This window comes from Pseudocalidococcus azoricus BACA0444 (assembly GCF_031729055.1).
Classification (GTDB): Bacteria; Cyanobacteriota; Cyanobacteriia; order Thermosynechococcales; family Thermosynechococcaceae; genus Pseudocalidococcus; species Pseudocalidococcus azoricus.
The window spans coordinates 109,755-222,325 of sequence record NZ_JAVMIP010000003.1; the positions used below are offsets into that span (position 1 = coordinate 109,755).

At 49.3% G+C, this 112,571-nt stretch carries 117 protein-coding genes, 5 pseudogenes and 1 other annotated feature (2 of these 123 cut by a window edge); of the genes and pseudogenes, 52 read left to right on the forward strand and 70 right to left on the reverse strand.

Annotation, left to right across the window (positions count from 1 at the left end):
- Positions 1–9, reverse strand: the 5' portion of a protein-coding gene (locus RIF25_RS05255) for a YdeI/OmpD-associated family protein (protein WP_322877496.1). It extends 567 nt beyond the left edge of the window; the window shows 9 of its 576 coding nt (coding positions 1–9); it begins with the start codon at positions 7–9; its stop codon lies beyond the left edge, outside the window.
- Between the two features lie 215 nt (positions 10–224).
- Between RIF25_RS05255 and RIF25_RS05260 the strand changes: the two genes are divergently transcribed.
- Together RIF25_RS05260 and RIF25_RS05265 are read left to right on the forward strand one after the other, a co-directional pair.
- On the forward strand, positions 225–1,088 hold the full coding sequence (locus RIF25_RS05260) for a phosphatidate cytidylyltransferase (protein ID WP_322877497.1): 864 nt from the start codon (positions 225–227) through the stop codon (positions 1,086–1,088).
- A gap of 152 nt (positions 1,089–1,240) precedes the next feature.
- Positions 1,241–2,215 (forward strand): J domain-containing protein, encoded by a 975-nt coding sequence (locus tag RIF25_RS05265; RefSeq protein WP_322877498.1) that lies wholly within the window; start codon positions 1,241–1,243, stop codon positions 2,213–2,215.
- Positions 2,216–2,228: 13 nt separating this feature from the next.
- Here the strand turns inward: RIF25_RS05265 and ilvD are convergent, their stop codons facing one another.
- Positions 2,229–3,914: a dihydroxy-acid dehydratase gene (gene ilvD / locus RIF25_RS05270; RefSeq protein WP_322877499.1), complete on the reverse strand. Its 1,686-nt coding sequence runs from the start codon at positions 3,912–3,914 to the stop codon at positions 2,229–2,231.
- Between the two features lie 177 nt (positions 3,915–4,091).
- Between ilvD and RIF25_RS05275 the strand changes: the two genes are divergently transcribed.
- The gene (locus RIF25_RS05275) at positions 4,092–4,520 is read left to right on the forward strand and encodes a DUF29 domain-containing protein (protein WP_322877500.1); all 429 of its coding nucleotides are present in this window, start codon (positions 4,092–4,094) and stop codon (positions 4,518–4,520) included.
- 153 nt (positions 4,521–4,673) lie between these two features.
- Positions 4,674–4,919 carry a 2Fe-2S iron-sulfur cluster binding domain-containing protein gene (locus RIF25_RS05280; protein WP_322877501.1) on the forward strand — a complete coding sequence of 82 codons (246 nt, stop codon included), beginning with the start codon at positions 4,674–4,676 and terminating at the stop codon, positions 4,917–4,919.
- 4 nt (positions 4,920–4,923) lie between these two features.
- Here the strand turns inward: RIF25_RS05280 and RIF25_RS05285 are convergent, their stop codons facing one another.
- From RIF25_RS05285 to RIF25_RS05325, 9 genes are all read right to left on the reverse strand, one after another.
- Entirely contained in the window at positions 4,924–5,562 is a 639-nt protein-coding gene (locus RIF25_RS05285; protein ID WP_322877502.1) for a response regulator transcription factor, read from the reverse strand.
- 34 nt (positions 5,563–5,596) lie between these two features.
- A complete protein-coding gene (locus RIF25_RS05290; protein WP_322877503.1) occupies positions 5,597–5,947 on the reverse strand; it encodes a YbaB/EbfC family nucleoid-associated protein in 351 nt (116 codons plus the stop codon).
- Between the two features lie 70 nt (positions 5,948–6,017).
- Entirely contained in the window at positions 6,018–6,617 is a 600-nt protein-coding gene (locus RIF25_RS05295) for a D-glycero-alpha-D-manno-heptose-1,7-bisphosphate 7-phosphatase (protein ID WP_322877504.1), read from the reverse strand.
- The gene (locus RIF25_RS05300) at positions 6,610–7,587 is read right to left on the reverse strand and encodes a glycosyltransferase family 9 protein (protein ID WP_322877505.1); all 978 of its coding nucleotides are present in this window, start codon (positions 7,585–7,587) and stop codon (positions 6,610–6,612) included. Before RIF25_RS05300 ends, RIF25_RS05295 begins: the two co-directional genes overlap by 8 nt.
- A 206-nt stretch (positions 7,588–7,793) precedes the next feature.
- Positions 7,794–9,383: a cation:proton antiporter domain-containing protein gene (locus tag RIF25_RS05305; RefSeq protein WP_322877506.1), complete on the reverse strand. Its 1,590-nt coding sequence runs from the start codon at positions 9,381–9,383 to the stop codon at positions 7,794–7,796.
- Positions 9,384–9,441: 58 nt separating this feature from the next.
- The gene (locus tag RIF25_RS05310) at positions 9,442–10,581 is read right to left on the reverse strand and encodes a glycosyltransferase family 4 protein (protein ID WP_407682334.1); all 1,140 of its coding nucleotides are present in this window, start codon (positions 10,579–10,581) and stop codon (positions 9,442–9,444) included.
- An 81-nt stretch (positions 10,582–10,662) separates the two neighbouring features.
- Positions 10,663–11,352 carry a lipid-binding SYLF domain-containing protein gene (locus RIF25_RS05315; RefSeq protein ID WP_322877508.1) on the reverse strand — a complete coding sequence of 230 codons (690 nt, stop codon included), beginning with the start codon at positions 11,350–11,352 and terminating at the stop codon, positions 10,663–10,665.
- Between the two features lie 49 nt (positions 11,353–11,401).
- Positions 11,402–12,532 carry a nicotinate mononucleotide-dependent phosphoribosyltransferase CobT gene (gene cobT, locus RIF25_RS05320; protein ID WP_322877509.1) on the reverse strand — a complete coding sequence of 377 codons (1,131 nt, stop codon included), beginning with the start codon at positions 12,530–12,532 and terminating at the stop codon, positions 11,402–11,404.
- Positions 12,525–12,881 (reverse strand): phage holin family protein, encoded by a 357-nt coding sequence (locus RIF25_RS05325; protein WP_322877510.1) that lies wholly within the window; start codon positions 12,879–12,881, stop codon positions 12,525–12,527. Before RIF25_RS05325 ends, cobT begins: the two co-directional genes overlap by 8 nt.
- A 177-nt stretch (positions 12,882–13,058) precedes the next feature.
- On the opposite strand from RIF25_RS05325, the gene rpsO reads away from it, so the two are divergent.
- From rpsO to RIF25_RS05360, 7 genes are all read left to right on the forward strand, one after another.
- Positions 13,059–13,328: a 30S ribosomal protein S15 gene (gene rpsO, locus RIF25_RS05330; RefSeq protein WP_322877511.1), complete on the forward strand. Its 270-nt coding sequence runs from the start codon at positions 13,059–13,061 to the stop codon at positions 13,326–13,328.
- Positions 13,329–13,336: 8 nt separating this feature from the next.
- Positions 13,337–13,831 (forward strand): PAM68 family protein, encoded by a 495-nt coding sequence (locus tag RIF25_RS05335; RefSeq protein WP_322877512.1) that lies wholly within the window; start codon positions 13,337–13,339, stop codon positions 13,829–13,831.
- A gap of 398 nt (positions 13,832–14,229) precedes the next feature.
- Positions 14,230–14,442 (forward strand): DUF2949 domain-containing protein, encoded by a 213-nt coding sequence (locus RIF25_RS05340; RefSeq protein ID WP_015124493.1) that lies wholly within the window; start codon positions 14,230–14,232, stop codon positions 14,440–14,442.
- Positions 14,443–14,546: 104 nt separating this feature from the next.
- The gene (locus RIF25_RS05345) at positions 14,547–15,470 is read left to right on the forward strand and encodes an ABC transporter substrate-binding protein (protein ID WP_322877513.1); all 924 of its coding nucleotides are present in this window, start codon (positions 14,547–14,549) and stop codon (positions 15,468–15,470) included.
- Positions 15,471–15,488: 18 nt separating this feature from the next.
- Positions 15,489–16,160, forward strand: coding sequence for an amino acid ABC transporter permease (locus RIF25_RS05350; protein ID WP_322877514.1), 672 nt, complete (start codon positions 15,489–15,491; stop codon positions 16,158–16,160).
- A gap of 138 nt (positions 16,161–16,298) precedes the next feature.
- Positions 16,299–17,267: a hydroxymethylbilane synthase gene (gene hemC / locus RIF25_RS05355; protein WP_322877515.1), complete on the forward strand. Its 969-nt coding sequence runs from the start codon at positions 16,299–16,301 to the stop codon at positions 17,265–17,267.
- Between the two features lie 184 nt (positions 17,268–17,451).
- Entirely contained in the window at positions 17,452–19,614 is a 2,163-nt protein-coding gene (locus RIF25_RS05360; protein WP_322877516.1) for a putative bifunctional diguanylate cyclase/phosphodiesterase, read from the forward strand.
- Between the two features lie 8 nt (positions 19,615–19,622).
- Here RIF25_RS05360 and RIF25_RS05365 read toward each other — a convergent pair whose 3' ends face one another.
- The 6 genes from RIF25_RS05365 to RIF25_RS05390 all read right to left on the reverse strand — a co-directional run bounded on the left by RIF25_RS05365 (position 19,623) and on the right by RIF25_RS05390 (position 27,281).
- Positions 19,623–19,997 carry a hypothetical protein gene (locus tag RIF25_RS05365; RefSeq protein WP_322877517.1) on the reverse strand — a complete coding sequence of 125 codons (375 nt, stop codon included), beginning with the start codon at positions 19,995–19,997 and terminating at the stop codon, positions 19,623–19,625.
- 51 nt (positions 19,998–20,048) lie between these two features.
- Entirely contained in the window at positions 20,049–22,847 is a 2,799-nt protein-coding gene (locus tag RIF25_RS05370) for a cation-translocating P-type ATPase (protein ID WP_322877518.1), read from the reverse strand.
- A gap of 20 nt (positions 22,848–22,867) precedes the next feature.
- Positions 22,868–23,944, reverse strand: a complete 1,077-nt coding sequence (locus tag RIF25_RS05375) for an Mrp/NBP35 family ATP-binding protein (protein ID WP_322877519.1) — start codon at positions 23,942–23,944, stop codon at positions 22,868–22,870.
- Between the two features lie 67 nt (positions 23,945–24,011).
- Positions 24,012–25,337 (reverse strand): sensor histidine kinase, encoded by a 1,326-nt coding sequence (locus RIF25_RS05380; RefSeq protein ID WP_322877520.1) that lies wholly within the window; start codon positions 25,335–25,337, stop codon positions 24,012–24,014.
- Between the two features lie 78 nt (positions 25,338–25,415).
- Positions 25,416–25,568, reverse strand: coding sequence for a hypothetical protein (locus tag RIF25_RS05385; RefSeq protein ID WP_322877521.1), 153 nt, complete (start codon positions 25,566–25,568; stop codon positions 25,416–25,418).
- A 21-nt stretch (positions 25,569–25,589) separates the two neighbouring features.
- Positions 25,590–27,281 carry a hypothetical protein gene (locus RIF25_RS05390; protein WP_322877522.1) on the reverse strand — a complete coding sequence of 564 codons (1,692 nt, stop codon included), beginning with the start codon at positions 27,279–27,281 and terminating at the stop codon, positions 25,590–25,592.
- Positions 27,282–27,684: 403 nt separating this feature from the next.
- Here RIF25_RS05390 and RIF25_RS05395 point away from each other — a divergent pair, with 403 nt between their 5' ends.
- Complete coding sequence (locus RIF25_RS05395) at positions 27,685–29,400, forward strand: ABC transporter permease (RefSeq protein ID WP_407682335.1); 1,716 nt, start codon at positions 27,685–27,687, stop codon at positions 29,398–29,400.
- A 15-nt stretch (positions 29,401–29,415) separates the two neighbouring features.
- Entirely contained in the window at positions 29,416–30,942 is a 1,527-nt protein-coding gene (locus RIF25_RS05400; protein ID WP_322877524.1) for a peptide ligase PGM1-related protein, read from the forward strand.
- A 96-nt stretch (positions 30,943–31,038) separates the two neighbouring features.
- On the opposite strand, the gene RIF25_RS05405 is transcribed toward RIF25_RS05400, so the two are convergent.
- Together RIF25_RS05405 and RIF25_RS05410 are read right to left on the reverse strand one after the other, a co-directional pair.
- A complete protein-coding gene (locus RIF25_RS05405; RefSeq protein ID WP_322877525.1) occupies positions 31,039–31,599 on the reverse strand; it encodes a peroxiredoxin in 561 nt (186 codons plus the stop codon).
- A 169-nt stretch (positions 31,600–31,768) separates the two neighbouring features.
- Positions 31,769–32,353, reverse strand: a complete 585-nt coding sequence (locus RIF25_RS05410; protein WP_322877526.1) for a carboxymuconolactone decarboxylase family protein — start codon at positions 32,351–32,353, stop codon at positions 31,769–31,771.
- A gap of 169 nt (positions 32,354–32,522) precedes the next feature.
- Here RIF25_RS05410 and RIF25_RS05415 point away from each other — a divergent pair, with 169 nt between their 5' ends.
- The gene (locus tag RIF25_RS05415; RefSeq protein ID WP_322877648.1) at positions 32,523–32,828 is read left to right on the forward strand and encodes a winged helix-turn-helix transcriptional regulator; all 306 of its coding nucleotides are present in this window, start codon (positions 32,523–32,525) and stop codon (positions 32,826–32,828) included.
- Between the two features lie 332 nt (positions 32,829–33,160).
- Here RIF25_RS05415 and RIF25_RS05420 read toward each other — a convergent pair whose 3' ends face one another.
- Positions 33,161–34,021, reverse strand: a complete 861-nt coding sequence (locus RIF25_RS05420; RefSeq protein WP_322877527.1) for a bile acid:sodium symporter family protein — start codon at positions 34,019–34,021, stop codon at positions 33,161–33,163.
- A gap of 236 nt (positions 34,022–34,257) precedes the next feature.
- Between RIF25_RS05420 and thyX the strand changes: the two genes are divergently transcribed.
- The gene (gene thyX / locus RIF25_RS05425) at positions 34,258–34,902 is read left to right on the forward strand and encodes an FAD-dependent thymidylate synthase (protein WP_322877528.1); all 645 of its coding nucleotides are present in this window, start codon (positions 34,258–34,260) and stop codon (positions 34,900–34,902) included.
- A gap of 290 nt (positions 34,903–35,192) precedes the next feature.
- On the forward strand, positions 35,193–35,744 hold the full coding sequence (locus tag RIF25_RS05430; RefSeq protein WP_322877529.1) for a dihydrofolate reductase family protein: 552 nt from the start codon (positions 35,193–35,195) through the stop codon (positions 35,742–35,744).
- Positions 35,745–35,864: 120 nt separating this feature from the next.
- Here RIF25_RS05430 and RIF25_RS05435 read toward each other — a convergent pair whose 3' ends face one another.
- From RIF25_RS05435 to RIF25_RS05445, 3 genes are read right to left on the reverse strand one after another with little or no spacing between them, the layout of a single operon-like run.
- Entirely contained in the window at positions 35,865–36,566 is a 702-nt protein-coding gene (locus RIF25_RS05435; RefSeq protein WP_322877530.1) for a DevA family ABC transporter ATP-binding protein, read from the reverse strand.
- A 38-nt stretch (positions 36,567–36,604) separates the two neighbouring features.
- Positions 36,605–37,780, reverse strand: coding sequence for an ABC transporter permease DevC (gene devC, locus RIF25_RS05440; protein WP_322877531.1), 1,176 nt, complete (start codon positions 37,778–37,780; stop codon positions 36,605–36,607).
- Complete coding sequence (locus RIF25_RS05445; protein WP_322877532.1) at positions 37,777–38,949, reverse strand: ABC exporter membrane fusion protein; 1,173 nt, start codon at positions 38,947–38,949, stop codon at positions 37,777–37,779. The genes devC and RIF25_RS05445 overlap by 4 nt, the downstream gene beginning before the upstream one ends.
- Before the next feature lie 157 nt (positions 38,950–39,106).
- On the opposite strand from RIF25_RS05445, the gene RIF25_RS05450 reads away from it, so the two are divergent.
- A complete protein-coding gene (locus RIF25_RS05450; RefSeq protein ID WP_322877533.1) occupies positions 39,107–39,706 on the forward strand; it encodes a TetR/AcrR family transcriptional regulator in 600 nt (199 codons plus the stop codon).
- A 39-nt stretch (positions 39,707–39,745) separates the two neighbouring features.
- Here RIF25_RS05450 and RIF25_RS05455 read toward each other — a convergent pair whose 3' ends face one another.
- Together RIF25_RS05455 and malQ are read right to left on the reverse strand one after the other, a co-directional pair.
- Entirely contained in the window at positions 39,746–40,516 is a 771-nt protein-coding gene (locus RIF25_RS05455) for a DUF2459 domain-containing protein (protein ID WP_322877534.1), read from the reverse strand.
- A complete protein-coding gene (gene malQ, locus RIF25_RS05460) occupies positions 40,446–42,065 on the reverse strand; it encodes a 4-alpha-glucanotransferase (RefSeq protein WP_322877535.1) in 1,620 nt (539 codons plus the stop codon). Before malQ ends, RIF25_RS05455 begins: the two co-directional genes overlap by 71 nt.
- Positions 42,066–42,500: 435 nt before the next feature.
- On the opposite strand from malQ, the gene RIF25_RS05465 reads away from it, so the two are divergent.
- Entirely contained in the window at positions 42,501–42,815 is a 315-nt protein-coding gene (locus RIF25_RS05465; protein ID WP_322877536.1) for a cupin domain-containing protein, read from the forward strand.
- A 17-nt stretch (positions 42,816–42,832) separates the two neighbouring features.
- Here RIF25_RS05465 and RIF25_RS05470 read toward each other — a convergent pair whose 3' ends face one another.
- From RIF25_RS05470 to RIF25_RS05520, 11 genes are all read right to left on the reverse strand, one after another.
- Positions 42,833–43,198, reverse strand: coding sequence for a hypothetical protein (locus RIF25_RS05470; RefSeq protein ID WP_322877537.1), 366 nt, complete (start codon positions 43,196–43,198; stop codon positions 42,833–42,835).
- A gap of 63 nt (positions 43,199–43,261) precedes the next feature.
- Positions 43,262–43,876, reverse strand: a complete 615-nt coding sequence (locus RIF25_RS05475) for a cytochrome c oxidase subunit 3 (RefSeq protein ID WP_322877538.1) — start codon at positions 43,874–43,876, stop codon at positions 43,262–43,264.
- A 12-nt stretch (positions 43,877–43,888) separates the two neighbouring features.
- A complete protein-coding gene (gene ctaD / locus RIF25_RS05480) occupies positions 43,889–45,550 on the reverse strand; it encodes a cytochrome c oxidase subunit I (RefSeq protein WP_322877539.1) in 1,662 nt (553 codons plus the stop codon).
- A gap of 52 nt (positions 45,551–45,602) precedes the next feature.
- Positions 45,603–46,607: a cytochrome c oxidase subunit II gene (locus RIF25_RS05485; protein WP_322877540.1), complete on the reverse strand. Its 1,005-nt coding sequence runs from the start codon at positions 46,605–46,607 to the stop codon at positions 45,603–45,605.
- Between the two features lie 99 nt (positions 46,608–46,706).
- A complete protein-coding gene (locus RIF25_RS05490; RefSeq protein WP_322877541.1) occupies positions 46,707–47,375 on the reverse strand; it encodes a class I SAM-dependent methyltransferase in 669 nt (222 codons plus the stop codon).
- A 63-nt stretch (positions 47,376–47,438) separates the two neighbouring features.
- Complete coding sequence (locus RIF25_RS05495; RefSeq protein ID WP_322877542.1) at positions 47,439–47,771, reverse strand: hypothetical protein; 333 nt, start codon at positions 47,769–47,771, stop codon at positions 47,439–47,441.
- A 76-nt stretch (positions 47,772–47,847) separates the two neighbouring features.
- On the reverse strand, positions 47,848–48,660 hold the full coding sequence (locus RIF25_RS05500) for an ABC transporter permease (protein ID WP_322877543.1): 813 nt from the start codon (positions 48,658–48,660) through the stop codon (positions 47,848–47,850).
- Entirely contained in the window at positions 48,657–49,700 is a 1,044-nt protein-coding gene (locus tag RIF25_RS05505; RefSeq protein WP_407682336.1) for an ABC transporter ATP-binding protein, read from the reverse strand. Before RIF25_RS05505 ends, RIF25_RS05500 begins: the two co-directional genes overlap by 4 nt.
- Positions 49,701–49,786: 86 nt before the next feature.
- The gene (locus RIF25_RS05510; RefSeq protein WP_322877545.1) at positions 49,787–50,905 is read right to left on the reverse strand and encodes a glycosyltransferase; all 1,119 of its coding nucleotides are present in this window, start codon (positions 50,903–50,905) and stop codon (positions 49,787–49,789) included.
- A gap of 17 nt (positions 50,906–50,922) precedes the next feature.
- Positions 50,923–53,058 carry a hypothetical protein gene (locus tag RIF25_RS05515; RefSeq protein ID WP_322877546.1) on the reverse strand — a complete coding sequence of 712 codons (2,136 nt, stop codon included), beginning with the start codon at positions 53,056–53,058 and terminating at the stop codon, positions 50,923–50,925.
- A gap of 88 nt (positions 53,059–53,146) precedes the next feature.
- Positions 53,147–54,280 (reverse strand): cob(I)yrinic acid a,c-diamide adenosyltransferase, encoded by a 1,134-nt coding sequence (locus RIF25_RS05520; protein WP_322877547.1) that lies wholly within the window; start codon positions 54,278–54,280, stop codon positions 53,147–53,149.
- Positions 54,281–54,448: 168 nt separating this feature from the next.
- On the opposite strand from RIF25_RS05520, the pseudogene arsM reads away from it, so the two are divergent.
- From arsM to dnaG, 5 genes and pseudogenes are all read left to right on the forward strand, one after another.
- Positions 54,449–55,270: pseudogene (arsM, locus tag RIF25_RS05525) on the forward strand (arsenosugar biosynthesis arsenite methyltransferase ArsM); the annotation flags it as partial.
- 118 nt (positions 55,271–55,388) lie between these two features.
- A complete protein-coding gene (locus tag RIF25_RS05530) occupies positions 55,389–55,814 on the forward strand; it encodes a plastocyanin/azurin family copper-binding protein (RefSeq protein WP_322877549.1) in 426 nt (141 codons plus the stop codon).
- A 115-nt stretch (positions 55,815–55,929) separates the two neighbouring features.
- Positions 55,930–56,142: a hypothetical protein gene (locus RIF25_RS05535; RefSeq protein WP_322877550.1), complete on the forward strand. Its 213-nt coding sequence runs from the start codon at positions 55,930–55,932 to the stop codon at positions 56,140–56,142.
- Positions 56,129–56,401 (forward strand): annotated as a pseudogene (locus RIF25_RS17145) (type II toxin-antitoxin system RelE family toxin). Before RIF25_RS05535 ends, RIF25_RS17145 begins: the two are co-directional and overlap by 14 nt.
- An 84-nt stretch (positions 56,402–56,485) precedes the next feature.
- Positions 56,486–58,039 (forward strand): annotated as a pseudogene (dnaG, locus tag RIF25_RS17150) (DNA primase); the annotation flags it as partial.
- A 943-nt stretch (positions 58,040–58,982) separates the two neighbouring features.
- Here the strand turns inward: dnaG and RIF25_RS05545 are convergent.
- The 5 genes from RIF25_RS05545 to RIF25_RS05565 all read right to left on the reverse strand — a co-directional run bounded on the left by RIF25_RS05545 (position 58,983) and on the right by RIF25_RS05565 (position 63,114).
- On the reverse strand, positions 58,983–60,653 hold the full coding sequence (locus RIF25_RS05545; protein ID WP_322877552.1) for a cyclic peptide export ABC transporter: 1,671 nt from the start codon (positions 60,651–60,653) through the stop codon (positions 58,983–58,985).
- A gap of 142 nt (positions 60,654–60,795) precedes the next feature.
- Positions 60,796–61,011, reverse strand: a complete 216-nt coding sequence (locus RIF25_RS05550) for a hypothetical protein (RefSeq protein ID WP_322877553.1) — start codon at positions 61,009–61,011, stop codon at positions 60,796–60,798.
- A gap of 104 nt (positions 61,012–61,115) precedes the next feature.
- Positions 61,116–61,307, reverse strand: coding sequence for a photosystem II assembly protein Psb35 (psb35, locus tag RIF25_RS05555; protein WP_322877554.1), 192 nt, complete (start codon positions 61,305–61,307; stop codon positions 61,116–61,118).
- Positions 61,308–61,395: 88 nt separating this feature from the next.
- Positions 61,396–62,097 carry a PHP domain-containing protein gene (locus tag RIF25_RS05560; protein WP_407682329.1) on the reverse strand — a complete coding sequence of 234 codons (702 nt, stop codon included), beginning with the start codon at positions 62,095–62,097 and terminating at the stop codon, positions 61,396–61,398.
- Between the two features lie 165 nt (positions 62,098–62,262).
- Complete coding sequence (locus RIF25_RS05565; RefSeq protein WP_322877556.1) at positions 62,263–63,114, reverse strand: TPM domain-containing protein; 852 nt, start codon at positions 63,112–63,114, stop codon at positions 62,263–62,265.
- 206 nt (positions 63,115–63,320) lie between these two features.
- Between RIF25_RS05565 and RIF25_RS05570 the strand changes: the two genes are divergently transcribed.
- Both RIF25_RS05570 and RIF25_RS05575 read left to right on the forward strand, forming a co-directional pair.
- On the forward strand, positions 63,321–64,046 hold the full coding sequence (locus RIF25_RS05570; protein ID WP_322877557.1) for a DUF4079 domain-containing protein: 726 nt from the start codon (positions 63,321–63,323) through the stop codon (positions 64,044–64,046).
- A gap of 97 nt (positions 64,047–64,143) precedes the next feature.
- Positions 64,144–65,262: a hypothetical protein gene (locus RIF25_RS05575; protein WP_322877558.1), complete on the forward strand. Its 1,119-nt coding sequence runs from the start codon at positions 64,144–64,146 to the stop codon at positions 65,260–65,262.
- A gap of 15 nt (positions 65,263–65,277) precedes the next feature.
- Here RIF25_RS05575 and RIF25_RS05580 read toward each other — a convergent pair whose 3' ends face one another.
- From RIF25_RS05580 to RIF25_RS05590, 3 genes are all read right to left on the reverse strand, one after another.
- Positions 65,278–67,032, reverse strand: a complete 1,755-nt coding sequence (locus RIF25_RS05580; protein ID WP_322877559.1) for a phosphodiester glycosidase family protein — start codon at positions 67,030–67,032, stop codon at positions 65,278–65,280.
- Positions 67,033–67,168: 136 nt separating this feature from the next.
- Positions 67,169–67,519 (reverse strand): DUF5615 family PIN-like protein, encoded by a 351-nt coding sequence (locus RIF25_RS05585; protein ID WP_322877560.1) that lies wholly within the window; start codon positions 67,517–67,519, stop codon positions 67,169–67,171.
- The gene (locus RIF25_RS05590; RefSeq protein WP_322877561.1) at positions 67,516–67,839 is read right to left on the reverse strand and encodes a DUF433 domain-containing protein; all 324 of its coding nucleotides are present in this window, start codon (positions 67,837–67,839) and stop codon (positions 67,516–67,518) included. Before RIF25_RS05590 ends, RIF25_RS05585 begins: the two co-directional genes overlap by 4 nt.
- A gap of 226 nt (positions 67,840–68,065) precedes the next feature.
- Here RIF25_RS05590 and RIF25_RS05595 point away from each other — a divergent pair, with 226 nt between their 5' ends.
- From RIF25_RS05595 to RIF25_RS05605, 3 genes are all read left to right on the forward strand, one after another.
- The gene (locus tag RIF25_RS05595; RefSeq protein ID WP_322877562.1) at positions 68,066–70,078 is read left to right on the forward strand and encodes a proline--tRNA ligase; all 2,013 of its coding nucleotides are present in this window, start codon (positions 68,066–68,068) and stop codon (positions 70,076–70,078) included.
- Between the two features lie 81 nt (positions 70,079–70,159).
- Entirely contained in the window at positions 70,160–70,450 is a 291-nt protein-coding gene (locus RIF25_RS05600) for a type II toxin-antitoxin system TacA family antitoxin (protein WP_322877563.1), read from the forward strand.
- Positions 70,441–70,959, forward strand: a complete 519-nt coding sequence (locus RIF25_RS05605; protein ID WP_322877564.1) for a GNAT family N-acetyltransferase — start codon at positions 70,441–70,443, stop codon at positions 70,957–70,959. Before RIF25_RS05600 ends, RIF25_RS05605 begins: the two co-directional genes overlap by 10 nt.
- Before the next feature lie 290 nt (positions 70,960–71,249).
- Here RIF25_RS05605 and RIF25_RS05610 read toward each other — a convergent pair whose 3' ends face one another.
- From RIF25_RS05610 to RIF25_RS05645, 9 genes and pseudogenes are all read right to left on the reverse strand, one after another.
- On the reverse strand, positions 71,250–72,116 hold the full coding sequence (locus RIF25_RS05610) for a hypothetical protein (RefSeq protein WP_322877565.1): 867 nt from the start codon (positions 72,114–72,116) through the stop codon (positions 71,250–71,252).
- A gap of 189 nt (positions 72,117–72,305) precedes the next feature.
- Entirely contained in the window at positions 72,306–73,772 is a 1,467-nt protein-coding gene (locus RIF25_RS05615) for a Fic family protein (RefSeq protein WP_407682337.1), read from the reverse strand.
- Between the two features lie 295 nt (positions 73,773–74,067).
- Positions 74,068–74,259: a hypothetical protein gene (locus RIF25_RS05620; RefSeq protein ID WP_322877567.1), complete on the reverse strand. Its 192-nt coding sequence runs from the start codon at positions 74,257–74,259 to the stop codon at positions 74,068–74,070.
- A 415-nt stretch (positions 74,260–74,674) separates the two neighbouring features.
- Positions 74,675–74,914, reverse strand: coding sequence for a DUF4351 domain-containing protein (locus RIF25_RS17155; protein WP_407682338.1), 240 nt, complete (start codon positions 74,912–74,914; stop codon positions 74,675–74,677).
- Positions 74,915–74,971: 57 nt separating this feature from the next.
- Positions 74,972–75,480 (reverse strand): annotated as a pseudogene (locus tag RIF25_RS17160) (DUF2887 domain-containing protein); the annotation flags it as partial.
- Between the two features lie 104 nt (positions 75,481–75,584).
- A complete protein-coding gene (locus tag RIF25_RS05630) occupies positions 75,585–76,607 on the reverse strand; it encodes a DUF389 domain-containing protein (RefSeq protein WP_322877568.1) in 1,023 nt (340 codons plus the stop codon).
- A 32-nt stretch (positions 76,608–76,639) separates the two neighbouring features.
- Positions 76,640–77,518, reverse strand: coding sequence for a lipoyl synthase (gene lipA / locus RIF25_RS05635; RefSeq protein WP_322877569.1), 879 nt, complete (start codon positions 77,516–77,518; stop codon positions 76,640–76,642).
- 137 nt (positions 77,519–77,655) lie between these two features.
- Positions 77,656–78,384, reverse strand: coding sequence for a Bax inhibitor-1/YccA family protein (locus tag RIF25_RS05640; RefSeq protein ID WP_322877570.1), 729 nt, complete (start codon positions 78,382–78,384; stop codon positions 77,656–77,658).
- Between the two features lie 171 nt (positions 78,385–78,555).
- On the reverse strand, positions 78,556–79,311 hold the full coding sequence (locus tag RIF25_RS05645; protein WP_322877571.1) for a DUF2232 domain-containing protein: 756 nt from the start codon (positions 79,309–79,311) through the stop codon (positions 78,556–78,558).
- Between the two features lie 152 nt (positions 79,312–79,463).
- Here RIF25_RS05645 and RIF25_RS05650 point away from each other — a divergent pair, with 152 nt between their 5' ends.
- The gene (locus RIF25_RS05650; protein ID WP_322877572.1) at positions 79,464–79,976 is read left to right on the forward strand and encodes a CAAD domain-containing protein; all 513 of its coding nucleotides are present in this window, start codon (positions 79,464–79,466) and stop codon (positions 79,974–79,976) included.
- Positions 79,977–80,029: 53 nt separating this feature from the next.
- On the opposite strand, the gene RIF25_RS05655 is transcribed toward RIF25_RS05650, so the two are convergent.
- Positions 80,030–80,263, reverse strand: coding sequence for a hypothetical protein (locus RIF25_RS05655; RefSeq protein WP_407682339.1), 234 nt, complete (start codon positions 80,261–80,263; stop codon positions 80,030–80,032).
- Positions 80,264–80,558: 295 nt separating this feature from the next.
- Between RIF25_RS05655 and RIF25_RS05660 the strand changes: the two genes are divergently transcribed.
- Positions 80,559–81,113 (forward strand): DUF922 domain-containing Zn-dependent protease, encoded by a 555-nt coding sequence (locus RIF25_RS05660; RefSeq protein WP_322877574.1) that lies wholly within the window; start codon positions 80,559–80,561, stop codon positions 81,111–81,113.
- A gap of 48 nt (positions 81,114–81,161) precedes the next feature.
- Here RIF25_RS05660 and RIF25_RS05665 read toward each other — a convergent pair whose 3' ends face one another.
- Both RIF25_RS05665 and RIF25_RS17165 read right to left on the reverse strand, forming a co-directional pair.
- The gene (locus RIF25_RS05665; RefSeq protein ID WP_322877575.1) at positions 81,162–81,662 is read right to left on the reverse strand and encodes a single-stranded DNA-binding protein; all 501 of its coding nucleotides are present in this window, start codon (positions 81,660–81,662) and stop codon (positions 81,162–81,164) included.
- Between the two features lie 74 nt (positions 81,663–81,736).
- Positions 81,737–82,023, reverse strand: a pseudogene (locus tag RIF25_RS17165) (hypothetical protein).
- 142 nt (positions 82,024–82,165) lie between these two features.
- On the opposite strand from RIF25_RS17165, the gene RIF25_RS05675 reads away from it, so the two are divergent.
- From RIF25_RS05675 to RIF25_RS05690, 4 genes are all read left to right on the forward strand, one after another.
- The gene (locus RIF25_RS05675) at positions 82,166–83,626 is read left to right on the forward strand and encodes a phosphoglucomutase/phosphomannomutase family protein (protein WP_322877577.1); all 1,461 of its coding nucleotides are present in this window, start codon (positions 82,166–82,168) and stop codon (positions 83,624–83,626) included.
- A gap of 143 nt (positions 83,627–83,769) precedes the next feature.
- Positions 83,770–83,979: a DUF2997 domain-containing protein gene (locus tag RIF25_RS05680; protein WP_322877578.1), complete on the forward strand. Its 210-nt coding sequence runs from the start codon at positions 83,770–83,772 to the stop codon at positions 83,977–83,979.
- A gap of 56 nt (positions 83,980–84,035) precedes the next feature.
- Positions 84,036–84,422 (forward strand): DUF1257 domain-containing protein, encoded by a 387-nt coding sequence (locus tag RIF25_RS05685; protein ID WP_322877579.1) that lies wholly within the window; start codon positions 84,036–84,038, stop codon positions 84,420–84,422.
- A gap of 5 nt (positions 84,423–84,427) precedes the next feature.
- Positions 84,428–84,769: a ferredoxin gene (locus RIF25_RS05690; protein WP_407682340.1), complete on the forward strand. Its 342-nt coding sequence runs from the start codon at positions 84,428–84,430 to the stop codon at positions 84,767–84,769.
- 12 nt (positions 84,770–84,781) lie between these two features.
- Here the strand turns inward: RIF25_RS05690 and RIF25_RS05695 are convergent, their stop codons facing one another.
- Positions 84,782–86,242, reverse strand: a complete 1,461-nt coding sequence (locus tag RIF25_RS05695; RefSeq protein ID WP_322877581.1) for a sugar transferase — start codon at positions 86,240–86,242, stop codon at positions 84,782–84,784.
- A gap of 183 nt (positions 86,243–86,425) precedes the next feature.
- Between RIF25_RS05695 and RIF25_RS05700 the strand changes: the two genes are divergently transcribed.
- The 4 genes from RIF25_RS05700 to RIF25_RS05715 all read left to right on the forward strand — a co-directional run bounded on the left by RIF25_RS05700 (position 86,426) and on the right by RIF25_RS05715 (position 90,216).
- Entirely contained in the window at positions 86,426–87,172 is a 747-nt protein-coding gene (locus RIF25_RS05700) for a creatininase family protein (protein WP_322877582.1), read from the forward strand.
- Positions 87,173–87,236: 64 nt separating this feature from the next.
- Positions 87,237–87,353 carry a photosystem II reaction center protein I gene (locus tag RIF25_RS05705; protein WP_015124558.1) on the forward strand — a complete coding sequence of 39 codons (117 nt, stop codon included), beginning with the start codon at positions 87,237–87,239 and terminating at the stop codon, positions 87,351–87,353.
- Between the two features lie 67 nt (positions 87,354–87,420).
- Positions 87,421–89,478 carry a DUF3769 domain-containing protein gene (locus RIF25_RS05710; protein WP_322877583.1) on the forward strand — a complete coding sequence of 686 codons (2,058 nt, stop codon included), beginning with the start codon at positions 87,421–87,423 and terminating at the stop codon, positions 89,476–89,478.
- Positions 89,479–89,886: 408 nt separating this feature from the next.
- Positions 89,887–90,216 carry an urease subunit beta gene (locus RIF25_RS05715; protein ID WP_407682341.1) on the forward strand — a complete coding sequence of 110 codons (330 nt, stop codon included), beginning with the start codon at positions 89,887–89,889 and terminating at the stop codon, positions 90,214–90,216.
- 19 nt (positions 90,217–90,235) lie between these two features.
- Here the strand turns inward: RIF25_RS05715 and RIF25_RS05720 are convergent, their stop codons facing one another.
- The 4 genes from RIF25_RS05720 to psbH all read right to left on the reverse strand — a co-directional run bounded on the left by RIF25_RS05720 (position 90,236) and on the right by psbH (position 92,520).
- A complete protein-coding gene (locus tag RIF25_RS05720; RefSeq protein ID WP_322877585.1) occupies positions 90,236–91,258 on the reverse strand; it encodes an ATP-grasp domain-containing protein in 1,023 nt (340 codons plus the stop codon).
- A gap of 104 nt (positions 91,259–91,362) precedes the next feature.
- Complete coding sequence (pth, locus tag RIF25_RS05725; protein ID WP_322877586.1) at positions 91,363–91,965, reverse strand: aminoacyl-tRNA hydrolase; 603 nt, start codon at positions 91,963–91,965, stop codon at positions 91,363–91,365.
- Positions 91,966–91,983: 18 nt separating this feature from the next.
- On the reverse strand, positions 91,984–92,313 hold the full coding sequence (locus RIF25_RS05730) for a TatA/E family twin arginine-targeting protein translocase (protein WP_322877587.1): 330 nt from the start codon (positions 92,311–92,313) through the stop codon (positions 91,984–91,986).
- Positions 92,314–92,325: 12 nt separating this feature from the next.
- Complete coding sequence (psbH, locus tag RIF25_RS05735; RefSeq protein WP_015124564.1) at positions 92,326–92,520, reverse strand: photosystem II reaction center phosphoprotein PsbH; 195 nt, start codon at positions 92,518–92,520, stop codon at positions 92,326–92,328.
- Between the two features lie 74 nt (positions 92,521–92,594).
- Between psbH and psbN the strand changes: the two genes are divergently transcribed.
- The 7 genes from psbN (at position 92,595) to rplL (ending at position 96,303) form a co-directional block, all read left to right on the forward strand.
- Complete coding sequence (gene psbN, locus RIF25_RS05740; protein WP_015124565.1) at positions 92,595–92,732, forward strand: photosystem II reaction center protein PsbN; 138 nt, start codon at positions 92,595–92,597, stop codon at positions 92,730–92,732.
- A gap of 155 nt (positions 92,733–92,887) precedes the next feature.
- A complete protein-coding gene (secE, locus tag RIF25_RS05745) occupies positions 92,888–93,109 on the forward strand; it encodes a preprotein translocase subunit SecE (protein ID WP_322877588.1) in 222 nt (73 codons plus the stop codon).
- A 7-nt stretch (positions 93,110–93,116) separates the two neighbouring features.
- On the forward strand, positions 93,117–93,767 hold the full coding sequence (gene nusG / locus RIF25_RS05750) for a transcription termination/antitermination protein NusG (RefSeq protein ID WP_015124567.1): 651 nt from the start codon (positions 93,117–93,119) through the stop codon (positions 93,765–93,767).
- Between the two features lie 11 nt (positions 93,768–93,778).
- Positions 93,779–94,204: a 50S ribosomal protein L11 gene (gene rplK, locus RIF25_RS05755; protein WP_322877589.1), complete on the forward strand. Its 426-nt coding sequence runs from the start codon at positions 93,779–93,781 to the stop codon at positions 94,202–94,204.
- Between the two features lie 129 nt (positions 94,205–94,333).
- Positions 94,334–95,044 carry a 50S ribosomal protein L1 gene (gene rplA / locus RIF25_RS05760; RefSeq protein ID WP_322877590.1) on the forward strand — a complete coding sequence of 237 codons (711 nt, stop codon included), beginning with the start codon at positions 94,334–94,336 and terminating at the stop codon, positions 95,042–95,044.
- A 41-nt stretch (positions 95,045–95,085) separates the two neighbouring features.
- Positions 95,086–95,238, forward strand: a sequence feature (ribosomal protein L10 leader region).
- Between the two features lie 56 nt (positions 95,239–95,294).
- Positions 95,295–95,822 carry a 50S ribosomal protein L10 gene (gene rplJ / locus RIF25_RS05765; protein WP_322877591.1) on the forward strand — a complete coding sequence of 176 codons (528 nt, stop codon included), beginning with the start codon at positions 95,295–95,297 and terminating at the stop codon, positions 95,820–95,822.
- Positions 95,823–95,907: 85 nt separating this feature from the next.
- Positions 95,908–96,303 (forward strand): 50S ribosomal protein L7/L12, encoded by a 396-nt coding sequence (gene rplL / locus RIF25_RS05770; RefSeq protein ID WP_322877592.1) that lies wholly within the window; start codon positions 95,908–95,910, stop codon positions 96,301–96,303.
- Positions 96,304–96,403: 100 nt separating this feature from the next.
- On the opposite strand, the gene RIF25_RS05775 is transcribed toward rplL, so the two are convergent.
- The gene (locus tag RIF25_RS05775; RefSeq protein WP_322877593.1) at positions 96,404–97,348 is read right to left on the reverse strand and encodes a branched-chain amino acid ABC transporter permease; all 945 of its coding nucleotides are present in this window, start codon (positions 97,346–97,348) and stop codon (positions 96,404–96,406) included.
- Positions 97,349–97,672: 324 nt separating this feature from the next.
- Between RIF25_RS05775 and RIF25_RS05780 the strand changes: the two genes are divergently transcribed.
- Both RIF25_RS05780 and RIF25_RS05785 read left to right on the forward strand, forming a co-directional pair.
- The gene (locus RIF25_RS05780) at positions 97,673–98,041 is read left to right on the forward strand and encodes a 2Fe-2S iron-sulfur cluster-binding protein (RefSeq protein ID WP_322877594.1); all 369 of its coding nucleotides are present in this window, start codon (positions 97,673–97,675) and stop codon (positions 98,039–98,041) included.
- A gap of 14 nt (positions 98,042–98,055) precedes the next feature.
- The gene (locus RIF25_RS05785) at positions 98,056–98,925 is read left to right on the forward strand and encodes an inositol monophosphatase family protein (protein WP_322877595.1); all 870 of its coding nucleotides are present in this window, start codon (positions 98,056–98,058) and stop codon (positions 98,923–98,925) included.
- A gap of 107 nt (positions 98,926–99,032) precedes the next feature.
- Here the strand turns inward: RIF25_RS05785 and petJ are convergent, their stop codons facing one another.
- From petJ to psbV, 3 genes are all read right to left on the reverse strand, one after another.
- The gene (petJ, locus tag RIF25_RS05790) at positions 99,033–99,371 is read right to left on the reverse strand and encodes a cytochrome c6 PetJ (protein ID WP_322877596.1); all 339 of its coding nucleotides are present in this window, start codon (positions 99,369–99,371) and stop codon (positions 99,033–99,035) included.
- 151 nt (positions 99,372–99,522) lie between these two features.
- Complete coding sequence (psbV2, locus tag RIF25_RS05795) at positions 99,523–100,074, reverse strand: photosystem II cytochrome PsbV2 (RefSeq protein ID WP_322877597.1); 552 nt, start codon at positions 100,072–100,074, stop codon at positions 99,523–99,525.
- Between the two features lie 15 nt (positions 100,075–100,089).
- Positions 100,090–100,581, reverse strand: a complete 492-nt coding sequence (gene psbV / locus RIF25_RS05800) for a photosystem II cytochrome c-550 (RefSeq protein WP_322877598.1) — start codon at positions 100,579–100,581, stop codon at positions 100,090–100,092.
- Positions 100,582–100,874: 293 nt separating this feature from the next.
- Between psbV and panB the strand changes: the two genes are divergently transcribed.
- Entirely contained in the window at positions 100,875–101,684 is an 810-nt protein-coding gene (gene panB, locus RIF25_RS05805) for a 3-methyl-2-oxobutanoate hydroxymethyltransferase (RefSeq protein ID WP_322877599.1), read from the forward strand.
- Here the strand turns inward: panB and RIF25_RS05810 are convergent.
- From RIF25_RS05810 to ppk2, 4 genes are all read right to left on the reverse strand, one after another.
- Positions 101,681–101,941, reverse strand: a complete 261-nt coding sequence (locus tag RIF25_RS05810; protein WP_322877600.1) for a DinB family protein — start codon at positions 101,939–101,941, stop codon at positions 101,681–101,683. The two genes, panB and RIF25_RS05810, sit on opposite strands and share 4 nt — an antisense overlap.
- A gap of 182 nt (positions 101,942–102,123) precedes the next feature.
- The gene (gene thrS, locus RIF25_RS05815; protein ID WP_322877601.1) at positions 102,124–103,965 is read right to left on the reverse strand and encodes a threonine--tRNA ligase; all 1,842 of its coding nucleotides are present in this window, start codon (positions 103,963–103,965) and stop codon (positions 102,124–102,126) included.
- A gap of 216 nt (positions 103,966–104,181) precedes the next feature.
- Positions 104,182–104,955 (reverse strand): 1-(5-phosphoribosyl)-5-[(5-phosphoribosylamino)methylideneamino]imidazole-4-carboxamide isomerase, encoded by a 774-nt coding sequence (hisA, locus tag RIF25_RS05820; RefSeq protein ID WP_322877602.1) that lies wholly within the window; start codon positions 104,953–104,955, stop codon positions 104,182–104,184.
- 74 nt (positions 104,956–105,029) lie between these two features.
- Positions 105,030–105,920 (reverse strand): polyphosphate kinase 2, encoded by an 891-nt coding sequence (gene ppk2 / locus RIF25_RS05825; RefSeq protein WP_322877603.1) that lies wholly within the window; start codon positions 105,918–105,920, stop codon positions 105,030–105,032.
- A 308-nt stretch (positions 105,921–106,228) separates the two neighbouring features.
- Here ppk2 and RIF25_RS05830 point away from each other — a divergent pair, with 308 nt between their 5' ends.
- From RIF25_RS05830 to RIF25_RS05845, 4 genes are all read left to right on the forward strand, one after another.
- Complete coding sequence (locus RIF25_RS05830) at positions 106,229–109,291, forward strand: diguanylate cyclase (protein WP_322877604.1); 3,063 nt, start codon at positions 106,229–106,231, stop codon at positions 109,289–109,291.
- Positions 109,292–109,373: 82 nt separating this feature from the next.
- Positions 109,374–109,961, forward strand: a complete 588-nt coding sequence (locus RIF25_RS05835; protein WP_322877605.1) for a PAP/fibrillin family protein — start codon at positions 109,374–109,376, stop codon at positions 109,959–109,961.
- Positions 109,962–110,051: 90 nt separating this feature from the next.
- A complete protein-coding gene (gene argF, locus RIF25_RS05840) occupies positions 110,052–110,966 on the forward strand; it encodes an ornithine carbamoyltransferase (protein ID WP_322877606.1) in 915 nt (304 codons plus the stop codon).
- A gap of 156 nt (positions 110,967–111,122) precedes the next feature.
- Entirely contained in the window at positions 111,123–112,088 is a 966-nt protein-coding gene (locus RIF25_RS05845) for a DUF1517 domain-containing protein (RefSeq protein WP_322877607.1), read from the forward strand.
- Here the strand turns inward: RIF25_RS05845 and RIF25_RS05850 are convergent.
- On the reverse strand, positions 112,085–112,571 hold the 3' portion of the coding sequence (locus tag RIF25_RS05850; protein WP_322877608.1) for a class I SAM-dependent methyltransferase. 152 nt of this gene lie beyond the right edge of the window; only the last 487 of its 639 coding nucleotides appear in the window; its start codon lies beyond the right edge, outside the window; it ends in the stop codon at positions 112,085–112,087. The genes RIF25_RS05845 and RIF25_RS05850 overlap by 4 nt on opposite strands.

Below are 112,571 nucleotides of genomic sequence, written 5' to 3' on the forward strand. Positions count from 1 at the left end.
CTTTGACATGAGCGGAACCGTATCCAGGCCTGTTGTTGAGAGGCAAAGTTGCTGATTTTAATCCTAAATGTTCAACCCTCCCTCTGGTGGCTAAAGGGGGCTTGACCGTGGATTTTAAGGAAGTCAGCAAATAAGCTATTCTAGAAAATATTACTGCGATTGGCCGACATCACGGTGCTACCCCTAGGAAATGTGGGTTCAACTGGGCCTAGGAGTGGAAGTGTATGCCTTGGGTTCGGATTACTAGTGCAGTGGTGGCCATCGTTGTGGCCTTAGGATTTACCTTGCTGGGGGGCTGGTACTTTACCCTCGGCCTGGGAGCATTAGTTTATCTGGGGCAATTAGAGTATTTCGAGCTGGCCCGCGCTAAAGGCATTGTCCCCGCCACCAAAACCACCCTTGTCGTCAGTCAATTATTTTTAATTACCGCCTATAAACTTCCTCTAGTCGCTGATGCCATTTTTCCCTTGGCCGGGACGATTATTTGCTTTTATTTGTTGTTTGAACCGAAGCTGGCCTCGATTGCTGATATTTCCACATCCATTATGGGGTTATTCTATGGCGGCTACTTACCGAGTTATCTAGTCCGGATTCGCCAACTCGGTGTGCCAGAGTCAACATTTCCCTTGGGCGGGTATTGGCCCACTTCTTGGCAGCCGACAGATTTACCCCCAGGCCTGGCCATTACCCTTTTGGCCTTTGCCTGTATTTGGGCGGCGGATATTGGAGCCTATGTGATGGGAAAGTGGATTGGGAAAACCCCCTTGTCAGCAATTAGTCCGAAAAAAACGGTCGAAGGGGCAGTGTTTGGGATTTTGGGCAGTATTGGGATGGGCTTGGGGGGAGCTTGGGTTTTAGCGTGGCCCAGTTGGATGATTGCTGGCACCGGCCTGGGGGTGATGATTGGGATTACTAGCTTGCTGGGGGACTTAACGGAATCCATGATGAAACGGGATGCGGGGGTCAAAGATTCAGGGGATTTAATTCCCGGCCACGGGGGTATTTTAGATCGGGCTGACAGTTATGTGTTCACCGCTCCCTTAGTGTATTATCTGATTACCCTCGGACTGCCCCTATTACCCCAATGATTCTCCGAGTTTGCCGCTGATGCTGCCTGAGCCGTCAATGATTCGGTTATCTGGACAACCTGAATATTCCGTCCAGTAATTGGAAAACTTATCATACATTGTAGGTAGGAGAATTCTAAAACTTAATACTCTCTGGTTAGGGCAGAATTGCGATGGCAGCAACAGATTTTAAGGACTACTATCAAATTTTGGGAGTCACTAAGACCGCATCCGATGCTGAAATTCGCCAGGCCTTTCGCCGTCTTGCCCGCCAGTATCACCCTGACTTAAATCCTGGGGATAAAGCCGCTGAAGCCAAGTTCAAAGAAATCAACGAAGCCCACGAAATTCTTTCAGATAAAGAAAAACGCCAAAAGTACGATCAATTTGGTCGCTATTGGCAGCAGCCTGGAGTTGGCGGGCCTGGACCAGGAGTCAATGTTGACTTTAATAATATGGACTTTGACTTTGGTCGCTATAACAATTTTGATGAATTTATTAATGAACTCCTCGGCCGCTTTGGCGGATATGCAGGGGCAACGGGGGGTGGAACAGGACAAACCTATACCTATGGAGAAGGCTTTCCAGGCCCTGGGGTTGGTTCTCCGGTGGGGGCGGATCGGGAAGCTGAGATTCAATTAACCTTCTCAGAAGCGCTAAAGGGCTGTGAAAAACGGCTGCAAGTGGGGGCAGAAACCATCACAGTGCGGATTCCCGCAGGCGCGAAACCAGGCAGTAAAGTCCGCGTCAAAGGGAAGGGGCAAGCTAACCCTCTCAGTCAAATCCGAGGGGATCTATACCTACGTGTGCGAGTTACCCCCCACAGCTTTTTTAAATTTGACGGGGACAATTTAACTTGTGAATTACCCATTACCCCGGATGAAGCGGTCTTGGGTACTCAAGTTAATTTGCTGACTCCGGCTGGCTCTGTTAACTTGAATATCCCGGCTGGTGTTAGGTCTGGGCAATCCTTACGCTTACAGGGAAAAGGCTGGCCTGGGGTTAAGGGGGGCATGGGGGATCTCTTGGTCAAAATTCAAGTCATTACTCCGAAAGACCTGACAGCCGCCGAGCGAGACCTGTATCAACAACTGGCCAAACTCCGCCAGAGTCATCCCCGGACTGGCCTGGAAAATCTGAGCCTTTAGGGAAAATTACGCCTCAACTCAGGTTTAAGTCTGTGACTGCACCCACGCTACTGGAGGAGACTAGCTGGGCGTATTTGGCTAAAACCCCGCGAGTATACCGGGGCTGTGGTGGTTGCCAGGCCTGGCGGCGCTGGGCCAATTCCTGATCCGAGATATTAAGTTGCAGCAGACGTTTATGGGCATCAATGGTAATCAAGTCGCCCTCTTGCACCAGGCCAATCGTGCCGCCGACCGCCGCTTCAGGAGCCACATGGCCGACCACCATGCCATAGGTTCCCCCAGAAAACCGCCCATCGGTAATTAAGCCCACGGAATCCCCCAGGCCCGCCCCAATAATCGCCGAAGTAGGTGCCAGCATTTCCCGCATCCCCGGCCCACCCTTTGGCCCCTCATAGCGAATCACAATCACATCCCCAGGATTAATCTGGTTGGCAAGGATGGCCTCTAAACAGGCTTCTTCGGAGTTAAAAACTCGAGCTGGCCCGGTAATTTCGGGATTTTTGACCCCCGTAATTTTGGCAACGGCCCCTTCTGTAGCCAGGTTTCCCTTCAAAATTGCTAAATGCCCAGTGGCATACATGGGATTATTCCAAGGGCGGATCACATCTTGATCTGGACGGGGTTGATCCGGCACATCCTGAAGAACTTCAGCCACAGTTTGCCCGGTAATGGTGAGGCAGTCGCCGTGGAGCAGCCCATGACTCAGGAGCATTTTCATCACCTGGGGAATCCCACCCGCCTTGTGTAAATCCGTAGCCACATAACGACCCGATGGCTTCATATCGCACAGAACAGGGACGCGCTCCCGAATAGTTTCAAAATCATCTAGTACTAAAGGTACACCCGCTGAATGGGCAATGGCCAGAAAGTGCAGCACCGCATTGGTAGAGCCACCCACGGCCATGATCACGGAGATCGCGTTTTCAATGGACTTGCGGGTAATAATGTTGCGGGGCCGGAGGTTATTACGGATCGCCTCGACTAAAACTTTTCCCGCCAGTTGCGTATTCTCGGCTTTTTCGGCATCTTCAGCAGCCATGGTGGAGGAATACATCAGGCTCATGCCCATGGCTTCAAAGGCGGAGGACATGGTGTTGGCCGTAAACATCCCCCCACAGGAACCTGCCCCCGGACAAGCATTCCGTTCCACGGCAAAAAGACGAGCTTCCTCAATCCGACCGGCACTAAACTGGCCCACAGCTTCAAAGGCACTGACAACGGTTAAGTCTTCCCCCTCCAGATGGCCGGGTTTAATTGTTCCGCCATAGACAAAAATTGCCGGAATATTCATCCGGGCCATGGCAATCATCGCCCCCGGCATATTCTTATCACAGCCGCCAATGGCCAAAACCCCATCCATACTCTGGGCATTACAGGCGGTTTCAATGGAGTCGGCAATTACATCCCGCGAAACTAGGGAATATTTCATCCCTTCTGTGCCCATAGAAATGCCATCGCTGACGGTAATCGTGCCAAAAATTTGCGGCATTCCTCCCCCGGTGCGAATCCCGGCCTGGGCCTGTTCAGCCAGAGTTGCAATCCCCATATTGCAGGGTGTAATCGTACTGTAGGCACTGGCCACGCCGACAATGGGTTTATTAAAGTCCACATCTTCAAAGCCCAACGCTCGGAGCATGGCCCGATTGGGAGTCCGTTGTAGGCCTTGGGTGATGATTCGACTCCGCCAGTTGTCTGCCATAGATCTCTCCCTCGGAATTGTCACTGTTCTCAATAGATTGAGTTATCCTAATTTTCTCAGACTTTTGGCGGCTGTGGGCCTCTGTTAAGCTGTGAGTAGTTAATTAAAGATTAGGATTTTCTCGGCCCAGGCCTGGAGTCTTGTCAACAACAGCCAGTGAATCCCCAATTGCGTTCTATGAATCCGTCTCCACTCCATGAACAGGATTTCTTGCAATGGACAGAGCAGCAAATTACCTGTCTTAGTCGAGGTGATTGGGCAGGACTAGATTTATCAAACCTCATTGAGGAGTTAGAAGCCTTGGGGCGGCTGGAACAACGGGAACTAGGGAGTTATCTGCAATTGCTTTTACTTCATCTCCTGAAATGTCGGTATCAACCTGAGCGCAAAACTACAAGTTGGGAGATCACAATCACGAATTGTCGAGATAAGATCCAAGATTGCCTGGAAGATACGCCAAGTCTAGGGCGATTTTTGCAAGATTCTGATTGGTTGAACAAATACTATCAGCGGGCACGACGAGATGCAGCGAAGGAAACACAAAAACCGATGCAGAGTTTTCCTAAAGATTGTCCATTTTCAATGATTGAAATTTTAGCCCCTTAGTTCTCACTTGAACTGCTCTCAACCTTATAGTCATTTTCGCCAAAACTAGGATACTCAAAACTACTGCCTTTAACAGTCTCAAGTCCTTTTGTGTTTCATTCCTAAGGGAAATGACTATAAACTTAATCCTAAATACTAAATGAGTGATGAACGATGTCCCAGGCCACGACCATTTGCTTTTTCCCTGATGAAGTGATGATTACGGCTAAGGTGGGTGATTCTTGGCTAGAGGTGGCGCGCCAGGCCGGGATTGAGATTCCGACAGGATGTTTGCAGGGGTCTTGTGGGGCCTGTACGGTCGAGATTGAGGAATTGGGTGAAGTGAGAACCTGCATTAGTGCCATTCCCCCCGGCCAGGCTCAGTACACTGTCTATTTATTTAGGGATCCCACCTGGTAGGAGATTAGACCAGGCCCGTTCGTAACGCCACCACCGCCGCCTGCACCCGATCATCCACTGAGAGTTTATTCATAATTCCCCGCACATGGGTTTTGATCGTGTTGGGACTGAGGAATAATTTATCGGCAATTTCTGGATTACTTAGCCCCTCAACCATCAACTGCAACACATCCATTTCTCGCTGGGATAGCTGCATTCCGCTGGGACTGGCCTGGGGCGGCCGGAGATGTTGAACCACTTGACGGGCAATTTGCGGGTCTAAATAGGTAGCTCCCTCTTGGGCGGCGGTAATGGCGGTGACAAGACGATCAACAGTTGCACCTTTAATACAGTAGGCATCGGCTCCACTGGCTAAGGCGGCCACCACTTCGGTTTCTGATTGATGAGAAGTCAGGATCACCACATGGATTTGGGGAAATTCGGCCTTGATTTGGTGGGTGGCGGCAATTCCATCCAGGCCGGGCAAACCAATATCCATGACCACTAAATCCGGCTGCAAATTCCGAGCCGCTTCCACCCCCGAAAACCCATCCTCGGCCTGGGCAATAATCTCAAACTGGGGATAGGCCGTCAAAGATTGCTCCAAGCCCAACTGCATCATTGGGTCATCTTCGACAATCAAAATTCGTAACGGCCCCGCCATCCTGTCCTCCCCCAGTAGATTACCTTTGGAGGCCTCAACCGCCCAGGCCAGGGATGGATAACCCGCCCGTTAATTCCTCCATTTGTTCCCGCATCGTGGTGGTGGATTTGAGGTAGGCATCCTTCATGGCCGCAGTGACTAAATCGGAGAGAACTTCTGCCCCTTCAGACAGGAGATCTTCCTTAATTTCCACTCGTAACGGTTCTTGGGTGCCACTCATAAATACCTTGACCAGGCCCCCGGCCGCTTGGCCTTCAATTTCCATTTGCTCTAAATCTTCTTGGAGTTTTTTGGCTCCTTCTTGGACTTTCTGGGCTTTTTGGATAGCATCTGCCAATTCCCGCATTTTGCCTAAGCCGAATCCAAAGCCTTGTCCCTGCGCCATAAGGTTCCTTCCCAATCAACAAACATTAGTCACGCCTGCTATCATATCCCATCCCTAGGATCAGCCAAAATTATTCTGCCGGAGTAGTAGCTACCTGTACCAAAATCCAATCCACGGCCTGGTTTAGATCGGCGGCAATAAAATCTGGCTCCGTTTGGTGTTGATACTCCCCAGCCAGGACGCTCTGCCCGAAGCCAGTTTGGACAAGAATGCCCCGACAGCCAGCATTCCGAGCTAAATCGATATCGGTGGCTTTATCCCCGACCATAAAACTGCGCGCAATATCCAAATCATGATCCCAGGCCGCGGCCACCAGCATTCCGGTATTGGGTTTTCGCCAGGTTGTCCAGGCCGTGTAGTCGGGGTTAATCCCACCTTCAGGAGGACTGAGTTCTGGGCAGAAATACAGGGCATCTAGTTTGGCTCCTGCTTCTTCGGCCAATAAGGTTTCTAAGCGGTGATGAAGGGCCAACACATGGTCATAGTTATAATAATGGCGGGCCGGGCCCGATTGATTAGAGACAAGACAGCAAAATAACCCAGCCTGGTTTAACCGCCCCACGGCCTGGGCCACACCGGACATCAACTTTAGATCCTCAACATTAAATAAATAGCCAGCCTCTTGGTTGAGCACCCCATCCCGATCTAAAAATACGGCGGCTCTAGCCATGCAACACCTCTGTAACTTGAGACAATATCATGGCCGGAGAAATATCCCCAATTTGCTCTGTCGGGGACTTCACGGGGCGGAAATGGGGTTGGGGCGGTAAGAGTTTCCGCGGGTCAGTGGGGCCAAAGAGAGCCACTAAGGGGGTATTTAAGGCAACTCCTAAATGCATCGGACCGCTGTCGGTACAAATCATCCCAGTTGCGGTTTCAATCAGCGCGGCTAATTTGCCAAAACTGGGGGGCTGGGTTCGTTTCAGTTCCGGGATGGCGGCGGTCAATTGTTCACCCCATTCCTGATCATCCGGACCCTGCACGATCAGCACTGAGATTTCGGGATACTTTGCGTTTAGGGTATGGAGAACTTCAATCCAGGCCCCGAGGGGGTAAATCTTATTAATGCCCTTCAGCCGCGCCATTTTACTAGAGCCGCCGTGAATCAGGATGTAGGGGGATTGTACCTGTAAACGAAGCCGTTCTGACTCTCCCCAGGCCTGGTCTGCGGGGTTAACCGTAGCGAACAAAGGTGGATATTCGTTTTTAATCCCCAGGCCCTGGAGGAGATCATGATACATGGCCGCCGCATATTGATTTTTATTCAAGGTGGCCGGATGGGTCAGTAAACCCCAAGTTTTTTGATTGGCATACCCGACCCGCTTGGGAACCCCAGTTAACCAGAGCAAAACCCGCACCGCACCGCTTTCGCCCAGGGAAATAATGATGTCGTACTGCCCGCGCCGGATTTGCTGAATCAGACTCCACCAATCCCGCCAAGTTTTCTTAGCCCGAAAGGGAAACGTCAAAACCTGGTTCACGACCGCATTCACCTCATAGGCTGCTTGGGAGCGAGGTTCAACCACAACATCAATTTGGGCCTGGGGATAGTGGCCCTGCAGATCCGCCAAGGTGGGAAAGACGAGGATTTGATCCCCAATTCCCCCCGGAACCAACATAATGATCCGCTGATTGGCCATATAGCGTTACTCATTTAGGGTAAGACGAGGACAGGTCAGAAAATGCCTTATGGGCGGTCTTTTTAACATTTCTACTCTCTCAGAACAGCCTCCGCAACGCTATAGATGCGATAGAACCTTCAGAATCGAACCCATTTTACAGTGGCTAGGCTGCCCTAACTCGGCTCATCCTCAAGACCACTTTGCCCAATCAGGTGATCATGGCCTCAAGCGGTTTCTGAGACAATTAAGACGGGGGTAGAACTGGATTCTAAGATGGCCTGGGATACTGACCCAATCAACTTGGATGGCCACCCGGTTTGTCCATGGCGACCGATGATAATTTCACTGGCCTGGAACTCTTGGGAAATGCGTAAAATTTCGGCCGGAACCGTACCTTCAACGGTCATGATCCGATGGCGAATGTCCGCTAACAAGGATTGACATTGGGTGTGTAAGGTTTCTAGGGGTTTGGTTTCGGGGGTCTGGATGACATGGAGCACAATTACCTCGGCATCACTGCGCCGGGCCAATTCAGCCGCTTTTTTGAGTATCGTTGGGGCCTGGGCATCCGTATCCACCGCAGCCAGAATTGTTAATTGGCGGGTCATGGCTGTTTTGGTTGGGTCAACCTCGCCGCGGCTGAGGAGTTGGGGGGCAAAGGTGGGAATGGCCCAGGCCCCAAGGGGAGCGGTTACTAAAATCGAAAGCGCGGCCACCGCCAGAATTTTGTCCCCCCCAGGAATTCCCATGGCCAGAGGTAAACCCCCAATCGCAGCTTGCACCGTAGCCTTAGCGGAATTTGCCGGCAGGAGGAAAAGCCGTTCTTTCCAGTTCCAATTACTGCCCCAAGTCGAAAGCAACCAACCGATCATCCGCCCGACTAAGGTACCAATGGCCAAAATCCCCAGGCCCAGGCCCCAGGTATCCCCCAAAACGTTAAGTTGAATACTTGCGCCTAGGAAGACAAATAAAAATAGTTCCGCCACTGTCCATAGGCTGTCAAACCCAGATCGTAATCGCCGCGCCAAGGGAGCATCCAGTTCAATTAAAAAGAACCCCGTGCCCATGACCGCTAAATAGCCTGAAAAGAGGGGTAACTGGTCAGCCAATAGGATCAAAGCGAGGGCTAATCCAGCCGTCACCAGAGTATCTTGGGTCAGGGTTTGAGTCCAACTTTGCCGCACTAAGACCCAGACTAAAACTTGCGCCAAGACCCAACCGCACAATAATCCCAAACTAATTTGCATCAGGACTTGCAGTGGGAGCCAATACCAGGCCTGGGCCGCGCCCTCCCCAACAACATTAATCAACAAACCAAACACCAACAAAATCAGGACATCCGATAAGGCACTGCCTGTTAAGACCGCATCGGGAATTCCTTTACTCACCCCCCAGCCTAAACTCTTTAAGCGCAACATCCCTGGGACAATTACAGCCGGAGATTCAGCCCCAATCACACAGCCCAAGAGCAGGCCCGTGGCCCAGTCAAACTGGAATAAAACCATCGCCGCAACAGCAATCACGAGGGCTTCACAGGCCGCTGGGAAAAATCCTAAGCGCAGAGCCACCGTCCCTTGCTGAGAGAGCTTTTCCCAATCCAGGCCCAGGCCGGCTTTCATCAAGATCACCATCACAGCGATTTTTTGAAAGTCGGCTCCCAAGGCCAAGACCGCCGGATCAATCACCTGGGTCGCTTGGGGGCCAAGGATCATCCCGACAATCACCATCCCCACCAAAGCCGGAATGTTCAGGAGGCGGGCCAGTTGTCCCCCCCCAAATCCGAGCAGTAAAATCCAGCAAATGGGTTCTAACATTGGCAACCTTTCCCGGCCCGCCCGGCAGCAATTTTATATTTATATCATGGGTATAAATCTAGGAGGCTAAGGGGACTGGAGCTGGGTAGGCCCTGAGGACGGCTTGGTAATAGCTCTGTAACTGTTGGGTCGCAGCTTGCCAACTCCAGCGTTCAGCTTCACGGCGGGCATTCTGGCGCAGGGCTTCTTTTTCACTGGGCTGCTCGAGTAATTTCTGGGTGGCGGTCATGGCCCCTGTGGCATCTGCCGGTTCAAAGAGGTAGCCGTTTACCCCATCCTGGACAATATCGGGAATGCCCCCACTTCTAGCTGCCACCACTGGACAACCGGCCGCCATTGCTTCCAATAAGACTAATCCCAGGGTTTCAGTCCGCGAGGGAAAGACAAAGGCATCGGCCACCGCAAAGGCCTGGGCCAAGGGTTCACCGGTTAAATAGCCTGCAAAAAACGTGGGGGAGTTGGCAAAATATTTCCGCAGTTCTGCTTCGTGGGGGCCACCACCGACTAATGCTAACCGGGCATTGGGAATTGCCTCTAAGACGGGCTTGATTTGCTCAATTTCTTTTTCGGCTGATAACCGCCCGACATAGAGCAACAGGGGGGAATCGGGATGTCCTTGACTCAGGTGGTGACGCATGGCTTGATCCGCTTTACTGGGGTGAAATAACTCCACATCAACCCCCCGTTGCCAGAGGGCCAAATGGTCAATGTGATGGTTATCTAGGGCGGCAATCATGGCGGTGGAGGTGCATAAATTTAACTGGGCCTGGTTATGGACTAAACGCAGGAGTTGCCATAACAACCCCTCGAGAGAACTCAGACCGTAGTACTGCAAATATTGGGGTAAATGGGTATGGTAGGAAGCCACTAGGGGTAAATTGAGAGTTTTGGCCGCCCAGACTCCTGATAGGCCCAAGACCGCTGGATTAACCACATGGACTAAATCGGGTTGAAAGGCTTCGATGGCGGTTTGGATGGAGGGCCGGGGTAAGGCCAGTTTCAGTTCTGGATAGAGTGGCAGAGGAAAGCCCGTTACCCCATGGACGCGCGCGCCACAATATTCTTTAATACCCCCTTCTGGTGAGATGACCAAAACCTGATCTCCAAGTTCTTGTAAATGCCGGACGGTTTGGCAAAGGCGGGTGACAATCCCATCCACTTTCGGTAAAAAGGTTTCCGTGACTAAGGCAACGCGCATATTACCGCCAATCCGAGACAAGCCTTTCCCATTCTGAAACTAGAGGGTGACTCAAGCAAGGGTGTAGCGGCAAAGACTGGGCTACCGGGCCGCACTAGTCAAAGCTTGATAAAGTCCAGTTAGGACTGGGGGAGAGGATAAGGGGGGATTATTATTGAAAATTTGCAGGGGAGTGAGGTTTTTTTGAGCGTAAAACGTGTTGCTGCTGGTACTGTCAAAGGAAAGGTTGGCCCCCTCTAAGGAAACCCCGGCAAACAGGCCAGAGTTGCGGGCATAGGAGAACACACTGGGACTCGGATCAGAGGGACTGACCACATCTCCGCCCACTGGCCCGGCTGCCACAGAAACATTACCCCCGAGGCGAAAGGATTGGGATAAGGCTTGGGTGACGACTAATTTGTTGTTAAACACCAGCACTAAGTCTGAGGATTGCGCGCCAATCTGTAAGCCAAAACTTCCGCCGGTGATGGTAATAAAAGCGGGACGGCTCCAACCACCCTTGTCATTACGCACTAAGAGAATCCCCGCACCACGGCGACCACCAAAAATAAACCCAGCCTGGACAATCCCAGGGATAATCGCGATGCCTTGCCCTTTGCGAATGATCGACGGGGGGATGCGTTGGCTGCTGTCGGCGGTAAATTGGCTCAGAACAAAGGTGGCGGTTTCGACCCGTTGGGTAACGGTGCTGAGGTTATCACTGGCCAGGCCAGGTGCAGTAACACCAATGACGAGGGCAGGGACGAGGCCCCACGGGATTAAGGATTTCATCAGGCTCACTCCACCAAAATTGTTACCAAGGGCAATTATAGAGCTTAGATTAGATGGGTGAGTGCAATTGGCTCTGGAGATAGGCGGCGGCAACCTGCTCAACAGCATTGGCTAAACGGGCTAATGTCCAGTTGTGGGAAAGTGCGGCCCCAATTGCGGCCCCTCCGGCCCCAACCCCCTCTTTGACAAACCCCTGCTCATAGGCCTGGAGGGCTGGAAATTGGGACTGACCGAGGTTTAATTGAGTTGCTAGGAGGGGAACACCCAGATCTGTGGATAGGCCAACCACATCGGCTCCAGCATCTTCGGTAATCCAGCGAGTCGTGCCAATGACAATATTGTCAGGTTGCCAGGCCAGATTTTCTGCTTTGGCTAGGGCTTGAGCGAGGGCATAAACGGCTAACATTTGACTCCCTCCGGCTAAGAGCACTCCGCCCCGCCGACTGGCACTCAGTAACATTCCAGCCGCAAAGATCTGCATCGCATCTCCCACCTGGGCCACTAACTCCATTGGTGTATATGGCACAGACAGATGAGCCAGGGCCTGTTGAACCAGTTGCCATTTTTGCCCATGATTGGCCTGGACATGACTACTACCAATGCGTTCACGGGCCGGGATGCCTAAGCCTTCCAAGATGGCCAAAGCAGTCGTTGTGCCGGCCACCAGGCATTCTGAGAGAATTAAGTAATCACCTGCCTGAATTAGTTTCTCGCCCCAGGCCTGGCCTTGCTGCCAAAGATGCTCGACCAAATCAATACTCATGGCTTTTCCAGTGGTTAGACATTGCGTCGGTTGACTGGATAAATCAATCATCGGCACACTGGGGGGAAATGGCAGTCCGACATTAAATAGATAGATGGGCCAATCACAGGCCTGGGTGACGGCTCGCGTAATTAAAACAGGTGATGCTCCAGCAGTTAAGGGTGGTAAGGGGTAGCGGGGGTGAGGTTGCGGGCCGTTGATCAAAAACTCAGCATCGGCAAGGGCCGTATATTGGCGAGATTCTGGTGTCGCCCCAGCCGCAGAAATTCCAGGAATCAGGGCCGTTTCTGTAAACCCCAAAACACAAGCAAAGGCCGGTTGCCGCTGTTGATAGTGGGTTAACCATTGCCAGGCCGGGCCTGGGTGGCAGTAAATCTGAATCGTTGGGGAAAAAAGTTCCAGGCCGGGTTTAGACAATCCCTAGACTTCCCAAAACAGCAAAGGTCAAGGAGTTCATAATACTTAAGGCAATTGCCCCAAATAAGGCACTCCAAAAGCCATTTTTCAAGTTAAATCCACTCACCAGTGCGGCCGCCAAGGCAAAAATCACCCCGTTTAAAATCAACGCAAACAGACCCAAGGTTAAAAAAGTAATCGGAAACGCCAAGAATTTGAGAACGGCTCCCAAGGTTGCATTCAAAATGCCAAAGACAGCTGCTGACCATAATGCGGTGGGAAAACTCTCAATTTCTACCCCGAGAATCTCAATTTTAGAGATCACGAACAAGCTCAGACTCGTGACTAACCAGGTAATGATTAAACTCATTTAGTCCTCCCGTGGGGGTGTGGGGTTCGCAACATAAGGTTTAGACGACAACGACATGGCTATCCCACCTAAACCCTCCCTTCATTTTAGGGAATGGAATCTCCAACCGATAGAGTTAGCCCTGAGGGGAATCTGGTAGAATGATGAATCCTGACCCCTACTGCACCAGATGGAATTATGGTTTTACTTCAAGAGCGAAAACAGGAAATCATCAACGACTACCAGGTTCATGGCACTGATACAGGTTCTGCCGATGTCCAAGTGGCCATCCTCACGGAACGGATTAAGCGTCTGTCAGAGCACCTCAAGAGCAACAAAAAAGATCATGCCTCCCGCCGTGGCCTGTTGAAAATGATTGGTCAGCGCAAACGTCTCCTCAGCTACATTGCCAAACATGACAGTGGCCACTATCGGGAATTGATCGCCAAGCTCGGTATCCGCGGTTAATAGACATTATGGCTCAGGAACCTTCTCCAAAGTCTGCATCTTCTGGGAACTCTCAACCCCAGGCCCCGTTACCCTTTCAACCTAAATCCAAAAAGTCTCAGAAAAAAATACCCAAGGTCTCCGTGGCTCCCCTGACTGCTTCTAAACCTGAGAGTCAACCGAGTAGCCCCAAGAAAAAAGCTGGCCTGGGCATTCCTGAGGTGGTGAGTAATCGGATGGCGACCCGGATGGCGGTTTGCTGTGGTATCCCCAGTCTTTTGGGCTTGCTGACCTTTCCCCTCTGCTATGTGATTGTCAAGCAGGAATTATTTGAACTCCCCAATGTTGCTGTGGTCTTAGTCAGCATGGGCTTCTTTGGGCTGGGGGTTGTTGGCTTAAGCTATGGGGTGATTTCCGCCTCCTGGGAAGAAGAATTATCGGGGAGTTTCCTAGGCTGGTCAGAATTTCGTCTCAACTTGGGCCGGATTATTGAGAGTTGGCAAACCCGTAAACAAAATTCCTAAACGCTCCCTACCCTTTGATGGCTAAACTTGTTCTCGCGTTAATCAACTTGACCAACTAGGACTCAGGAGTATAGCGGGGGTAAATCCGGCTTAGTAGCGAAGTAAACTTGGGTGTGGGAGACCGATTTTTGAAGAAATTTGCTAAGGTATGGGCAGCCTAAGGCAGGCAGGTCAAGCGCAACATAAATATTTACGAAAAAGTACGGTTTTGTAGCCTAGAACACTGATATACTCTCTCGGTTAGACAGTCAAATTTCAGGCTTTAGTAGAAGACTGGTTCAAATTCTATCGGAAATGAGGTTAACGGTCTGCATAAACCAGGCCTGGCCGCCTAATCCAATTCTAAGTCCTGATGATTCAACCCGATTCCTTCATCCTTTGCCTTAGTCCTCAGCCCCATGATCAAAACCATTAGTTCCCCCGCCCCGCTCCTTTTAAATTATCTGAAGCAGGATCTGTCCCTTTCTCCGGAGTCTATTGACTTGGCGATGCGACAGTGGCGACAATCCCGTGGGCCCTTGCCGATTATTCTCTGGCAATACGGACTGATTACCCTGGCCCAACTGGATCAACTCTATGATTGGCTCGATCAGCATCCCCAGGCCAGCTAGATGTATCCTTTGATACGAAAACTGTGGCAGGTTGACTTACTATAAATGGGTTGGTAGGAATATCCTATTTTTCAGGACGCATAGCTCAGTGTGGAGGATGTCGGGTGTCAACATTACAACGTCGCCAGTTTATCACTCGGGTCGGTCAAACTGCGGGGCTAGTTATTTTAGGGGCTACCTTGAAAAATGGCCTGGTGGGTTGTTCTGGAAATGTTACTGAGAGCAATGAAATCAGCAGTTCCCCGGCCCCTGTGCCCAGTTCGGGGTTAATGATTCCGGGTAACTTGCAATGGGGAGGGGAGGCCACCAGTGGCGCGCCCTATGTGTTCTATAATCCCCAAAGTCCAGCCGAGTTGATTGGTTTTGAGGTGGAAATTGCCCAGGCCCTGGCGGAACAACTCGGCGCAAAACCCACCTTTTTACAAACCTCCTATGCCCAACTGGGGGCCTCCCTCGCAGCAAATCGGTTTGACATGATTATGAATGGGTGGGAAATTGATGCCGATCGAGAAAAGACCCAGATTTTCTCTGTCCCCTACTATCGCTATGGTCAACAAATTGTTGTGCGGGCCGATGATGAGCGGTTTGCGAAATTTAACACTGACAGTGAGATGAGTTTGGCCGATTTAGCGGGCATGACTGTGGGCACCGGCCTGGGATATAAAGCCCAGGAAATTCTGGAATCCTATCCAAACCTCACTCCCCGCACCTATGATGGCAATCTGCCCTTTGATGATTTGATTCAAAAACGGATTGATGCTGTTTTTATTGATTCCCCAATCGTGGCCTACTATGTTTTAGGCAGTGGGCCGGGGGGGACTGTGGAAACTGCCCTGAAACCCATTGGGAAGCCCTTTTACCTCAATAACTATGTGCTTGCTTTTAACAAAAATAGTCCCAAAGCCGAAACCCTCAAAGCCGAAATTGACCAGGCCCTCGGTAACCTGAAAACCAATGGCACCCTGAAAGGCATTTACGAAAAATGGAAAATGTGGAATAGTCAGCAGGCTGAAATTGGCATTAGTTAAGGGATAGCAGGGGCAACCATGGAGTTAGCAATTCGGGCCTTCCCAGACTTTCTCAAAGGGACGCTGAATACCCTTATTTATTGCGCGGTTTCCTTTCCCATTGCCGTCCTCCTCGGGTTAGTGCTGGCCGCAATGTCCACTTCAGCCTTGATTTGGTTGGCCTGGCCGGCCCGGTTCTTCATTGAAATTACCCGTGGCACGCCGATTATTACCCAAATTCTCCTCCTCTACTACGGGGTTGGGGCAATCTTGGCGCAACTGGATCTGGCCACCCTTGTTAATGCTTGGACTGCCGGAATTACCTCCCTGGCCTTAAACTACGCCGCCTATGAAGCAGAAGTCTTTCGGGCCGGGTTAAATTCTGTGGATCGGGGGCAAACAGAGGCCGCTCTCTCCCTCGGGATGACCAATAATCAAGGCTTTATTCATGTTGTCCTCCCCCAGGCCTTCCAATTGGTGATTCCGCCTTTGGTCAATGATTTTATCTATATGTTGAAAGACTCGGCTATTGTCAGTGTGATTGCGGGGATGGATTTAACTTCAATCATGACCAGTTGGACGATTCGCAACAGTAGCAACCCCTTTCCTCTTTATGTGTTAGCACTGCTTCTGTACCTGGCCTTAAGTTTACCCATTGCCTGGTTTGGGCGCGTTTGTGAGAAACGGGTCAGGGCCGCATTTCAAGCCTGAAGTAGGAGTTGAATTAATTTTATTAACGAATCAGCATTAGGATTATTATTCCAGGTCTGGAGAGAAACACAATCTACTAGAGTAGAAAAGGTAGGGACGACCCTTACCCCTGTGATTTAGCAAACTTAGGCTGATTTTATGACTGCTGTTTCTTCTCCTAGCCAAACTGTCCGGATTGGTTCCCGTAAAAGTCAACTGGCCCTAGTCCAAACTGAATGGGTACAAGCGGAATTACAGCAACGGCATCCTGAGCGGCAGTTTGATGTGGTGACCATGAGCACCCAGGGGGATAACATTCTCGATGTCGCCTTAGCTAAGATTGGGGATAAGGGCCTCTTTACCAAAGAATTAGAGGTCTCAATGCTCCGGGGAGATACAGACTTAGCCGTTCATTCCCTCAAGGATTTACCGACCCACTTACCCGATGGCTTGATGCTGGGGGCAATCACAGAGCGCGAAGATCCTGCCGATGGCCTGGTGGTCAATGCCAAGTTCAAAGACCATCAACTCGATACCCTCCCTCCCGGTGCAGTGATTGGCACGTCTTCCCTGCGGCGGCTGGCCCAACTCCGGCATTATTTTCCAGAACTCACCTTCAAAGATGTGCGGGGCAATCTCAATACCCGCCTCCAAAAATTAGATGCGGGTGAATATGATGGCCTAATTTTGGCTGTGGCTGGCTTAAAACGCTTGGGTTTTGGGGCCCGAATTCAACAGGTCATTCCCCCAGAGATTTCCCTCCACGCAGTCGGGCAAGGAGCTTTGGGCATTGAGTGCCGCGCTGCCGATCCAGAAATTTTAGCCATTGTCAAAACCCTAGAACATTACCCCACCGCTCAATGCTGCTTGGCAGAACGGGCCTTTCTCCGGGAGCTAGAAGGGGGATGCCAGGTCCCCATTGGGGTGAATACGCAAATTGATGGGGATGAATTGACCTTGACAGGCCTGGTGGCTAGTTTAGATGGACAGAACCTGGTTAAAAATCAGATCACTGGGCCAATCACAGCAGCCGAGGGCCTGGGGGTTACACTAGCCACTCAACTCAAAGGGCAGGGCGCAGCCAAGATTTTAGCTGAGATTTTCACAGAAGTTCGTCCGGGCACTTGACATTTAGTTTAGGATGTTATCTACAACCTTGAGTGTGACTTGCTTGCACAAGAATTGAGGCTGCTATAAGTTATACAGATATTTACCTTTATTACACTTACAACTTTTTGTGGCATGACTCATTATTTAGTGAAACTACTAACAATTAAAACAACCTCTCAGGTTTAATCGGCTCCGGCTCTCTATGGCATCAACAACGGATTATCCTGAGCATCCTGATAATGAGTCTTTGGCTCCAGCAGATATAAGCGACTTGTCTGTTCCGAATTGGCTGGTTGAAGTAAACAGTTATCAACTCGTCCGAGATACATTTTCTCAGTTGCCCTTAATGGTGGCCATTTACAGCCTGGAAGGGGTATTAATTTCCGTAAATGAAGAATTCACGCAAATACTGGGTTGGACAACAGCTGATCTAGTCACCCATGATGTTTTGGCGGCCTGCTACCCCGATCCAAGCACCTGTCAACAAGTTCGCGCTTGGATGTTGGGGGGACAATACGGTTGGCAATCCATTCCCACCCATACCCGCTCAGCCCAAGTGATTGAAACCCTCTGGAGTTACATTCGCCTACCCGATGGCAGTGGCATTGCTTGTGGGCAAAATATCAGCATTCTCCACCAGGCCCAGATGGCACTCCTGGAAACGACAGAACGCTATGCCCTGTTGATTATGGGAATAAACGATGGAGTTTGGGATTGGGACTTACACACCAATGAAGTATATTACTCTCCTCGCTGGAAAGTTCTCCTCGGTTATCAAGAAGATGAACTGGGGCAGACCCTGGAGGAATGGGTTAATCGTATCCATCCCCAAGATGTGGAGCGGGTCAAGCTCAATCTCACGTTGCACGTTCAGGGGCAAACCCCCCATTTCCAGCAGGAATATCGGATTCGTCACAAAAACGGTCAATACCGCTGGGCTTTAAGTCGGGGACAAGTCTTGCGTGATCAGTATGGTCAGGCCTATCGGATGGCCGGATCCCTCACCGATCAAACCGAACACCGCATGGCCGAAACCCAACTCCTCCACGATGCTCTACATGATCTCTTAACGGGTTTACCCAATCGGGCTTTACTTCTGGATCGGTTAGGTCAGGCCCTACGCCATGCCCGCAGACGGGCCACCTATCACTTTGCCCTCTTATTTATTGATATTGATCGATTTAAGGTTATTAATGATAGTTTAGGCCATTCCTCTGGCGATCAATTACTGATTGAATTTACCCATCGTTTGCAACAATATCTCCGGCCTGATGATACGATTGCCCGCGTGGGTGGAGATGAGTTTGTCATTTTACTCGATGATTTAAGTGAACTGGATGATGCCTTGATTGTGGCCCAACGTTTAGTGAGTGCATTCCAGGCTCCATTCATTGTGCGGGGTCAGTCCTTTTTTGCCACAGCTAGTGTTGGGGTACATCTAAAGTCCGACCTTAACCAGCCTGCTGATGAATATATTCGCAATGCTGATATTGCTATGTATCGGGCCAAGGTCGCTGGGGGAAATCGCTACGTCATTTTTCAACCAGAAATGCACGCCACTCTCCGGGAACGAATGCAACTGGAAAATAGTTTGTACCAGGCCCTCGAGAAACAAGAACTTTGTGTTTACTACCAACCCATTTACTCCCTCAATAACAATCAACTCAAGGGGTTTGAGGCCTTAATTCGCTGGCAACATCCAGTTGAGGGCTTAATTCGCCCTGACAAATTTATTCCCATTGCTGAAGAAACAGGATTGATTATTCCCATTGGGGCCTATGTTCTTTGGCACGCCTGTCAACAGATGCAACAGTGGTATGAACAGTTTCCAGATCTAAATCTAGTCTTAAGTGTGAATGTTTCCGCCCGCCAACTGAGCCAACCCCACTTAGTGGATACGGTCTTTGAAACCCTCACCCGCACCGGCCTGGCCCCAGAAAAATTACAACTAGAAATTACAGAAACAACCGTTGTTGAAAATCCCGATGCGGCGATGCAAACCCTCTTAAAGTTGAAACAACAACAGATTCGTCTGGCCATGGATGATTTTGGGACGGGATATTCATCATTAGGATATTTAAGCCGCCTCCCCATAGATGTGCTCAAAATAGATCGATGTTTTGTCAAAGACATTGAACATAATGAAAATAGCTTAGAAATTATTCGGGCAATTCTCGGCATCGCCCAAGGCTTAAGGTTAACGGTGGTAGCAGAGGGGATTGAAACTGAATTCCAAGCTCAACAACTCCGGGAATTAGGCTGTCCAGTCGGCCAGGGCTATTATTTTTCTGTCCCCTTGGATGTGGCGGCTACAACTCAACTCATTCGGGACTATAGCGAGGTAGAGACTGTTGCCGGGAATTAGACAGAAATTCAAGCCCGGTCAAACCAAAGGACTTTAATGACACCGCCACCCACTAATGTCACTAAGCCAACAATAAAGGCCCATAACCTGGAGTCAATTGCTTTTTGCCTGTCTCGTAGTTCGTTAATGTCATCACGCAGGTCAGAACGTAAAGTATCCACCTTGTCATTAAGGGCTTTAATTTCCGCCTTAACTTCAGTCCGTAACTCATTAATTTCTGCCTTAACTTCAGCTCGTAATTCATTGATCTCCGCCTTAACTTCGGCCCGTAAGGTCTTGAATTGTTCTTCAGTCCGGGCCTGGTTAACCTTTACTTCCACTGTTAGGGCTTGAATAGCATCTAAGATTTGCTTGGCTTCACTGGCTGTCATCACATCACTCATGGCCCTCTCTCCATTGATTTCCCTGAAGTAAGACAAACTGGCAAATATCCTTCAGGCTCGTTTCCAATAACGATAGACTAATTTTTCCATCTCAACCCAAACAAAAACAAGGGCACTGCACCCAAAGCAAATCAGTAACTCCTGGCCAGAGATGATTTGGGTATTAAAAAACTCCCGCAAAAATGGGACATAAATTAAGCACAGTTGCAGCACTGTGGTCAGGAACAGGGATAGTAAAAGATAGGGATTAGAAAATAAGGGCAGTTCAAGGGTTAACTTTGAGGTTGAGCGCACCGCCAAGGCATGGCCCATTTGAGCAATACAAAGGGTCGTAAATACCATTGTGGCCCAGCGTTTTGGACTTAGGATATCTGAGGTGACAGTATTGGTAAACCCATAGGCCCAGGCCATCATGGCAATGGTGACAATCGCTAAAACCAGGCCAACCCGAACCATATAGGAACCCATCCCCCGCGCAAAGATACTCTCCTTGGGATTAATGGGGGGGACTTGCATCACACCAGGAGAGCCAGGTTCAACAGCTAAGGCTAAGGCTGGCAAACCATCCGTGACCAAGTTCATCCATAAAATTTGCAGGGGCGACAGGGGAACTCCACCCAGGCCAATGATCGGGGCAGCGGCAATGGTTAAGACTTCGCCAATATTAGAGCCAAGAATATATTTAATAAATCGGCGAATATTACTATAAATCACCCGCCCTTCCTCAGTGGCTGCAACAATGGTGGCAAAGTTGTCATCGAGTAAGACCATATCGCTGGCTTCTTTGGTGACATCAGTGCCCGTAATTCCCATCGCCACGCCAATATCGGCTTGTTTCAGGGCCGGAGCATCATTCACTCCGTCCCCCGTCATCGCCACCACTTGCCCCTGGCGTTGGAGGGCTTGGACGATTTGCAGCTTGTGCTCTGGGGACACGCGAGCGTAGACATTCACCTCCATCACCCGTTGATCCAGTTCCGCCGCCGTCATTTTGGCCAGGTCTCGTCCGGTTAAAACATAATCCCCGGCCTGGCAAATTCCCAAACTGGTGGCAATGGCCTGGGCGGTGAGTTGGTGATCCCCCGTAATCATGATCGGTCGAATCCCAGCGGTTAAGCATTTTTCTACAGCCGCCTTTACTTCTGGGCGGGGCGGATCTAAAATACCCACCAGGCCCAGCCAAACTAAATTCTGTTCACTCTCAGCTTCAGAAGCCGGGGGGGGTAACTCTGACCAGGCCCGATAGGCGAGACCTAAAACCCGTAGCCCTTGTTTGGCCAGTTGGTCGTTTTGAGCCAAAATCATGGCCCGTTGGCCGGGGTTGATGAGTTGAGCGGCCCCACCCAATTGAATTTGCGTACAACATTCTAGGGTTAGTTCTGGGGATCCCTTGGTAAACATCAGATAGGGCGCACTGTCCAGGCCATAGTCACTGGCCGTCCCTAGAGTCCCGATCACGCTCATTCGTTTTCGATCTGCACAGAAAGGAAATTCTTCCAGGCGTTCAAACTCTTGGTGAAGTTGGGCCAGGTCAAAACCACCTTTAACCGCTAAGGGTAACAACGCCCCTTCGGTGGGATCGCCGAGAACTATCCATTCCCCTGCTTCCTTTTGCAAGACGGCATCATTACAAACAGCCCCCGCTAAGAGGAGCAATCGCTGTTCCGCCAGGCCAAGGCTGGCCACATGGGGGTCACTGGGAGGATGGGATTGTAATTCGCCATTAGGGTCATAGCCTGTGCCAGTCACATTGGCCTGGTTATGGAGAGTCCGAATTGCCTGCACCACCATTTTATTTTGGGTCAATGTCCCCGTTTTGTCGGAGCAGATGGTGGTGATACTTCCCAAAGTTTCTACGGCTGGCAGGCGGCGAATCAGGGCATTGCGTTTAACCATCCGTTGGGTTCCCAGGGCCAATGTGACCGTAATCACCGCCGGTAAGCCTTCGGGAACGACCGCCACGGCCATGCTCAGGGACACTTCCACAAATTGCCGGAATAGATCTGGCCGGAAAATTAGTCCCGCCCCAATCACCAAAGCCACCAAGACGAGGGAGCCAAAGACTAATTTATTCCCCAGTTCCGTCATCCGTTTTTGCAGGGGGGTTGGTTCGGTTTCCACCGCTTGTAGGGCTGTGGCAATTTTCCCTAGCTCAGTACTCATGCCTGTGTGAGTGACAAGCACCGTCCCCCGCCCTTGGGTCACCTCTGTTCCGGCATAGACAACATTCAACCGATCCCCTAAAACTGTATCTTCAGGCAGTTCCAGGCCCGCATCTTTGATTACCCCTTGGGCTTCTCCAGTGAGAGTGGCTTCCCGGACTTGCAAATTAACCGCTTCCCACAAACGACCATCGGCAGCAATTTTCACCCCCGTTTCCAAAAGCAGAACATCCCCTGGCACCAATTCGACTGAATCAATTTCGGCAATGCGCCCATCCCGAATTACCCGGACTTTGGAGGTGGCCATGTTTTTCAGGGCTGCTAAGGCCGCTTCCGCCCGGGTTTCCTGGACATAGCCCAACAGGCCATTGAGAACCACAACGACCAAAATGGCCGCTGCATCTTTCGGAAAAATAAACGTATGGCTGGCCCAGGCCTCATAGACATCCAGTCCACCAGAGATGAGCGCCACAACAATCAGCATGATCAGCATGACATTGCGAAACTGATCCAGGAAAATCTGAAACTTACTGCGACCCTGGGTTTCTTTGAGTTCATTGGGCCCGTAATAGTCGTAGCGTTGTTCAGCCTGCTCAGTTGTCAGTCCTCGGTTGGGATCTGTTTGCAGATGGACAGCGGTGTCTTGGCGATCGAGGGTGTACCAGGCCGGGGAAGAGGAAACTGTCATTTGATTATTCACACGCTCAACTAAATACCAATCAAAGCTGCAATGGAAACCTTGGCTGCCACCTGTTGGGCAATGTGGCGTAGGGCCTGGGCCGAGGCAGAGTCAGGATAGTTCAAAACAATCGGTAAACCCGCATCGCCCCCCTCGCGGACATTGAGTTCCAAGGGCACACATCCCAATAAGGGCAGGTTTAACTCTTGGGCCATCCGTTCTCCCCCTTGGGAGCCAAAAATGTCATAGCGGCGATCCGGTAAATCTGGGGGAATAAAGTAGCTCATGTTTTCCACAACTCCCAGGACATGCACCCCTAAATTCTGAAACATTTTTAAGCCCCGCCGGGCATCCTGGAGGGCCACCGTTTGGGGAGTGGTGACAATGACAACGCCGGCCATGGGAACCGCCTGAGCGAGGGTTAATTGAGCGTCTCCGGTTCCAGGGGGTAAATCCACAATCAGATAATCCAATTCGCCCCAATCGGCCTGGTAAAGAAATTGGCGAATAATCCCGTTCAACATCGGGCCACGCCAGACCACCGGCTGATCCGGATCAATCAGAAAGCCCATGGAGACCATCTTGACCCCGTAATTGCTGGGGGGTTCGAGGACATCCCCTTGGGGGGTTTTGCGGACTTCAATAATGGCATTTTGTAAGCCCAACATGGTCGGCACATTTGGCCCATAAATATCGGCATCAATCATTCCCACGGCCGAACCGGCCTCAGCCAAGGCCACGGCAATATTCACCGCCACCGTGCTTTTCCCCACACCGCCTTTGCCACTGGAAACCGCAATAATATTTTTCACCCCCGGAATTCCGGTGCGGTCGGGCAAACTTTTTTGTTGGGGCGTTTCGGCTGTCACATCCACCTGGACATCGGCGACCCCTGGTAGGGCAAAGACAGCTTTTTTACAATCATCAACAATAAATTCCCGCAACGGACAGGAGGGGGTTGTCAAGACCAAGGTAAAGCGGACTGTCCCGGCCTGGATCTCGACATTGCGGATCATGTTCAGTTCCACCAAACTCCGGCGTAACTCAGGATCCTCCACCGGCCGCAAGACATCCAAAACTGAGGCAGGGCTGAGGGTAAGGGGCATAAAGACTGACTCTTGAGGGGGCTAAGGAAAAATCTTTCTATCTCTAATTATAAATTGCCCTGAGGGGTCAATTGGTGCGGGGGAGGGAGACAGTGAAGGTGGTGCCTTGGTTAATCCCACTCTTAACCTGAATTTTGCCCTGATGATTGTGGACAATGGCCTGGGCAATGGCTAATCCTAACCCCGTGCCTTCTGACTGTGTTGGCTTCAGGCGAAAGAAGCGATCAAAAATCCGTGGCAGAGACTCACTGGGAATCCCTGGCCCCTGATCTTGAATCGTGACCCGATAGGATTGAGCTTCCTGGGTCAGTTGCATCTGAATGCAGCCAGAGGGGGGACTATGGACTATGGCATTACTGATCAAGTTTGTAAATAGACGTAATAGTTGATCCTCATCGCCTTGGAGAGTAAAGGGTTCATCATTGGGATTTGGATTCAGGGCTTCCATATCTGCAATCTCGAGATCCAGGGTGATCTGTCGGGCCTGGGCGATGATTTCCTGCTCTCCAATCACCGTCATCAAGATGCCGTCTAAGGCACAGAGTTGTAATCGGAGCGGGACAATCCCACTGTCTTGGCGGGCGAGAAACAATAAATCATCCACGAGGCGGCCCAAACGTCTGGTAATCCGTTCAACGGCCTGTAACTGCTGGGCCTGGCGGTCGGGGTGGGGATCAGCTAAGGCCACTTGAACATTGGTTTGAATCAGGGCAATGGGGTTGCGCAGTTCATGGGAGGCATCAGCGGTGAATTGTTTCAGGTAGGCGTAGGATTCCCAAATCGGTTCCATGGCCAGCCGCGACAGAAACCAGCCACTGGCGGCCACCAGGCCCACCATTGCCCCCAGGCCCAGGCTCAAATCCACCAACAATTCCTGACTGGGGCGGGTGACTTCAAACCAAGGATGACTGACCCGCAAATAACCAATCACCTGATTTTTTTGGCGCAGGGTAACGGTGATTTGCCTTAACCAGTGGCGTGACTCCGGTGGGGCGAGGGGATTGGTGATGATTGTGACTGGATTCCGGCTGGGACGCAGGGGAATTTCCAAGACATCTCCCAAGGTTGACCAGGCCAGTTCTCCAGCCGCATTAAACCCCTCCAGATCAATGTGGTCTTCTTCAAGGGCTGCCGTTGCCAAGGGGTTACGGTCAAAACTAACTGGCCAGTTGATCGGTTCTGGGGCATCGGGGCTAATAATCAGGGAGCGACTGACCACTTCCACCACATGATTCAGGGTATCGTCCACCCGCTCGATGAGTGTACCCCGCACATAGAGAAAGAACCCTGTGGCGAAAATCAATAACAACAGGCCGGTGACCAGGGTGTACCAGATGGCAAGACGGCGTTGGGTGGCCTGGAATAGGGGCAGTTGGGTGAGGACATTACCCATAGTCTAAATTTGGGAGCTATTAGGAGAGGGGGCTGAATATAGCTTAACCAGCTTAGTTAAGGCTGAAATTAGGCCTGCTCATGATGCCCGTAAATGTCGCCAATTCGAGGCAATGGCCAGAATCGCCCCCAAAACCAGGATCGCGGATAAGGGTAAGCTCAACTGCCGCAACCCAATCACCAGTTCTGTCAGAATTAAAAGCCCAATAAAACTACTAATGGCAATCCCCATGATTCCCCCATCGGCTTAGACTTAACTCTCCGGTGCTTGGCGCGGGATCAAGTGTTGGCGCATGACCACAGTTTGGCTTTCCCGGCCAGTTTTTTCATCCACGGCAATGGCCATCAGGGCAATAACCTTGACGGTCGCCGGAATCCCCAAGCTTAGATGGGTTGTTGCTGTTTCCGCTTCGGCACCGGCCTGGAAGCTTGTTAACCAGCGTGGACCAGCAATTAAATCCCCAGTTTCGGCATTGGTCACCCACAGTTTTACCCCAATCCCCGGATAATATTCAGGCAAGTCCAAATTTAGGGAAAATAATGTCCCGGCCTGGAGAGAGTTGGGGGCAATGTGCAAAATGGGGGCCGCTAAGGGGCGCGGGAGGGTTGGGGATGAGAATTTAGGGGCAGAGGCGACTAGGGAGGATATGGGCTCTGGACTTTCAGGTTCCGGGTTCAGAACAGCCACATCACCCGCTAAGTTAACCAGGGTTTTCAAAAACCGATGTTGGCGTTTGAGAGTCGCAAAACTGCGGGGCTGAACAGGGGCAGGGGGTGTGGATGGCTCCGGCTGGCAAAAATGGGGCAACTGCACGGCCTGGTGGTCGAGGTAAGGGTCTGCCGCTGCGGCCAGTTTGGGGGGCATGACTAACCCAGGAGAGGGGACGGTGGATAAGGCAATGGGAGCTAGAATCGGTAATTCTGGACGGGGTGAAGTAGGCTTTGGCGATGCAGGTGGTAGGGGTTCATCGGCCTCGACATTAAACAGATCAGGGGCCGATTGCGCCTTGCGACTGGTTGCCACAGGGTCAGGGAATAGCGCATTTGCACCAGTGCCAGCCGAGGTCCAGTCCCGTTCGGAAATTCTAGTGCTGTTAAGGGGCGCAGAGGGGGATAAGAGTTGGTTGAGGAGTTCCGTATCTGGGGGGAGCAAAACCGTAATCATAAAGGCTTGGGAGGCCCGCAGATGGGGGTGCTGTTCACCAGAACTGGGGATTAACCGCGCTTCGCCAACTAAAACACAATTGGCCTGGGGCAGGTTTAAGGTACAACTAAACTGCTGGGGCACTGGATCTATCAAGCGGATTGTTTGCTGGCAGGTGAGTTCTTGGGTCAGGGGGTCTCGCAGACGAATGGTTAACTCTCCCGCTACCCAGGCCTGGCCGGTCAAGGTGACGACTTCATCCGCAAATACCGTATGGGCACTTTGATCCAAAACCAAGAGGGGTGTTGGACCAGGGGATAGTGTAGATGCAGTGGCTGGCTCCGGTCGTGGGAGTTCCCCAGAGGCGGGTGGGTTGAAGTCCTGGGGCAACTCGGGCTTAGTCGCATTGTCCACCTCCAGGCCGGGTTCTGGCTCCCAATCCCATTCTGTGTTCACCAATTGGGGTAAAACCTCTAGCTTTAGGTGGACAGCTTGGCTGGGGTCAATCAGGGTTTGCTGAGGATGGCAGGTTAATTCCCACAGGCCTGGTTCAAGATAGGTAAAGGGAATGACCCCCAAAAGCCCAGAGGCGCTGCTGCGGTGGGTACGATGTTGTTGCCGATGTTTGGTCAGGCCGGCCTGGTCAAAGTAATGATTAATTTCAATATCAATGGACGCATCGGGGTGGGGACATTTAGCCATCAACCGATAACAGCCTTCCAACACCGACCCATGGGCCGATTCCAGGGAAAGCCATTCCCGATCACCTTCTTTTTGGAGTAAAAATTCCCAGGTTGCCATGCCGATCCAGATCACATTTGCAAAACGCCTATGGAAGGACATTGTTACCTAAGATTCCAATTATGCAAAGCCTAAAGTTAATAATTTTTGTCCTAGGCATAGACAGATGCAGCTCCAGTCCACCCCAACCCGGCCAGCAGTCTCCCCCAACGTCAAAAATCAGGAATTTCTGCCCTGCCAATTTCCAAGGCTTAGAAACCTTGCTAGCCCCCTGTGACAACTGACCGCAACAGGCTTTTGCCCAACAACTCTGATCCGTTCCCGGTCCAACTCAGCCGTAATCAATCACGTCCAATGCCCCCTGCTCTATCTCGACCTGAATCAGTCCAACCCCCCAGATGGGTGACAAGGCCTCAGGTTAAATTTCACAATGGGACTAATCGCTGTTTTCCAGGCCTTGGTTATGACCCCGCCGCTAACATCTCCCTCTCCCACCCTCAGCCGCCACCGAATCTCTTTGTTCAATAAAATTCAACAGTTACTGTTCAGTGCCCAGGCCTGGATCGGCGTTGTTTGGCTGCTGGCCCTGCTGATTGCCTTGCCGATTCTTGTTATTTTGGGACAGATCTTGACAAACTCCAGCACCACCTGGCAGCATCTGGCGGAGACTGTCCTCAAGGATTATGTCCTGAATTCCTTTTGGCTGATGATAGGGGTGGGCCTGGGCGTGACAGTGATTGGGGTCGGCACAGCTTGGTTGGTGACGATGTGTGAGTTTTGGGGTTCTAGGGCCTGGAGTTGGTTATTGCTGCTCCCCTTTGCGGCCCCAGCCTACATCTTGGCCTATACCTATACCGTTTTCCTCTCCTTTGAGGGGCCAGTACAGTCAGGATTACGAGCTTGGACTGGTTGGGAATGGGGTGACTATTGGTTTCCCGAAATTCGCTCTCTGCCAGGGGCAATCTTGATGTTGACCTTGGTACTCTATCCCTATGTTTATTTACTGGCTCGGGTTGCATTTTTAGAACAGGCCACCTGTACCTTAGAAGCCAGTCGTTCCTTGGGTTGTGGGCCGTGGCGGAGTTTTTGGACGGTGGCCTTGCCCTTAGCTCGACCGGCCATTGCCGCAGGGGTGGCGTTGGCGTTGATGGAAACCCTGAACGACTTTGGCACGGTGCAATATTTTGGCGTAGATACTTTTACCACTGGAATTTATCGGACTTGGCTGGGTCTGGGGGATCGGACGGGGGCGGCTCAATTGGCTTCAGTGTTGTTGCTGTTTATTTTCGGGCTGTTGTTAGCAGAACGGTGGTCGCGGGGCCAGGCCAGATTTACGAAACAGGGTCATTCCGCCCCACTCCGCCCTTACTCCTTAAAAACTTGGCGGGCCGGATTAGCAACTCTGTTTTGTTTCTTACCCGTGGGGTTGGGCTTTATAGCTCCGGCCACAGTCTTGCTCCAGATGGCCATTCGAGAAGGAGCCGGAGCCTGGAATGAAGAATTTTGGACTCATGCCAGTCACAGCTTGATTTTGTCGGGTTTGGCGGCCCTCTTAGCCGTAATTTTAGGGGTGTTCCTCGCCTATGGATTGCGCTTGTTCCCGGCCTGGAGCTTACGCTTAGGGACACAACTGGCAGTGATGGGCTATGCAATTCCCGGGGCCGTGATTGCCGTGGGGATCCTCGTGCCTTTGGGCTGGGTTGATAACCAAATCGATCGCTTTGCGGTGGCGACCTTTAATATTTCTACAGGCCTGGTCTTGAGTGGAACTATTTTTGCCCTCCTCTATGCCTACTTGGTGCGGTTTTTAGCCGTCTCCTTTAACTCTGTTGAAGCCAGCCTCCTCAAAATTCGCCCCAGTCTGGATGAAGCGGCCCGGAGTTTGGGCAAAACCGCAGTCGGAACCCTGATCTCAGTCCATTTACCCCTAATGACGACTGGGTTATTAACAGCGGCGATGATGGTGTTTGTGGATGTGATGAAGGAGTTGCCCGCCACCCTTGTAATTCGTCCCTTTAACTTTGATACGTTGGCGATTCAGGTCTATCGGCTGGCCTCCGATGAACGGCTGAATGAAGCAGCAGGAGGAGCGTTGGCAATTGTTTTAGTTGGGTTAATTCCGGTACTGTGGCTAAGTTGGCAAATTCACCGGGCCGGGCCGCAGCACGTGACCAAATAATGAGGGTTTAAGGCAATGACGACCCAACAGTTTCAGGATCTTCAAAGTCAGTTAGTGCGCTGTTGGCAAGGCAGTGAAACCTTTGTCCCAGATTCAACTCAAGGGAATATCCAAGAGCGAGATATTGTCGTGATTCCGTCCTTGAGTTTTCCCCAACGGGAACTGGCCAAGATTACGGGCTATACCCACTACGAAGAGCGGCAACTCTATACCCTGATTCAATTGCGCAACCCCCACACCCGGATGGTCTATGTCACTTCCCAACCGCTTCACCCCAGCATTATTGACTACTACCTTGACCTGTTACCGGGGATTCCCTCCTCCCATGCCCGTGAGCGGCTTTTACTTTTGTCCACCTATGATTATTCCGATAAGCCCCTAACGGCCAAAATTCTTGAACGCCCTCGCCTCATGGCCCGGATTAGTCAAGCTTTACGCTCCGATCAGGCCTATATGGTCTGTTTTAATGCCACTGGCCTGGAGCGAGAACTGGCCTTAAAACTGGGGATTCCCCTTTATGCCGTTAATCCAGATTTGCTCTACTGGGGGACAAAGGCCGGGAGCCGTCAGCTGTTTGCCGAAGCTGGAATTCCCCATCCTGATGGCAGTGGCCTGGTGCAATCGGAAACGGAACTGGCTGGGGAAATTGTTCATCTCTGGCGACGTAACCCTAATCTGCACCGAGTCGTGGTCAAGTTAAATGAGGCATTTTCGGGGGAAGGGAATGCTCTTTTGGATTTACGCCCTCTGAGTGAAATTCAATCTTGGCCGGAACCTTCCCAAGTCATTGCCATCACCCAGGCCCTCAGCCAAATGCAATTCCAGGCCCCCCAGGAAACATGGGCATCCTATCGAGACCGGTTTGCAGAGTTAGGGGGAATTGTTGAATGCTTCTTAGAAGGCAAAACGAAGCAATCACCCAGCGTCCAAGGGCAAATTACACCGATTGGGCAGGTTGAACTGATCTCCACCCATGACCAGATTCTTGATGCTCCCGATGGGCAAATTTTTCTGGGCTGTTCTTTTCCAGCGGCTGAACCCTATCGGTTGATGTTGCAAAAGTATGGCCTCAAAGTTGGGGAGCAGTTGGCCCGCCAAGGGGTGATTGGACATTATGGGGTCGATTTTATTGCCAGGCCTGGGGAAGACTCAGATACTTGGGATTTACAAGCCATTGAAATCAACCTCAGAAAAGGCGGCACCACCCATCCCTTTATGACGCTGAAATTTTTAACCAATGGCTGGTATGACTCCGGAACGGGTTTATTTTATAGCTACCACCATCGCCCCAAGTACTACATCGCCTCGGATAACCTACGCCACAGTAAATACCACGGCCTGTTGCCCAACGACTTGCTCGATATTATTGCCCGCTACCATCTCCATTTTGACTCCAGCACCGAAACGGGGAGTGTCTTTCACCTAATGGGCGCGCTCTCAGAATTTGGCAAACTCGGAATTACCAGTATTGGCAACTCCCCAGAGGAAGCAAAATCTATTTACGACCAGGCAATACAAGTTCTGGATCAAGCCAGCCAATGAGCAAATCCACTGATAGCTTAACGTTGCCCATCAAGCGCTGCAAATACTTCTCGATTCCAATCGATAAACGCTCGGTGGTCTGGTTCATGGGCGTTGTTATTCGGTATGTCCTTGCAGCCAATCAATAACTTCATCGGCGTTTCTATCGGGCGGAAAAACTGGATAGAAGATTTTGACAATTTTCCCATCCTCAGCAATCAATGTAACTCGTTTAATAAGATGCTTACCTTCTATTTCAAACATTGGCAACTTTAGCGCATTGGCAAGAATCAAGTCACAATCACTCAAAAGGTCAAAAGGTAAATGTAGGCGCATCTTCGCTTCCATCTGATATGTAGTATCTTGAGTACTAAAGCCAAAGACTCTTGCCCCCAATTTATTTAGCTCTTGAAAATGATCTCGAAAAGCACATGATTGAGGAGTACACCCCCTTGCCCCAGGGATTTCGTCCCATTTATCAGGCATAGGAATTCCAGGTTTTCCCGTCATTGGATAGCAATAAATAACAACATAACCATCAATCTCGGATAAATCTACATATCCACCATGAGTTGAAGATAAAGCGATCGAGGGCAAAGATTTCCCTAGCAAGTGATTACAAGCACCATCGTCTACGGGGATGGGTAAATCTTTTGGCAAATCTGTCAGCTTTTCCATACGGCTCTCTGTTTCTCCAATTCACCTGATGCTAACAGACAATTTCTGAAGCACTTTCTTGACCAGAGTATTGGGCCGTAATAACGTTCCGAATCAGTGGCGGCAAGTAACCTCAAACACAACACTAGCGGCTTTTACTGTCTGCTGCATTGGGGTTGTTCGACCGCGCCTAAACTGCATCTGTATTCGACTGCATTGAGATAATCGGTTTTTTCCACCTTAGTTTCTCAACTGCTTTATCTAGAGGCGTACCTGCAATGGAGTTTGTATAGTTGCTCATTGTCTTAACGGCAATTCCTAAGATCACCTCGAGTGCTTGTTGAGCAGAATAACCGACAGCGAAAAATGCCTTTAATTCGCCTTCTGCTATCTTTCCCCGATTTAAAATTAAGGACTTGGTAAATTGCCGCAATGACTCAAGCCTTGGGTCTTCCATTTCTGTTCCCTGTCTCAGTGCCTCGATCTCGTTCGGAGCCATATCCGCAATTTGTGCCAGTTTGGTGTGCCAAGGAACACAATATTCACATTGGTTCTCAAAGTTAGCAGTTTGATAAACGACCTGACGCTCGATCTGTGATAATGACGTGGTATCAAATAGCTCCCAAAGGTGAACATATCCCTCAAGCAATGCGGGTGATTCAGCCATGACCCTTTCCAGATTTGGAATCATACCGAGGTTCTTCTTGGTTTGCTCAAGGAGTGGCTTGGAGGTCTCTGGCGCGGTCGTTTCGGTATGAATTTGAAACATTGACATCTTTTAATCCTTCCGCTCGTTGTGTTTTGTCAGTTAAGATAAACGACTGCTAGCTAAACTTCAAGCAGATACTTTTTAGTAGGGTAGATACTTTTTGGTTACAAACATGAAATCATCAGTGAAGGCAGACTCAGAAACTTTTTCCAATCCCACAATCAGCCTAATTGCGATGTTCGAGGATTGTCTTGGATGTAAATGGACAATCTATCTTCTTATGCAAATTCGTTGTGGAATCAATCGTCCTAGCGCTTTGGTGAAAACTAAGAAGGGATTGACAACAAAAGTACTCAATGAATGTCTGACGAGATTAGTTCAATTTGGCATTGTCGGGAAACTAAATTATCCAGAACTTCCTCCTCGCGTTGAATATCATTTAACTCCCTTTGGACAGGAGTTTGTTGAGATTCTCGATCGGATTGAAGCCTTACAACGCAAATTCAAGATGGATAGTGATCGCTCTACCAAAAAGCCTTAAAACACATCTCACCGATAACCTTGAAACAACTTAGCCATGAAGACTAACAGGGGACTTGCAACGACCACCACACAGATAACTCAGCGGTCGAACTTGAGATTAGACAGAAATATTCCACCTATTAGGGGAATTCAAGTGTTTAGGCTGAATATCAAATTTCTACTTAAGCACTTTGCAAGGGTAAAAACATAGAAATTTTCCCTCAGATCGACTACTACAGCCTGCTCCCCAAAATATAGCTAGATACTACTACCTGCTATCAACTTCCCCCATGAAGCAAAGTTAATTTATGACCAGGCCAGCCAGTGAGCGTCATATCCAATCAGCAAAATTTATTTCCTCACTGACCAAACTGCAAATGCTCCACCTGTCATAAACATAATCAAGCTATAAATCGCCGCTGGAATCGCAAAATCTGGCTGGTTAAGGAGGGTGGGCGCACTGGCAATCGCAATCGCTAAGGTTCCGTTTTGAATCCCCACTTCCACGGTGATCGCTTTACTGCTGGGTTGATCTAAACGTCCGGCAACTGCAATCAAATACCCCAGGCCCATGGCTAAAACATTCAGAACCAAAGTTACCAGGCCCACCTCCAGAAAAAAGCCAACCACCTGATCCCGCTGCTGTACCAAAAGCCCGGCAATAATCAGCCCCAACAACGCCAACGATAACCACTTCACCCCCCGCTCTATCAACGCCGCAAACTGAGGTCGGAAATAATGCAACACCATCCCCAAGGCCACCGGAATTAGAGTAATCAGGGCAATTTGCAGAACCGTTGGGACAAAGGGGAGTTGCAGCGCGGTGGCCGTTCCTAAAAAGCGTTGGGTGGCCAGGTTAATCACTAAAGGAATGGAAAAAATCGTAATCAAGCTACTCATGGCCGTCAGCGTAATCGAGAGAGCGACATTTCCCTGAGCCAAATAGGTCAACAGATTCGAGGTAGCTCCACCGGGACAAGCTGCTAAAATTATCACCCCCACGGCCTGGCCTGGATTGAGTGGAAAAATACCTGCGAGAATAAAACCGAGGAGCGGGAGCATCACCAACTGAGCCAGTAAGCCAATGATCGCTGCCTTGGGATAGAGCAACACCCGCGTAAAATCCTCTAGCTTCAGCCCCAGGCCCATCCCCAACATGACCATAAACAGAGCGAGGGGCAAAAAGACCGATGTCAAAAAACTAGCTGCCATGGGGATTCGCTGTGGAAATAGTCGCTTAACAAACCTGAAACATTGCCATTGTAAGGGAGTATTGACCTATCAACGGTATCCACATCTTCAAGTCAGTCCTTAATCAAGTCCGTGGTGAAAACCAGTGTGAATATGGCAGGGAAAAATCTAGGAGGCAGGGTTTGATCAGGTAATCTGTTGAAAAGAAACCCATTTTGTTGAGTCAGAAATTGTGCCTAAAAAGATCGTGAGGGTGTATGGAGGTTAAGCTGGTATCAATCACACAGCCGGTGGTAGAAGTTGCGGGAGAAACACTGTCAGCCGAGGGGTTGATGGCCTATTGCGCCAGGGTCTCCAGTCCGAATCAAGACAATCCCAACTATGCCAAGCTGCTGGCCTACTGTATCCGCCACGGCCATTGGTCAGTCTTTGAGATGGTGGATATGACCGTGGAAATTGTCACGACCCGGATGATTGCCCAACAAATTTTGCGCCATCGGAGTTTTTCCTTTCAAGAGTTTAGTCTGCGTTACGCCCCGGCCCAGGGGTTTGAAACCTATCCCGCCCGCCGTCAAGATGTCAAAAATCGCCAAAACTCCATTGATGATCTGGCAGAATCCGACCAGGCCTGGTTTAGGGACAGTCAGCAACAGGTGTGGGACATGAATTCTGGCCTGTATCAAGAAGCTTTGGAGCGAGGCATTGCCAAGGAATGTGCGCGGGCCTTATTACCCTTAAATACCGTCACCCGGATCTATATGAAGGGATCGGTTCGCTCTTGGATTCATTACTTCCAGGTTCGCTGCACCCCGGACTGTCAACAGGAACACCGGGAAATTGCCTGTGGGATTCGGGAGATTTTTCAGGCCCAATTTCCAACCGTAGCAACTGCACTGACCTGAATTTCTTGGGTACAAGCCCCGCGCTTTAGGGCGGCTTTGTTACAATCGGGACAGGAAATCGCCACATCGCCAGAGGCTCGCACCGTAGAGTGGAGGAACCTGGAGGATCAGGGCAAACAACAGCGGTGGGACACATCGCAAAGAACTCTTGGTGAGGGTAAAGTTGTTGGACTCCCGATGATCCAAGGAATCCTAGCTCTGCTTTGCACGCAAGCTACAGGGCGGGGAGAATGTCAATGAGGTTTAATCCGTTTCTGCCAATTTCTAAAGCAATATAATCTTACGAAGAAATGACTGAGGTAGGCTTGACTTGTCGGGTATTCATTGCGACTAGTTTGGATGGGTTTATTGCCCGTTCCAATGGGGCGTTAGACTGGCTCCCCCAAACTCCGGAAGATTCACCGGATTTCACAGACTATGGCTATCAGGCCTTTATGAACAGTGTGGATGGAGTTGTGCTAGGGCGTAATACCTATGAATTGGTCAAATCCTTTCAGCCTTGGCCCTATGCTAACCGCCCCGTTGTGGTCTTGAGTCATCATTCCTGCAATGTTCCCGCAGCCCTCAGATCTACCGTAACAGTAATGGCAGCAGAACCAGAGCAAGTGGTGGATTATTTATCAAACCAAGGAATCAGAAGTGTTTATATTGACGGCGGACAGACGATTCAACAGTTCCTTAGGGCTGGCCTGATTCAGGATTTGATTATTTCCCGGATTCCGATCCTACTTGGAGAAGGGATTCCCCTGTTTGGGCCCCTGACAACCGATATTCCCCTAGTTCATCAATACACCCGCTCCTATGACAATGGCCTAGTTCAAAGTCACTATCAGGTTGGCTGAATGTTAACTCATTTAGGGCGAGGTGGGGGCAATTTAGAAAATGCTTGATGGTCAGTCTTTTTAACAGTTCTACTCTCTCAGAACAGTCTGTGCAACGCTATAGTTGGTGACTGTACCCATTTAGACCGTTACCAGGGCCTGGTTTTGGGAGAGTTGGCCATCCTCCATGTGAATGATTCGATCAGCAACATCGAGAATCCGGTTATCGTGAGTCACAATCAAAATCGTACAGCCCTGTTCTTGGGCCAGTTTTTGCATCAAGTTGACCACATCCCGCCCAGAGTGACTGTCCAACGCCGCAGTAGGTTCATCAGCTAAAAGAATTTGGGGACGACTGACTAGGGCGCGGGCAATGGCCACTCGCTGTTTTTGCCCTCCAGACAGGTCTTGAGGATAGTAGGCAATGCGTTCTCCCAGGCCCACCTCAGTCAAAATATCACGGGCCCTGAGATTCCACTCGGCTTTGGGATATTGCCCATGAACTTCCAACCCCATGCGGACATTTTGCAATGCGGTTAAACTGCCGTGGAGATTATGGGCCTGGAAAATATAGCCATTACGTCGCCGGGCTGTGACTAGTTCCAGGGGAGATGCGCCACAGAGTTCTTGGCCTTGGACTTTTAAGCTCCCGACCTGAGTCGCCCGTAATCCACCAATCAAGGAGAGTAATGTGGTTTTACCGGAGCCAGAAGGGCCAGTCATAATCACAATTTCCCCCACGCGAATCTCCAAGTTGATGTTGGCTAAGACTTGTTTGCGCAGTTCACCCTGGCCAAAGGAGTGACTCAGGCCCTGAATTGAAATCGCTGGTAATGATGTCATCAAACTATCCCCCAAATTTCAATTGCATTTTGTTTGCCTTAAAAGCTATCAGCCGGGTCAGCCTGTTGCAGCTTGCGGGTGGCAATCATCCCGGAAATTCCACACATACCCAAGGTGACGAGAAACACCAAAATACTGCGGCCGAGGGTCATGGCAATGGGGAGACTGGTAGCATTACGGGTCAAAACATACAGGCCCAGAGAAACCCCCAGACCCGGTATAAACCCCAGGCCGGCCATAATAATGGCTTCTTCAAAGACAATCCCGAGTAAATAGCGATCTCGATAGCCCATGGCTTTGAACGTGGCATATTCTCCCAAATGAGCATTGACATCTGTGGAAAGAACTTGATAGACAATTACCACGCCGACGATAAAGCCCATCACGGTTCCCAGGCCAAAGACAAAGCCAATGGCGGTATTGCGCGTCCAATAGTCTTTTTCAAATTGAATAAATGCTGCTTTGGTTAAAACCCGCACATCTTCCGGCAATGTGGCCCGTAGGGTTGTGGCAACCTGTTCCGCATTAGCTCCGGGCTGGAGGCTAATTAATCCGGCACTGACAGCCGTGGCCTGGCGGCGGGGAAACAGTCGTAAAAAACTCTGGTCACTGGTGATTAATGTGCCATCAGTGGCAAAGGAGGCGCCAATGGCAAAGGTTTGGCTGAGATAAATCGTGTGGCGTTCAATTTCCGTGGTGACGATCTGGCCCTGCTGGAGTTGGGCGATCACGTCTTGATAGTCGCCGCGGGAGGCCTGATCAAACAAGTAGTAATCGGGTAGTTTCAGATCGTTGAGATGGTTGGCAACTGCTGGGAGAGCTAAGGCCGAGCGTTCCGGGCTAAAGCCAACAATCAGAATTGCGGTTTTTTGACGGGTTTGGGGGTTGCGCCAATCACTGAAGTTCGTATAAAGAGCTTGGGCTGTGGCCACGCCAGGAACATTCATGGCCTGGTAGAGTCGCCGCCGGGGAATGGTGGACAAGTTAACCAAGTTGCGGGCCTGGGGGCTAATCAGGACTATATCCGCGTTGATGTTTTGGTGAAAGCGGGTATTACTTTCGTAGAGAGCGTTCTGAAACCCCAGTTGCATAAACATCAAGACATCGGCAAAGGCAATCCCCGCCAAGGCCACCAAAAAACGACCTTTTTCATGACTTAGTTGCAACCAGCCCAAGGGAGTCCGATTTTTGAGACGGTCTAACCAGGTTTTCATGGCATGATCACCACCTTGACTTGAAGATTGGTATAGCGGGCAGCTTTTTGACTTGAGGCGGGGTCGAGTTTAATGCGGACTTCGACAATGCGGGCATCGGTGTTGGCGGCGGGGTCGGTGTTGATCACGTTTTGACGCAGGACTTGATACCCGACTTGCTCGACCGTTCCCGCCAATGGCCCCGTCAGAGCATCACTGCTGATGGTAGCCCCCAGGCCGGGGTGAAGATGCTTGACATCACTTTCATAGACTTCTGCCACGGCGTACATCTGTTGGGTTTGCCCCAGGGAAATAATCCCCTCATTGCCGGGTCGTTCCCCAGGCCAGGTGTGGATTTTAAGAACTTGTCCAGCTTGGGGGGCCTGGACTTGGGCGAGGGCAAAATTGGCAGTGGCTTCCTTGAGATTGGCCTGGGCGGCTTGGACTTCGGCCTGGGCAACTTGGATATCCACGGGGCGGACTTCGGCAATTTGGTCAAGGGTGGCTTGGGCCTGTTGGATTTGATTTTGGCGACTGGCCTGGGCCCGGCGGAGATTGGATTGGGCTTCTTGGAGGCGTTCTTGGGCCGTATCTCGGGTTAAGCGTTTGCTGTCCAACAGCGAGGTGGAAATGGCCCCCTCTGTGGCTAAGGACTGATGGCGTTGATATTCAATCTCGGCATTATTCACTTCGGCCTGGAGGCGGCTGACGGTGGCCCTGAGGGCTTGGATATCCCCTTGGGCTTCGGCGGTAATTTGGGCAATGGTGGCCTGTTGGGCTTTAATTTCGCCCTGTTTGGCTCCGGCTCGGACTTTAGCTAAGTTGGCCTGGGCGACCTGCACCTGTTTTTGGGCTTGGAGTTGGGCCGCTTGCAACCGAGAGTAACTATCCAAGATAGCAATCACATCCCCCGCCTTGACCCAATCGCCTTCTTGCACCAACAATTGCTCAACTCTTATCCCTTCCGCTTGGGTCGGGGCGGCAATTTCAATGACTTGGGTTTGGGGTTCAATGCGTCCTAGGGCCGTAATCGTCTCAATCGCGGGGGCAATAGCCACCTCCTGGGGACTGGATGCGGATTGGGTTTGACCCATTGTCCAGGCCAGGGAACCGCCAACAACCAGGGTGGCAGCCGTGATCAAAATGGCAAGGGAGCGGGGGGAGAGATGGGGAGAGATGGCTTGGGACATGGACTAGACCCCGAACTAAACGGTATAGTTTCCTTACTAACTAGACTATACGGTATAGTTTAGTTAGTCAAGCATTTTGGCAAATTCCGATCAGCCCTGAAGCCTAGGGGGGCGATAGGATATTTATAGTTGAAAAATATTTTTAGGAACCGGCTCCATGACTCCATCTCCGGCCAGTGATAAAGCCGAACAAATCTTGACTGGGGCAATGCAGGCATTTTTAGCTCAGGGTTACGCCGGCACCAGTATGGATCGAGTAGCAGCCGCGGCGGGGGTCTCGAAGGCGACGGTCTATAGTCACTTTCAAGATAAAGAACGGTTATTCCAGGCCTTGGTGCGGCGGATGGCCAAACGAAAATTTAGTGAAGTTTTTACGGATATGGATGATCCGAAGCTGGAAGGGGATCCACTGGTGGTTTTTCCGGCGATGGGGCGAACGATCATGGCCCGGATGTTAGCGGATTCCGAACATTTAGACTTTATGCGAATGGTAATTGGCGAGTCCGGGCGTTTTCCGCAACTGGCCAAGGCCTGTATCCAAAACCTGACGAAATATTCCCTCGAGTTTTTAACTCAATATATTGCCGCCCATCCAGAATTCGGTGTCCCTGACCCGGAAGCAACGGCCCGGATTGTCCTGGGTGCGATGGTCTTTTTTGTCCTCAGTCAGAAGGCAATGTATGGGGAAGAGATTATTCCTATGGATGAACAGCGAATGATTGATGCTATGGCATTTCTGTTATTTCGAGACCAGTAGATAGCCACCGCCAATAATAGACCCGGCTGACCCTAAGGCTTACTCCGGCTGACAGGTTTTGTACCACTGCAAATGGTAGAAAAGGGGTAGGGCCAGGGTATCCCAGAGGGGCGGTTGAATGTTGGCTTCAGCGAGGGCTTTGGCCGTCCAAGAATTACAGGTGTTCCAGGCCGAGTAATGTCCCGTAGCGGCATAGAAACTACTTTGGGCTTGGCGACTGGGATTAAGGTGAATCGGTCGGCCTTGGGCATCCCGTTCAAAACTATCCAGCAAAAACCGGGTCAGGGCCTGGTAGTCCCCTTGGTTAATCTGAAGGGGAATTAAAAAGGTTGCAATGGGGGCCTGGGGGAGTTGCGGAAAGCCTTGGACATGGAGAGTAGCGGGACTTCGGCCATCAAATAAAGCCCGCCAGGCCTGGTCAGCGGGAATATCCTCAATCCGCGTCAAGTTCCGATAAAGTTCCCGTTCGCCCCAACCAAATCCCAAATATTCAAGGTCAGTTCGAGGATTTTCTCCCAGTTGCCCCAACTCCAAATAGTCATGCCAATTACCTGTAGCGGTGATCACTGGCACGAGAACATTGGTATGAACATAATCCCCATAGACATAAATAGTAATGGAGGGCGGCATTGCTGATCCTAGGGGGGAGGGCTTAAACGGCTCCAACAAAACCGTACAGGGGGACACCAGGCCCAGTCCTAAACTCAATAACCCCAGGCCAATTTTTCCAGGCCAATCTTCAAATCCCATTATTCTCAGACTCAGTTGCAGTGGCTCCATTGTCCGGCGGCGGGGCGGGGTAGCGGCCATAGAGTTGGGTCAGGTATTTAAGACGTTGCCCTAAGCCCCCCTGTAGCTCCTGAAATTCCTCCGGTCTTAACCGCCAAGCCCAATTCCCCTCCGGTTTGCTGGGAAAATTCATCCGGGCAGGTGTCCCTAATCCGAGTAAATCTTGGACAGGAATAATCGCTTGATTGGCGACAGAGCTAAAGGCTAACCGAATTAAATCCCAGTGGATTCCCTCATGGGTCATGGCCCCCAAATAGTCCCGAATCCGATTTCGCTCCCATTCACTCAATTCCGCAAACCAGCCCACAGTCGTGTTGTTGTCGTGTGTACCGGTATAGACTAAGAAATTACGTTCATAGTTAAACGGCAAAAAAGGGTTGTCAGCACCGCCGCCAAAGGCAAACTGGAGAATCTTCATCCCCGGAAATGCAAACTGATCCCGCAATTCAATCACTTCTGGAGTAATTTCTCCTAAATCCTCCGCCAAAATGGGTAACTCCCCTAACTCGGCCTGGACGACTTCAAACAACTTCGCCCCTGGGCCTTTGACCCATTCCCCCTGCACCGCTGTTTCTTCACCGCAAGGAACTTGCCAGTAGGCCTCAAATCCGCGGAAATGATCCACCCGAATTAAATCCATGCAGTCAAACAGCACGCGGAACCGTTCGATCCACCACCGATAGCCCTCTTGCTCCATGGCCTGCCAGTTGTAGATCGGGTTGCCCCAGAGTTGCCCCGTTTCGCTGAAATAGTCCGGGGGTACACCAGCCATCTGAGCGACGAGTCCAGGTTTTTTTGTTGGGGGGGGTGCTGGGGCTGGAGCCTGGGTTAGTCCTGGTTGAGGGGATTGGGGCACTAACTCAAACAAATGGGGAAAGGCCCAGACATCGGCACTATCATGGGCAACATAAATGGGAATATCGCCAATAATCTTGATCCCGTTTTGGTTAGCATAGGCCCGCAACCTTGACCACTGCTGAAAGAAGATAAACTGCTGAAATTTATAGCTAAACACCTGTGGGGCAAGGCGGGCTTCAGCGGCAGTAATGGCTTCTGGATCTCGCCAGGCCAGGCCAGGTTCCCATTCATACCAAGGCTGGTTGTCTTGCTCATCTTTGAGAGCCATATAGAGGGCATAGGTCGGCAACCAAAACTCCATGGCCTGGCAAAATTGCCCAAACTTAGCCTGATCCTCAGGGGTAGCTGTTGCTTTGAATACCTGGGCCGCTGTTTGCAATAAGGCGAGTTTGGCCGGAATCACCGCATCATAGTCCATCCAATCATGGGCCGGAAACTCTACAGCAGCCAGCGCCACCGCCTCTAACCATCCCTCTTGAACGAGTTGATCTAGGCTAATCAAGACCGGATTTCCCGCCATCGCCGAATAACACATATAGGGAGAGTTGCCGTAGCCGGTGGGGCCAAGGGGAAGCATTTGCCAGAGTTGTTGTCCAGTATCGGCCATGAAATCAACAAAATCTAAAGCTGCTTGCCCTAAGTCGCCAATGCCCTGACCACCGGGTAAGGATGTGGGATGAAGGAGTAAACCAGCCGCACGGGGAAAAGGCATTTTCAGTCTCTCTAGAAAATAGGTGCAGTTAAGCAGTAGCAGGGGAACCTCCCCCAAGGGTAATCTAGTTTTGCCCCCGGCCTGGAATGATTTGGGAAAATTTTAAGGTTGTTGATAGGGCATCCTTTGGCACATTAATCAACTCAATAATCAATTCCCGACCCTCAATCCAGTTCACGTTTATCTCAAAATTAATGATAGTCTCCAAGATAGCTTTAGTTTCAAAAACTCTCTCAACAGAAACGCACGCGCTCTGTACAGAACGGGCCTTTATCTCCCTTCAGATGAGAGCCACTTATCCAGGCAGTCAATTCCCGGTGACGCTCCATTTGACCCTGAACGATAAAATACTCTTGCTCACAATTGACTTCCTTAAGTAACCACACTCATCCCTGGGGCGCAAACAGTAACAGGAAATTACCCCCCCATTAGACCATGCCTAATCTTTATCAATCCCAAAACCCATCCAATCAGGAAGAGTTTGTCACCTTACTCCATTCCCAGGCCTGGCGGTTAGAGCAGATTATCTCCCACGGTCAAGCTAGCCCCCCAGATTTTTGGTATGACCAGGCCGAGGATGAATGGGTCGCGCTTCTGAAAGGGACGGCAATACTGGAAATTGCAAACCAGGACTCACGCCATCTTGTTGCGGGTGATTATCTTTTCATTCCGGCCCATTGTCGCCATCGCGTTGCCAAGACATCAGAAGATGCGATTTGGTTGGCCCTCCACTTTGGCCCCTCAAGCTAGGATTTTCCCCATGAATTCTATCGCGCCCCCCGATCTCGCTCTAGGTCATATTTAACTTTTTCCAAATGCCACTCGATTGATTTATCCCGATTATGTTCTTGTGAATAGCTTAAAAGCCGTTGCAATGTGTTCTGATCACCCCCTAATAACGATAGGAGTTCCCGTTCCAAATGTTTTGCTTTGGATGACCTAAACCAGTTTGGCGACTGCTGCTGAGGTTGATTCTTTTGAAACCTTGACCGTTGCTGAAACTGTTTGCTTGACCTTCTGGGTTGTTTTTTGACGATGCGATAAAAGTAGATACCAACCAAAATACAGACAACCAAGCCAATGGCCAACAATCCCAAGAGAAACGTTAGGACGTGAGTTGCCGAAACGAGCATTAATACGGTTGGAGGTGGGAGCAAATGGAAATAAAAGCAGGCCAGAATTGACCCTTATGGAAACTAAAACTGGGTCAGGATGTACAGTAAGGCAAATAAAACAATCCAAATAATATCGACAAAGTGCCAATAAATTTCCGCCATTTCAATGCCAGTATGCTTAGTGGCAGAATAATGGCCAGGTCGGCGAGAGCGCCACAATACCCCTAAAATCAACAGCAAGCCAACAAACACATGGAGGCCGTGAAACCCTGTCATCACATAAAAGCAATTGGCAAAAATATTCGAGCTTAAACCATAGCCGAGGGTCATATATTCATAGACTTGTCCGCCCAAGAAAATAGCTCCCATAGCTGCTGTGAGCCAATACCAAAGCCGCATCCCTTGGAGATTACCCTTCTTGATTTCCACATCGCCCTTATGGATGACAAAGCTACTGGAAACTAGAATAATTGTGTTGATTGTCGGCAAGAGTAGCTCAACTTCTGTCCCTTCTGGCGGCCAGGTTTCTGTGAGTCCCCGCAAAATTAAATAAGTCGCAAAAATTCCGCCAAACATCAAGGACTCAGAAATGAGGAAGACAACCAGGCCAAAAACCCGATAATCTTCATGTTCGTGATGCTGGGCAACTTCAATTTCGGTGGTGACTGTGGCTGAATCTAAGGTTGAACCGGTCATTCTGATTACTCCCTATTCATCATCGAAGTCTGAATCATCATCATCATCTTCCGGTGGGCCGCCGAAGTCATAGGGGCCAGTGGTGAGGACAGGCAAAACAGGCCAGTTTTCAATCATCGGCGGTGAGGCCGTAGTCCATTCCAAACTTAAGCCACCCCAGGGGTTATCCCCCGCTTTCGGCCCTTTGCTCCAACTCCAGATGATGTTAATTAAAAACGGAACCACAGAAAACGCTAAGACAAAGGCCCCAATCGTACAGAGTTTATTAATGGATTCAAACTGGGGGTCGTACATGGCCACCCGGCGCGGCATTCCCTGCAAACCCAATTGATGCATTGGTAAAAAGGTGAGGTTGGTGCCAATAAAGGTCAAGACAAAATGGACTTTGCCCCAAAACTCATTCAACATCCGCCCGGTCATTTTTGGAAACCAGTGATAAATTCCGGCATATAAGCCAAACACTGAGCCGCCAAACAAGACGTAGTGGAAGTGGGCAACCACATAGTAGGTGTCATGAACATGGATGTCCACCGGAGCCGTCCCCAAGGTGACACCGCTTAAGCCGCCCAAGAAGAACATTGAGAGCAGTCCCACAGCAAAGAGCATCGCACTGGTGTAACGAATTTTGCCGCCCCAGAGTGTTGCTACCCAGCTAAAGATTTTCACCCCAGTCGGTACCGCTACAATCAAGGTCGAGATGGTAAAAAACATCCGCATCCAAGGCGGTGTGCCACTGGTAAACATATGATGCACCCAGACAAACAGGCCAACAGCACAGATGGCCATACTGGAGTAGGCAATGGCTTTGTAACCAAAAATTGGCTTACGGGCATGGATGGGAATGATCTCCGACATCACCCCAAAAATCGGCAAGATCATCAGATAGACAGCCGGATGAGAATAGAACCAGAATAAATGCTGGTAAATGACAACGTTGCCACCCGCATCCGGCTTGAAGAAGGAGGTGCCAAAGTTAATGTCAAACAGCAACAGAATCAGTCCCGCCGCCAAAACTGGGGTAGAAACGAGAGCCAACAAAGATGTGGCCATAATCGCCCAGCAAAACAAGGGCAGTTGATCCCACCGCATGCTGGGGATTTTCATCTTCAGGATCGTCACCACAAAGTTGAGGGCCCCCATAATCGACGAGGTTCCTACCAAGACAATGCTGAGGATCCACATACTCTGGGCCGTGTTGGCGGTGATCAAACTCAAGGGCGGATAGGATGTCCAACCCGATTGCGCCCCCCCAAAAAAGAAACTACCAATCAATAAGGCCCCAGCGGGGGGATTTAACCAAAAGGCTAAGGCATTGAGTTTGGGGAAGGCCATATCGCGGGCCCCGACCATCAACGGGACTAGATAATTGCCAAAGCCACCAATGGCGGCCGGGACAATCCACAGGAAAATCATGATCGTCCCGTGGTTGGTCAAAAAGGCGTTGTAAAGGTTGGGGTTGAGTACATCGGAGTCGGCAGTTGCCAGTTCGGCCCGCATGGCCACAGCCATTAAGCCACCCACCAAGTAAAAGAAAAAGGCGGTGACGAGGTATTGAATCCCAATCACTTTGTGGTCAACATTGAAGGTGAAATAGTCATACCATTTCCAGGCCTGGGGATGTTCTGGCTCAGGAGTGGTTAAGGGAGTACCGACAGGAAGTTGTGCTTGGGCCATGATGGGTTCAGTTAGGAATCAGGTCAGTTGAGAGAAAACCAGGACAGTCGGCCTAGGGATGAAGTTGGGCCAGGGTTTCGGGCGTAATGCCCATCTGGTGAATGTGACCGGCCACCATCCGATTCTCAGGAGTCATAGAAGCGGCTTGGGCGAGTAACACCGGAGACTCTTGCGGGGCATTGGCCACCGTATTTTGTTGAACCCAGGCCTGGTAGTCTTCCGGGGTATGGGCAATCACCCTTGTCCGCATGGAACCGTGATAGCCGCCACAGAGTTCTGCACAAACGACTGGATATGCGCCCGGTTTGGTGGCCTTAAAGCGCAGTTCGGTTGGGATTCCCGGAATTGCATCCTGTTTGAGGCGAAATTGGGGCACCCAGAAGGAATGGATCACATCTTTAGCCGAAATATTCAGTTGGACATCTTGGCCCACCGGAATATGGAGTTCACCGGAGATAATACCGCTATCGGGATAGGTAAAAATCCAGGCATATTGCATCCCCGCTACATCCACCATCACATCAGGGGGCTTGCCCACATTCTCGGGACTGGCCCCAAAGCCAACTTCAGCAGAGGTATCGGCCTGGGCCAGCAGCATCGGGACATCAGATGTCATATTCATGTCTGGGGCCTGGGCCACGACTGCGGCCGAGTGTTTATGTCCAACCATGGCATGACCCGCATGATCACCGGGATTAAAGCCCCCCATCTGCTGGAAAATGTCCACGCTATAGATGCCCAAGAAAATCACGATAATGGCTGGGATTGCCGTCCAGAAGGCTTCAAGGGGTAAGTTTTCCCGGATCGGTGATCCATCCTCCTCATCCCCCGGCCGTTGTCGGTAGCGAATCATGAAATAGACAATCGCCCCTTGTACGACAAAGAAAAAGGCGACGGCAATCCCAACCATGATCCCAAACAGGTTATCCACCAAGGGGGCGATTTCAGACGCTTGCTCGGGGAAGAAGAGGTGAGATTGTTGGCTGGCCCAAAGACTAAGGAGCGTGATGACGACTCCGGCGGCAAGGGTGAGGATTGATCCAGGAATCTGTTCCATAAAGCTCTTATTTGAACTGGATTTTGAGGAATATTGGCAACTTTCCCCCCTGATCCTAGGCAGGTTCTTCCGAAAAGAGGGTTAAAAAAACCTAAAGATTTATAACAAACGCACGGCTCGAGCCACAGTCCAATGGCGATTTGAAGACTGATAAATCTCCACATTCTTGATCCCGGCCTGGTGGATCATGGTTTTAATTTCACTCAGGGTAAAGCTGGCTCGGAGGGAGTCTTGAAAGAGTTTGAGTTGGTTCGGGCTAGAGTTGCCGCCGTGGTTCATCAGAATATTTTGCAGGCCTGCCTCGGTCTGTGGGCGAATTAAGTCTCGAATCAGCAAGGCTCCTTGGAAATGTAAAAGTCGTTGAATTTCAGCGAAAAAGGGTAAGGGATCAGGTAGATGATGCACCAAGCTATTAGAAATAATCAGGTCAAAGGATTGATCCCCAAGGGGGAGGGATTTGGCATCGGCCGGGAGTAAGGTAATTTGATCGTGAAGCTGGGCCTGGTCAATATGCTGCTGCCCGATGGTTAACATGGACGCGGCTAAATCCACGGCAGTAATTTGCCAGTGGGGCCGGGCCTGGGCTAAGAGGAGCGGAATCCGGGCTGTGCCTGTACCTAAGTCTAAAATTCTTCCTGATTCAGGCCCCAATTCCAACGCTAACTGGGCAAAGTCGTTGTTAACTTCTGTAAAGTCCATTGCGTCATAATCTGCGGCCGCCTGGGCTGTGTCCATTACTTCTGGTTCCAGAATCCGGGGGATGGCCATAGGGATCGGGACTCCAATATTAATGATCAACTATTCATCGGCAAGCAGGGGCCAACAGGGGCTTTAGGTCTGGCCACAGCAGGTATCAATCCCCAGGCGTTGCATCAATAAATCACTGACGGCATTGGCAATGGCAAATTCACTATAAAAGCTACGGGAGAAATCAAACATCTGCATTTCAGTGACAATGGCAATCACAATTGACCCCAGATCATGCTCCCCCTCAATTCGCTGTCGAAAATAGACTTGGGCGGCCCGGGCAGCGATGGCTTGGTTGACGAGTTCTGGTAAATATTCCTGATCCAGCCAGACCCCCAGGGCAGTTTGGAGCCAGGTCACTTCTGCTTCTAAGTCGGGAGAGGGGGGTAAGGTCACAGCTGGGATGGGTTGAGTCATAGCCGAGGCCTGGGTGAACGTCCTGTTGGTTTTATTTTAAGGGCGGATCGGGCCGAGAATACCTGGATCAAGGTGCTTAACTGCGCTGGAAACGAAAGGCATCAATGGATTGGGCGGTGAGGTAAATGCCCAAAAAGATATAAGTCGCGAACAAAACGAGGCTGTTGGTCTTGATTACACCTTGGGTGAGAGAGTTGAAATGCTCCACGGGGGAGAGGTAGGTTAAGACGCTGCCCAAATCACCGCCAACACTTTTAGCAATAATGTCAAAAATCCAGAGGACGAGGATCAGGGCAAAGGTCATGACCGCCGCAATAATCGTGTTGTCTGTCAGGGAAGAGATAAACATCCCCAAGGAGAGGATAACCGCGGCTAGGAGTACCAGGCCCCCGTGGCCAACCAAAATTAAGGCAATGGACATCGGTGGGTTGGCGGCACTGTAGGCCAAGCTTTGATAGATCAACAAGGGAACAATTAAGGTCAAGTAAAAGGTGACAACGGCCAGTAATTTTCCGACAGCTACGGCCCAGTTGGTAATGGGTGAGGTGGCCAAGAGTTCCAAAGTGCCGCGCTTGCGTTCTTCGGTGTAAAGACTCATGGAGAGCATCGGCAAAATCACTTGGGAAATTGACCCTAAAACCCCTAAGAAGCCTTGGAGAATAATTTGCGGCACATCTATAGGCTGGGGTGCCATCCCAAATTGCTGTTGAGCGAGATCGTTTTGAGCTGCCTGCTGGGTCACGGTTTGGACAATAACCACAAAGAAGATGCCTGCCAAGAGCCAAAAGATGCCTGCAATGACGTAGGCAAAGGGAGAGTAAAAGTAGCTCTGGAGTTCTCGCCGATAGATGGCCAGAATGTTAGCGAAAATTAGCCGTAATTGCTTCATGGGTTGGTGGGGGCTGGGGTATCGGAGTCAGGGGCGGCTGGATCGGGGCTAGGAACTGGGGCCGGTCTAGCTTCTGGGGTAATGTCTTCTTGGGTGGTCAGCTTGAGAAAAACATCTTCTAAGTTATCCCGATTACGCCGCATTTCGTATAAGTCCAGGCCAGCTTCAATCAATCTCCGGGAAATTGTCGCTCCTAAGTCTTCGGAGCCGGGCAGGGTCAGGTGGAGACGGTAAAGATTGGTTAAATCCAGATCCTTATTGAGGGGATCCCCCCAGGCCAAGGTGGTCGCCTCCTGACTGAGAATGGAGCTTAACACGGCTTCAATCTGGGTCTTCTCGCCGCGCACTTCTAGCTCATAGCGATAGCCGCCGGCCAACTGGGTCATCAACTCATCCAAGGAACCCGTGGCTACCACATTGCCGCGATTGATAATCACCACCCGATTACAGGTCATGCTGACTTCCGGCAAAATGTGGGTGGACAAAATCACCGTCCGCTCGCCGGCTAACTGCTGAATCAGTTTCCGAACTTCAATAATTTGGCGCGGATCCAGGCCAACGGTCGGCTCATCTAAAATAATGGCCGGGGGATCATGGACAATGGCCTGGGCAATGCCAACCCGTTGCCGATAGCCTTTAGAGAGTTTGCGGATTAAGGTTTTGGCTTTGTCTTCCAGGCCACAACTCAGGAGGGCTTTTTTGACCTGTTGCGGGCGATCTCCAGCACTGACTCCCTTAATTTCGGCCACAAAGTTAAGGTACTGGGCCACGGACATTTCTGGATAAAGGGGCGGGGATTCTGGTAGATACCCAATCCGTTGCCGCACTGCCATCGGATCCTGATGAACTTCAAACCCATCAATGGCGGCTGTCCCCCGACTAGCGGGTAGATACCCGGATAAAATCCGCATCGTGGTGGTTTTCCCCGCTCCATTGGGGCCCAGCAATCCCAGGATTTCCCCAGCTTCAGCCTGAAAACTCACATCCCCTAGGGCCTGGGTCGAACCATAAACCTTGTTCAAATGGTTAACTTCAATCATTGGGGTGGGCACAGATTACTCCCCGAATATCAGCACTCTAGAATTTTAAGCTGCTCGGCCCCGTTCTACACAGATCATCCATCCCACTATGAATGGAATTGCTTCGTTTGGAACTCGGCCCAGGCCTGGTCAATGAAGGCCTTAATCTCCGTTTGGAAACGCTGAATCGTAAATTTTTGGGCGTGGGTACTGATTTCTTCAGAACTGGCAGCAATCCCGTTTTGTTCAAACTCTGCAATGGTATGGCTGAGGCTAGAAACAGTTTGTTGCTGAAAAAATAGGCCAGTTTGTCCAGAAATAACGGTTTCACAGGCCCCCCCACGACCATAGGCAATCACTGGCGCACCGGCCGCTTGGGCTTCCACCACCGTAATCCCAAAATCCTCTTCGGCAGCAAAGACAAAGGCTTTACAGGTTTCTAAATAGGTTTTGACCACTTCATCCGGTTGATAGCCGAGGATCTGCACATTGGCACGGGCCTGGGATTTAAGGGTTTCGGTGCCATCCCCAATCATGACCAAGGGCAAACCCAACTGATTAAAGGCCTCCAGAATGAGTTCCATCTTTTTATAGGGAACATGGCGAGCCATAGCCAGATAAAAGTCTTGCCGGGATTGATTGGCCTGGAATGGGGCGGTATTCACAGGGGGATAAATCACCTCGGCATTGCGCTGGTAGGTTTTCTGAATCCGGCGGGCGACAAACTCAGAATTAGCCACAAACCGATCAACCCGTCCCACGGTCGCCACATCCCAGAGCCGGAGATAGTGCAAAATTAACGCTGGCAAAACCCGCTTCCAGCCGCGACTCAGGCCACTGGTTTCCAGATATTGCTCTTGTAAATCCCAGGCATAGCGGATGGGGGTGTGAACATAACAAATATGCAACTGATCCGGACGGGTTAAAATCCCTTTGGCCACAGCATGATGGCTGGAGAGGACTAAATCATAGGCCCGCAGATCAAACTGCTCCACCGCCAAGGGCATGAATGGCAAATAACTCCGAAACTTACGTTTGGCGAAGGGGAGGTTTTGCAAAAATGAGGTGGTGACAGCTTTGTGGTGAAGAAAATCACGGGCGGGCCTGGGAATAAAATCCACCAAGCTATATAAATCTGCTTCTGGATAAAGATTTAAGAGTTGCTCGACAACCCGCTCAGAACCGGCATAGCTGGCAAACCACTCATGGACAATGGCAACGTTCATCAATGGCCCTACTTTGGTTAATCTCGCCCCCCAAACAGCCAATTGATATTGATGCCCAGAGACTTGCCATCTTGAGCAATTAATCCTCCCACCGGCATACTCTGGCCAGCGGCATTACTCCCATAAATATCAATACTGAAATTAGTTTTGGGAATGGTATAGCGAATCCCGCCACTAAATACTGAACGTTGCCCCGTCAAAATTGGGGTTGCTTCAGCAATCAGTTGCAGGCCTGGGAAAACCTCAAAGTTGGCCCCAAATCCTAGCCCAACGGGTACTTGATGGCCCCCCATGAGCGCGACTTTGGGATTAAAGAAGAGGGCCAAAGAATCAATTGGGCGATAATTCATCGGCATTTGCAAGGTAGCAATGGAAATTTGCCCACTGACGGCCCGGTTAAAGGAGCCTTGGAAACCAATGGAGAGGGGATCACCCTGACTTTGATCGAGGAAACGCAGTTTTGCCGCCAGGCCAAAGTTGGTTTGATTGCTATAGTTGACCCCAGGCAAAAGACTAACTCCATCCTCTGGTTTCTCAACAAACAATTCAAACTGGGTGTCGTAGGTTAAGCCCACCGCCACACTGCCGCCATTGCCAACTCCGCCAAAGTTTCCATGCAAGCGCATCATTTCTGGCAAAAGCGTATCTGCCGTCACAATCGTAAAGCCGTTGAGTAATAGTTGCCGATCCCGTTCAGTCAGGGGAACACGGGGGCGATCACGAAAACTGGGCAGGAAATTCTGGCCAAATTCAGGCGTGTAGGTTAAACCAGTACCAAAGGAAACACTGGCCCCATCGGGGGGAAAGGCAATGGTTCGCAGGGTTGGCGTTGTCCCAAAGGCATTGGTGGCATAGAGATCCACCCCAACCGCTGGATTGACGAGAAAGCGAAAACCACCACTCCAGACCGGGGTAATAAATAACTGACCATTGGCGGCATTGATGGCATTTTGCCCAGGCCCAACGGGAACGGTGACATCCCCAAACACACTGACCTGTTGATTAAACTTCCAGCTAAAGCCCGTCCCCAGGTTAAAGTTCGTCCCATAGAAGGGTTGCCCCCCGGTGAAGGTACTGGGCAAAAAGGTAATGCTGGGGGTTAGATGCCACTGAAAATGCCCATCATCATCAAATGTCCAGGTTAAGGGCGATTGAATTGAACCCACAATCATGCTGTCCTTGGTTGTTCCCAGGCCGGGGGCAAAGACAAAATTACTGGAGCTAAATTGCAGGTACTCAATCGAGCCGCCCACAGACCAAGCAAGGTTATCCCCCTTAAAGACTTGGTATTTGAAGTTTGGCGCAATAGTCACGACTGTAATGTTGGGATTTTGCCCCTTGATGAAGCGGTAAATGGGATCATCAAAGAAATTAGCGGTTAGGCCCAATTGCCACCGATCCGTTATCCCCCCATCCACGGAGCCATAAAAAACCTCCAGGCCATTACCCGGATCCAAGTTGGGATTGGTGGTGTAGGTAAAGAGACCCCCAGTAAATTGAATCGTTCCAGCGGGAAGTTGGTTGGCGGTATCCAGATTAAACAGCCGGATCGGGGGAAGCATCAGGGGCGTGGGTGTAAATTCAGAAGTCAACTCTGCCGGGATGGGTTCGGGGGTATCTGGCGTATTGCCATTCTGAGTCACGGCATTGGGGCGAATACTGGCCGGCTCCTGCTCCAATAACGAAGAGGGATCACGATTACTGCCGGCCTGATCGGTGGTTAAAAGCCCATTTTGACTAGTCACTGGCGTTGGTGGATTGGCGGGAGTTGGCTGGCTAGGTTGGGGAGAACTGGGGGGTATGCTCTGGCTGATCTCAGGCGTTTGGGCCTCAACAACCGGGGCATTGATCAACAGGCCATTTCGACTGATGACCGGAGTTGGCGGGTTAGTTTGGGCAGAACTGGGGGTTAAATTCGGGCTCCCAGCAGGAGTTTGGGCCTCAACCGGAGCTTTGATCAACAGGCCATTTCGACTCATCACTGGAGTTGGCTGGCGGTCTTCAGGAGTTTGTGTCCCCCCAACAGGGGCATCACCTTGGGATGGGTCAGGTTTAGGGGGCGCAGGGGTTGTTTGGGGCGGTGTCGGCAGCGCATAGGTGGCCGTTCCCAGGCCCCACCACATTAGTCCCGTTGCCCATAATAATTTTTTCATTGCTCTTTATACCCCTCACACCGCATTTTGTTAAGCGCGCTTTGCCAAACTTTACCGCAAACTGCCTCTACTTAACTCTATCCCCTGCTTAAAAATCAACACCCCGTTTGAGGTCAATCCCCCGTTCGGCATAGTGTTTGTGGCAAATCATCTCCGAGTGGATGCTAGCGAGATCAAAGTAGGCGGGGGGATGCTTACAGCGGCCGGTGATGATAATTTCGGTATCTCGGGGTTTACGGAGAAAGGCCTGGACAATGGGTTCAACGGGTAAGAGTTCTAGGTCAACGGTGGGATTAAGTTCATCAAGAATAATTGTTTTATAAAATCCCGAAGCAATGGCCATCCGGGCAATTTCCCAACCCCGTTCTGCTTCCACATAGTCCAATTCCTGTTGTTGTCCCCGCCAAACAATCGCATCCCGGCCACAGCGTTGATGATCCACCAGATAGGGATAACTCTGTTGCAGGGCCGCAATGGCCGCATCTTCCGTATAGCCTTGGCCGCCCTTCAGCCACTGCATAATTAGCACCCGATGGGATTGATCTTGGCTAATGCCTTTACCAATGGCCTGGAGGGCCTTGCCGAGGGCACTGGTGGATTTGCCTTTACCGTCACCAGTATAAATTTCGATCCCTTCAATGCCTTGCTGGAGCGCAGTCGGATGAAAGTGGGGGCGCATTTCTGAGTGCAGATCCGCAATTTCGAGGAGTTGAGAAGGGGTTCCCCGGCCCGTGGTGATAATTTCGAGATCATCGGATTTTTTCTTCAGTACCCGCACCACTTCATCTACAGGCAACAGGCCCAAATCTAAAACTGGATTCAGTTCATCCAAAACAATCACCGAATAGAGACCGGACGCAATGGCTCCTTTGGCAATGTCCCAGCCCCGTTGTGCTTCTTGGCGATCTAGCTTGGTAATTTGGTCGGCATTAAAAAATTCTGCTCGGCCCGTGCGGACCTGATCGATGAGATGGGGAAACCCCCGTTGGAGAGCTTCAATGGCGGCATCTTCGGCATAGTCACGCCCCGGCCCCTTGAGAAACCGCAAGAGCAAAACCCGAGTTTGCCAGGCCGAAGCAATCCCCAGGCCGATGGAGCGCAACACCACCCCTAAGGCTGCTTGGGATTTTCCCTTGCCGGCCCCGTCATAGACATGGATTTGCCCAGTTTGGCGTTCCGGTCTAATTTGGGCGGTTTGAATACCGATACCACTGCGCATCATGGAAACAATTACCAGGCCTGGGGGATAGCCACTATCTTAAGGGTGTTCAATTTCTATATCTTAATAAAATTTCCGGGTCTTCTCAATGGCCATCTTATGGAAGCACGTTGCCTCAAGCTGAGAGAGAGTTAGCCAACTAGACTAGAAATACCCTCCCTGGATGCTGAGATGAGCTACCTAGATACCACCGCTGAATTTTATGCCACTGTTGCCCAAACTCCAGAGGTTGGCCTGTGCTGTGTTAACTCCGAAACCGTAAATTTGCCAGATTTAGCGATTCCAGAGGTGATGCAGGCCATGAACTACGGCTGTGGGACAACGGTACAGGCCTCAGAATTAGCCAATCAACCGACTGTACTTTATGTGGGTGTGGGTGGGGGTCTGGAAGCACTCCAGTTTGCCTATTTTTCCCGCCGGCCTGGGGCTGTGATTGCCGTGGATCCGGTTGCCGAAATGCGAGACGCGGCCCAGCGAAATTTAGCCCAAGCAGCAGCACTGAATCCTTGGTTTGAGCCGGAGTTTGTCCAAATCGTGGCCGGGGATGCGTTTCATTTGCCAATTTCAGATGAATCTGTAGATGTGGTGGCCCAAAATTGCCTGTTTAATATCTTTGAACCCCATGATTTAGCCATTGCCCTTCAGGAAGCTGCCCGTGTCCTCAAGCCCCAAGGCCGATTGTTGATGAGTGACCCAATTACCACCGTCCCCATTCCCGAACATTTACGCCAAGATGAGCGACTGCGGGCCATGTGTTTATCCGGGGCCTTGACCTATGGGGAATATCTTCAGCATTTAGCCCAGGCCGGGTTTGGTCAAATTGAAATTCGCGCTCGCCGCCCCTATCGTGTTTTGGATCAAGCAACCTACCAATTAGATCACGATATTGCCTTGGACAGCCTGGATTCAGTGGCCATAAAAACGCCAGTAACCTGTGGTAGCCCGAAGATCATTGATTTATCCGCAGACAGTGCTGTGATCTCCAATGGCCAGGCCCCGAAATGTTGTGGTTAGTTTCCTCTCCAAATAAAATGTGATGAATTATTGATGATCAGGCCTAGCCTTCTTGCAGTTCATTAGGATAGAGTCCTGGTTTTGTTGAGGTTAGCCCGTGCAGAAATTTTTGCTCTTTGTCCTCGTGGCCCTATTTTGGTTAGGAAATTCTATCCCCGGCCTGGCGGTGACTGCCCCAACAGATGTAGCTATTAGCTTAGGCAATGCCTCTGATGCGTTAAAGTTCTTTCCCAATCAACTGGAATTTAGAACTGGACAGAAATATAAGCTAACCTTAACCAACCCCAGTCACAGCAAGCACTATTTCACCGCCAAGGATTTTGCCGATAACAGTTGGACTCAAAAAGTTGAAGCGGGGCAAGTTGAAGTTAAGGGCGCGATTCATGAACTGGAACTCCGGCCTGGGGCCACAGCCGAATGGGTTTTTGTCCCGATGAAATCCGGAACCTATGAACTCCATTGCTCTGTGCCAGGCCATCAAGCGGCGGGCATGGTGGGGGAAATTATCTTAAAAGAGTCTTGATGAAATTTTCTCATCTACTGATGTTCTCAACCAAACCATACCTAAAAAGAATGTTCTATAATTTAGCAGAATTGAAACTTGATTGTTGAACCAATAATGATCTTGAGGCTGAGAAATGCTCGAAATTCCTAAACAATATGTCCTGGATGATCAACAACGCATTCTTGCAGTTCAGAACCCCATCGCGATTTATAACCAAATTGAAGAAGTGTTAGAAGATTTTGGCTTGTCAGAACTAATGAAAGAAGTTGAAAATGATGAGCTAGTTTCAGGTGCAGCGGCTGGATCTTATTATCAATCGCTGAAATCCGAAAATGTGGGATGTTGAATATACGAAAAAATTTCTAAAGGAACTGGCTGGACTGTCCATCCATGTGCAAGATGGAGCTGAAAGTATTGTGTTTTAAGAACTTAAATCAGAAAACCCATTTGCTCTCGGCTATATTGAAAAAATGAAAGGCTATCCTGATAAGTATAAAATTCGGATTGGTGATTATCGGCTTGGCATGACAATCAATAGTTCACAAAAGCAAATTGTTTGCCAGAGAATTGCTCATCGTCGAGAAATATACAGGATTTTCCCCTAAGTTAAAGTTTAAACAAACAATACCTAGCTTTCTAGGGTTTAAGGTTATGATTTATCAGTTACGTCAGCTTGAATCACTTAGGTAATGACGACTGCCCCCCGCCTCCATCCCGATACGATTGAACAGGTACGCGCCCGCGTTGATATTGTCGAGGTGGTATCGGATCATGTCGCTTTGCGGAAACGGGGTAAAGATTTTGTTGGTTGCTGCCCCTTCCACGATGAAAAATCCCCCAGTTTTAGTGTCAGTCCGGCCAAGGGCTTTTATTACTGTTTTGGCTGTGGGGCTGGGGGCAATGCGGTTAAGTTCCTGATGGAGGTGCAAAAACGCTCCTTTAGTGAAGTCGTCCTCGATTTAGCCCAACGCTATCAAGTCCCAGTCCGCACTGTTGATGAACAGCAACGCCAGGCCCTGCAACAGGAAATTTCTCTGAAGGAACAGCTTTACGAAATTCTCGCTCTGACTTGCTCCTTTTATGAACACGCCCTGAGACAACCCACCGGCCAGGCGGCGTTAGAGTATGCGGTTCACAAACGGGGGTTAGATCAGGCAACCATTCAACAATTCCAAATTGGCTATGCTCCGGCGGGTTGGCAAGTTCTCTATCGCTATTTAGTCGAGCAAAAAGGCTATCCTGCATCCCTGGTGGAACAGGCCGGGTTAATTGTCCCCCGCAACCAAGGGGATGGCTACTATGACCGGTTTCGAGATCGGTTGGTGATTCCGATTCATGACCCCCAAGGGCGGGTGGTTGGCTTTGGCAGTCGGACGTTAACCAATGAGGAACCGAAATATCTCAACTCGCCGGAAACGCCGCTGTTTAGTAAAGGCAAATTACTATTTGGGTTAGATAAAGCCCGCCACAGCATTGCTAAACAAGACCAGGCCATTGTTGTGGAAGGCTATTTTGATGTGATTGCCCTGCATCGGGCCGGAATTACCCAAGCTGTAGCTACCCTCGGAACTGCCCTCAGTAAAGAACAAGTCCGGCAACTGTTGCGCTATCTGGATTCTAAGCAAGTCATTCTTAACTTTGATGCCGACAAGGCCGGGGAAAAAGCGGCCCAACGGGCTATCGGGGAAGTGGCAGATTTGGCCTATAGCGGCGATGTGCAGTTACGGATTTTAACGATTCCCCAAGGTAAAGACCCGGATGAGTTTCTCCAGCAACATTCGGCCCAGGATTATCTCAATTTAGTCACGGCGGCTCCCCTCTGGTTGGATTGGCAAATTCAGGGATTGTTAGATACCCACGACTTATCCCAGGCCGATCAATTTCAAGATGTCACCCATAAAATTACGGCCCTCCTCGGTAAACTCCCCAGTGCTACCCTTCGCAGTCATTACATCCATCGCTGTGCCGAACTGCTGGGGCAAGGGGATACGCGGTTAACGCTCAGGCTAGAAGAATCCTTACGGCAACAGGTACGGGGGCAACGCTGGCACGGACGAGGGCAAAAATGGCAACGACCGACTGATACCACCTTACGAGAAACGGCGGAAGCCCAACTCTTACGGATTTATCTTCATATTCCTTCCGAAAGAGTTACCATTCATAAAACATTAAGAGAGCGTGATCTGGAATTTACTTTCTCACACCATCGATTCTTATGGCGGCAAATACTAGACATTGAGGAAAAAGCTTTTTCTAACTTTTCTAATGTGAATAAGTCATTCCCTGAAAATCTCTATATTGATGAGTGGGTTCCAGTCCATAATGATGATAATTTAATATTGGCAGTTCAGGATCTATACTCTGAGTTCCATACAGCAGATTTTCGGAAGCAAATAGAGCATTTGTTTAAGCTCGATGAAAGAACCTCAAAAGATTTAATCACTCCTAGGCTTGCCATTGAAAAAGCAGCTAACGAGCTAGAGCGAATTATATGTGAGAAACGTTTAGCTCTTATTCAAGAGGAGTTATTAGGTATCAGTTTTGAGTCAATTAATGACATCCAAACTCTATGTAAACAAGTTGATGATCAATATACTCACATAAACAACTTGTTAAAAAAAAATTGTCTTCAAGAATATCCTAGCCCCACCTCATCAATTCAACTTGCTGCAAAGTGTCTCAAAAATATATTGAAAGAAAGACATAGTATTATAATTAATAATATAAACTTAATATCAGTTATTCAAGAGCTATGCACTGATTATCCAGTTGAAATAAAGCAAGTTTTTCACTTGTTTCATCTAGATGAGTTTACTTATTTAAACTTGCATCGTTCCAGTTTATTAATTAAAGCTGCTGCTGCTTCATTAGAGCGTATTGCAGTTGAAAAACGCTGTCGGTATTTTCTCCAGACATGGCAAGAAACATTAGCTTTGCTCTTACAAGAATCTCTGGGGGGAGAAGCTTTAAAAATCTTTTTAGAGGATCAATTAACGCTTGACGAAGTCACTATAGCAGAGGATTTTCCAGGTGTGAGTTATGAGAAATTGTTAACACTGAAGAGATTACAGGATGACTATTACAAACATCGCGACTTTCTACAAAAACTAGATAAACAACGCTGTCCTGATTGGTCAGATATAGTAGTGGCTAATCAAGAAATGATGGAACCGGTAGATTGAAATCCTAAGTAGAAGAGTTAGATGTAGTTGATGCTTGATACTCCCGCCCAAGGGTATCTGATTCAATTTGCCCGTAGTCTAATTTAATAATCCGGTCGGCAACTTTGAAATAGCGATCATCATGGCTAATGGCAAAGATAGTTTTTCCCCGTTGTTGCAGGGTCGGCAGCATTTGAGTGTAGAAGAAATCTCGGAAAATCGGATCTTGATCAGCAGCCCACTCATCAAAAAGATAAATGGGGCGGTTTTCTAGGTAGGCCGTTAATAGCCCAAGGCGTTTCCGCTCCCCCTGGGATAAATTAGTTGTGGATAGCCGATCCCCTTGAATCGCCACTTTATGGGCCAGCCGCAGCAGTTTGATATAATCCTCGGCCTGGGTCAAATTGTTTTTAGTTTCAATTCCTAAAAGCCGGTCAAACAAAAAGAAATCAGAAAAGACGGTTGCAAAATGCTGGCGATACCATTCCTGTAAATCGGGAGTAATTACTTGTCCATCTAGACGAATTTCGCCCCCTTCCGGATCGTAAAGGCCAGTAATAATTTTCGCTAAGGTTGATTTACCACTGCCATTGCCACCGACAATAAAAATTAACTCCCCGGCCTGGAATTTCAAATTTAAGGGGCCTAAGGTAAACGTAAAGGGATTATCTGGACTGCCGCTTTGATAGGTATGGCGAATGTTAATCAGTTCTAGGGTTTGCCAGGCCCCCAAAGGCGGTAATTCTGTTTCTGAAGTTGTCCTTGAAATATCCTCATTGAGGGTTAACTGTAAGGATTCAACTTTGGCTAAGGCAACACTGGCCCGACTCAGGATCGGGATGGCTTCAATGACGTGCTGCATCGGTAACATTAAATAAATAATCGTCAAAACATAGCCAGACATCACTGGCCCACTCACCCCCAGCAAATTGGGCAAGGTAAAAAGAAAAAAGCCAATGGTGACAAACAAGAGCAACTGCCCCCAACTGGCCGCAATCGCAAAAACTGTTAAACCAATTTGATTCTGTTTACGGGCTTCAGCAACAGTCGGTTGAAATTCTTCGGTGATAAAGGCCTGGCGGCGTTCCCGATTGAGCTTGAGTTCCTTATTGCCCTCGGTTAAAGCCCGAAAATGTTGAAACAGTCGATCCTGCTGTACCCTGGCTGCTGTTAAAAATCGCCCTGCCTTCCCCGCCAAAAAGAGATAACTCCCTGTGCCAAAGCCAATTAAAACAATCAAAATAAAAAATAGGGGAACGGAGAGCCAGGCCATGTAAAGTAAACAGCCCAGCACAATCGCAATCGCATTAAATAAATTAGGTAAGACCGAAAACGACCGGGCCACAGCTTCCACATCGTCCGTTAAGGTGGCTAAGAGTTGGGCATTGCCGAGGGCTTCCAATTGGCGCAGGGGTGAGGCTAAAATTCGGCTCCCTAAAACCAACCGCATCTCAGAAACAGCCTGTTGCGCGGCCTGGACGAGGAGAACTTGAGACGCAAAATGGGTGAAAAGCAGCAGAATCCCTAAGATCGTAAATCCCCAGGGCAAAAGAGACTGCAAATTGGTCAAGTTATTGAGAGCCGCATTGATCAACGCAATTAACCCGGCCGTACTCGCCCCATTCAATAACCCCGCCAGGCCGGCCCCCGCCACTGTTCGCCATGCTGACCGAAGAAGTAAATAAAACAACTGCACTCGGCCTGTTTACCTCAAACTTAAATGAATTTTGATTGCCTGTCCAATTCTCGCCATATCCGATTCAGCTAGACAACCCATAAAGCTACCTATCCGTAACTTACTGGCTGTTGTTAACTGATCTATCATTGCCTTATTTGGTTTAAATATCCCCAATGGTGGCCTCAGCCCATGCCAAAGCCTCAGCTTCCCGCTCCTGATCGGCTGCCATTTGACGATAACCCTCATCTAAATCAACATCCATGATCTGGGGTCGAATTAAGTTCTCAATCAATTGACTAATGGTCTCAGTTCCAACTAAGCAACTCAGTTTGTTATATATCTCTTCATCTAGAGTAATTTTCAGCTCTTTTTGCATTCCTTTACCTCCAATATCTCTGGCGTTAACTTAAAAATCTTGACTTATATCAATAATTCTACAAGTTATAAAATTTTGAAGACTGAGGTGAAAGTCTGCTAGTTTTAAGGCTCATCATCTACTTTTGGTAAGAAATCAGGGCGTTCTTTATCTTCCCACCCGGCCGGACGTTTTGAGTTATACCAGGCCACGGAACCTAAACTGACAGCAGCAATAAACCCTAACGCTAAGACAGCGTAAAACGGCCCTAAGCCTTCAAAAACTGCTGCTAAACCTGCCAATGGGCCAATTAACATAGCGAGACACCTTGAACGGAATCAAAAAATTACGCATGATTTAAGCCTGATCTTACGGCCGAACGTCCCCGCCTGGGCCTGGGGTTAACTAAATCCGCTGGAGAATATTTAGTCCGTGAGTATCGGTGCCACAGGTTTCTAAGAGGCCAAAGCGTTGAGCAAAACCGCCAACTAAATCCATTGTCTCTGATGTCGGAGTCCAAGGGCGCGGGTTTCCATAGGCATAGTAGGTTTCTACCCCGGCGATACCCAGTTTTGCTGCTGCCGGAATCAGTTCAGTGGCCGGACGTTTATAGCGGGCGGGATGGGCTAAAACTGTAATGGCTCCGGCCTGGTGGAGTTGCTGGATCACCCTTTGGGCAGTGGCGGCGGTTCCAGTTGGGGCTGTGCCTTGGAGATAGGGGGCCAGGCCGGGGTGATGGGGGTTAAAACCATAGCCGAGAATATGGACTTCCACATCCAATAAAGTCGCTGTAATTTCAATGCCGGGCCAAAGCCTTGGCTTACAGGGAAAGTCCAGTTGACTCAGCCAGGCCTGGGCCGCAAAATAGCCTTCAACTGAATGATGATCTGTGATCGCAAAGTCAATCAGACCAACATCTAATGCTTGATCAACTAAAGTTTCTGGGCTAAGTTGGCCATCCGAAGCCGTGGTGTGGAGGTGAAAGTTGTAGAGATGGGGACAATTCTGGGCATTGATCCGGCGAAATACGGCCACCAAGTCAGCAGGAAGTTGGTCTAAACGTCCGGTATCATCAGAACCAACAGCAGTGGCCAAAGTCATAGGCATTACGAATTATTACAATTCATCTATCCTCAGTATAAACTTTGGTAACAAGAGTTGTCTGTCAGCAAAAATACTTAATTCTGATGGCTCATCCCACTTCTTTAAATCAATTGAATTTCTGGACTGAGTTAAGCGCAGTGGTGGAGAATCGCCAGCCCCCGGTTTAAGTTAGGTTTCTGAGGGAGTTGAAGGTGTTGGAGTTGGGACAAGAAAGGCGATTAAAGCCCCAGCCATAAAGCCAGCAATATTACGGAAAATGGGAACCCATTCGCTTGTTCTCACTAAAACCGGCCCCAGGCCAAAGGCCAAGAACAACATCCCCCAAAGGGGTGAAAACAACAAAATCCATTTCCAGGCCACGACTTGATTTTCTTGACGGGGACGGGCCGCAAAGCCAAAAATTACCCCACCCAAACCAGAGGTAATTAGGGTTAATATCCACTGCTCAGACGGTAAACCAGGAACCGCTCGACAGCCCCCCTTAACTAAGCAATTTTCAATCGCCTGGAGGGACTGGATAATGGCCTGGTCTTCACCATTTTCCCGGACAAAATATTGATTGCCAAAGCGGGTTTGCAGTTCAACCCAAAAGGTGCGTTGTAAGACTCGGTAAGCATCATCGCCAACATTAAAATTGAGAATATTTCCGCCCCGAGAGTCAGCCACTAATAAAATGCTGTGATCGTCCAGTTCCCAAAAGTCTTTCACCGCCAGGCCGGGGGTGCGATCATATTGCGTTAAGACCCGTAATTTCCAACCCGTATCTGCCTCAAACTGCTCCAGTTGAATCCCTAATTTTTCCTGCTGCACGGGGGTTAAGACCTTGGCAAGATCTACAATGGTTGTGGGCTGGGCCGGTAAAAGTTCTGGATTGTTAAAGGCCCAAGCCGGGGTGGTCAGGCCCAAAATTAAGCCGCAACTCAGCGCCAGCCCCCAAGCCACAATCCCCACCTGTCGCCCCCAACCCCCGAGTCTCACCGTTCTTAGCCCAGAGATTGTGGCGTGAATGAGTTGCAGCATAGAGATTTATTAATAGTTTTCTTTACATATCTTAAGCTTATGGTAACGATTAGCGGTCTTTCCGGCAATGATCCCCAAGTTTTAAGGGACAGATTCGCAACGAAGCTAAAGTCCTGGCCTGATCCCGCCGACTTCTCAGGTAATTCTCAGAAATCAAACCTAGAATACAGCCCTAAAATACACATAGCCAGATTGAGACGTTCACAATGCTGCTAAACCTTGCCGATATTCTCCTGTTAATCCACCCCATTTTGGCCTGTACCTTTATCTTTCCGGTGATTGGTATTGTTGGCTACCTGGCCTGGCAAACACGACAACGGCGGCTCTCTGCTCCGGGGGAAACCAAAGGGAAAATTTCACCCCAAGTTGGTCGGGAACACGTGGCCATTGGGAATTTATTGGCGGCAGGAGTGGTGGGGATTACCCTTGTGGCCCTGGCCTATGGAGTCACCTATGGCTATCAAGGATTTTTGGATCAGGCCAAGGATGGCAAACTTAGCACCGTGCAAGTGGGGTTTGTGGTTGTGATGTTTATTCTGACAATCATTTCCTTTGGGATCTTGATGCGGACTCGTTCTAAGCTCTGGCGAGGTATCTTTGCTACGTTAGCGGGCCTGGGCATTGGGGTTTTAGGTTGGCAGCCGGGGATTTTCCATCGCAATGATGAGTGGTACGTCTCCCATTACTATTTTGGAATTGTCGCCAGTTGGTTGATGATCTTTGCTGCGGCCATTGTTCAGGATATTTACCAGAGTAAGAAATGGCGGCGGGTGCATATCATTTTGAACTCCCTAGCCCTGATTTTGTTTATTCTTCAAGGGGTAACTGGGACGCGGGATTTATTGGAGTTGCCTTTGAGTTGGCAAGAATCTGTCGTTTATAGCTGTAACTTTGACCCCAAATCCCCAGAGTTTAAGACCTGTCCTAAGTAGTCTCTGCCGAAAAACTCAGCCCCGGCCAGCCTTAGTCTCCCAGGGGGGCGGCGGAATGAATTAAGGTGGCAGATGAGCCTTTTGGGTAGCTGACCGGATGATGAAATTGAGTCAAGGGGTGATGTTTGTTTTGTTGGGCCTGGCCTGGGGCTGGCTTGGGAATCTACGAGTTATTGGACAAGAAAATGTCCTACCAGTGGGAGTCGGAGCGCGAGTAACAAAGGACTTGGCCCGGCAGTTAAAGGTGTCTCCCCAAAGCCTGAAGATTCTGACCGCGACTCCCCAAACCTGGCCCGATACCTGTTTAGGCATCCCCAAAGCCACTCCCCAGGCTTGTCAGCCATTGATGGTGGTGGGTTGGCGCGTCAGTGTGAGTGATGGGCAAAAGCAATGGTTTTATCGCACTAATGATTCTGGGCAGTTAATCGTCCTGGAAAATCTCCAGTCTCCAGTCCCCCTGTTACCCCAGGCCACGGCCAATGTGATTTTGGCTCAAGCGGCAACCGACTTTAATCAAGATCCTGCAACCCTGGTGATTACCGCTGCTACCCCAAAAATTTGGTCAGATGGTTGCCTGGGCCTGGGGGGCTTGAATTTGCTCTGTGCCGAAACCCTAACTCCGGGCTGGGAAGTAGCAGTGCAAAGTCGTCTGGAAACAGTTCCCCAACGCTGGCTCTATCGGACAAACCAGGCCGGGACGGTCATTCGTTGGGACGCGGCCGGCAGTCAGGTGATTGGGCAATTAGTACAACCTCCGAGCAAAATTGATCCCGCCGATTTACCCCCTCCATTAACCGAGTCGCAATTATTTAGAGTCATCAGAACTGGGGGAATTAGTGACCGACAAACCGTGACTTGGCTGCTCGCCGATGGGCAAATTCGCCAGGAAAGCACCGATCCCCAAGGACGAACCCAAACCAAGCAACTCCAGCAAATCTCCCCGGAACAAATCGCCCTTTGGCAAGAACTCCTCCGTCAACGCCGCTTCAATCGCTTTCATACCTATAAATTTCCGCCCCCACCCGATGCCCAAGCCTTTATGACCATCTTTCTCTCTAACTCCCAGTCCACCACTGAATTTACGGATCTGGATCAATACAGACTCCCCAGTGATTTGTTGTCCATTCTCCAGGCCTGGGAAACCTTAGTCAGTAAAGGTCGCTTACCTGCTGCGGTCTTGCCCGATGCCCCTTTACCCAATCCGGCGAATCGTTAATTGATCTCGATTTGTTCAGTTTTGAGGCGGCTTAAAAAAGATCCCAATCCCATTGGCGACCCGCGTTGTGGTGACGGAATGGCGATCAATTAACCGGCCGCCCAGGTAAAGATTGGTTGAACTACCCCCATCTAGGTTCAGGGCCTGGGTTGCGCCGAGTTGTTGGAGAATTGTTGCCCATTCCGGTAATGTCGGGCCAGATCCCCCGAGACGATTATGGGTGGTGACTAAGCGAATTTTGCCATCGGGCATTTGAATCATGGCACTCCGGGGAGCAGACTGAGCATCCAGGCCCCGCCCAAACTGTTCAATCGCGGCATCAAGGACAATTTTCCCGTTATCAATCAACAATGGCCCTGCGCCAAGAATGTTGGGAAACCCATCAAAGTCACTCGGGAGGGGAGTTGTTTGCAGTTCCACCGTTTGGCCTGGGGTTAAGCTGTCTGGAATCGCCCCCGTCCCGCGCCACACCAATAAATAGCCATCGGGGGGAATCACCCAGGCCTGGCCGCCCGCAAGTTGACGATTGGTAATTTGGTTATTTTGGACAGTGAAAATGGTTTCGGTGCTGGTTTGGGCAGAATAGCGCGGCCCCCAAGCCGTGGTGTAAATTGCCAGGCCGGGTTGTAAAAAGCCACTATTCAAATCCGTCAGATTCAGCCTCTGCCCACTCCCCAGGATTAAGGTTTGGCGCAAAGCTAAGCGGCCGACTTTGATTTGTCCCTGGTCTGTCCAGCCAATCGCCCCCCGATTCAGAATTGGCCCCGAAATCCATTGCCCCTGACTCCGGATCGCCCCTAACGGCATTTGTTTATCGCGATTAAAAAATCCGCCATTGATCGCCCCGGCCACCTGCCAGCGTTGGGCCAATTCCGGTAAGGGTTGGATACCGATTAGGGTATTGGGGCTTGGCCAAATGGGTTGCAAACTTAAGTTGGGTTGTTTGGGATCAAAAATCAGCGAGCTGAGGGGAAATTGGCCACTGCGGAGGGAAATAGTTTCTTCTTGCCAGGCCAGGCCGGGGGCCCATTGAATCGTGCGCGAGGGTGGGGGATCGCGGCGAAAATCTACGACAATCCGGGGCGGGTTAACCAGCATCGAAACTTGGGGGCGGGTCGTGCCAGGTAATGCCGTTTCCCAGATCGTTCGGGTTGGGGCGGTGGTGACTTTGATGTTGGGAATGGGTTCGGCGGGGCCTTGACTAGCTTCTACGGTGAGGGCAAATTCCCTAGGGGTCAGGCCGGTGCGACTGTTGGTGAGACGGCTAATTTGCCAGGGGGTCGGCCGGCTGAGATCAATCACCCAGCGCGTTCCCCAAGGTTGCTGTCCCTGGCGAAATCCTAAAACCTGGGCCGGGGGCGTGGTAATTTGCAGTGTCTCCCCTTGGGGTTGGACTTGCCAGGCCTGCTGTTGAGCAATTGCCGCAATATCGAGATAACGGAACATCCCATTGGGACTCCAACGCGCGCTCAGGGCCTGGGAACTGCCATTAAACCACTCCACAGGTTGAACTTGGGGATTGCTGGTGCTGAGAAGATTAAACCCAAAGCGATTGGCCAGGCCAGCATCACTAATCCCTAAGGTTGGTTGTCCCTGAGCATTAACCCCTTGACTCCAGGCCATGACATAATCCCGACCATTGAGAGTCACTTTGGTCCCGGCTGTGGGCGGACTTAACTGGGCCGTTGCTAATCCTGCCGCCAAACCCAAACCCAGGCCCAGGGAAACAGCCACTGAAACATAAGCAGGCCAAGGTTTTTGTGTAAGCATAGGGCATCTCTAACAGTCTTTTTGCATCTTAACTGAACCTTGTCAACCAGAGTTTGTTGATTGAACACCAGCTTCCTGATTTGAGCACTGCTGTTTCTGGTGCGATTGTAAAATAGTTGTATTTAACATTTTGGCCCTACAAGGGTAGATAAGCAATTCGATTGATCCAATCTGTCGGTTTTGACTTTTGCCATATTTGAATGAGTCCATCAATTGCGGCACTGATCGGCATACTTTGTAGGACGATAATTACACCTGAACTTTGATCATTCATCAGAAACTTGGCGAAATGAACTGGCATCGTCCGTTGGTCATGGGAGATCAAAACTCGATTTTCATCGGCGGCTAATCTTAGAACTTCAAAATCACTTAAACCCTCTAGCTTGCCCATGATTGCTGTTTGAAAATCTATCGTTGGCTCAGCCCTTAAAACACCGGTTACAATTCCATAATTCAAGTCTGCATCCGCTTGAAATTTAAGTTTCATCCTTCGGGGGCCGGGGTACTAGATATTTGCTGGTACAGTTCAGCATTAGTGTCCCTGGCTTGTTTCTGTAATTGCTGGAAGATCTCGATTCCTTCATCTAAGTAAGCATCAATAATTTCTTGATTACCCAGATAAAATGCAATAGAGCCATACACTTCTTCTAAGCTTAACGTTGGCAAAGCTGCAACAATACTTTCCGGTGATGCTCCTTGGCGAAATAGATAAACGATGGAGTCTAGAGAAACCCTCTTTCCTTGAATTTGATAACAACCTGCATTTTTGCTAATGTATTGTTTAGATTTTGTTACTGCCTGAGTCATTGGAAATTTGAAAAAATATGTTTACAAACTTATTCTAATATAGATTAAATTATATGGCAGTGACTCAATCTTTTCAAGTTGATGTAGTCTATTAGCCAGCCTAGGGATTTGCAAGGTATTATCAAGGCCCTAATGCTTTCCTAATTCATCCCCAACCTGAAATGAATCAGGCGATGGAGTGATAGATTTATAGAAATGAAAGCCAAATGTCAAGGATTATTGCCCTATGCGTCTCTCCCAGATGCTGTTTGTTACGCTGCGTGAAAGCCCGGCCGAGGCCGAAATTCCCAGCCATAAATTACTATTGCGGGCCGGATATATTCGCCGAATTGGCAGTGGGGTTTATGCTTATCTGCCCTTGCTCTGGCGGGTTTTGCAAAAAGTCAGTGCCATTGTCCGGGCAGAAATGAATGCCACTGGGGCCACGGAATGTTTACTCCCCCAAATTCAACCGGCAGAACTGTGGCAAGAATCGGGCCGCTGGGATACCTACACCAAAGCGGAAGGGATTATGTTTGCCCTGACAGATCGCCAAGGTCGGCAACTGGGCCTGGGGCCAACCCATGAAGAAGTGATTACGGCTGTGGCTCGAGACATGATTCGCTCCTATCGTCAGTTACCGCTGCATCTCTATCAAATTCAGTCCAAGTTTCGGGATGAAATTCGCCCCCGGTTTGGCTTAATGCGCGGCCGGGAATTCATTATGAAAGATGGCTATTCCTTCCATCCCGACACCGACAGCCTCAAGAAAACCTATCAAGAGATGTACCAGGCCTACAGCAATATTTTGACGCGCTGTGGGTTAACCTTCCGGGCTGTAGAAGCCGACTCTGGGGCGATTGGTGGGGCCGGTTCCCATGAATTTATGGTCTTAGCCGATGCCGGGGAAGATGAGGTTCTCTACACCGCTGATGGGAATTATGCCGCCAATGTCGAAAAAGCAATTTCCCGCCCCACGGCTGCGATTCCTTCCCAATTTACAACCTATGAAGAGCGACCGACACCGGGTACGGATACCATTGAGAAACTTGTTCCGTTTCTTCCATGTCACCCTAGTCAGGTTGTGAAAAATATCCTATATGAAGTAACTTTTTCTGAGCATGAGATTTTGTTGGTCTTAGTGAGTATTAGGGGAGATCAAGAAATTAATCTTGTCAAATTGCAAAATGCTTTGTCTCAGTCGGAGGAGTTAGCTCATACAGCCTCTTCGACTATTATTTCTATTAAGCTTTCGGATGAAGATGACCAAAATAGATGGGCAACCAAACCCCTACCAGTTGGTTATATTGGCCCTGACTTGTATGATGGCTTTATAAGAAATCCCAAGGTTGACCTGAACAACTTGAAAAATCTCCTGAAGTCTAAGCTTAACTCTAGTGAGATTGATAAAGTGATTAAGAAAGTCCAGAAACAAGGCCAAGAAGAGTATTCTCTCTGGGACATTCGAGCAAATATAAGAGCATTAGGTAGTCTGAACTCTCTAAGTCGCTCTAATGCTGTTGGTGAACTAGATAAAGAATTGGGTAAATTACCACGTCCTCGATTTATTCGGGTGATTGATGAAACTGCTGTTGACTTAAAAAACTTTATTACCGGAGCAAACAAACCTAGTTATCATATTGTCGGAGCCAATTGGAACGTGCAATATCCCTTACCCCAAACTGTGGTGGATGTCCGTAAAGCCCAGGCCGGAGATTTAGCCGTTCATGATCCCAGTCAAACCTTGCAATCGGCGCGGGGGATTGAAATCGGGCATATTTTCCAACTGGGAACAAAATACTCTCAAGCCCTCGGTGCAACCTACACCGCAGAAACTGGCGAAGAAATTCCCCTCGTCATGGGCTGTTATGGGATTGGGGTTTCCCGCTTGGCCCAGGCCGCGGTGGAGCAATCCTACGATAAAGACGGGATTATTTGGCCCCTAGCGATTGCCCCCTATCAGGCGATTGTGGTGATTCCCAATATTTCCGATGCCCAACAAGTGGAAGTTGCCACCCAACTCTATGAAGAACTTAATGCGGCTGGAATTGAAACCCTGTTAGATGATCGGGATGAGCGGGCCGGGGTCAAGTTCAAGGATGCGGATTTAATTGGGATTCCCTTTCGGATTGTCACCGGCCGGGCCTTAGCTCAGGGCAAAGTCGAAGTCGTCAAACGGGCCAGCAAAGAGTCTGAAGAAATTGCGATTAAAAAGGTGGTGGAAACCCTCGGGGCCTGGTGTGGCAAGGTCTCGGCTTGATCCGATGGAGTCGTTGTATTGATATTGTGTGGACATATTTCTTACACTAATGAGTATCCCCGGTCTTGAGGAAAATCAATCATGCCCGCAGCATCACAGGGATCCGAATTAACTAGAGATGTGACGATCAATATTCGGGCCAAGCAAAGTCAACGAGATTTAATTGATCATGCGGCCCAAATCCAGGGCAAAAGTCGCTCAGAGTTTATGCTGGAGTCTGCTTATCAAAAAGCCCAAGATGTCTTGCTGGAGCGTAATTTCTTTGGCCTGGATGAGAAAAAATTTCAGGAGTTTTTAGCCTTATTAGATACTCCACCTGTTGAGAATCAAAAATTAAAAACATTACTCTTAACACCAGCACCGTGGGATTAGCGCAAGACCCAAATAAACTGCGACCGCCTGAAAAACTAAATTCTTCACATCAAATTGCAGGGTTTAACTCAGGTAACAGTCAGCTAGACGATTGGCTTAAACAACGGGCGTTCAAAAATGAAGCAACAGGTGCATCACGGACGTATTTAGTTTGTGTTGGTGATGTTGTCATTGGCTACTATTGCTTAGCAAATGGTGCTGTGGCCCAAACAATCGCAACGGGGCGCGTTCGCCGAAATATGCCTGATCCCATTCCAGTGATGGTAATTGGCCGATTGGCAGTTGACCAGGCCTGGCAAGGAAAAAGAATTGGGCGGGCTTTGTTGCGCGATGCAATTTTGAGAACATTCCAAGCGGCGGAAATTGCAGGGATTCGGGCGATTTTAGTTCATGCAATTTCAGAGTCTGCCAAGCAGTTTTATGAAAAATGTGGCTTTATGGCTTCTCCCCTTGAACCCATGACCCTCATGATCGGGATTGATCAAGCTAAGGCTGAACTAGGTCTATGATTTCAAGTCATAAGAGTATTGAATTCCGTTTCGTTTGTTACTGCCCCGGCCTGGGCGCATGGGAAAGTGGAAGTCGTTTCTTAATCTTGTAAGCACTCGCATCACACACCCTTGCATTACCCAACTTCCAAGCAATCCCAGGTCATTAACTCTATCTGATTACCAAATCTACCTAAGAGTTGACAGAAGTTCTACCACAAAGAGGCAAGCAATCTAACGATTGTCTTCAGCGACCTCAGATCAGCTATCGAACTCAACAAGTAAGACCTTGTTCAGCTGTAACACGGTTGTTAGGCATCGCCTGCACCACTATCTATAAGACGTTCATGCTCGGACAGTAAGAATACAATATAAGAGCGAATAAGATTACAAAACAGGCGACCATCTGACAAACTGATTGGTTTACCATCTGTAAGGTCGATACCATGCCGTACTCCACCACCCGTCGGTGTTGAAAGATAACCGTGTAACTGGGAAGCCCAATCTAACACACGCTCAAGTGTCGTTCCTTGATGTGTTTTTCGGAGTTCTTTTGTAATTTCGTTAAAATACTTTCCTTTTATCGTTCCAGAAGCTAGAGGAATACCTTTAAAAACAGTTGAAATTGATTCCAATATCCAAAGCATTTCTTGAACTGCTTCGCGTGGTCTTTTTTCAGATAAAAGTTGTTCAGCACGGTTCAAAGATTCCTGAAGAAGTTGAACTGAAGATTCAGAAAATGTCGATGGAGTATTAGGTATAGAAATTACTTCTTGGGCTATATCTAACTTTCTCAATTCTGGAGGAGCAATCTGATATCCAATTTGATACTCACGGCAAATATCATTGATTAATTCTACATCTGGTGTATCGTACTGAGTATTTTGAAAACTCTGACAAGCATCGTAGAAGGCTTCTAGGAAAAGTGGTGGGTTAGTCGCCAGTTGCCGCATAAATGCTAGCAAATCTGTTTCGGCCCAACTCTCTGAAGAACTTCGATAGCTTGTTGAGCCTGCTGCACTGGCAAAGAAACCTTTAAAACGCTCAAAAAACCACCATCTATCTCCTTGGGCTGCAATCTTGCCAACGAGATCAAAAAATTCAGAAATAGCTGGGTCAGAAATAATTACGTCCTTTGAACGTGAAAAACGCCATGAGCTAGGGTATTTCAAGGGCATTTGTTTTTTACAAGTGACTAATAGTACCAATGATATTGGATTGATAATGATATCTAGGAAACTAGATGCCTAACGTTCCTGGTCAGCGGCGGCAGATCACTCTTGCGTCATAGCCAGGATCTTTATACCGTCCGCTGCACCAGGGTTGTTGTGCTGCGACACTGACCATACATCGCTAATCTGCCGTCTCTAAATACTCTTGTTCCAGTATTCTAAACCAGTCAAGATCACGTCCTCTAACCACTGCTTGAAACGTTCTAATAGGTTTTCTTCTTCATCTGCATAGGAAAACTGAAATGGGGAGTCCGTCAAAGACTGAATATCACTTATACTACGCTCGCCTTCTTCAGAATTGTCCCTATGATAAGCACAGGCAGTACATACAAGCAATCCTCGGTACTCATGCCCTAGAACATGAAATGAAATGAGAACTGCTGTTGATGCCTCTACATTTATAACTAATTGAATCCAAGTGTGATAGTTCCGAAGATTGGCAAAGTATCCCAACTGTTTAGCTGCTTCTACGACTTGGTATCGATGGTAATATGAGCGCGGATCGCCAGCAGGAGCAGAGATTGCAAAAACTTGTGCATCATCCACAAAATTCTGGACAGATATTTTAATCTCATCAGCAACATCTTGTAGACGATTAGAAGCTATATCAAACAATTTTGAGGCAAATCTTTCAGCTTTCTTACACCGTTCCTGAATAGACGCTGACTGATTTTGTTTTAACTTTTCAGCAATAGAAGAAATAATCACCTGAGTACGTCGTGCTTCTGACAGTACTTGCTCTGACAAACCAAGGCTCCTCAAGAAAGCTTGCTTTTGACTCTTAGCAAACAAATTAATTAAACTGGATAAATTACCTTGATCTGCTTCTTCTAAAGCCGTAATGTAGTCTGCTCGATCATCACGAGTAAGAATTAAAGGAAACCAACTAGCTTGGATAAATACTAAACTTGCTAAACAACGAGCAACACGACCGTTCCCGTCTTGAAATGGGTGAATTTGTGTAAATCGATGATGTAACCATGCAGCTTCAATCTCAGGAGGAACTTTTTGATCACGATGTTGGTGATGCAATGCAATTAGGACATCCATTTCAGATGCAACCTGTTCTGGAGGACAGTACTCATGAACGGAACCATCTGGTCGCAATGGATTGTTGGGTTGACGTTTCCAATCGCCTTTAATTAAAGAAACACGAAATATTTTGTCTGTAATTGGATATAACGCTTCTGTACTATCTTGACTCTGAGTTAGAAGTTGATGCAATTGTTTAATGTAGGAAGTTGATAATGTCCTCTGTCCGCCTACAAAATCAAACAATCCTTCGATCGCAGCTTCTTGGTCTTTAATAAGAGAAACCACCTGTTTGACCGGACGGTCTGTAGCTCCATGAGGAATTAGTGCTTCATTAATCCCCTGTTCAATCAGTAAACGAGTGATACCTCGATCTATCGTATACAAGCGCTCAATTATTCCAGTTTCAATTGCTATTTCTCTACGTAGCTTCTCGCTAAAAGTTTGAAACTCGCCAGATTGACGCAGACGATCTGCTTGCTCATTCCAAACAGTTACAAGCGGGGGCAACTCGGAGCTTGCCAAACTTTGCCAGTTTAACGGTAAATCTTCTATAGGTCGCCACAACATAAACGCTTGCTTATACCAACACTCAGAAAGCATTGTAGCAATACTGAACATAGACCGTCCTTCTTTGGCTCAGGCTTTTCCTATTTAGAAGATTTTTAATACTGAGAAAGGCTTTTACGGTTATGCACCCACCAGCCATCTAGCAGCACAACGACGAAGATGAGCGGTGGCATATAGCTTTTACATGAACATCACCTCCTTTTACCATCCGCTCCATCGACTTGTTATGCGGCTGACAACTTACTGGAGATCTCTATTTATTGCTGTAAACAAGCAATTCTTGCATTAATATCGTTTAAGCTGTTTTTGGGACAACAGTGTAGCCACTGACATACTTTGTGCCGTCAGGCAATGATATCCATAGCCACTCGACATCTTCATCATCACCTATTTCAACGCTAATGACGCGATTAGCTGGTACTTGAGAGGATGACACTAATGCTGGTTGAGGCGCAAACACTGTTCGCTTTTGATTATCTTCTGACATAATCATTTATCGCAGCTAAAGTATGCCCTCATTCTAGACAATTAATTATTGGTCAAGCATCCTCAGTTAAGTGGCAAATTATTAAGTATTGAAACATCTGCAAAATCTAGCAGTGGACTTAACTCTGAGCACAATCCACCAGAACTTGCCAATTATTCTTCATTCAAAGACTTACGACTGACTTGGCAACTCACACCCCACAGATGCCTCCTCAGTAAACCCTCACCGATAACTGAAGCTGCATAACTAGGTATTAGACAGAAAAATTCCGTCTAAAAGTACGATTAAGGTGTTTGGGTTGAATGTCAGGTTCACACTCCAATACTATCCATAAAAAGATTATTTTTGTTTTGATGAGTATCCATGCAAAGTTGAGTTTTGAGACTTTGCTGTGCTAACAAATCATCTCTGTTTGCTACAAATGCCTTGCAACCAACCAGGCCTGTAAGTCTGAAATATTCTGAAAGTCAAGTAGTGCTTTACCAAGTAAATCTAACTGCTCAGAAGATAAAGATTTAATCTGAGACTCAAGAGAAACATCAATAGTCCCTATTTTATAATCTAGTTGACGGATAATCATTTGCGATTCACCTTCTCTAAAAACATCTTGATAAAACCTAGTGTGGCTAAGGTCTTCTGCTTGTAGTCCGGGCATTTTGCGAATTTCCTCCAAACTTAAATCAGGAAACTTATTCCCTAATATAGCCTCAATCAAATCTAGCCATTGGGTAAAATCAGGGGTGTTGGCTACGGATTGAACGAGGCTTTGAGCAGCTTCGGCGGTTTGGGATGTCTCGATGACGATCAACTGTAATAAAGCCAGGCCTGGGGATAAATTAACGGCTGTAGCCAAATCCTCTAGATATAATTTCTGCACCTGCTGTTTTAAATACAGTCGATAGGGAACATCAACACCAAGCTCTTGTTGCCGAGAAGCCAGAATCAGTAAACCCCGCCAGGACCGGACAACTTGATATTGATGCAAATAGACATGAACCTCCGCAAAAAATCGGCCATAAAATCCTGCGTCTGGCTGCATTTGAGCTTCAATAAAAATAATCGGCAGGCCTGGGTTCCCATCAACTGCGTAAACACACCATCAATCCGATATTCCGATTCCTTAATAACCGGCGCACTATATTCAAAATCACAATTTGCTGGCAAGCCAGGGATTAATTCCGTAATCAAACGAGTCTGAAATAGAAAAATTGCATAAAACAATTTGTCTGTCCTTATTTTCTATCTCAATATGATTCAAACGAAATTGCGATTAGTTCAGATATTGGCAACCCTCAGGGCCTGGTGCAAGGCTTCACAGAGGTAGCTCAGTTGGCAGTTGGCGAATCACTGGTAACTTCTTCCACATTAGAAAAGCGAAAGACTAACCGCAGAGGCTGACCCATTTCTCGGGAAATAAACTGCTGGAGTAGTTCAACCTGATTAGGGGTCACGGGTTCCGAAGCTCGGACATCCAGATTCACCGTTGGCGGGTCGGTACTCCAATTGGTCTCCATCCGAAATAGATCCAGGCGTTGAAAGGTTAAGGTTCGATTCACTAAGGCACTGCGGATATTGGCCTCAAGGCGGTTTTGCCGAAGCAGACGACCAAAACTGATCCCTAAAGGAATAACCAAGAGGCCGGTTAAGATCACGCCAAGGGCAATCGGTCGCCGTCCTTTTTTCAGAGAGACATAACCGGAGAGCCAAAACACCACCATACAGGCAAAAGCAATACCTAAAAGGTTAGTTAAGTAGAGGAGGGTCGCCCCCCGCGCCAGGCTGAGGTTGGTTTGGGCCAGGCCCAGGCCAATGGTACAAACCGGTGGCATTAAGGCAACAGCAATGGCGACCCCCGCTAAGGTACTGGAGATTTTCGGCTGCACCAAGGCATATCCCCCCACAGCCCCAGCGGCCACCGCAATACCCAAGTCCAGCAAATTGGGTTGGGAACGGGCCATAATCTCACTGCCATAGATGGGAATGCTGGTAATTAACCCCAGGCTAGAGGAGATCACAATTGCCGTAAACGTACCAACAACAATTGCCGTACAAGCAAGGCGAAAGAGAGCTAAGTCCCCAATCAAAACCGCTAAAGCCAGGCCGCGAATCGGCATCATCAAGGGTGCAACAATCATCGCCCCAATAATCACGGCTGCACTATTACTCAACAGGCCCAGCGTAGCAATCAGACAAGAACCCACAATCAAAACCAGGTAGGAAATATCGGGATCACTCTCATGCCACAGGAGGGCGCGCAGTTGGGTTAATTCCTGACTCGAAGCTCGATTCCGGCGAAAATGAATTACTTGCTCAACCAGGCCCTGCCAATAGCGCATGAATTGACTCATTCGGAATCGCCTCAGAGAGATCAGGGAGCAGTCTAGGGACGGCTACGGGGATATTGGGTCATCAGACGGCGGACTTCTTCGGCATGGTAGGAGCTACGGGTTAAGGGGGATGAAACGACCTGTAAAAAGCCTAAGGATTCCCCTAAGGTTTGCCAGGCCTGGAACTGGGCCGGGGTAATAAATTCAGCCACGGGCAAATGCTTCGGACTGGGTTGGAGATATTGCCCCAGAGTAAGAATGTCACAATCCACGGCCCGTAAATCCTGCATCACAGCTTCAACTTCGGCGTTTGTCTCCCCCAGGCCCGCCATCATGCCCGACTTGGTATAGATCCAGGGAGCCTCCGCCCGGACACGCTTGAGTAATGCCAAAGTTCGCTGGTAATCCCCTTGGGGACGGGTTTTGCGGTACAGGCGGGGGACAGTTTCTGTGTTGTGATTCAGAACATCAGGCTGGGCCTGGAGAATTAAATCAAGGGCTTGCCAATTGCCGCACAGATCGGGAATCAACACTTCAATGGTGGTCTGGGGGGAACGCTGCCGGACTTCTTGAATACAGCGGACAAACTGACTCGCCCCACCATCCGGCAGATCATCGCGATTCACCGAAGTAATAACGACATGATTGAGATTTAGACGGCCAACCGCTTCAGCTAATCGGATCGGTTCGGTAGCATCGAGGGCCTGGGGTTTCTTCTCAAAATCAATATCACAATAGGGACAAGCACGGGTACAGGCCGGCCCCATGATCAAAAACGTAGCTGTGCCTTGATGGAAACATTCGCCAATATTAGGACAGGAGGCTTCTTCACAGACCGTATTCAGATTTAAATCGCGGAGCAAGCTTTTCACATCTCCCACCCGTTGCCATTGGGGAGCCTTGACCCGCAGCCAATCTGGTTTAACTGCCATACCGTTTCCTGTCTTAACCATCGTTCACCCTAGTTTAGCAAACTCGGTCTTTTTATAGTTTTAAGCTAAAAAATAAACCGGAGAGAGCAATCTCCCCGGCCAGTTGGGTGTTAATTATTTTCAGTCAATCCTGAGCCTTAATCCCGCCCATTCAAGGCAATCAACAGTCGCAGGATAAAGATAAACAGGTTGACATAGGTCAGGTACATGGACAAGGCCGCAGGCAGATATTGATCATCTTGATAGGTACGAGGGAGCACATAAAAGTCCACCACCGCGGCCCCCACAAACAGGATCACCCCAATTCCAGAAATGGCAATTTCGAGAAAGGTGGGCGTGAAAATCCCAAAAACAGCAAAGAGAACCTGAGCCAAAATCACCACAAACAGGGCGATAATCCCCAACTGGATCGTCTTGGTTAGGGCCATGCCATCTTTATCGGACAAATTGGAGCCAATCGGCCGGGCCGCAATAAAGGTCACGCCACAGCCAAGGGCCGCAATCCCGATGCCACCAATGCCGACCCCCTTAGTTTGGAGAGCCACAAATAATAAGCCAGCCAAGGTATAACCTGTCAGCAAACTATAAGCTGCCAAAAGAGGTAATGCTGCCGCCTTATTCCCAGACTCAGCCACACCACGAGCAACAAAGAACAAAATCAGGGAAGCAATAATCGCCACGATAAAGGTGGGCATGAATAGTTGTGGAGCCGAGGAAATGACCCCCAGGCCACCCCAGGCCCCAACCGATGTTAAAACTAAGCCACCTCCGACAAAGGGCAGGGCATTGGCAATCACACTGGGGCCAATGATGGCACTACTTTGGGCCTGGCGAATCGCGTCCCGAAAATTACTGGTACTACTCACCGCAGTTCTCCTTGGTTACGCACGACTTGGGAGTTAGATATTTTTTATTTTGCCATATTCATCTCAGCCAGGTCAGCCCGACTCCATACGGAGAACCGCCCTTCGTCAGGGTTTATTCATGGGGATTCACGCATCTTTCTTGATCTGAGGGGCTAATTGCCCTCGGGTATCTTAGACATCTCGATCAACTAAAACTGTCTCTAACCAGGCCGGTGGATCGGGGATGGGATTCCCCAGCCGGGCCAAGAGCCGCCAAGCTACCATATGCACAATCAACGCATAGATATAGGATTGGCAAAAGACTAGAACTACCGCCGTGGCCTGAATTAAGCCAAAACTGGGAATCAGCAAAATCCCCAATTGCACTAACGCCCAGTCCAAAAAGCTGGTGACTTGTTGGTTGACGTAAATCCAGAGGTTTTCCCCCAGCAACGCCGACACCACCAGGATCTGAAAGAAAAAGCCAATACTTCCTAGAACCGCTCCCCAGAATAGGGAAATGTGCCAAGGTGCTTTTCGTTTCCAGAGTCCCCCTAACACTACGCCGAGAATTCCGTGAGGCAACAGATATTGAAGACTGCGAGGCGGCCCCATCAAAACTGAGAGTAACAGGGCACTGACAATAGCCCCCATCCAGGCCGCCCGCCGATGCCACCGTAAATAAATTAGCGCTACGGGAATTGGGAAGAAAATCCTTAATAGGGGCCCCGCTGGAACATAGAAATTGATCAGCCAAATTAAAGCCGCAGCACTGGCTAAAAAGGCAGTTTCGGTAATAACCAGGGTGCGTTGAATCTGTTGACGAATCAGGGCCTGGGCATAGTCTGGATCAGAAATGGTTGCGGTACTGAGTTCTGAACCAGGCCAATCCTGATCATCCAGAAAAGAATCATCTCCATCCTCCGGCGTGGGGGGCAGGGAACTCATGGGGCAGGAATGACAAAAACCAGAGGACTTTTCAGCATTTCTCCATCTTAGACGGTTCAGCTATCCAGACCAACTCCAGGCCAAAGAGGGTCAATAGTTCCCGAGGATGCTATAGAATATGCCAGGTATAGCATTGGGTGAGGCCAAACTGGATGAGCGAAACTTACGACTTTCATCAACCTTCTGAGCACCAAGGTCATGAAGCAGACCCCTCGCCTGTGGATGCTGCCCCAGAAGTCAGTTACGCTGAACCTGCACCCTTAGCCATTGAAACTGAGCCGGGTCCAATTGCCCCCATTGCCCCAGAACCTACCCCAGCCGGGATGAGTGATGAGCAAATGCAGCAAATTCGGGAAAAACTCTACTGGCTCTTGACGGTTTTCCCAGAACAGGTCGGAAACTTCTTTGGTGAATACAAACAGCCCCTCACCACTGCGGCCATTGTTGTTGCCACGATTCCCTTTGTTGCTCTGGCCGTGGCGATTCTAGAAGTTATTGAGACCATTCCTCTCTTAGCTCCGACTTTTGAACTGATTGGGTTTGGCTTTAGCAGTTGGTTTGTCTATCGCTACTTGTTATTTGCCAAAAGCCGGAAGGAATTTGTCCAGAATATTGAGGACTACAAAAAACAAATTTTGGGGAGCATTGAACCCCCACAATCTTGAGGTCTTGGGCTGATTATCCATAAGCTTAACCCCTATCCCCGACTCAAGTGAATCTAGGCTTCGGATTGGGGATTAACCCGCTGGAGTTGCCAGAGAATTTGGTTCCCTTCTCGCCGAACTCGGGAAATTGCCCAATTGCGCCATGTCCATTCATCGCCGCGACTGGTAACTGCACTGGCATTGACATCCATCAAATCCGCAAGTTCTGAACTACTAATTAAGTACCCGGCATTGGCAATCGCATCGGCCACGTGCAAGGTTGTAATTAAGTCCACCAAATTTTGCATCCGTGGTGTAGTTGCTCCGCTGGGAAAGTTAGCTTCTGAGTAGTGGGGGAGTAATTCTGAGAGATTAGCCATCATGGTTTGTTGAACCTCATTTTTATGGCATGGTTAGTACCCCCTTTATAGCTTATCTAAAGATTTTTGTTAGGGCTTTCCTGGCCTAGTAACTAAGCCATGATTGGAGTATCTGGAACCAGCGATAAAATTGAAGCTACCGCCCCACTAATTCAGCTACAGGTAAGGATGGCCAATGGGCAAAGGCTGGCAGTTAATCCTGAGATTGAGCTTAGGTGTGATCTTGACTTTGCTCCTCAGTTGGCTTGGATTGGGCCAGGCCTGGGGAACATTCCCGATCATTCGCAGCCAAGTCAATTATTACGGCATCACCGGCAAAACCGCATCGGCCCTGCGCCAACAGATGAATCAATTGGGGCCCCTGGCTGAAAATGGCAGACGCTTTGATGCCTATACAAAATGGCACGTGGCCTGGCGGTATCGTTACGGCTCACTTGGGGGGAGTTGTCGAATGACATCTTTGACTGTCCATACTGACATCACCTACACCATGCCCCAATGGCAAAACCTTCAACAAGCACCCCGTTCACTTCAACAGCAATGGCAACGCTACTACCAGGCCCTGCAACTCCATGAAGACGGTCATGGTAATCACGGTCGTTCCGCTACCCAAGAAATTTGGCAACGTTTAAGCAACCTCACACAACCCACCTGTACTTCCATGAGTCAAATTGCCAACCAAGCAGCCCAGGGGATTATCAACCGTTACGCCCAAAAGGATATTGACTATGATCGCCAAACTGGCCATGGCCGTACCCAGGGAGCCGTTTTTCCCTAAACATAGGCAAAATTCACCCAGGAGATTTGCGAATTAAGTCAATCGCACTTAAAAAGGTAAATCATCTGGGGGTAAATCTGGTTCAACCAAGGGACGAGTTGCGGTGGCTGGTGGTGGGGGTACGGGTGCACTGGAGCGAGCAGGGGCAGCAGCAGCCACCGGGGAAGGAGAGACTGGCGTGACCGCAGATGCAGGTTTACTAGTTAGAGAAGCGGGTTCGGCCTGGCGAGTGACAATTTGGCCATCCCCCGTCAACCAATGAATCTTGCTCGCCGTCAGTTCAGCCCGCTTTTCCTTGAAGCCTTCCGGTCGTTCCCAGGTATTCATGTTCAACCGCCCTTCAATTAAGAGGCGATCTTGGAGCTTGCATTGGTCTTGCATTTGTTGAGCTAAATTACCCCAGCCAATTACCTTGAGGGTTTCGGGAGGATCTTCGGCCCGTTGCCCCGGAAACTGAACGATCATCGTGGCAATGGGAGTTTGATTATCTTGGGTATAGCGTAGTTCTGGCGGTTCAATGATTTCTGCCATTAAGACACAACTATTCATGGCCTTAAGTTCCAAGGAATCAGGAGCAAACTTAGTATAGCGTTAGGTTTGCTGGGAAAATAGCATTACCTCTGTCAGATGAAACAGGCGAAAGTTAGGAAACATTGACGGGCACAATCCTTTTGGGCTTTTAGCGTTTTTTCAATAAATCCCATCACCTTAGTCTGTCCCTTTTCTGATTCTGTGATGGCGTTCTGGGCGAGTTCTTTAAGGGTTAGGCATTTTGTGGCTTGGAGAAATTTTCTTGCCACTTGATTTCAGTCTCTATGTCTTCAAGCAGTTGCTTGGCGAGTTCATCTTGGATAGCTTCAGGAAGCTCTTTAGTGGTCTCTAGGACTTTACTGAACGGCGATGGCAACATCATAATTGACCTTTTTGAGTATAAAGCTAATTCAAAAGTTTAAAGTCAAGTTTTTGGCTAATTGCGATAACGGGGTTCCGATGCAGCAGCCATAATCCGGTATTTTGGAAGGGCGGATATTCACAATAGGCTAGGGTCAACCATGTTTTGGCAAGGCATTACCAGCAGCAGTCCAATCAAATTTGGGACTGATGGGTGGCGGGGAGTTATTGGCGCAGAGTTTACCTTTGAGCGGCTAATTCGGGCTGCCCAGGCCGCGGCCTTAGTCCTTGATACCACCTATGGCCCATCTAGCAAAAGTCAGCAAATTATTGTTGGTTATGATCGGCGGTTTCTGGCCGAAGAATTTGCCCAGGCCGTGGCGGAAACCCTGAAAGAATTGGGGTTTGATGTTCTTTTAGGGAATCAATTTGCCCCCACGCCGGCCTTTAGTTGGGCCGTTAAACAACACAAGGCGTTGGGCGCGCTGGTGATTACGGCCAGTCATAACCCCGGCATCTACTCTGGTCTGAAAGTGAAAGGGGCCTTTGCTGGTTCTGTGCCGCCGGAAGTGACCGCAAAAATTGAGGAGGAATTAACTCGTCCCCATCTCCATATCCAGGCCCGCACCGGCAGCATGACACCATTTGACCCCTGGCCAAGTTATTGCCAGGCCCTCCAGGAAAAAGTTGATCTACCGGCGATTCAAACTGCGATAAAAACCCATCACCTGACTGTTTGGGCCGATGTGATGCATGGCAGTGCTGCGGGGGGCCTGGGCCGAATTTTGGGAGAGCCAATTCAGGAACTCAATTCTGAACGAGATCCCCTTTTTGGTGGTGGCGCGCCGGAACCCATTGGCAAATATCTCCAGGCCAGTTGTGCCACAATTCGCCAGGCCGCCCAGGAAACCCAAGGGAAAACCGTTGGCTTGGTTTTTGACGGGGATGCGGATCGGATTGCGGCTATTGATGCTCAAGGGAATTTATTAACCGCCCAACAGTTAATCCCAATCTTGATTGATCACTTAACGGTGCAGCATGGCTATCGAGGCGAGGTGATTAAATCCATCAGTAGTTCTGATTTGATTCCCAAGGTGGTAGCCTTACATGGTCTCAGCCTCTATGAAACCCCAATTGGCTTTAAGTACATTGGTGATCGGATGCTTATGGGTGAAGATGTCCTTTTAGGAGGGGAAGAATCCGGTGGCATTGGCTATGGCAACCACACTCCTGAACGAGATGCCCTGTTGTCAGCACTTTATGTTTTGGAGGCGGTGGTTAAGTCGGGCCTGGATTTAGCGGCTTACTATCAGTCTCTCCAAGTCAAAACGGGGTTCACCTCCTACTACGACCGGATTGATCTGCATCTGCCAAATTTAGCCGTCAAGGATAAACTGCAACATCTCCTGGAAACCAATCCACCCCAAACCGTTTTCACAACCCCCGTTGAAAAATTACAAACCATTGATGGCTTTAAGTTCCATTTAGGGGATCACGGTTGGTTATTAATTCGGTTTAGTGGCACGGAGCCGTTATTGCGCCTCTACTGCGAAAGTACCTCCCCGGAGCAAGTACAGGCCACCCTCAATTGGACCAAGGCTTGGGCAGAAGCAGCCAGCTAAGAAATGGAAAATTCATCATGAATGTTGCTAATTATTAAGTTTCATGCAGACTTGACCAATCTGGTAGTATTTGGACACAATTGAAAGCAGTTGATTTTTTGGGTCTTAGGGCCTAGCACGTTAGTTTACCTGGGCAGTTGGGCATGGAAACACTGGAGTTTGTCATTTATCCGGATGGGCGAGTGGTGGAGCGGGTGACGGGAATTTCTGGCTCGTCTTGCGCGGAAGTGACAGCAGCCATCGAAGCGGAATTGGGCTGTGTCATCAGTCAACAACCTACCTCGGACTATTTTGCTTCCACCTTGACCCAACGCCAAGAAACGCCAGCGCAAGTTAGTTTCAGTGAGTGGTAGTTCTGCTGAATGCTTTTAGTTTGTTCATAATCTATCTTTTACCCTTGGGAAAAATCATGTCTCACTTCAGCCAAATCAAAACCCAAATTCGCAGCCTCCCGGCTCTCAAGTCGGCTTTGAATGATTTAGACCTAGCTTGGAAACCCGGCCCCCAACCCCTCCAAGGCTACCAAGGACAAACCCAAACGGCCGATGTGGTCATTCCCCAAGATAATGGCTATGGCATTGGCTTTCGCTGGAATGGGACAGAGTATGAACTGGTGGCAGATTTAGAACTTTGGAACCAGGCCTGGAGTGTTGAACGGTTTTTGGATAAAGTCAATCAACGTTATGCCTACCATGCCGTGCTCCAATCAGCCCAGGCCCAGGGATTTGCCGTCACAGAAGAAGAACAACAAAACGATGGCAGTTTGCGGTTAGTGGTTCAACGTTGGCGGGGTTAGGCTCTATGGAGCGGTCGGGCCTGGAACCGGAACTGGGGGGCCTGGTACGGCAGAAAGGGGTGTATGTGGATGAGGTCACTTGCATTGGCTGTAAACACTGCGCCCATGTGGCCCGGAATACTTTTTTTATTGAGCCAAACTACGGCCGCTCGCGGGTTGTCCGTCAAGATGGCGATAGCGAAGATCTGATCCAAGAAGCGATTGATACCTGCCCGGTAGATTGTATTCATTGGGTTGATTACACCAAGCTCAAAACCCTGGAAGCCGAGCGTGAAACCTTAATCATTCCTTTGCCTGGATTTCCGATAGACCGGGCCGCGATCCGCCGCAAAAAACGCCCCGCCTAGATTGAACTTGCGCTAGTAGGCCCCCTGTTGGAACAGGACAATGCGAAGGGTTTCAACCAGAATTTCTAAATCTAGGTTAAACGACCAGTTATCAATGTAATAGAGGTCAAGGCGGGCGGCTTCGTCAAACTGCCCAATTTTAGAGCGACCCGAAATTTGCCATAGCCCCGTAATTCCCGGTAAGACATGGTGGCGAATATGATGCCAAGAATTAAACCGTTGCACATCGCGCACAGGCAGGGGCCTGGGGCCAACTAAACTCATCTGACCGAACAAAATATTAAATAACTGAGGCAACTCATCAATACTGGTACGTCTTAACCAACGGCCGAAGGGGGTAATCCGGGGATCATCTTTAATCTTAAATAAAATCCCATCACAGGACTCATTCGCCGTTTCGAGTTCCGCTTGGCGGTGGTGAGCATTGCAATCCATGGTGCGGAATTTCCACATCTGAAAGACTCGCCCCCGCAATCCAACCCGTTCTTGGCAAAAAAATACTGGGCCGGGGGAGGTTATCCTAATGCCCACTGCCACAACAATAAATACTGGCGCGAGCAGCACCACCCCCAATAATGCTCCAACCACATCCAGGCCCCGTTTAAGGCGATATTCCAGGCCATTGAGATAGGTCACTTCTGCCCGGAGTGTGGGTAATGCTGCAAAAATTTCGGGAACCCCGCGCCGGTACAAAATATCCAAACTGGAGGGAACCAAACGCAAATGAATTCCCCGTTGGCGCAGTTGCCAATAGAGGGTCGAAGCTAAATCCGTGGGGGGTAAATTTGCAGCAAGTACCTCTTGGGGATTGGCCTGGAGAATGGCCTGCCAAGTTTCCGGGGCATAGGCGGCATTGGCCTGGGCCGTCCCGACAATCGCATAATGGGACTGCTTTTCCAGAGTATGAAGTAATAGTTCTAACCGTTCTGCCGGGGCAATTAAAAAAACCCGCACTTGTTGTTGATACGCCCGCAGTTGGGTCACCAAAGTTGCCAAAAGCCGCAAGCCAATAACCAGTATGACACTGCCAATCCAGGCCATGAAAAATAACGACCGTGGCATATCCAAAGTGGGATCATAGCAATAACTAATCACTAGGGACAAAATGTAGCCCAAACTGACTAACTGCCCGGCCCGGAGATAGTTTTTCCAGTCCCGGCGTGGATGATACAGCCCACCCATGGCCAAAATCAGTAAAATGCCCAGGGCAAAGCCCCAGAATAAACTTGGCAGCCCAAACCACTCCCACCACACCAGTTCCGGGGGAATCGGGGAATAGAGGCGATTAAACTTCAGCCCAAGCTTCCAAGCCCCCACCAAGGCCAGCAGATCACAACTGAGGAGCAGGAGGGTTTGATAGCCTTGTTGGGAAAACAGCCAGGATAACTGCACGGGGTGGGGGGCACGAATATCTCGCTCTCCCGATCTGGAAGCCAGTTTTTTGGCCAGGCCTGGAAACACATTGCCTCCCACACTCTCCCTAGTTCTACTATTGGCCAAAAGTAAGAGGAACTTGCCACCGGGCCGGGGAAATTCTCCAATTCTGCCTCTGCTGGAGAGTGGTCAGGATGTCCCTCTGGCAGTACTTGTGTCACGCTATAGTCAAGATTCAGTCCCTTACCTAGTTTAGGTCTCTAAGCCTTTAGCCAACAGATTATGCTGCTCCATCTTTCCACCTGGCCGGAAGTTGCCACCTACTTAGAAACTTCTACGGGGATTATTTTACCCATTGGCTCCACGGAACAACATGGCCCCACCGGGTTAATTGGCACGGATGCGATTTGTGCGGAACTAATTGCCAAGGGAGTCGGGGAGGACACCAATGCCCTGGTGGCCCCAACCCTTAACGTTGGCATGGCCCTGCACCACATGGAATTTCCCGGCAGTATGAGTTTACGCCCCAGTACCTTGATTTTGGTAATTCGCGATTACTTAGTCGGTTTAGTCCAGGCCGGGTTTACGAAATTCTTTTTGATCAATGGTCATGGGGGAAATATCGCCACCGTCAAAGCCGCGTTTGCCGAAACCTATGCCACGGTTGCAGATCTAGGGCTGCCCCAGGCCAACCTGGTTCAATGTCATTTAGCCAACTGGTTCATGGTTGGGGCGGTAATCAAACGGGCTAGGGAATTATATGGCGATCAGGAAGGTTCCCACGCCACCCCCAGTGAAGTTGCCGTGACCCAATTTGCCTATCCCGCCACTATTAAACAGGCTCCCTTAACGACCCCAGTGAATCGGGATCATGCCATCTATGGAGCCGCTGATTTTCGCCAACGCTACCCGGATGGGCGGATGGGATCAAACCCAGGCCTGGCCACCCCGGAACATGGGCAAGAACTCTATCAACTGGCCGTCACTGAACTGAGTAAGAGCTATCGACAATTTTTAGCGGCTCAGTGATGGGGGTAGGGTTTTCCGATATGATGATCCTGATGCTGCCGTTGAGAAACATTCAACTGATATTATGGAAACTCTCAAAATTACCGTTTATATTGTCGTTAGTTTTTTCGTCCTGCTGTTTGTGTTTGGGTTTCTCTCCAGTGACCCCTCCCGGAACCCGAAGCGCAAAGATCTAGACTAGACAAACTCAAGGGGGAGGCTGCACCCTGAGAAGAGCACCCTAGCGGTTGTTTTTAATTGGCCGGATTATGCCTGTTCTCCCCCCCCTATTTCTCTCTCTGCCCCCCCAACCTTTACCCCCTCCAACCACTCTTCCTAAACCGGCTGAACTAAGCGATCTCAGTGGAGAATCAGAGGCAGCACTGTTAGGGCCTGGAGTTAATCTGGCAAAAACAAACGCCCCAAATACGCCATCTCCGACTCAAGTTCGCTTTGTTGTTGCCCCCCCCATCCCCTGGCAAAAGCCGACTCGAGTTGACCTAGCCCAAGTTGAAATTACAGTTCCTACCCCTGGCAATCTAGAAGCCCCGCCGCTCCAGGCCAATCAAAGTAGTACTGAACCCCTGGAAACCCTGGCAGATCGGCAAGAATACGATACCCTGCGCCAGTTTTTTAATGCCATTGGTGATGTCTTTATCCGCTTTCGGGAAGCCGAACTAACCGCCGACCGAGTCCAAACCGACTTAAACGAAAACATCCTAGTCGCGGAGGGCAATGTTGTCCTCACTCGCGGGGATCAAGTGATTCGGGGAGATCGCTTAGAGTACAACCTGATTTTGGATCGGGGTGTTGTTACCCAGGCCAGCGGGGCGATCAATATCCAAAAAACGGATCAGTTTACGAGTCCGCGCGTGGCAACGCCTAATCTGCCCGGATTACCCACCTTGCCTAGCTTCCAGTCTGCCAACAATCCCGTTAATCCTGAAGGACAGTCGAATATTGATCGGCTGCTGTTCATAGCAGATCGCTTGGAATTTGATGGGCGGCGATGGTATGCCAGTAATTTGCGGTTGACCAATGACCCCTTTACTCCGCCCGAACTGGAATTTCGAGCCAGAGAAGCAACCCTGGAACCCATTTCGCCTAAAAATAGCCGCTTAATTGCCCGCCAAGGCCGATTAGTCTTCGATCAATCCCTGGCCATTCCAATTCCGCGGGAAGAATACATTTTAGGTGAACAGCAAGAAATTCTCCCTTTTCAAGCTGGTTATGACAGCACCGATCGAGGTGGTTTTTACTTGTCAAAGGCGTTTAGCCTTGTTCGCAATAGCTCTACCAGTTTAATCTTGTCTCCTGAGTTCTATCTACAACGGGCAATTAATAGTAATTTTGATCTGGGTCAAACAGACATCTATGGGGCGACTCTCCAGGTTAGACACGGGTTTACTCCCACTACGAGGTTGCTTGGCTATGGCTTGATTACAAATCTGGATCCCAGTGCTTGGCCCAATACGGCGCGGGGAAATTTATTGCTGCAACAAAGCTTTGCCTCTGGTTATGTCTTGAATACCCAAGGAATTTTCCGGGAGCGACTGATCAATGGTTCTCTGGGGGAGCAGGATTTACAGAGTAGCTTAGGGGGGGTGTTTATTTCCCCGAATATTACTTTGGGGCAAACAGGAATTAATCTGAACTACCAGGCCGGGGGACAATACATTACGGCCAATAGTGATCAACCCAGTTTAGGAACTCAACCAGGCCTGGGGCGTTTACAAGGGGTAGTCAACCTCTATCGAGAATTTCGGCTCTGGCAAGGTCAGACACTTCCACCCACCCGTGAAGAAGGCCTACGCTACAGTCCCGCCCCATTACAGCCCTATTTCTCCATTTACTTCACGGGGCAAGCTGTGGGTACTTATTACACCAGTGGCAATACACAACCCGCTTTACAGGGGGGTGGAGGCTTTCGAGGACAGTTAGGGCATTTAAGGCGTAATTGGTTTGACTATACAGGCTTTGATGTGGGTTACAGTCAGACCTTTAGCAGTGGTGGCTCTCCCTTTTTGTTTGACCGGATCGCCGACTTTAGTGTGCTCAACGTAGGAGCGCGGCAACAACTCTATGGGCCTGTCCTCGTGGGTGTCACCTCACAATTAAATGTCGGCACAGGTAACTTTTTTAACACAAATTTTTTCCTCGAGTACAGTCGCCGCACCTATGGGTTGTTTATTCGCTATAACGTGGATCTGGGCGTGGCGGGGATCGCCTTTCGGATTAATGGGTTCAACTGGCAGGGCAACACCAATCCCTTTAGCAGTCCAAATATCGGAGTGGTTCAGGATGGGGTGATTCGCCCGGATCGCTAAAAATATCAGGAATTTGGGAACTGTTGACTCTCCTCGATAGAAGCTTATAGCTTTGTCAAGAAATGGGTTGAGCCAAAGTTTTATTACTACTAAGTTATAGACCGTTCAAATATTCTTAAAGACTTGAATGCTAAAAATGGCAGGAAAGTAAAAAGGCTTTTTCGGACTTCTGACCATCAGTGGCTACTTTCAGAATATGATGATCCAATCATTACCCTGACTTTATCGACTCTTGAGCTTTAAATTAATATTGCCGAACTTTATGAAACAATTGACTTCTTAAAAGCCTAATATTGAATGGTTGAACTAGGGATAGAATATACATAACAATTTTGAGGAATTGGTTTTGACTTGGCCATCCTGGAAGGGCATATTTTATTTCAATATCTTTATTGGGAGACCTGGGTGATGATTCCCGGAGAAGTTTTACCTGAATCAGGCCAGATTTTGCTGAATTTAGATCGGCCTACTGTCGTTCTGCCTGTCTCTAACTCTGGTGATCGTCCGATTCAAGTTGGCTCCCATTTTCACTTTTATGAAGTCAATCGCAGCCTCGAGTTTGATCGTGACCAGGCCTGGGGAATGCGCTTAGATATTCCGGCGGGGACGGCGGTGAGGTTTGAACCGGGGGATACCAAAACCGTGCAACTTGTAGCCATGGGGGGAAAGCGGGAAATTTATGGCTTCAATGGCCTGGTGTCTGGAGCCTTGGATGCACCCAAAGAGGTAACCAGCTAACTTTATGTCTCCCAGGGGATCAACTGGGTTTAAACGTATCGTATAGTTCGACAATATCTAAGGTCTTTTCACACTTAGGGTCTAAGCCAGCAAGAGCCTTACACAAATCAACTCCGAAAAAATGTCCAATCGCGCAAATAGGGCTAGGACGTGGATTTAACTCGATAAAATAAGATTTGTCATCGCACACTATAAAATCAATATCAAACAGTCCTGTAAATTTTAGCTCCCCTAGCAGTTTTCTTGTGGATGCCTCAGCTTCCTCAGCCTCAATATGTTTAACGCTTACGGCATGACCTGTATCATTGATTTCTACCTTCTTGCAAGTAAACATAGCCTTTACTTCCCCCTCAAAGGCAACCCCAGCCGTGACAGTACCCAGGCCTGGCAAAAACTCTTCAATAAATGTTTCATCGGCATCCAGCAGCCAAGTCGTATTTCTGCCTAGGAGTTCACGCGCTAACTTTTTGATGATTGATGGTTTACAGAAGTTACGGTTTTTTGAGCCATTTTTCAATTCTTTCTCATTGGTACAGATGAGAACCCCATCACCACCATGGCCAACTGCTTTTTTTAACACAACTGGAAAATCAGCCGGATTCAACCCATCCAACTTAAATTTCTTGGGCATATCTATATTTAATCTGGTGGCGATGCTGTTGATATAGACCTTGCTATAGGTAATTCCATGGGCTGCTGTCCCCCCTAAGGAGTGTCTGATCAGGTCCTGATTTGGAAAATTTTCTCCATCTAGACGATAGACTCGCTGCATCAGTGCCACGGCTAATTCATCCCCAGGGACTATAAAGTTGATGTGGAAATCACTGATGGCCTGGGCTAAATCTCTTGAGGTTCTATGGACAAACTGGCGACCTGGCTGTAGGGAACTCAGTAGATGGTATCCTTCCACGGCACTACTTCTTAAAACTGGCGCGCCCGCTGGACTGAGGACAAACACCTGAAAACCTGCGGTTAATAAACTATCGGGAAGTCTATATAAGCCCACATACTTATCGGTACAAAAGATCAGGATTCGGTTCACAACACAAAACTTTCTCGAGAATTGATTGCCTTAGGAATTCAGGGACACCCTTAGATCAACTTGGATCAACAAGGCTCAAACTCATCTGTAAGGATCAGCCCCAACTAACGCCACTGTAATACGCGCCCATTGTATAAATTCATACTCTGCTCCACTCCCTCCCGCACACAGGCCGTCACCGCTGCCACCGCCAAATCTAAAACATCAGGGAGTACTTTCAGATCCTCGCTGGAAAAATTAGCTAAGACATAGGGCACAGCATCCCTTGGCCCCTTTTGATTCAGGCGAAATTCATTGGCAATGCCAACTCGCAACCGGGGAAACTGCTCACTGCCCCCATGACTGATGATCGAGCGCATCCCATTATGACCACCGGAAGAACCACCTAGGCGGATCCGGACACGTCCCAAGGCCAAATCCGCATCATCATAAATGACCAGAATTGAATTTAGGGGTAGCTTATACCAATCAAGCACGGCTCGCACGGACTGTCCCGACTGGTTCATATAGGTGGTGGGCTTGAGGAGACGGATTTTGCCTAGACCGGGAGTTATGCCTTCCCCAAATAAGCCGTGAAATTTGGAGTGCTGAGCTAGGGGAATATGCCAGGCCTGGGCAAGGGCATCAATAACCCGAAAGCCAATATTATGTCGGGTTTGGGCATACTTATCTCCGGGATTACCCAGGCCCACAATCAACTGGGGCATGACCAACTCGGCCATAGCTTAGGCAGCCGATTCCACAGATTCAGGCGATTTTTCAGGAGTTGCAACTGCTTCCACAACCGAACTCACCTCAACCGCCTCAATTTCAGACTCTATTGGGGCAGACTCCGGGGCCTGGGCAGGCAAAGAAGCTGGCGGGGCTGGTTCACTTTCTAAAGCAGCAGCTTGCCGTTTGAACTCATCCTGAAAATCTCGGGACGCGTCTTGAAAACTCCGCAGAGCCTTCCCCAAACTTTTGCCAATTTCCGGCAGCTTTTTCGGGCCAAAGACGAGTAACGCCACGACCAAAATCAAGATCATTTCCGGCAAGCCGATGCCAAAAAAATTCATAGTCCTTAATCCTTAACCTTTCCAACTGGCTGTGAAGCCGTCCAAAATCAAGCTGGAGTTGTAAATTTCCAAAATAATCAGTAAGAAGACTAAAAACAGCCCCATAAACACCGCCATCAACGGAGTCGTCCCCCAGCCAGGAGCAACTTTCCCATATTCAGAGTTGAGGGGACGGAGAATATCGCCTAACCAAGTACGCTTTGCCATAGGTGTATTACTTAAATGAGCAGAGTTTTAACGTTCCGTAATATTATAGAGGAAACTGATCCCCTGAATACTCTATGTCCTACGAGCCTGCAACAGTTCTTAGTATTACCCTTGCCGCCATCTGTATCGGCATTACTGGCTACTCTATTTATCTCTCCTTTGGCCCGCCTTCCAAAGAACTGGCGGATCCCTTTGATGACCACGAAGACTAAAAATCTTCAATTCCCTGTTGTCGCCCAAATTTTCTCAAGTTTTTTAGATCAAACATCTAACCAGGCCTGCTATACTGAAAGACCGGGCATTAAATTGCCTTGAGTTGGCCTGTCCACAAACCCCCGTTTTCAAGCCAATTAACAGGAGTGCCAGAGTGACCAAAGGCAGCGATGTAGAAAAGACCGCCCCAAATACTGGGTTTAACCCGGCTAATTTTCTGCAAGAAACTAAAGAAGAACTAAATAAAGTAGTTTGGCCCGACCGCCAACGGTTAATTGGAGAATCCGCCGCAGTTATTTTAATTGTCTCCCTCTCGGCCGGTCTGATTTATTTGGTAGATCAACTTTTCAGTTGGCTGGCTGGGAGTATTTTTTAGAAATCCTATGGTAAACGATCTAACTGATTCCCCCCCTATCTATCCAACGGAAACGGCAGATATTGGTCAAAGTTATTGGTACATTGTCCAAGTTGCTTCTGGGTGTGAAAAAAAGGTTAAAAGCACCATTGAACAGCGGCTACACACCCTAGACGTGGCTGATCGCATCTTTCAAGTGGAAATTCCCCAAACCCCAACCATACGGATCAAAAAAGACGGCTCTCGGACTACTTCGGAAGAAAAAGTTTTTCCTGGCTATGTTCTGATTCGAGTTCGGGCCAACACAACACCAGAGGGAGTTTTAGAAATTGATGATGAGGCCTGGCAGGTTATTAAAAATACTCCCAACGTGATCAACTTTGTTGGCTCGGAACAACGGCGAGCTTCTGGACGCGGCCGTGGTCATGTCAAACCCCTCCCCTTAAGTCCTGCCGAAGTTGCCCGCATCTTCAAAAAAGTGGAAGAGCAAGAGCCGATTCACAAAATTGACTTGGTACTGGGTGACAAAGTCAAGGTTCTCAGTGGCCCATTTAAGGACTTTGAAGGGGACGTGATTGAAGTCAGCCCAGAACGGAGCAAACTGAAGGTCTTACTGTCTATCTTTGGACGGGAAACATCAGTTGAATTAGAAGTCAACCAAATCGAGAAACAGAGTTAGGATTTTGATTCATGGCTAAAAAAGTCACTGCAATTATTAAACTGGCAATCCAGGCCGGTAAAGCTAATCCTGCCCCACCCATTGGGCCTGCCTTGGGACAACATGGGGTTAACATCATGATGTTTTGCAAGGAATATAATGCCCGCACCGCCGATCAAGTGGGTACGGTCATTCCGGTCGAAATCTCGGTGTTTGAAGATCGCAGCTTTACCTTCATCCTCAAAACACCCCCAGCTTCTGTCTTAATCCAAAAAGCCGCTGGGATTGAACGGGGTTCTGGAGAGCCGAACAAGAAAAAAGTTGGACAACTGACTCGGGCCCAACTCCAAGGGATTGCCCAACAAAAAATGCCTGACTTGAATGCCAACGATATTGAAGCCGCCATGCGGATTATTGAAGGTACGGCCCGGAACATGGGTGTGACGATTGTTGATTAAGTTGCTAATTTAGTCGCAATGTTGAAAGTCTCAAAAGTTTTCAAGTTGCTTCCTGTTGATGTTCGCTATCTGAGTTATTAATGTTTACGGGGGAGGAACATAATTCCGTGATGACCCCAGGAGAAAACAATGGCAAAAGTCTCAAAACGGTTACGGGAACTCCAGGCCAAGGTGGAAGATCGTCCCTACTCTCCCTTGGATGCTTTGAATTTGCTCAAAGAAACGGCCACCGCCAAATTTCCCGAATCCGCTGAAGCCCACATTCGCTTGGGAATTGATCCTAAATATACGGATCAACAACTGCGAACCACGGTGGCACTACCCAAAGGAACCGGTCAAACGGTGCGGGTGGCGGTGATTGCACGGGGAGAAAAAGTCAACGAAGCCACCCAGGCCGGGGCCGACATTGCCGGCTCGGAAGAGTTGATTGACGAGATTCAAAAAGGGATGATGGATTTTGATTTGCTGATTGCCACCCCAGACATGATGCCCCAAGTTGCTAAAGTCGGTCGGATTCTCGGCCCCCGCGGGTTAATGCCCTCCCCCAAAGCCGGAACCGTTACCTTTGACTTGCCCCAGGCCATTTCCGAGTTCAAAGCTGGTAAACTGGAATTTCGGGCTGATCGGACGGGGATTGTTCACGTTCTTTTTGGTAAAGCGAGTTTTCCAGCAGAAGACCTGTTAGTTAACCTCAAAGCTTTACAAGAAACCATTGATCGGAATCGTCCTTCCGGAGCTAAAGGTCGCTTCTGGCGCAGTATTTATGTTGCTGCCACTATGGGCCCTTCCATTCAAGTGGATATCAGTGGTTTACGCGATCTCAAACTTGGAGAAGTCTAGGAGAGAAACCGTTCTGCCAATTTCAAGGGATAAATCTTTATTCCCTCACAACTAAATCGCCGGAGACAGTAGGTGCAGTTTGCTTAATATCCTGCCGAGGTAAACCCAAATCTTCAGGTTTCTTAGTTCACCTAAGCCTAACCTGATGAGTTTGCCCCCCGGCCTGTGTGGTAAGGGGGTTTGTTTTTGCCCAAAGATGGCTTGAGTTTTTCGATGCTGGTTTTAGATTTTGTTGTTCAGGAGGTGACCAGTGGGTCGTACCTACGCCAATAAACAAGAGATTGTGGCGGATCTCAAACAGTTGTTAAGTGAGTCCCAGATGACCATGGTGGTTGATTTCCAGGGTTTGACGGTGGCAGAACTAACAGATTTACGCAATCGCCTACGGCCGTCTAATACTGTCTGCAAGGTAACTAAAAACACCTTGATGGAAATTGCGATTACCGACCAGGCCAAGTGGCAGCCCTTAACTGCGTTTCTCCAAGGCCCCTCGGCGTTTCTGTTGGTGAAGGAGGATCTGGGTGGCGCGATCAAGGCCTATCAAGAGTTCCAGAAAGTCACCAAAAAAACCACCATTCGTGGGGGTGTCTTTGATGGCCAGGCCTTGAACGAGGAGCAAGTTAAAGCGATTGGTTCCCTGCCATCGAAGGAAGAGTTGATGGCTCAAGTGGCTGGGGCCTTAAATGCCTTGACGACCAAGATTGCCTTTGGGATCAAAGAAGTGCCGGCCTCCTTGGCGCGGGCAACCCAGGCCATTGCCGACAAAGGCGAAGGTTAAAGTTTTCCCTGATTCTCTGCTGATGATTGCGTTCAAAACAATCTGACTGAGTTGATTAACGTTTTTGTTTTTAGGAGTTTAGACAATGTCTGCTGCAACTGATGAAATTTTAGAAAAGTTGAAAACCCTCAGCCTTTTGGAAGCGGCTGAATTGGTGAAGCAAATCGAAGAAGCCTTTGGGGTCAGTGCTGCTGCTCCTGTGGGTGGGATGATTATGGCGGCCCCGGCTGGTGGTGCGGCGGCTCCGGCAGAAGAAGTGGAAGAGAAAACTGCGTTTGACGTAATCTTGGAAGAAGTTCCGGCTGACAAGAAAATCGCCGTTCTGAAAGTTGTTCGTTCTCTGACTGGCCTGGGGCTGAAAGAAGCCAAAGATGTAGTGGAATCTACCCCGAAACCCATTAAAGAGGGTGTACCCAAGGAAGATGCCGAAGCCGCCAAGAAAGAATTGGAAGAAGCTGGAGCTAAAGCCAGCATTAAATAGTTTTCAATTTAACCTGTTGATTTTCATCAAGTTTTTAGGGGTCGGCAACGGCTCCTTTTTTGTGGCTTGGGATCAAAGTTTTTAAGCCTTGATCAGATGTTTAGACTTTTTCGACTAACTTACGGCCCATCAACCCTTGGGGGCGAAGGATCAAAACCAAAAACAAGAGGCTAAATCCAACTGCATCCCGGAACCCCGACAATTCAGAGGGGACAAAACTCTCTACTAAACCGAGGAAAATCCCCGCCAACATCGTTCCCGGAATACTCCCCAGGCCACCCAAGACAATCACCGCCAGGCCCTTTAAGCCAAAACTGAGGCCAAACTGCGGCCCGGTAATGCTCACACTCGCGGCCACCAAGCTCCCGGCCACCGCGGCCAGAAAGCTACTGATAAAAAACGTCAAGCTAATAAACCAATCAGGATTAATCCCCAATAACTTTGCCGTTATCTCATCCTCTGCCACTGCTTGCATCGCCTTACCCATCCGAGTGCCACTAATCCAAAGGGTTAAGGTAATGAGTAACAGAACTGAAACGATAAAAATCACCAATTGACTGGTGCGAATCAACAGGGGGGAGGTCGTAGAGCCAAAATTAATCGCCGCCGGAATTTGACCATAGATCCCACTTGGCAAGGTATAAACTTCAGCCCCGACAAGGTATTGGATTAGGTTGACCAGGATGACCGCCACCCCCAAACTAGAAACAACGCCTAGGAGCGGTTCAGACCCCGCCTTTCGCAACGGACGAAAAGCCCCCCACTCAATTCCCAGGCCAACTAAGCCACACAAAACCCCACTCAAGATCACGGCCAGAGGAAAAGGCAAACTGAAGGGGAGTTGAGCATTGGCTAGAATGCCATTAAAACCGAACCGACTCCCAAGCAAACCATAGGTCAAGTAAGCGCCCAAGGCAAAAACCGGCCCGTGGGCAAAGTTAATCATCCCTAAAATTGAAAATACTAAGGTATAGCCCAAGGCAAACAGGGCATAGACGCTACCCAAGGAAAGACCATTCAAAACCGTTTGGAGAAAGTCAGCCATTTTATCAAGTTCAGGCAATTACCTGGAAGGAAGACATTAAAATTACTGAGGTATCAACAATAGCCAGAATTAAAGAAGAGGGCCAAATTTTGCTAAGGTGAATGGTGTCAATCCATCAGACAGATAAGGATTCCCACCCATCTTCTCTCCCTTGCCCTAACATTTTTCTATCACACTACTATATCTACAGCCAGCATCATTGCCCGATTCTGAACAAAGGTATTCTCATGGGGTTGACTGGTTCCTACTCGTCTGCATAGCACTCTAGCCCTGATCACCACAACCCACATTCCCCCTTTAGCCTCTATTTCTCCCTGCCTCTCCATGACGACAACTTACTCAGTCACAATTCATGATCGCCAACGCCAGCAAACCTACCAAGTTAGGGTTCCAGCGGATCGCTATATTCTCCATAGTGCCGAAGCTAATGGGACTGTATTACCTTTTGCTTGTCGGAATGGGGCTTGTACCACCTGTGCAGTGCGGGTCAAATCCGGCTCCCTGAGGCAACCGGAAGCGATGGGGCTTTCACCCAAACTCCAGGCCCAAGGATATGCCCTTCTCTGTGTCTCCTATGCTGAATCCGATTTAGTTGTGGAAACCCAAGACGAAGACGAAGTCTATGAACTCCAATTTGGGCGTTATTTTGGCAAGGGAAAAGTCCAAATCGGGCTACCCTTAGATGAAGACTAAGCCGGATATCCCCCATGAGTAATCAGTTTTTGGCCGATTGTTTGGCCGTTGCTACGGAAGCAGCTTTGGCCGGCGGGAAAATTCTCCAGGCCCATTGGGGGCAATTGGAAATGGTTGAAGAAAAAGGCCGGAGCGGCGATTTAGTCACGATTGCGGACAAAGAATCAGAAGCGGCAGTTTTAGGGATTCTGCGAAAAAACTTTCCTAGCCATCAAATTTTGGCCGAGGAATCCGGTCGGATCGGTATCAACACCAGCCCCTATCTCTGGGCGGTTGATCCCCTGGATGGAACAACAAACTATGCCCACCAATACCCTTTTAGTGCGGTTTCCATTGGCCTGCTCGTGGAAGGAGAACCACAAGTTGGGGTAATCTTTGATCCCTTTCATCAGGAACTGTTTGCCGCCGCTAAGGGCCTGGGAGCAACGGTTTCAACACCGCCATTCACAGCCGCCGCCACCAAGTATCTTTATGTTTCCCACACTAGCCAACTGCGGGATAGCTTACTGGTAACCGGTTTTGCCTACGACCGCCGTGAAACTTCCGACAATAATTATGCTGAATTTTGCTATCTCACCCACCTGACCCAAGGCGTGCGCCGGGCCGGAGCTGCGGCTATTGATCTGGCCTATGTGGCCTGTGGGCGGTTAGATGGCTACTGGGAGCGAGGCCTTTCGCCCTGGGATTTAGCTGCCGGAGTGGTGATTGTCCGGGAGGCAGGAGGGGTGGTGACCGCCTATGATCAGTCTGCTTTGGTTTTAGAAACAGGGCGGATTTTAGCCACTAACGGCAGAATCCACAGCCAACTCAGCCAGGCCCTAACTGCTGTTGCCCCAATCAAAGCCCAATTTCCAGATTTTTCTGCCTTCCCCTTCTTGACCTAGAGGTTTACTAGATACTAAAAAACCCCCGTTACCGAGGGTTAAAATTTAGTTTGTTTTTCTAGAATTGAGAACTTTGGGGTTCCTTAGAGCGACCATCAACCGCTAACTTAACCCGCCCAATTCTTAGCAGATTGATCTAAAACATAGGCAGCGACATTTTCAATTTGAGCTTCACTTAATCGACCACCAAAGGCAGGCATTGCGTTTTTGCCATTTTGGACTTGATACATAATGGCATCAGCAGAGTTCATCCCAAACTGCTCTAGGGCCTCTTTCTTGAGGGTTTTGTTGGCCATCACGACATTACCACCGCCCATGTGACAGGCTGCACAGTTAGCACTGAATACCTTGGCTCCATCGGCGATATCAGCCGCAAATGCCGGGTTACTCAGCCAAGTCGTTAAGGTCACTAGGGTCAAAGCCAGGATCGTTAATAACGTTTTCACAAGTATTCTCCTCTTCAGGGTTCAATTCTTAGGGCAAGTGTTAAAAGTGGCCAGTTCTATTTTGGGCATTTTTAAGAATGAGCTAGTCAACGGGATGCCAGCGGCCCAAGCCACCATCGGCAAGTTTACCAAATTTTCCATGCCAAATCCGTTAAGGAGCCGAATCAGCAAAGGTTTCTGTCCCCCAACCCGGAGCCACAGATGCAGCTCGAAGGATAAATGCGGCTAATTCTTCCAATTGCTCAGTCGTTAACCAGTTTTCTGGGACTTCTCGGCACCAGTAGCTTTCTTCGCTGCCATCATAGGTCATGGGGAGACGTTGAAAAGCCACCAAACTGGCAATACTGTCTCGGGGTGGGGCTGCTCCCTGAAGGTCTTTTAAGGATAAAGAGACAAGGGGATTCGGGAGGGTGGCCCCGCCGACATGGCAGTTTTTACAATTTTCTTCAAACAGACGCTTTCCTTGGGTTAACTCGGCTGGGGTAAACTCTCGGGTAGCACCTGTGGCATCTAGGGGCAAACTGACGGGTTGAGTGGCCTTGAGATATTGAGACACATAGCCATCAATCCCATTGACCGCCCAGGCCGGGTTACCCCAAACAAAACTCCAGGCCAGACAACTAACAACTAATGCTGTGATGCCAACCTGGAGCCAGGGGATTATTTTTGCAAGGGTGGGGAGTAATTGCGGGTGATTATTCATTCAGGTTAATTAGATTTAGTAATAGACCTTGCCGCCGCCCCATTTTTCACCCAGGATTTTGGGAGCCACCAGAATGTGACCAGCAATGTCAGCTAAGTCTTTATCGGTCAGGTTCCGCATCTTCGGAAAGATATCGGCACTCTTGAGGCTGGGGTGAACTTCGGCAATGGACTCTTCCCCATCATAGGTAGTTGGGTCTTTCATGTAGTCCACCAGGCCAGTAATACTATCCCGAGGTGGAGTCGCCAGGGCCAAGGTTTCTGTTGCCAAGTCAAGGCTAGGATTGGTTTTAGTTACCCCGCCCACATGGCATGTGGCACAGGCATAGTTAAATAACCGTTGCCCTTCTTCATATTGTTGTTTGGTTAAGGTAATGGATTTCCCTTGGCTATCGAAAGGAACAGTTAACACATCGGCCGTAAGTTCAGCCGCCAGCGCGGTTCCCGTCAACACTTGCCAGGTACAGAGGATCAGGGCCGCCGCCAGCCAGAAGCATCGTCTCAGCATAGTTCTCCGTGCATTTTCTTGATAGGTTGCAATCTCAGCAGTTAGGGTCAAGGGCGATCCCGATTAAGTTGGGGTGGATGGCACTGTTTGGGTCTGAGCAAATTTGCGGCACACCGGCACAGTCTTTCCCCAATGGGATCAATTACTAAATATCATGCCATTGCCCGGGCCTTTCCCAAAGTTGGCCTGGTGAAGTCTCCCATTTCAGCAACAATTCGCGACCTTAGGCTGACCAGGCCGCAAAGGAAATCGAGTAGGATCCAAGAGCTTTCTGCGGTCGAGGATATCCCGCTATGGCTTCTGAGCAACCTGTAACTAGCCGCCCGGTGACCATTCCCCAACTTCAACATTGGAAACAGCAGGGGCGACCGATTACCATGCTGACGGCCTGGGATTTCTTGCTGGCGGAAATTTTAGATCGGGCCGGTGTAGATGTGATTTTGGTCGGGGACTCTTTGGGTATGGTGGCCTTGGGGTATCCGACAACATTGCCTGTGACGCTCGATCAGATGGTGCATCATAGCCAGGCCGTGCGACGGGGGGTGAAACGAGCCTTGCTGGTGGCGGATCTGCCTTGTTTAAGTTATCAACAAAGTTCAACCCAAGCCCTGCAATCGGCCGGTCGGTTACTCCAAGAGGCGGGAGTTCAAGCTGTGAAATTAGAGGGAGCCTATCCCAGTGCCATCAGGGCCGTAACAATTCTCGTTGAAGTGGGGATTCCAGTTTTAGGCCATGTCGGGTTAACCCCCCAAGCGATTCATCAACTGGGTTCCTTTCGCCAACAGGGACAATCTGCTGCTGCTGCCGATGCGATTATTCGGGATGCCTTAGCCTTGGAAGCCGCTGGGGTCTTTGGGATCATTTTGGAGCATATTCCGGCCGATCTGGCGGAAGTGATGACTCAAAAACTGCGAGTTCCGACCATTGGGATTGGTGCAGGGCCCCATTGTGATGGCCAAGTGTTAGTGACAGCAGATCTTTTGGGGTTATCGGCTCAGTCTCCACCCTTTGCCCCAGCCTATGCCCATCTCCGGGGGACGATTCACCAAGCTGTGACGGCTTACTGTCAGGATGTCCAACAAAACCGCTTCGGGCAGACTTAGGGATTGGGAGCTTTAGAGGGGTAGCTCAGATAACTTTTCGGAATTAATACTAGTAAATCGGTGCTGTCTAGATGTTGTCCGGCCTGGGAAAGTAAGACCGAATCCTGCCCCTGATGATGGGTTTGATGATTAAGAAAACGCAAGATTAAGTCGCCCATTGGTTTTGTCTTGACGATGCCTTGAGTGTTTTGATAGGTCAAATTATGTTCTATAGCGTTACGCAGGCTGTTCTGAGAGAGTAGAAATGTCAAAAACATTGCCCATCAAGCATTTTCTGACTTGTCCTCGTCTTGCCCTAAATGAGTAACGCTATAAGTCTGATGGAGTCAGTTCTTTGCCCCAGGCCTGGATCATATGGTCTAACTTTTCCCGTTCTCGTTTTAGTTCCTGAACATTGGAAAATAAGATTTGGTCTAAGGATTGGGGCGGTTCAAGGTGCTTAATTGCTTCTATGGCCTGGGGTAATCCCTAACTCGGCCTGGTAGTTCTGAAGCGCAACTTGGAAATGCTGGATTACCTCTGGGACAGGAACTACCCCTAAATCCCCTTGGGCCCGCGTCCGTAAACTGAGGCTATTGCTCTCCACTTCTTTGGCTCCAATCACGGCCATGACGGGAATTTTTTCTTTTTCAGCGTTGCGGATTTGTTTGCCTAAGCGTTCGCCACTTTGATCCAGTTCGGCTCGAATCCCCAGAGTTAACAGTTGAGTCAGCAGGGCCTGGGCAAAGGGATGTTGATCTTCTCCCACGGGTAAGAGGCGAATTTGTAACGGAGCCAACCACAGCGGGAAATCCCCGACATATTCTTCAATCAAAATCCCAATCAACCGCTCCAAGGACCCAAAGGGGGCGCGATGGATCATCACCGGACGTTTGCGACTACCATCCTCGGCGACATATTCCAGGCCAAAGCGTTCGGGTAAGTTATAGTCCACCTGCACCGTCCCTAATTGCCAATCCCGTCCCAACGCATCTTGGAAAATAAAGTCCAGTTTGGGGCCATAAAATGCCGCCTCGCCAATGCCAATAAAATGATCCAGGCCCAGGGTTTCCACCGCCCGTTGAATCGCCCCTTCAGCTTTTGACCAGGCCTCTTCGGAACCAATGTATTTATCAGAATCGGGATCCCGGAAACTGAGGCGGGCCCGGAAGGTCTTGAGATTGAGGCTCTTAAACACCGAGAGGATCAAATCCACGACATCAAGAAACTCTTGATCCAACTGCTCCGGCGTGACAAACAAGTGGGAATCATCCACCGTAAAGCCGCGCACTCGGGTTAAACCGCCCAATTCCCCAGACTGTTCATAGCGATAGACCGTGCCAAATTCCGCCAACCGCATCGGTAAACTGCGATAGGAGCGCAACTCGTTTTTATAAATCTGAATGTGAAAGGGGCAGTTCATTGGCTTGAGGACAAATCCCTCTTCCACCGCCGCGGCCTGGTCATCATCAGACATCAACGGGAACATATCTTCTTTGTATTTCTGCCAGTGCCCCGATGTTTTGAATAAATCCACCCGAGCAATGTGGGGCGTAACCACGGGCAAATAACCGCGTTTGAGTTGTTCCTGCTTGAGAAAATCTTCCAGGGTGTTGCGTAAAACAGTACCTTTGGGAGTCCACAGCGGCAGGCCTGGGCCGACAATATCTGTAAACAAAAACAAGCCCAATTCTTTCCCCAATTTGCGGTGATCGCGGCGGAGGGCTTCGGCCTTGCGGCGTTTGTGTTCGGCCAATTGCTCCGGAGTTTCAAAAGCCGTGCCGTAGATGCGTTGAAGTTGGGCTTTGGTTTCATCGCCCCGCCAATAGGCTCCAGCGACACCTTCTAGCTCAATGGCCTGGGGGTTAATTTCACCCGTAGTTTCGACATGGGGGCCAGCGCACAAATCCCACCACTGATCGCCGAGGTGATAGATCGTGATCGGTTCAGTTTTAATATCGTTGAGGATTTCTAGCTTATAGGGTTCACCTAGGGCTTGAATGCGGCTTTTGGCTTCCTCCCGACTCACTTCCTCGCGAATTACAGGTAACTTCTGCTTAATGATTTTTACCATCTCTTTTTGGATCGCCTTTAAGTCTTTCTCCGTAAAGGGTTCCGGGTTATCAAAGTCGTAGTAAAATCCCGTTTCAATCCAGGGGCCGATGGTGACCTGGGCTTTGGGAAATAGCTTTTGCACTGCCATCGCCAAAACATGGGAAGTCGTATGCCGAATCCGCTTCAGGGTTTCTGATTCACTGGTTTTGGGAAGGTTAAGAAGAGACTGTGATGCAGAATTAGTCAAGGTAGCACCCTGGAAACAAATAATAGACAATGATTCTTCTATTTTAGGCAGTGGGGTCACGGCCTGGAATTTTCAGATACGGCCAAAACAACCTTCACATGATGTATGGTAAATGCCAACTCTTAAATTGATGGTACAAAAATCTAAACGTATGCGGCGGCCAGTTGAAGTCAGGCTGACAAAACTAGGGACTCAAACCATTACGAATTGATCGCCCTAAGCCCAAGTGACTTGTCCTAAATCTGGGGGAACATCCTGCCAGCGGCCAATACCCACAGCTTTAATTGCTTCTGCTAAATCTACGGCTCCGGTATAGATCGCTTTCCCCACAATTGCCCCAACAATCCCCCGGCCAGCTAGGGCATAAAGAGCGAGAATATCGGTTAGGGAACTCACACCCCCAGAGGCGATAATTGAGACTTCGACTTGATCGGCTAATTCCTTTAAGGCATCTAGGTTTGGCCCTTGGAGTGTGCCATCACGGGCAATATCGGTATAAATAATTCCGCCAATCCCCAGCCGCTGCATCTGTTGAGCCAGTTGAATTGCGGTGATTTCTGAGGTTTCTAGCCAGCCGTGGGTTGCGACCAGGCCATTTTTGGCATCAATCCCCACCCAAATCTGTTCAGGAAATTCTGCGGCCAGTTCCGCGACTAATTCCGGTTGTTTGAGGGCTACAGTTCCGAGGATCGCCCGTTCCACCCCCAGGCCCAGTAAAGCTTGCGCTTGCGCTTTTGTGCGCAGACCACCCCCCACCTGGACTGGAATTGGGAGAGTCTGGGCAATTTCAGCAATGATGTCATAGTTAACAGGCTGGCCCGACTTGGCCCCATCTAGATCCACTAAATGCAGCCGCGTTGCCCCTTGGGAGACAAAACTTTCGGCCACTTGGCGGGGATTGGCGTTGAAGACTTGGGCCTGGTCATAGTTCCCTTGAAACAAGCGCACACATTGGCCGCCCAACAAATCAATTGCCGGAATGACATCCATCGTTATTGCCTAAAACTAACCCATCAATCCAGCCTACTGTGAATTCTTAGGGTTGTTCAGCTTTCCCTTGGCACTTAGTAGATGGAGGGGACAAAAAATTGTTCGTTAATCGGCGGGCGGACGTAGTCTTCGGGGGCAGGGCGGCGGGGCGGCAGATCAATGGCCGGGGGCGTGATGTCTTCGTAGGGAATTTTGCTAAGGAGGTGGCTAATGCAGTTGAGGTGGGCCCGGCGTTTGTCATCGGCTTCGACCGTAAACCAGGGGGCTTCAGGAATATTCGTATGGGCTAACATCGCATCTTTGGCTTTGGAATAATCCACCCAGCGATCCCGCGATTCGATGTCCATCGGGCTAATTTTCCAGCGTTTAGCCGGTTCTAAAATCCGGGCCTGGAAGCGGCGTTCCTGTTCATCATCACTGACAGAAAACCAATATTTAATCAGGATAATGCCCGACTTAACCAGCATCCGCTCAAACTGGGGGCAAGAGTCCATAAATTCGTTATATTGAGCCTCATTGCAAAAGCCCATTACCCACTCCACCCCGGCCCGGTTATACCAACTCCGGTCAAACATGACAATTTCGCCCGCCCCTGGGAGATGCTCGACATAGCGTTGAAAGTACCATTGGGTTTTTTCGCGGTCTGATGGCGTTCCCAGGGCAACGATCCGGCAACCCCTGGGATTGAGGGGGGCAGAAATTCGTTTAATCATCCCACCTTTGCCGGCTGCGTCCCGCCCTTCAAAAATAATCACGATCTTCAGGCCAGCGTGTTTAACCCAATACTGCATCTTGACCAGTTCAACTTGGAGGCGAGCCAGTTCTTTGTCGTAGAAGTCACGATCGAGTTTGCTGGGTTTTGGAGTTTCGGGCAGGGCTTTCTTCTTGTCCTTGGCTTTCTTCTTTTTTCCAGGCCCCTCGGTCAATACGTCAGTCGGTGTTGCAGTAGCATCCAATTCAGCCATAGGTCAAGAATCCCAATTTCTCAGCAAGTGTGGGGAATATTATTACAGTCTGCCAGGCCTGGGAAAATCTCTGTTCATCATTAACACTTTCTTAAGTTGTTTAGGTCTAAATGACCAGAGCCAGGGGGATTAGCCATGATCAACACACTCGTTTTTGGCGATCCTTGTGGGATTTCCACGCTTAATCCGTTACTTATTTTTCTGAAAATTTAACATTCTTTAATGTAACGTTAATCTTACCTGACAAGATAGAATAAATTGATGGATATAAAACCTGATAAATAATGACACTGCCGCAGTTTTCAAAAATGCGAGACTCCCTTCGTAAACCAAAATCCCTGCGAACCTTATTTATCATTTTATTTTTGTTTCAATCGGGAGTTTTCTTAGGACTATCCTATCTCCTGTTCGAGCAATTTAAGCAAAGAACGATCTCTAACCTACTAACTGCACTGACGATAGAAACCAGTGAACGGATTAATAATAAAATTAGTCAAGAACTGCATACAGCTATTCGTCTCAATGCAATTAATCGAGATGTTGTTGCGATTACTAACGGCACAACAAATTACAATTCACTTATTCGTGCTGTAGCGATTCAACTCAATAACTTTCCCAACATTTCCGCCATTGGAGTGAGTCAAGTTGGGGGTTACTCCTTTAGAGTGAATCGTTATGGTGCTACTCCCAATCAATTTGATGTGGAACTCCTGAGTCCTGAGCGTCCCAATGAGCTACAAATTTTTCGAGTGAACTCTGTTGGAAATAAACTGGTCGATCTGGTAACTATCCGCCCTTTCAAGGTGACAGATTGGCCTTGGTACAAAAGCATTCAAAATATCAAACCCAATTCCTGGAGCCAGCCCTATATCAGCCGTGAGGGTTCCAACTTAGTTATCAGTACCTATATTCCTATTTATCCAACCGATACCTACCGCTTGCCCACCCTATTTGTTAGTAGCATTAGTCTCGAAAAAATTAATACTCTCTTAGAAGGACAGCAATTTAAGGTTAAGTCTCTGGCCCTTATCACCGAGTTGAGTGGGGAATTAGTGGGAGCAACAACCAGGGATAAACCTTATTCACTAGTCAGACATAAAAATGAGCCTGGATATTCCTTTAAACGAACTCATATTCAAGATAGTTCCAATCCGCTGCTGGTATCCCTGGCTCCTCTACTCCCCCAGGCTAGTACCTTGAAACCCGGAGAGTCGCGTCTAGAAAGTCTGATCTTTGCCGGTAATCGTTATTATGTTGAGATCGAGCGATTGAACTTTGATCCTAGTTTAGATTGGCTATTAATAACCGTTATTTCCGAAGCTGAACTCACCCAGGATATTCAGAAAAACTTAATTCCGATCTTGTTTTTGCTAGCGCTGTTACTTGTGATGATGGGGATATTGAATCTCGTGACTGCCCAGGCCATTATTCGCCCAATTCGGACACTTCAAAACCGCACCCGTGAGTTTGTTGCACCCCATACCTCCCTAGAAACGATAGCTCATCCGATCAAAGAAATTAGTGAGCTTGACTCTGCCTTTGTCGAGATGGCTCAGAAAATCCACATCACCCTTAATCAACTTCAGACTACCAATCACGAACTAGTCGAGCAAAAAGCCCACCTATGCCAAATTCTGGATGCAATTCCCATTGGTGTGGCAATCCATGCTCTCCATGGCCAAGTTGAGTACCTGAATCCAGCTGGTATGAGTTTACTGGGACTCACCGCAATTCCTAACTCCCCAGGCCTGGATGCACTCAACCAAGACTTTTATCTCTTTCAAGTTGGCCAAAATTGCCCCTACCCCACCGAATTACTCCCCGCTGTCCAGGCCTTGCACGGTCAAACGACCGAACTTGATGATTTAGAATTTCGCCAAGGGGAACACCACCGGATATTCAAAGCCTATGGTATTCCCATTTATAACCAGGCCCGTGAAATTACAGCAGCCCTCGTTATTTTTTTGGATATTACCGAGCGCAAACACCTGGAAGACATTCTCCAAAACTATAACCAGACCCTCGCGGCAGAAGTGAGACAACAGACCCTCGCGCTAGCCAAAAGTGAAGAAAAATTCCGCTTTGCCTTGCAATCTACGGTGACAAGCTGGTGGGACTGGGATCCAGTGAATAACTTGATTGACTGGTCTGATAATTTTTACCCGATGATTGGTCGCCCAGCAGAAGCTTGCGAAAAAACGGTAGAAGCCTTTATGACCTTTCTTCACCCCGATGACCAGGCCCATGTAGGAGCAGCTATTCAAAATACTCTGATCCATGACATCCCCTACAGAGTCGAGTTTCGCTTCCTCCATCCTGACGGGGCAATTTGTTGGATTTTAGCGGTGGGAACAGTGCAGCGAGATGAAACAGGGCAAGCCATCCGCATGAGTGGAATCAACCTCGACATTACTGAGCGAAAAACTATTGAAGAAGCCCTCCGTAAAAGTGAAGAACGATTCCGGCAAAGTTTTAATACCACCGCTGTCAGTAGTGCCCTCGTGGGGTTGAATGGTCGTTTTATAGCAGTCAATCCGGCCCTATGTGAATTTTTTGGCTATAGCGAAGACGAACTCAAGGATATCAGTCTCAATGAATTGACGGATGCCGGGGGTTCTCCACTACGAACCGATTTAATAGAACAACTCCTAAACCGGGTCATTTCTTCTTACTCCCTAGAAAATTGCTATCAACATCGCCTTGGACATCAAGTTTGGGGACTACTCACCGTGAGCCTCGTCCGTGATGACCATGAACAACCGCTGTATTATATTTGCCAAATTCAAAACATCGATCCCCTCAAACAAATCCAAGCGGAACTCCAACAGGTGAATACAGAATTGGAGTACCTGACTCAGATTGATAGCCTGACGGGGGTCTTTAACCGCCGCTATTTTGATCAGGTGCTGGCCCAAGAGTGGCAAGTAGCTTGTCGGGAGGGAGATTACTTCGCCCTATTAATGTTGGATATTGACTATTTCAAGAACTATAACGATGCCTTGGGACACCAGGCCGGGGATAGCTGCCTGATCCAAGTTGCCCAGGCCCTCCAGCGATCCATTCACCGCTCCTCTGACCTAGTGGCCCGCTATGGTGGTGAAGAATTTGTCTTGATCTTGCCCCGTACCGATTTATCTGGAGCCGTAGTGATTGCCCAACGAATTCAAGACCTCATCTCAGCCCAAGACCTCCCCCATCCAACCTCAGCAATTTCGCACCAGTTAACCGTCAGTATTGGGATTCAATGTGGCATCCCCAGGCCAGGTCAACCCCCGCAAACCTGGTTAAGAGCCGCGGATGATGCTCTCTACCTAGCCAAGGAAAAGGGGCGGAATCAGTATGTGGTGAATGGGTCTGAAGCCGCTATTTAACCCGATAGCTGTCATCTGGTCTTAAACCGGAATTAGGATCAAAATAAAGAGGCAAACTGATTGAGACACCAGGAACGGATTCATGCCTAAAGCGGCTTTACTGACGGCGATTGCTGGCCTCAATCGGGGAATTCTCGCTAACCCAACGGAAAAGAAAAGGGTTGATGAATTGGCCCAGGGCCTAGAAGCAGTTAACCCCACCCCTGATCTCTTGCAGGCTCCTGATAAGCTAGCGGGTAACTGGCGGTTGATTTATACCAGTAGTCAAGCCTTACTGGGCCTGGATCGTGCGCCTCTGGTCAAATTAGGGCAAATTTACCAATGTGTCCGGCCAGCGGAACAAGCCATTTTTAATATTGCCGAGCTTTACGGGCTGCCTTACCTGGAGGGCCTGGTGAGTGTGGTGGCCAAGTTTGAGCCTATTCCTGACGCACCTGCCAGAGTCCGGGTAAAATTCCAACGCTCGATCATTGGCTTAAGACAACTGCTCAATTACCGCAGCCCAGAACAGTTTATTAGTCAACTCGCCAGTGGTAAAACCTTGATGGGTCTGGACTTCAAGCTCAATAGTGAAGAACAACAGGGCTGGCTAGATATTACCTATCTGGATGATGATCTGCGGCTGGGGCGGGGGAACGAAGGAAGCCTGTTTGTTTTGAGTAAGTCTTAGGTCTTCTCCCCCATTTTCCCAAGCCTAAACTTGCTGACATAGGCTAATCTCTAAGGGTCAAGGATCACCGATCGGAGTGCAGTAGCGGTCATGGAAAGTTTGTGTGGGCGGGATGTGTTAAGCATGGCTGATTTGAGCCGGAGTGAGGTTTTATATCTACTAGATTTTTCTTCGCAAATGAAATCTGGCGCGATTACCCCCCGCTGTCCCAAAGTCCTGGGCCTCCTGTTCCAAAAAGCCTCAACCCGCACCCGCGTCAGTTTTTCTGTGGCCATGTATCAACTGGGGGGAAATGTCATTGATCTCAATCCCCAATCTACCCAAGTTGGCCGGGGGGAACCGTTGCCAGATACGGCCCGAGTCTTAGATCGCTATTTAGACGCTTTAGCCATTCGCACCTTTGCCCAGGCCGACTTAGAAACCATTGCCAATCACGCCCGCATCCCCGTGATCAATGCCTTGACGGATCGAGAACATCCCTGTCAAGTTCTGGCGGATTTACTGACCTTAAAGGAATCATTCGGGGGCCTGGAGGATTTAACCCTTACCTATGTCGGGGATGGCAATAATATGGCTCATTCCTTGTTGTTGGGGTGTGCTTTGGTGGGGGTAAATATTCGGATTGCGGCTCCTGTGGGCTATCAACCTTTACCGGAGATTGTCAGCCAGGCCGAGGGGATTGCGGCGGGGAAAAGTGAAGTGGTGATTACGACCGATGTGAAGGCGGCGGCGGTGGGAAGTCATGCCCTCTATACAGATGTTTGGGCCAGTATGGGACAAGAGGATGAAGCTGCGGATCGAATGCCCTTATTCCAGCCTTACCAAATTAATGATGAGCTATTGGAACTGGCTAACCCCAATGCCATTGTCCTCCATTGTTTACCGGCCCATCGGGGTGAAGAAATTACGACGGCGGTGTTGGAAGGCCCCCAGTCGCGGGTTTGGGAAGAAGCAGAAAATCGTCTCCACGCCCAAAAAGCTCTTTTAGCTAGCATTCTTGCCTAATTTCTCCCTGATTTGAGACTCCAGCAGATCAAGGTTGGGGGAATTAAGGGCTTTGGGACAACTGATGATTTTGGCAATAGTCTTTTCGGTTGCCACCACTGTCCGGCCTGGGGAGAGGCGTTAAGCTAAAAAAGAACGGTGTCCAGAATACGACCCATGACGAAGAACATGATTAAAAAAGTTTGGCAAACCCTGCGCCCGGCCCTCGGTGTCTTGGTGGCAGCAGTATTAATTTGGCAATTGGCTCTTGATGGGGGGACTGTCTTAGCGGCTCGGAGTGGCGGGCGCGTCGGGGGTGGCTCTTTCAGTCGGCCGGTTCCCAGTCGGTCCTACTCTCGGGGTGGTGGCTATGGAACTCCAGTCTATGGCGGGGGCTTTGGCTTTCCGTTTTTAATTCCCTTTTTTGGCCTTGGGGGCGGTTTTGGCGGCCTGTTTACCCTGATTTTGTTCTTTGGCCTGGCTAACTTCCTGGTTTCGTCCTTTCGGCGATTTCGGGAGGAGGGAGATAGCGGCATGGCCAGTGAATTGGGCAGTAGTAACCCAGCCGTGTCTTTGCACGTTCTTCATGTGGGCTTAACGGCTCAGGCTCGGGAACTACAGGCGGACTTAAATCGGATTGGCCTGAGTGCTGATACGAGTTCTGCCAGCGGGTTAACCAAGGTATTGCAAGAATCCACTTTGGCTCTGTTGCGGCATCCTGACTATTGGGTCTATGCAGCTTCTGAGGAAAAACAAACCAGGCTCTTAGCCGCAGAAACTCAATTTAACCAACTGGCATTAGCAGAACGGAGCAAACTCTCGGCCGAAACCCTCTCCAACTATCGCCAAGAACTTCGTCAGACCCCAGTGGTGGCCCTGAGCCAGGCCGAGAAAGATGCCCTTGCCTATGGGTCTGCCAGTGGTGAATATATTGTTGTTACCTTGATTGTGGCTTCTGAGGGTAAATTCAACTTACCGAAAATTAACTCCAGCAGTGATCTCCGCCAGGCCCTCCAACAGTTGGGTGGGATTAGTAGTGATCGATTGTTGGCGGTGGAATTACTGTGGCAACCCCAGGCCATGGGTGATACTCTAACTGCTGATGAGGTTCTACTGGCTTATCCGCAGTTAAAGCTAGTTTAGGCGCGGGAGACCACAGCAACCATAAATTCCCAGGCCCAGTTAGGACGGATCCGCTCTAGGTGGTGAAGGTTTAACTGGGTCTTTTGGATCAGACCTCGCAATTCTGCACGGGTGTAACAGCCCCGATAGGTTGAATCTAGCCAAGGCAGCAGCCAATCATAGATCTGACAGAGCCAATAATCTCTGCACCAATCCACAATGATGAGTTTGCCAGCCGGATCGAGGACGCGTTTCATTTCTGTTAGAGCTTTTACAGGTTCGGGGAAATAATGAAAGGCACTGCTGGTGACAATCCGGTCAAAACTGGCATCAGGAAAAGGAAGTTGCTGGATATTGGCAGATTCAAACTGGGCCTGGGGAAAGGATTGACATTTATTCATGGCCACAGCCAGCATTTTGGAAGACAGGTCAATGCCGGTAAAGTTTAACTCTGGATATTGGCTTAAGAGGCGATAGGCAAACTCCCCAGTTCCACAGGCCAGG

Coding starts and splice junctions, on each gene's coding strand:
- RIF25_RS05260 (WP_322877497.1), top strand. CDS start 225: ATGCCTTGGGTTCGGATTACTAGTGCAGTGGTGGCCATCGTTGTGGCC.
- RIF25_RS05265 (WP_322877498.1), top strand. CDS start 1,241: ATGGCAGCAACAGATTTTAAGGACTACTATCAAATTTTGGGAGTCACT.
- ilvD (WP_322877499.1), bottom strand. CDS start 3,914: ATGGCAGACAACTGGCGGAGTCGAATCATCACCCAAGGCCTACAACGG.
- RIF25_RS05275 (WP_322877500.1), top strand. CDS start 4,092: ATGAATCCGTCTCCACTCCATGAACAGGATTTCTTGCAATGGACAGAG.
- RIF25_RS05280 (WP_322877501.1), top strand. CDS start 4,674: ATGTCCCAGGCCACGACCATTTGCTTTTTCCCTGATGAAGTGATGATT.
- RIF25_RS05285 (WP_322877502.1), bottom strand. CDS start 5,562: ATGGCGGGGCCGTTACGAATTTTGATTGTCGAAGATGACCCAATGATG.
- RIF25_RS05290 (WP_322877503.1), bottom strand. CDS start 5,947: ATGGCGCAGGGACAAGGCTTTGGATTCGGCTTAGGCAAAATGCGGGAA.
- RIF25_RS05295 (WP_322877504.1), bottom strand. CDS start 6,617: ATGGCTAGAGCCGCCGTATTTTTAGATCGGGATGGGGTGCTCAACCAA.
- RIF25_RS05300 (WP_322877505.1), bottom strand. CDS start 7,587: ATGGCCAATCAGCGGATCATTATGTTGGTTCCGGGGGGAATTGGGGAT.
- RIF25_RS05305 (WP_322877506.1), bottom strand. CDS start 9,383: ATGTTAGAACCCATTTGCTGGATTTTACTGCTCGGATTTGGGGGGGGA.
- RIF25_RS05310 (WP_407682334.1), bottom strand. CDS start 10,581: ATGCGCGTTGCCTTAGTCACGGAAACCTTTTTACCGAAAGTGGATGGG.
- RIF25_RS05315 (WP_322877508.1), bottom strand. CDS start 11,352: ATGAAATCCTTAATCCCGTGGGGCCTCGTCCCTGCCCTCGTCATTGGT.
- RIF25_RS05325 (WP_322877510.1), bottom strand. CDS start 12,881: ATGAGTTTAATCATTACCTGGTTAGTCACGAGTCTGAGCTTGTTCGTG.
- rpsO (WP_322877511.1), top strand. CDS start 13,059: ATGGTTTTACTTCAAGAGCGAAAACAGGAAATCATCAACGACTACCAG.
- RIF25_RS05335 (WP_322877512.1), top strand. CDS start 13,337: ATGGCTCAGGAACCTTCTCCAAAGTCTGCATCTTCTGGGAACTCTCAA.
- RIF25_RS05340 (WP_015124493.1), top strand. CDS start 14,230: ATGATCAAAACCATTAGTTCCCCCGCCCCGCTCCTTTTAAATTATCTG.
- RIF25_RS05350 (WP_322877514.1), top strand. CDS start 15,489: ATGGAGTTAGCAATTCGGGCCTTCCCAGACTTTCTCAAAGGGACGCTG.
- hemC (WP_322877515.1), top strand. CDS start 16,299: ATGACTGCTGTTTCTTCTCCTAGCCAAACTGTCCGGATTGGTTCCCGT.
- RIF25_RS05360 (WP_322877516.1), top strand. CDS start 17,452: ATGGCATCAACAACGGATTATCCTGAGCATCCTGATAATGAGTCTTTG.
- RIF25_RS05365 (WP_322877517.1), bottom strand. CDS start 19,997: ATGAGTGATGTGATGACAGCCAGTGAAGCCAAGCAAATCTTAGATGCT.
- RIF25_RS05370 (WP_322877518.1), bottom strand. CDS start 22,847: ATGACAGTTTCCTCTTCCCCGGCCTGGTACACCCTCGATCGCCAAGAC.
- RIF25_RS05375 (WP_322877519.1), bottom strand. CDS start 23,944: ATGCCCCTTACCCTCAGCCCTGCCTCAGTTTTGGATGTCTTGCGGCCG.
- RIF25_RS05380 (WP_322877520.1), bottom strand. CDS start 25,337: ATGGGTAATGTCCTCACCCAACTGCCCCTATTCCAGGCCACCCAACGC.
- RIF25_RS05385 (WP_322877521.1), bottom strand. CDS start 25,568: ATGGGGATTGCCATTAGTAGTTTTATTGGGCTTTTAATTCTGACAGAA.
- RIF25_RS05390 (WP_322877522.1), bottom strand. CDS start 27,281: ATGGCAACCTGGGAATTTTTACTCCAAAAAGAAGGTGATCGGGAATGG.
- RIF25_RS05395 (WP_407682335.1), top strand. CDS start 27,685: ATGACCCCGCCGCTAACATCTCCCTCTCCCACCCTCAGCCGCCACCGA.
- RIF25_RS05400 (WP_322877524.1), top strand. CDS start 29,416: ATGACGACCCAACAGTTTCAGGATCTTCAAAGTCAGTTAGTGCGCTGT.
- RIF25_RS05405 (WP_322877525.1), bottom strand. CDS start 31,599: ATGGAAAAGCTGACAGATTTGCCAAAAGATTTACCCATCCCCGTAGAC.
- RIF25_RS05410 (WP_322877526.1), bottom strand. CDS start 32,353: ATGTCAATGTTTCAAATTCATACCGAAACGACCGCGCCAGAGACCTCC.
- RIF25_RS05415 (WP_322877648.1), top strand. CDS start 32,523: ATGTTCGAGGATTGTCTTGGATGTAAATGGACAATCTATCTTCTTATG.
- RIF25_RS05420 (WP_322877527.1), bottom strand. CDS start 34,021: ATGGCAGCTAGTTTTTTGACATCGGTCTTTTTGCCCCTCGCTCTGTTT.
- thyX (WP_322877528.1), top strand. CDS start 34,258: ATGGAGGTTAAGCTGGTATCAATCACACAGCCGGTGGTAGAAGTTGCG.
- RIF25_RS05430 (WP_322877529.1), top strand. CDS start 35,193: ATGACTGAGGTAGGCTTGACTTGTCGGGTATTCATTGCGACTAGTTTG.
- RIF25_RS05435 (WP_322877530.1), bottom strand. CDS start 36,566: ATGACATCATTACCAGCGATTTCAATTCAGGGCCTGAGTCACTCCTTT.
- devC (WP_322877531.1), bottom strand. CDS start 37,780: ATGAAAACCTGGTTAGACCGTCTCAAAAATCGGACTCCCTTGGGCTGG.
- RIF25_RS05445 (WP_322877532.1), bottom strand. CDS start 38,949: ATGTCCCAAGCCATCTCTCCCCATCTCTCCCCCCGCTCCCTTGCCATT.
- RIF25_RS05450 (WP_322877533.1), top strand. CDS start 39,107: ATGACTCCATCTCCGGCCAGTGATAAAGCCGAACAAATCTTGACTGGG.
- RIF25_RS05455 (WP_322877534.1), bottom strand. CDS start 40,516: ATGGCCGCTACCCCGCCCCGCCGCCGGACAATGGAGCCACTGCAACTG.
- malQ (WP_322877535.1), bottom strand. CDS start 42,065: ATGCCTTTTCCCCGTGCGGCTGGTTTACTCCTTCATCCCACATCCTTA.
- RIF25_RS05465 (WP_322877536.1), top strand. CDS start 42,501: ATGCCTAATCTTTATCAATCCCAAAACCCATCCAATCAGGAAGAGTTT.
- RIF25_RS05470 (WP_322877537.1), bottom strand. CDS start 43,198: ATGCTCGTTTCGGCAACTCACGTCCTAACGTTTCTCTTGGGATTGTTG.
- RIF25_RS05475 (WP_322877538.1), bottom strand. CDS start 43,876: ATGACCGGTTCAACCTTAGATTCAGCCACAGTCACCACCGAAATTGAA.
- ctaD (WP_322877539.1), bottom strand. CDS start 45,550: ATGGCCCAAGCACAACTTCCTGTCGGTACTCCCTTAACCACTCCTGAG.
- RIF25_RS05485 (WP_322877540.1), bottom strand. CDS start 46,607: ATGGAACAGATTCCTGGATCAATCCTCACCCTTGCCGCCGGAGTCGTC.
- RIF25_RS05490 (WP_322877541.1), bottom strand. CDS start 47,375: ATGGCCATCCCCCGGATTCTGGAACCAGAAGTAATGGACACAGCCCAG.
- RIF25_RS05495 (WP_322877542.1), bottom strand. CDS start 47,771: ATGACTCAACCCATCCCAGCTGTGACCTTACCCCCCTCTCCCGACTTA.
- RIF25_RS05500 (WP_322877543.1), bottom strand. CDS start 48,660: ATGAAGCAATTACGGCTAATTTTCGCTAACATTCTGGCCATCTATCGG.
- RIF25_RS05505 (WP_407682336.1), bottom strand. CDS start 49,700: ATGATTGAAGTTAACCATTTGAACAAGGTTTATGGTTCGACCCAGGCC.
- RIF25_RS05510 (WP_322877545.1), bottom strand. CDS start 50,905: ATGAACGTTGCCATTGTCCATGAGTGGTTTGCCAGCTATGCCGGTTCT.
- RIF25_RS05515 (WP_322877546.1), bottom strand. CDS start 53,058: ATGAAAAAATTATTATGGGCAACGGGACTAATGTGGTGGGGCCTGGGA.
- RIF25_RS05520 (WP_322877547.1), bottom strand. CDS start 54,280: ATGATGCGCAGTGGTATCGGTATTCAAACCGCCCAAATTAGACCGGAA.
- RIF25_RS05535 (WP_322877550.1), top strand. CDS start 55,930: ATGCTCGAAATTCCTAAACAATATGTCCTGGATGATCAACAACGCATT.
- RIF25_RS05550 (WP_322877553.1), bottom strand. CDS start 61,011: ATGCAAAAAGAGCTGAAAATTACTCTAGATGAAGAGATATATAACAAA.
- psb35 (WP_322877554.1), bottom strand. CDS start 61,307: ATGTTAATTGGCCCATTGGCAGGTTTAGCAGCAGTTTTTGAAGGCTTA.
- RIF25_RS05560 (WP_407682329.1), bottom strand. CDS start 62,097: ATGCCTATGACTTTGGCCACTGCTGTTGGTTCTGATGATACCGGACGT.
- RIF25_RS05565 (WP_322877556.1), bottom strand. CDS start 63,114: ATGCTGCAACTCATTCACGCCACAATCTCTGGGCTAAGAACGGTGAGA.
- RIF25_RS05570 (WP_322877557.1), top strand. CDS start 63,321: ATGCTGCTAAACCTTGCCGATATTCTCCTGTTAATCCACCCCATTTTG.
- RIF25_RS05575 (WP_322877558.1), top strand. CDS start 64,144: ATGATGAAATTGAGTCAAGGGGTGATGTTTGTTTTGTTGGGCCTGGCC.
- RIF25_RS05580 (WP_322877559.1), bottom strand. CDS start 67,032: ATGCTTACACAAAAACCTTGGCCTGCTTATGTTTCAGTGGCTGTTTCC.
- RIF25_RS05585 (WP_322877560.1), bottom strand. CDS start 67,519: ATGAAACTTAAATTTCAAGCGGATGCAGACTTGAATTATGGAATTGTA.
- RIF25_RS05590 (WP_322877561.1), bottom strand. CDS start 67,839: ATGACTCAGGCAGTAACAAAATCTAAACAATACATTAGCAAAAATGCA.
- RIF25_RS05595 (WP_322877562.1), top strand. CDS start 68,066: ATGCGTCTCTCCCAGATGCTGTTTGTTACGCTGCGTGAAAGCCCGGCC.
- RIF25_RS05600 (WP_322877563.1), top strand. CDS start 70,160: ATGCCCGCAGCATCACAGGGATCCGAATTAACTAGAGATGTGACGATC.
- RIF25_RS05610 (WP_322877565.1), bottom strand. CDS start 72,116: ATGCCCTTGAAATACCCTAGCTCATGGCGTTTTTCACGTTCAAAGGAC.
- RIF25_RS05615 (WP_407682337.1), bottom strand. CDS start 73,772: ATGTTGTGGCGACCTATAGAAGATTTACCGTTAAACTGGCAAAGTTTG.
- RIF25_RS05620 (WP_322877567.1), bottom strand. CDS start 74,259: ATGTCAGAAGATAATCAAAAGCGAACAGTGTTTGCGCCTCAACCAGCA.
- RIF25_RS17155 (WP_407682338.1), bottom strand. CDS start 74,914: ATGCCCGGACTACAAGCAGAAGACCTTAGCCACACTAGGTTTTATCAA.
- RIF25_RS05630 (WP_322877568.1), bottom strand. CDS start 76,607: ATGAGTCAATTCATGCGCTATTGGCAGGGCCTGGTTGAGCAAGTAATT.
- lipA (WP_322877569.1), bottom strand. CDS start 77,518: ATGGCAGTTAAACCAGATTGGCTGCGGGTCAAGGCTCCCCAATGGCAA.
- RIF25_RS05645 (WP_322877571.1), bottom strand. CDS start 79,311: ATGAGTTCCCTGCCCCCCACGCCGGAGGATGGAGATGATTCTTTTCTG.
- RIF25_RS05650 (WP_322877572.1), top strand. CDS start 79,464: ATGAGCGAAACTTACGACTTTCATCAACCTTCTGAGCACCAAGGTCAT.
- RIF25_RS05655 (WP_407682339.1), bottom strand. CDS start 80,263: ATGCAAAATTTGGTGGACTTAATTACAACCTTGCACGTGGCCGATGCG.
- RIF25_RS05665 (WP_322877575.1), bottom strand. CDS start 81,662: ATGAATAGTTGTGTCTTAATGGCAGAAATCATTGAACCGCCAGAACTA.
- RIF25_RS05675 (WP_322877577.1), top strand. CDS start 82,166: ATGTTTTGGCAAGGCATTACCAGCAGCAGTCCAATCAAATTTGGGACT.
- RIF25_RS05680 (WP_322877578.1), top strand. CDS start 83,770: ATGGAAACACTGGAGTTTGTCATTTATCCGGATGGGCGAGTGGTGGAG.
- RIF25_RS05685 (WP_322877579.1), top strand. CDS start 84,036: ATGTCTCACTTCAGCCAAATCAAAACCCAAATTCGCAGCCTCCCGGCT.
- RIF25_RS05690 (WP_407682340.1), top strand. CDS start 84,428: ATGGAGCGGTCGGGCCTGGAACCGGAACTGGGGGGCCTGGTACGGCAG.
- RIF25_RS05700 (WP_322877582.1), top strand. CDS start 86,426: ATGCTGCTCCATCTTTCCACCTGGCCGGAAGTTGCCACCTACTTAGAA.
- RIF25_RS05705 (WP_015124558.1), top strand. CDS start 87,237: ATGGAAACTCTCAAAATTACCGTTTATATTGTCGTTAGTTTTTTCGTC.
- RIF25_RS05710 (WP_322877583.1), top strand. CDS start 87,421: ATGCCTGTTCTCCCCCCCCTATTTCTCTCTCTGCCCCCCCAACCTTTA.
- RIF25_RS05715 (WP_407682341.1), top strand. CDS start 89,887: ATGATTCCCGGAGAAGTTTTACCTGAATCAGGCCAGATTTTGCTGAAT.
- pth (WP_322877586.1), bottom strand. CDS start 91,965: ATGCCCCAGTTGATTGTGGGCCTGGGTAATCCCGGAGATAAGTATGCC.
- RIF25_RS05730 (WP_322877587.1), bottom strand. CDS start 92,313: ATGAATTTTTTTGGCATCGGCTTGCCGGAAATGATCTTGATTTTGGTC.
- psbH (WP_015124564.1), bottom strand. CDS start 92,520: ATGGCAAAGCGTACTTGGTTAGGCGATATTCTCCGTCCCCTCAACTCT.
- psbN (WP_015124565.1), top strand. CDS start 92,595: ATGTCCTACGAGCCTGCAACAGTTCTTAGTATTACCCTTGCCGCCATC.
- nusG (WP_015124567.1), top strand. CDS start 93,117: ATGGTAAACGATCTAACTGATTCCCCCCCTATCTATCCAACGGAAACG.
- rplK (WP_322877589.1), top strand. CDS start 93,779: ATGGCTAAAAAAGTCACTGCAATTATTAAACTGGCAATCCAGGCCGGT.
- rplA (WP_322877590.1), top strand. CDS start 94,334: ATGGCAAAAGTCTCAAAACGGTTACGGGAACTCCAGGCCAAGGTGGAA.
- rplL (WP_322877592.1), top strand. CDS start 95,908: ATGTCTGCTGCAACTGATGAAATTTTAGAAAAGTTGAAAACCCTCAGC.
- RIF25_RS05775 (WP_322877593.1), bottom strand. CDS start 97,348: ATGGCTGACTTTCTCCAAACGGTTTTGAATGGTCTTTCCTTGGGTAGC.
- RIF25_RS05780 (WP_322877594.1), top strand. CDS start 97,673: ATGACGACAACTTACTCAGTCACAATTCATGATCGCCAACGCCAGCAA.
- RIF25_RS05785 (WP_322877595.1), top strand. CDS start 98,056: ATGAGTAATCAGTTTTTGGCCGATTGTTTGGCCGTTGCTACGGAAGCA.
- psbV2 (WP_322877597.1), bottom strand. CDS start 100,074: ATGAATAATCACCCGCAATTACTCCCCACCCTTGCAAAAATAATCCCC.
- psbV (WP_322877598.1), bottom strand. CDS start 100,581: ATGCTGAGACGATGCTTCTGGCTGGCGGCGGCCCTGATCCTCTGTACC.
- panB (WP_322877599.1), top strand. CDS start 100,875: ATGGCTTCTGAGCAACCTGTAACTAGCCGCCCGGTGACCATTCCCCAA.
- RIF25_RS05810 (WP_322877600.1), bottom strand. CDS start 101,941: ATGTTTTTGACATTTCTACTCTCTCAGAACAGCCTGCGTAACGCTATA.
- hisA (WP_322877602.1), bottom strand. CDS start 104,955: ATGGATGTCATTCCGGCAATTGATTTGTTGGGCGGCCAATGTGTGCGC.
- ppk2 (WP_322877603.1), bottom strand. CDS start 105,920: ATGGCTGAATTGGATGCTACTGCAACACCGACTGACGTATTGACCGAG.
- RIF25_RS05830 (WP_322877604.1), top strand. CDS start 106,229: ATGCGAGACTCCCTTCGTAAACCAAAATCCCTGCGAACCTTATTTATC.
- RIF25_RS05835 (WP_322877605.1), top strand. CDS start 109,374: ATGCCTAAAGCGGCTTTACTGACGGCGATTGCTGGCCTCAATCGGGGA.
- argF (WP_322877606.1), top strand. CDS start 110,052: ATGGAAAGTTTGTGTGGGCGGGATGTGTTAAGCATGGCTGATTTGAGC.
- RIF25_RS05845 (WP_322877607.1), top strand. CDS start 111,123: ATGACGAAGAACATGATTAAAAAAGTTTGGCAAACCCTGCGCCCGGCC.